The sequence below is a fragment of the Nonomuraea soli genome, assembly GCF_013761175.1.
In the GTDB taxonomy this organism is placed as follows: Bacteria; Actinomycetota; Actinomycetes; order Streptosporangiales; family Streptosporangiaceae; genus Nonomuraea; species Nonomuraea soli.
Genome location: NZ_JACDUR010000002.1, coordinates 1,008,753 through 1,118,965, shown reverse-complemented (window position 1 = coordinate 1,118,965; position 110,213 = coordinate 1,008,753). Strand labels below are relative to the sequence as shown.

Here is a 110,213-nt window from a genome sequence, read left to right as displayed (position 1 = left end):
GGCGCGCGCCGGCGATGCCGGACGCCAGCACCGTGGAGACCTCCTGGATGGCGGGCACGTCGTCGAGCCCGTTGATCACCAGGGTGGGGGCGGTGATCTCGCCGAGGCGCCTCTCGGCGGCCAGGTCGTGCTCGACGGGGGCGGGCGCCGACCACTGGCGGGTCAGCAGCCGCGTCAGCATGTCGACGGCCAGCTCCCACACCTGCGGGTCGAGGTCGGCGGGGTCACGCTCAGGGCCCGCCACCTGCCAGGCGGTGTGCGCGCGGGCGTAGGCGGCGACGTCGGCGGGCCGGGGTACGGCACGGCGTTCGCGGTAGGCGGCCAGCCGTTCGGCGGGGATGACGGTGTGCACCCGCTCGCGCACCTGGGCGATCATCTCCGGCGGCCAGGTGTGGCCCGACAGGCCGGAGCTGATCAGGGCCAGGCCGCGCACCCGGTGCGGCTGGGCCAGCGCCGCTTCCACCGCATGCGAGCCGCCCATCGAGCAGCCCGCCAGCACCGCCTGCTCCACGCCGAGCGCGTCCATGACCGTCAGCAGGTCGAGGTGGTGGGTGACGGGGCCGTGCGGGTCGTCGGAGTCGCCGTGCCCGCGCCAGTCGTAGGTGATCACCCGGTGGGTGGGTGCCAGGTGGGCGACCTGGTGCCGCCACATGCGCCGGTCGGCGATCCCCGCATGGACCAGCACCACGGCGGGCCCGTCGCCGTGTTCCTCCACCGCCAGGCCGTCGATCTTCTTCATGCCCGCCACGCTAGGCCCTGCCCGGCGCGAGCGCGCAGGCCCTCAAGCAGGCCTTCGAACGCAGCGGGTCTTTCAGGCGCGGGCCTTTCAGGCGCGGGTCTTGAGACGCGGCTTTTGAGGGGCGGCCTTTCAGGCGGCGTGCAAGCCGAGGGCCGCCGCCGTGAGCGGTCTGGCCAGAGAGGGCCGCGTCAGCAGATCCACCGAATCCGACAACTGGTCGGCGCACCCCACCGGCGGCAAGGCGGCGATCACCGGATCGCCCACCTGCGCCATCAGCGCCTCGGCGAACCGGTCACCCCCGATGACCCGGAACGGCCGGTCGTGGAAGGGCCGCACCGCCACCTCCAGCGGCTCGGTCAGCTTGATCCGGTTGTGCAGCCCCGCCAGGCGCTCGTAGGCGGCGCACAGGCCCGCCTCCCGCTCGCGCCACGAGCGTGCCGCCAGCGCGGCGCCCAGCGCCTCGGCCAGCTCCGCCGAGCCCGGCACCCGCGCCAGCGCGCTGCCCAGCCATTTGGCGTACGGCGGGTAGCGGCGGCGCATCAGCAGCGCCAGCCGCATCACCTCCCGGGCCAGACGGGCGCCCACCACCGCCGAGCCCGCCTCGTCGCCCACCTCGCCGCACCGGCCGGGGAAGGGCTCCTCCTGGGCGATGCGCCGCCACTGGCAGGCCAGCACATACCGCCACACGTCGCCGGGATACCAGCGCAGCCGATGCCGTACCGCCTCCAGCTCCCCCAGCCCGTCATGGAAGACCTCGCCGAGTGTCACCTCCGCCAGGCTCTGCCACGTCGCCGACAGCCAGTCGACCAGCCCCATGCCCTCACGCGGGTCGAACCCGAGCCGCTCACGCAACCACGGCCCCAGCTCCGCCACCTGCACGCCAGGCCCGCGCCGCTCGTGGTAGGCGAAGGTGGTGGGAAAGCCGCCGAAACGCTCGGGCAGGCGGGAGACGATCTGCTCGCGCACCTGCTCCACCGCGCCGGGCTCGACGAACACCAGCACCCTCGGCCCCCAGTCGTGGTCGACTGAGCGCGGGGTGTCGAAGGCCAGCACCTCGGAGCCGGGCCCGATCAGGGCGGCGCTGTGCGGGTACGGCTCGGCCAAGGGGGCGACGACCTGCGTGTAGAAGTCGCGGGACAGATCCATGCCAGGAACGAAACGGTTCATCACCGCCTCACTGTGCCTCGCGGGCCCGCCCGGCTTCACCAGGTTTTTCACGCCGCCCTCGGCCAGCGGGTTCGCGGGTGTTCGCCAAGGGCGCGCCATGAAGGTCAACTCGCCCGTCGGCGCCGGTCAAGGCACGTCAAGCAGGCATCCGCTGCCGGTAGGGGCCGGTTCAGGTGCCGGGAACCCAGGCGGCAGCCACGCGGCGGCGCACGAACCCGATCCGCTCGTACACGCGCAGCGCCGCGGCATTGCGGTCGTCGACCATCAGCGCCGCCCTGCCGTACTCCTCGGCCAGCCGCGCCGCCATCCAGCCGCACACCCGCCCGGCCAGCCCGCGACCTCGCATCGAGGCGTCGGTGGCGACGCCGGCCAGCAGCCCGACCGACGGCGCGCTCCACGCGTCGGCGGCGACCGCCACCAGGCGGCCCTGCTCGCGGATGCCCGCCCAGCGGTGCACCCCTGAACCGCCGGGGACGGCGTAGGAGTCGGGCGCGTGGACGGCCAGCAGCGCGGCCACCTCGTCGTCGGCCGAGGCGGGCAGCCACTCCACCCCTTCGACAGAGGCGGACGCGAATGCTGCGGGCCGGGCCAGGGACATCCAGGAAAAACCGACCGGGCCGTCCAGGGCGTCGACCTTGCGGACGACGTCGGTGACGAGCTCGGGCTCGCCGAGCGGACGGTAGTGGGGGCCGCACACCGCCAGGGCGTGCTCGACGAGCGGGCACACCTCGGCGGCGGGGCCGTACAAGCCGAGCCGGTCACGGCGCGAGACGCCGGGCGAGGCCACCACGAGCGCCCGCCCGAGACTCCACGCCCGCACCCGACCCGCCGCACCGCCGGATGGGCCACTCGACGCGCCGCCGGGTGTGCCGAGGTCCTGCGCCAGCCACACCATCAGGTCGTCGTCACCGCACGCCGCCCGCACCTGGGCGGCCGAGGTCAGCTCCCGCATCGAACACCCGCGCCCGGCCGCTCACCCCTCACAGGATCGCGCCGGGCCGGTAGGCGGCCGCCTGCGGGAAGTCGGCCACCAGCCGCTCCACGCGCGCCGCCACCGCCCGCACCTGGTCGGCCGCCGCACCCGTGAACGACGCCTTGTCGGCCAGCAGTCCCCGTAGCTGTGCCTCGTCCAGCGGGAAACGTTCGTCGCCGCCCAGCCGCGCCAGCAGCGTGTTGGCCGCCCCCTCGCCGCGCATCGCCAGCGCCGCCGCCACCGCGTGCTCCTTGATCAGCTCGTGCGCCTGCTCGCGGCCCACGCCCGCCCGCACGGCCGCCATCAGCATCTTCGTCGTCCCCAGGAACGGCAGATACCGCTCCAGCTCCGCGTCGATGACGGCGGGGAAGGCCCCGAACTCCTCCAGCACCGTCAGCATCGTCTCGACCAGGCCGTCGAAGGCGAAGAACGCGTCCGGCAACGCCACCCGCCGCACCACGCTGCACGACACGTCGCCCTCGTTCCACTGGTCGCCGGAAAGCTCGGCCGTCATGGAGGCGTAGCCGCGCAGGATCACCATCAGGCCGTTGACCCGCTCGCACGAGCGCGTGTTCATCTTGTGCGGCATCGCCGAGCTGCCGACCTGCCCCTCGGCGAACCCCTCGGTGACCAGCTCGTGGCCGGCCATCAGCCGGATCGTCTTGGCCAGCGAGCTCGGCGCCGCCGCCAGCTGCACCAGCGCCGAGACCACGTCGTAGTCGAGCGAACGCGGATACACCTGGCCGACGCTGTCGAAGGCGTCGGCGAACCCCAGATGCGCCGCCACTCGCCGCTCCAGCTCGGCCAGCTTGCCGCGATCGCCGCCCAGCAGGTCGAGCATGTCCTGCGCGGTGCCGACCGGTCCCTTGACCCCGCGAAGCGGGTAACGCTCCAGCAGCTGCGCCAGCCTGCCGTAGGCGGCCAGCAGCTCGTCGGCGGCGCTGGCGAACCGCTTGCCGAGCGTGGTGGCCTGCGCGGCGACGTTGTGCGAACGCCCCGCCATCACCGTGTCCTCATAGCGGACGCCCAGCTCGGCCAGGCGCGCCAGCAACGCCACCACCCGGTCACGCACCAGCAGCAGGCTGTCGCGGATCTGCAACTGCTCCACGTTCTCGGTCAGGTCACGCGAGGTCATGCCCTTGTGGACGTGCTCGTGACCGGCCAGCGCGTTGAACTCCTCGATGCGGGCCTTCACATCGTGACGCGTCACCCGCTCCCGCTCGGCGATCGAGGCCAGGTCGACCTGCTCGACGACCTTGTCGTAGTCGGCCAGCACCCCTTCCGGCACGGCCACGCCGAGCTCGGACTGCGCGGACAGCACCGCCAGCCACAACCGGCGCTCGGCGACGACCTTCGCCTCGGGAGACCAGATACGGGCCAGCTCGGCGGAGGCATAACGAGCGGCGAGCACATTGGGGATACGCGGCTTGGCAGTCACGTTGCCCCAGCCTACCGCCCCGCCCAGGCCCTGATCGGCGGCGGGCCACAGCTGCCCGTCACGGGCCGTGACGGGTCGCGGGTACGGTGGGCGCCATGTCACAGGTCTGGCCGGTCATCACCGCCATGTACGACGCCTACGCCCGCGGCGACCGCGCCGGAGTCGACGCGCTGCTGCACCCCGAGTGCACCATCTTCGACTCCGCCTCGCCCGAGCTGATCACCAGCCGCGCCCAGCTGGAAGCGGTACGCGACGCCCGCCCCACATCCGGTCCCGCCACCGATCCCGCCACCGATCCCGCCACCGATCCAGCCGGCGGGCCCGCCGAGATCGGCGTCACCCCCGGCGAACCGGTCATCCACGAATGGGCCGACACCGCCGTCGCCGCCTACGTGCTGCGCGTCGACTTCGACAACGGCGAGCCGGAACTGGTGCGCACCACCACGGTCCTGCGCCGCGACCAGGGACGCTGGCTCATCGCCCACGTCCACGAGAACACCATCTGACCTGCGCATATACTGGCCGTACAGGGCGTGGCGCACAGCCCGCTCCGCCGCCGCAGGGCGCGATGCACAGCCGGGCGGCAAGGGGGCGGTCCTAGGGTTTCGCGGCATACCCCTCGCTAGGAGTGCCATGACCGCCACCGGATCCGACACCAGCACCCGCACGATGCCCATCGGCGCGGCCTTCGACCGCATGCCCTTCACCCGCCGGCACGTGATGGCGGCCGCGGCCCTGTTCATCGCCTTCGTCATCGAATCGTGGGAACAGCTGGCCCTCATCTACGTCTCGGCCGACCTGGGCCCAGCCTTCGGCATCGACGAGGGCGGCATCGGCCTGGTGCTGTCGGCGGTGGCGTTCGGCATGATCCCCGGCGTGCTCATCTGGGGACCGGTCGCCGACCGTATCGGCCGCCGCCCCACCTGCTTCTGGTCGCTGATCGCCTACGGCGTGATCGCCCTGGCCTCCGCGTTCGCGCCGAACCTGGGCGTCCTGCTCACCCTGCGCGTCGCCTCCGGCCTGGCCCTGGCCGGCGTGTACACCATCACCTTCCCGTACTTCCTGGAACTGCTGCCCACCAAGCAGCGCGGCAAGGCGGCCGTCTACCTGTCGATCGGCTGGCCCATCGGCATCCTCGCCGCCATCGGCGCCTCGGTCGCCCTCGGCGACCTGGGCTGGCACGTCGTCGTCATCGCCAGCGCCGCCGCCGGACTGTGGGCCTTCGCCATCCGCGCCTGGGTGCCCGAATCGCCGTACTGGCTGGCCGCCCGCGGACGCCAGGACGAAGCCCGCGCCGTCCTGGCCCGCCTCGGCAGCCCCGACGCCGCCCCCGGCACCACCTACACCGTCGACAGCAGCCGGCTCGGCAACCCCCTCGGCCTGTTCCGCGGCGGCCTCGCCAAGATCACCATCGTGATGCTGGTGCTGAACTTCGCCTTCAACTGGGGCTACTGGGGCCTGCAGACCTGGCTGCCGACCCTCCTCATGGAGCGCGGCCTGACCATGTCGGCCTCGCTCGGCTTCGCCGCCCTCTCCGCGCTCATGATGATCCCCGGCTACATCAGCGCCTCCCTGCTGACCGCCCGCTACGGCCGCAAGAAGATCTTCCTCCTCTACGTCGTCGCCGCCGTCGCCGGCGGGCTGTGGTTCGCCACCGCCGGCTCCACCTGGCAGCTGTACGCCGGCAACTTCGTGCTGTCGTTCTTCTCCCTCGGCGCCTGGGGCGTGTGGAACACCTGGAACGGCGAGTTCTACCCGACGGCGCTGCGCGGTACCGGCTACTCCTGGGCCACCGCCGCCCAGCTCGTGGCCACCACCATCGCGCCGTCCGCGGTCGGCGCCCTGCTCGCCGGCGCCACCGGCTTCACGCCCACGATGCTCATCATCAACGCGTTCATGCTGCTCACCGCCCTGCTGGCGCTGCCGCTGCCGGAGACGGAAGGACGCGAACTGACATGATCGGCGGCCTCGCGACGCTCCGGCGAGCCACCGTGCTCGCCGTGGTCCGCGACGGCCTGCCGATCCACCTGAGCCCCCTCCGGGCCGATCCCGGCTCCCCTCCGGGATCGGCCACCCCCACCCCGCCGGCCGACCCGCCGCTCGACCGGCTGTCCTCCCCGGCCGTCGAATCCGCCCTCCGCCACGCCCTCGCCCGCGCGCCGGGCCTCAAGGCCCTCTGCCTGGCCGTCGACCTGCCGCCCGGACACGGCGCGCCCGTCGCCGCCGTCCGCATCGCAGGCCCCTGCCCGCCCGCCCTCGCCCCCCGCCTCGACATCGGCCACACCACCGCCCCCGGCAGCACCGCCACCATCATCCGGGGCGGCCACGACCTGACCGGCCGTCCCCTCGCCCCCCTCGACCTGCCCGCCCTGCGCCGCTTCGCCCGCACCTGCGGCCTTCGCGACTTCGCCGTCACCGCCACCGGCTCACCCGTCCTGGCCGACCACGAACTCCAGGCCGCCGCCGCCATCGCCGACGAGGTGCCCGGCGCCCGCATCACCCTGTCCTACGAGTACGGCAGAGCGGGCCTGCGCGAGCGCGAACAGTGGGCCATCGCCAACGCCGCCCTGTGCCCCGGCGCCTCCCACCTGGCCGACCACCTTGTCCGCCTGCTCCCCGGCCTGCCGCTGTACGTCGCCCGCACCGGCGAAGGCCTGGTCTCGGCCCACTACTTCCGCCGCTACCCCCTCACCTGCGCCGAAGGCGCCACCACCAGCCTCCACCGCGCCCAAACGGCCCTCGCCCACCGCGCCGCCCCAGCCTCACCCCGCGACGCGAGCCGTACGGCGCTCACCTCACCTGGCGACGCGAGCCGTACGGCGCTCGCCGGCGCCCACCTCGCCGCCTACGGGGCCACCCTCGCCGTCCCCATGGCCGGAGTCGAGCGCATCGTGCGCGCCCGAGGCACCGCCGAACTCGACCGCGCCGTCAGCGACGCCCAGGACGAGGCCCTCACCCGCGTCCTGTCCGCCGGCGCCGTCCCCGGCTCGGCCCGCGTCTCATCGGTGGCGGTCAACCCGCTGTCGTACCTGCCCGACGGCCTGTTCCGGCTGCGCGTGCGCGCCGAGGGAGCCACGCCATGACCAACCGCACCCCACCCGCCGGGATCCCGCCCACCAGCGGCTCACCCAGCGGCTCACCCAGCGGCTCACCCAGCGGCGCGCCTGCCTCCGGCCAGCCCGCCTCCGGCCGCCCCCGCTCGTACGGCGCAGCTGGCCCCGCAGCCGCGCCCACTCGCATCGACCGTTCCACCCTGCCCGCCTACGCCACCGGAGCGGGCCTGCTGGCCACCGGTGCCGCCGAGTCGGCCTTCGCCCTCGTGCGCGACTGGGCCCACGACGTCCTCGCCACCGGCGTCACCCTCATCACCCCCGCCGACCTGCCACCCGACGCCCTGTGCGTCGTGGTCACCCTCGTCGGCTCCACCACCGCCCTGGCCGAGCAGCTCCCCACCGGCGACGAACCCGCCCGTGCCATCCACGCCCTCGAACGCCGCACCGGCACCCCCGCAGCCGCGATCGCCGCCCTCAACCTCGCCGCCGAGAACGCCATCCTGCCCCTCATCGCCGCCGCCCAGCTCGGCCTGCCCCTCGTCGACGGCGACGGCACAGGCCGCGTCTTCCCCCTCGTCGAACAGACCACCTACACCCTGGCCGGCCTCAGCCCCGCACCCCTGGCCCTGGCCGGCGCCGCCGGAGACCTCGTCCTGCTCGAAACCAGCCGCGTCGAGGGCACCCTGCGCCCGGTGGTGCTGTCGATGGGCGGCTGGGCGGTCGCGGCCTGCTATCCGATGCGCGCCGACGACCTGGCCCGAGCCATCGTCCCCGGCACCGTCAGCCGCCTCCTGCACGCCGGCCACCCCGCCGCCGGCCGCACCAGACCTGCCGGCAATCCCGACAAAACCAGCGCGACCGACGCGACCGGCGCGGCCGGCGGATTCAACGTGGCCGACCGGACCCTGGCGGCGCCGTACGGCGTGAGCCGCCTGGCCGTGGGCGTCATCACCGCCGTCGACGGCGTCTACCACCACACCCTCGACGCCCCCGCCACCGGCCTGCCCTCCCTGCCCTCCAGCGTCGTCGTCCGCGAAAGCGACGGCCTGCGCCGCCAGATCCGCCTCGAAGCGCACAACGAATTCGTCCTCGCCCTGGCTGACGGAGCCCTGGCAGCCACCGCGCCCGACCAGATCTGCCTGGTCTCACTCGCCGACGGCCAGGTGATCGACGTCGACCGGGCGGAGCCCGGCATGGAAGTGGAGGTCCTCATCGTGCGAGCCGCCCCGATGTGGCACACCGAGCAGGGACGCGCCCTCGGCGGCCTGCCCGCCTTCGGGATCGCCCTGTGAAGCCTCACCCGGGCAAGTCGCCCGCGGCCGTACGGGCGGCCGGATGGGAGACGCCCGTCACCGTCGCCGAACTCGTCGACGCCGGCCCCCTGACCGGGGCCCGCATGCACGGCGACGGCAACAGCCCCGTCCACCAGGTGCGCATCGTCGACGAGCTGTCGGTGATGGCGTCCGTCGGCCCGCACACCGCGGTCGTGCTCACCGGGTCGGCCGCGCGCGGCGGCTGGGCGGTGGAGATGGCCATGCGCCGGGCCTGGGAGCAGGCCGCCGCGTGTGTCATCGCCCCGGCCGGCGCCGCGAGTGCCGGGTCGGGCGAACTGCTGGCCGAACGCCTCGGGGTGACGCTCGTGTTCGTCGACGAGGATCCGCTGGTGACCGCCGTCCGGGTCGCCTCGGCGGCGGCCAGCCCGCAGGCGGCGCGCACCCAGCTGCTCGCCCGCTGCGCCACGCGCCTGGCCGAGGCGGGCACGTCGGCACGCAGCGTGCTGGGGGTGCTCAACGCCGAGCTGCCCGGCACGGCGGTGGCGCTGGTGGACGTGCACGGCACGCTGCTGGCAGGCCGCCGCACCGCCGTACCGGACGCCGCGCCGGCTACCGCGCCGGCTACCGCGCCGGACGCCACGCCGGGGTCCACACCGGGGGCCGGGGCGTGGAAGTCGCCCGCGTGGAGTGGCGCCGCCATGCCGGGTGAGGCGCCCCGGGAGCCCGCACGGGCCTCCGGGAGCGGCCGGCTGCTGGCCGAGTTGCCCGTGCCCGGCCCTGACGGGAGTGTGCTGGGCCGGCTGGTGGCCACGGGCGCGCCCCGCTCGCCGGTGTGGGCGCCGGTGGTCGCGGCCGTCCTCGGTCTGGCTGTCGCGCCGCTGACGGCGTGGGCGGCCACCGAACGGCTGCGCGCCGAACGCTCCTTCGCCTGGCAGCAGGCCCTGGCCGAACGCCTGCTCGCCGATGCCCCCGCCGCCCCCGCCGCCTCCGCCGCCGAGGAGCTCCCCGACGCCCAAGCCGAGGCCGCCGCCCTCGGCTGGAGCGTGCACGGCCCCCTGACCGCCTTCCTCCTCACCCCCCAGCCCCCGCACACCGGCGACGACGCCACCGCCCGAGCCGCCCTCACCCACGCCCTCGGCCCCGTCCCCGTCCTGCGGCGCGACGGCGGATGGGCAGGATGGTCACCGCACCCGCCCGACCAGGTGGCACAACACCTGGCCCGCGCGCTCAGCACCCTGCCGCACCCCGCGTCAGCGGGCGTCGCCGCACCAGCCCCCAGCCCGCACACCCTCACCCAGGCGCTGCTCGCCGCCCACGCCGCCGCCCTGGTCGCCGCGCCCGGCACGGTCGCCCGCGCCGACCGCATGGGCCCGGCGGAGCTGCTGGCCGCCCTGCCCGCCGCCGTCCTCGGCCCGCCCGCCCACGTGGTGCTCGCCCCGCTGCTGGAGGCCGACCGCGACGGCACGCTGCTGCGCACCCTGGCCGCCGTCCTGGGCGAGGGCGGGCCGCTGCGCGCCGCCGACAAGCTGGGCGTGCACCGCAACACCGTCACCACCCGCCTGGACCGGATCCGCGCCACCGGCTACGACCTGGACGACCCGGCCACCCGTCTGGCCCTGCACCTGGCCGTCCACCTGCACACCACCACCTGAAAGGGCGGGCGATCAGCCGGCGGTGCCGTACCCGCCGCCTCCACCGGACTCGCACCGCAGCACGTCGCCCGCTTTCACCGGCAGCGCGTTCGCCTTCAGCATCCGCCGCTCGCCCGCCGTACCCGGGTTCAGGCACACCGACGGCGGCACGCCCGCACCCCCGCCGGCCAGCCCCCACGCCGGCGTCACCGACCGCTCGAACCACAACGACAACGACGTCGGCCCCAGGAACTCATACTCCCGCACCACCCCGTCACCGCCACGCCACCGCCCGGACCCGCCGCTGCCCGGCCGCATCTCGTAGCGGCGCACCCGCACCGGGAACAACGTCTCCAGCACCTCGATCGGCATGTCCCGAAGGTCACCGTTCACGTTGTTGATCAACGCGCTCTCGCCGTCGCCGCCCTCCCAGGCGCCCCACCCGCCGACGGTCGCCTCCTGCGAGACGTACAGCTTGCCGGTGCGCGGATCGGTGCCCGCGAACTGCACGATCATCGAATCGCCGTACGAAGCCGCCGCCGCCTTGCCCGGCAGCACCGGCGCCAGCGCCTTGACCACCAGGTCGATCAGCAGCCCCAGATGCGAGTAGTAGTACTGGCACGCCGCCGGCGAGCGGGCCGCCAGCATCGAACCGGGCCGCGTGGCCACCGTCAGGGGACGGAACGAGCCGCCGTTCAACGGCACCTCGCCCGACACCAGCAGCTTGTAGGCGACCCGTACCGCCGCCACCGCCTGGGCGGCGCCGCAGTTGACCGGGCCCGTCGCCTGGTCGGCGCAGTCGGTCAGATCCACCGCGATGCCCTCGCCCGCCACCGTCACCGTCACGTTCACCGGCAGCGGCACCTCCAGGTCGATGCCGTCGTTGTCGAGGAACCCGCCCGCCCGGTACACCCCGTCGGGGATCGCGGCGATCGCCTCGCGCTCCAGCCGCTCGGTCTGCGCGAAGATCTCGTCGCGGGCGGCCATCACCGTCTCCACCCCCCACCGCGACACGATCTCGGCCAGCCGCCGCTGCCCGGTCATCGCGCACGCCACCTGCGCCCGCATGTCACCCAGCGTCGCGTGCGGGAACCGCACATTGCGGGCGATCACCTCGTGCAGGTCACGGCACGGCTCACCACCGGCGTAGATCTTCACCGGGCCCAGCCGCAGCCCCTCCTGGAAGATCGAGGTGGAGTCCATCGACCCGCCCGGATCCTTCGACCCCATGTCGAGCCAGTGCGCCCGCGACGCCGCGAACCCCACCAGCTCACCCTGGACGAAGATCGGGCCGTACACGGTGACGTCGTTGAGGTGGGTGCCGCCGATGTAGGAGTCGTTCAGCACCCACACATCGCCCTGCGACCACACCTGCCTGCCGTACAGCCGCTCGGTCTCGCGCGTGCACACCTCCAGGTTCCCCAGGAAGATCGGCAACCCCGACGACTGGCCGAGCACGTTGTGCTCACGATCCAGCAACGCCACCGCGCAGTCCTTGGCCTCGTAGATCACCGGCGTGTACGACGAGCGGATCAGCGTCGTGTTCATGTCCTGCGCCGCCTGCAGCAACGCGCAACGGATGATCTCCGTCGTGACCGGGTCGATCATGATGCCACCTTGATGATGAGAAATCCGAACTCGTCCACCGACACCAGGCAGCCCGGCGGCACCACCGTCGTGGCCGTCTCCTCCACCACGACCGCCGGCCCCGACAGCTGGCCGCTCAGCGCCGCCCGCCGCACCACCGGCGTGTCGTACTCGACCCCGTCGAACACCACCGTCCGCACCGCAGCCGCCTGCTCCTGCACCACCGGCGGCGCCGCCTGCGCCCGCGGGAAGGACCCCAGCCCCGTCGAACGCAGCAGCACGAACTCCACCGCCGCCTCCGGCGTCGCATGCCCGTAGCGCGCCGTGTGCGCCTCGGCGTAACGCGCCGCGATCCGCTCCAGGAACCCCGGGGAAGCCGGCTCCTCAGCCGACAGCAGCGGGATGGTCAGCGTGTAATCCTGGCCCTCGTAGCGCATGTCGACCGCGTGCTCGACCCGCCGCCGATCGTCGGCCACCCCCTGACCGGCCAGCTCACGCGACGCCGCCGCCTCCAGCCGCGCCAGCGCCTGCGCCATCGCGCCGCCGTCCAGATCGTCCTGCGCGCGAAAGTGCGGCTCGGTCAGATCCCGCCGCACATCGGCCTCCAGCATCCCCCACGCCGAGAACGCGCCGGGGAAACGCGGCACCACCACCTCACCGATGCCCAGCTCCCGCGCGATGAACGCCGCATGCATCGCCCCCGCCCCGCCGAAAGCCACCAGCGAGAACTCCCGCGGCTCGATCCCGTGCTCCACCGTGATCGTCCGGATCGCCTGCGCCATCTTCGCGTTGGCCACCTGGCAGATGCCCTCCGCCAGCCGCACCGGCTCCATGCCCAGCTCGCCGGCCAGCCCCGACACCGCCGCCCGCGCCGCCCCGACATCCAGGCTCATCAGCCCGCCCGCGAACCACTCGGGATCGACCCGGCCCAGCACCACGTTCGCGTCCGTCACCGTCGGCCGCAACCCGCCGCGCCCGTAACACGCCGGCCCAGGAACGGCGCCCGCCGACTCCGGACCCACCCGCAACGCACCCGCCTCCGCATAGGCCAGCGACCCGCCACCGGCACCGATCGTGTGCAGGTTCACGATCGGCATCAGCACCGGGAAACCCTCGATCGACGCCTCCGTCGCAATGTCCGGCCGCCCGTCGACCACCAGCGACACATCGAACGACGTACCACCCATGTCCACGCAGATCGCGTTACGCCGGCCCCCCAGAAGCCGCGCCACCGCCACCCCGCCCATCGTGCCGCCCACCGGGCCCGACAGCAGCGTCTGCAACGGCCGCGCCATCGCGTGAGCGGCATTGACCAGCCCGCCCGACGACTGCATCACATGCACCGCCACCCCCAGCCCCCGCTCGGCGAAGCGCGCCCCGATCCCCGCCAGGTACCGCCGCACCACCGGACCCGTGTAGGCCTCCAGGACCGCGCTGGAGGTGCGCTCGTACTCCCGCCACTCCCGCGCCGCCTCGTGCGACAACACCACCAGCACCCGATCGCCCAGCTCCTCGCGCAGAATCTCACCCGCACGCACCTCATGCACCGGATCGGCGTAGGAGAACAGCAGGCACACCGCCACCGCGTCGAACCCCTCCGCCAGCGCCCGCCGCGCCGCCCGCCGCACCGCCGCCTCATCCAGCGGCACCAGCTCCCGGCCCCGCCAGTCCAGCCGCCCACCGGCCTCCATCACCCGCTCACGCGGCACCAGCGGCACCGGCTTGCGATAGCGCAGGTCGAACATGCGCGTACGGTTACCACGCGCGATCTGGTAGACGTCGGCGGCGCCCTCGCTCGTCAGCAGCAACACCTTCGCGCCCTTGCGCTCCAGCAGAGCATTCAGCCCCTGTGTGGTGCCGTGCACGAAGAAGGAGATGTCAGCCGGGTCGGCTCCCACCCTGTCCAGCGCCGCGAACACGCCCTCGGCCAGATCACCGGGCGTGCTCGGCGCCTTCGACGCCACCACCTGCCCGGAACGTTCGTCGTAGCGGACCACATCGGTGAAGGTGCCGCCGATGTCCATGGCGACGCGAAAAGTCATGCGACCACGCTAGGGCGCGCACCCCGAAGACGGCAGTGCCACGTGCACAGCCCCCGCCTCCGGGGTGGGCACCATGCCCGACCACAGGTGAGGTGTCCGGGGAGCCGGCTACTGCCGCACCGGGTTTCTGAGCACCTCGGTGAGAGCCGAGATGCTCTGATCGCCATAGCCCGCCTCAGCCGCCCGCCTCACCAGGCCGTACAGCGGGGCCAGCCACGCCGTGTCGACGTTCGTCTCCTTGGCCAGGTCCTCGTCATGGGATTCCCCCGCCAGGAAGAGATTCACGGAGGAGGCGGCGTCGGAGTAGTCACCGCTGTCGATCTCCCTGGCGTAGATCGGCAGCAACGACTTGATCATGTCCAGCCACGTGCCGGCGAAGCCCACCATCGTGCCCACCTCCAGCCCGCGCGCCTGCACGGCGGCGGCGCCCTGGAAGAAGCCGACGAGCGCCGGCAGCAACATGGCGCCCACCGCCATCTCGTACAGGGCGGCGAGATCGGCCTCGTCGCCCAAGTGGACGGTGTCACCGCCCAGCACCCGCAAGACGGCCTCGAACTCCTCGAAGACCGCGCGATCACCGCTGTAGTACAACAAGGTGTCCGCCGCTCCCACGGCCGAGGGCACGTTCTTGACCGCCCCGGCCAGGAACCGGGCGCCATGGCCGAGGGCCCAGGCAGCCGTCTCACGGGCCCCCGCCGGGGAACCGCTGTTGAGAGTGACCAGAGCCCGCCCACGCAACGACGCGCCGGCCGGACTCAGCGCCAGCCGGGTGTCCTCGAAGGTGGTCAGGCAGGTGATGACCAGGCGACCAGCCGTCACCGCGTCGTCGACGGACTCCGCATGCCTGGCTCCCATGGCGACGAGCGGAACGGCCTTGGCGGCCGTCCTGTTCCAGACCGTGGTCGGATGCCCGGCCTTGACGAAGGCCCCGGCCAGCGCCGCGCCCATCGAACCCAGCCCGATGACGCTCACCGGTGTCAAATTCCTTGCGATCATGCGCGAACTCCCGTCACAGAGACAAAACGACCCTGATCCATGCTGGCTGGAGCACATGCACAACCTCAAGTACCGACATTCTTGCCAGGTACATACACGAATGTAAGTATGAGCCGATGAAGGAGACGAAGAAGCGCACGTTCACCTGCGGCCTCGACGCCGCCATCGCCGTCATGGGAGGCAAGTGGAAAGGGCTGATCCTCTTCGCGCTCCAGGACGGCCCCCTGCGCTTCGGCGAACTGCGCCGCGCGGTGCCCGGCATCAGCGAACGCGTACTGATCCTGCAACTGCGGGAGATGGAGACCACCGGCCTACTGCATCGTGAGGTCTACCACCAGGTCCCCCCAAAGGTGGAGTACTCCCTCACCCCCTTCGGACACTCACTCAACACCGCGATGGCACCGCTCGGAGAATGGGGCGAAGAACACCTCGAACGCATCGAGACCATCCCCTGGGACCAGACAGGCTGAACACACCAAAACGCCCGGCGCCCCCGCGAACGGGGACACCGGGCGCCTGCCGCGAAACGTCAGCCGACTGGGACCGGCGTCTTGTCCGGCTCCGGAGCCACCTGCTTCGGCTTGCCGCCGAACCGCTCCTTCGTCCGCTCCACCATCACATACAACGTCGGCACCAGCACCAACGTCAGCAGCGTCGACGACACCAGACCACCGATCACCACGATCGCCAGCGGCTTGGAGATGAACCCGCCCGACCCCGTCACACCCAGCGCCATCGGCGTCAACGCGCAGATCGTCGCCACCGCCGTCATCAGGATCGGACGCAACCGCCGCCGGCCACCCTCCAGCACCGCCTCCACGATCCCCATGCCCTGCTCCCGATACTGGTTGATCAGGTCGATGAGCACGATCGCGTTGGTCACCACGATGCCGATCAGCATCAGCATGCCGATCAGAGCCGGCACACCCAGCGGCGTGTCCGTCGCCACCAGCAGACCCACCGCACCCGTCGCCGCGAACGGCACCGACACCAGCAGAATCAGCGGCTGCACAAAACTACGGAACGTCGCCACCATGATCATGAACACGATCGCGATCGCCGCCAGCATCGCCAGACCCAGATCGCCGAACGCCTCCTGCTGGTCGGCCGACACACCACCCAGCTCGTAGTTCACACCCAGCGTGTCGAGCTTGGCCTGCAGCGCCGTCGTCACCGCACCCAGATCGGCGGCATCCGCCTTCGCCGACACCGTCGCAGAACGCTCACCATCGATGCGCGTCACCTGCGTCGGACCCTCGACCTCCTCCACATCCGCCACCGACGACAACTTCACCATCCCCGAAGCCGTCGGCAACTGCAGCTTGCGCACCGCGTCCATGTCCTCGGGCGCCTCACCCACCCTCAGCACCAGGTTCGACGCCCGGCCGTCCAAGCTCACCTGACCCAGCGGAGCACCACGGAAAGCCTGCGCCACCGTCTGACCGATCTGCGCCTCACTCAACCCGCGAGCAGCCGCCTTCTCCCGATCGACGCGCACCTCGATCCGCGGCGCCGAAGCCTCCAGATTCGACGACACCTCCCGAAGCCCCGGCACATCCTTCATCGCCGCCGCCACACTGTCGGCCGCCGACCTCAGACCGGCCGCGTCAGCACCACGCACGATCACCTCGACGCCGTCGGAAGCGAAACCGCCACCGCCCTGACCGCCGACCGACACCTCACCGACACCCGACAGCTTGCCGATCTCCGAGCGCAGCCGCTCCTCCACCGCCGGCGTGTCCGAACCCTCCTTGACGGTCACCGAATACGACACCCGGTCGGCGCCGCCACCCAGCCCGCCCATCATGCGATTGCCGCCACCGACGGTCACCTGGTACGAGTCGACCTCGTCGATACCCGACAACAACTCCTCGACCTGCTTGGCCGCCTTGTCCGACGTCTCCAGATCAGTGCCGACCGGCATCCGCTGCGTCATCGAGATCGTGTCCTGACCGGCCGAATCGATGAAGTTCGTCTGCAGGCTGCCCGCCATCCCCATCGTCCCGGCGAACACCAGCACCCCGATGAGCAACGTCACCAGACGACGACGCGTCGCGAACCGCAACACCGGCAAATACATGCGCTGCAACGGAGAACGCAGCTCCTTGTCCTGCACCGCCTGCGCCTCCGCCGCCGACAGCGGCTTGGCCTTCAGGAACCAGTACGCCAGCACCGGGATCACCGTCAACGACACCACCAGCGACGCCAGCAGCGCCACCGTCACCGTGATCGCGAACGGCGCGAACAACTCACCCACCATGCCGCCGACGAACGCGATCGGCGCGAACACCGCCACCGTCGTCAACGTCGAGGCGGTCACCGCACCCGACACCTCACGCACCGCCGTCACGATCGCGGCCCGCTTGGCCTCGCCGTACCCCAGATGCCGCTTGATGTTCTCCAGCACCACGATCGAGTCGTCGACCACCCGGCCCACCGCGATCGTCAGCGCCCCCAGCGTGAGCATGTTCAGCGAATAGTCGCCCGCCCACAACACGATCAGCGCGATCACCACCGACATCGGGATCGACACCGCCGTCACCAACGTCGAACGCACCGACAACAGGAACACCAAGATGATCAGTACGGCGAAGCCCAGACCCAGCAGGCCCTCGGTCGCCAGATCCTCGATCGAGCGCTCCACGTACGGCGCCTGGTCGAAGATCACATCCACCCGGCTGTCGGAGGAGTCACCCAGCTGACGCGTCAGATCCGACAGCTGCGCCCGCACCTCGTGAGAGATCGCCACCGCGTTCCCGTCGGGCTTCATCGTGATCGACACGCCCAGGCTCGCCTTGCCGTTGGTCCGCGTCAACGCGGTCGCATCGGCCAGCTTGCGCTCGATGAAAGCGACATCACCCAGCTTGACAGGCGGCTTCGGCTTCGGAGCGGCCACCACACCGGGCTGCTGCTGACCGCCCGGCTGTGCGGGACGGCCCTGCTGCTGAGCGGAAGGCTGACCACTCTGCTGCTGACCACTCTGCTGCTGACCGGGCTGCTGCTGGACGGCGGGCTGCTGCACCGGCGTCAGGTACAGACCCTTCAGCTTCTCGACCGAATCGACCCGCGACCCGACCTGCACCGTCAGCGTCCGATCATCGGACGTGATCGACCCCGCCGGAATCGGCGTGCCGTTGGCCCGCAACACCTCGGGAATCTGCGCCGCCGACACCCCCGCCAGCACCATCTTGCCCAGATCCGGCGTGATGACCACCTGCTCGTCACGCACACCCGTGATCGTCGCCTCACGCACACCCTCGATCGCCTGCAACTCAGGGATCATGATCGTGCGCAGCTTGTCGGCCATCGCCCGCTCGTCGCCGCCGTCACCGACAGCCAGCACCAGCACCGGGATATCGTCCGTCGAACCCGCCACCACCTGCGGATCCACCGAATCCGGCAACGGCGCCCTGCTGACCGCCTGCTGCATCTTGCCGACAGCCGCGTCCATGTCGGTGCCGTAGGCGAAGGCCACCTGGATCTGCGTCATGCCTTCCCTGGAGGTGGAGGTCACCTCCTCGACACCCTCCAAGCCGGCGAAGGAGTCCTCGATCGGCTTGGTCACCTGCTCCTCGACGATCTCGGGAGAAGCGCCGGGGTAGGCTGCCATCACAAAGGCGCCAGGGAACGACAACGACGGGAACAACTGCTGCTTCAGCTGCGGGATGGTGAACACCCCGAACGCGCTGAGCACCAGCGAGATCAACACCACCAGGCTGCGGTTGGCCAGACTAGCCCGCGCCAATCCAGTCATGCGGGACCCCCTCCAAGAGTTCGCCCCACCCTAACACTTTGCCTTGCCCAAATATTTAGCCTGACGTGGGCTTCCTGATAACCTTCTCAGGAAGCGAGAGGTGAGAGTGAGCGACGAACGCGAAGAGCTGATCAAACGCATCGGGGAATCCCAGCGCCACCTGGCACGAGCCTTCGCCCGGCACCGTTCACCCCTGGCCACCAGCAACCTGACCATGCGCCAGCTGCACGTCCTGATGTTCCTGGCCGTCACCGGCTCGGCCTCGGGCCGCGACATCGCCGCCAGCCTCGGCGTCAGCCTGGGCACCGTCACCGGCATCGTCGACCGCCTCGTCGCCCAGGAACTCGTCGAACGCCACGAGGACCCGCGCGACCGGCGCGTACGCCGCGTCGAACTGACAGAAGCCGGCCGCGCCATGCTCGAAGAGATCAACAACGCCGGCCTGGAGCACTACCGGCGCATCATGGAACGCCTCGACACCGACACCCTGCGCGCCCTCGACCACGTCACCGGGAAGATCCTGGCCGCCTTCGACGAAGGCGATTTTGGCAGTTAGGAAGGGTGATTTTTCACCAACCGAACGGCTTTACTTTGTAGATTAATCAGGGGAGCGAGAAGGCACACCACCGACACCGCCGCCACCAGCACCCGGTAGTCCACCCACAACGCCAGCAACGCCCCCGCACCCACCGACACCAGCTGCCCGGCCCCCGCCACCGCGTCATAGGCGGTCGAGACCCGCCCCATCACCTCGTCGGGACTGCGCCGCTGCAGCAGCGTCCGCATCGCCACCCCGCTCAGCGTCAGCCCCGCCCCCGCCAGCGCCATCGCCCCCACCATCACCGCCTCGGCCGGCACCAGCCACAACCCGATCGCCAGGCCGTACAGGAACACCCCCGCACCCACCATCGCCGGCTCACCGAACCTGGCCACCAGCCGCGCCGACGCCAGCCCGCACCCCACCGCGCCCACCCCCAGCGCCACCGAGGTGAACGCGGTGAACTCCGGCCCGCGCCCCAGCGCCTCGATCACCGCGAAGATCAGCGACTCCGTCGCCCCCGCCACCAGGAAGAACAGGCTCAAGCACGCCATCGCCCCGCGCAGCACCGGCTCACGCCACAGGTGCCGGGCGCCGGCGCCCACCTCCACCCGCAGGCTCACCCACGCCCGGCGCGGCGGCCGCGGCACCGGCGCGAGCATCGCGAAACACCCAGCCGCCACCACGAACGTCAGCACGTCGAACACCACCACCGACCACAACCCCACCCCCGCGTACAACGCCACGCCCAGCAGCGGGCCCAGCAACCGCAACCCCTGCCGCGACGAGGTCAGCAACGCGTTGGCCCCCGCCAGCTCCCCCGCCGGCAACATGGCCTTCAGCAGCCCCGCCAACGCCGAGAAGATCACCGTGTACGACAGGCCCATCCCCGTCGCCACCGGATACACCAGCCACGCCGTCGACCGCCCCGACACCAGCGCCAGCGGCGAGACCGCCACCGCCGACACCAGGCACGAAACGATCAGCAACCGGCGCCGATCCACCCGGTCGATCACCACGCCCAGCAGCGGCGCGAACACCATCGGCACGGTGAAGAACAACAACACCAGCCCGGCCGCGCTGTTGGAGCCCGTCAGCGTCTTGGCCAGGATCGCCGGCATCAGCAGCAGCGACGCATCGCCCAGCATGCTGGTCACCAGGCCCGCGAACACCCACCGGAAGTCGCGCCTGGCCAGCACACCCATCCACCCAGCCCCCTCACGGCCCTCCACAACGGGCCCCTACGACAGCAACGTGAACGCCCGTCCCGTCGGCAGCACCGGGACCGCGCTGTGCACCATCGAGAAATGGTCCATGCCGGGCACCACCACCGTCAGCACCGGACACTGCGCCCGCGCCGGCCCCCACTCGAACCACCACGCCCGCATGCCCTCGGCCTCCAGCACGTCGAGCAGCAACTCCACCTGCCCCGCCACCGGCCGCTCCGGCGCCACCTCCACCTCGCACGACGCCTCGAACCGCAGCCGCTCCAGCAACGGACCCGGATCCACTCGCGCGCACCGCTCCAGCAACGGCCAGTCCCGCAGGCTCGCCAGCCGCGCCTCCAACGTCAGGTCCACCCCCAGCCCCATGTTGAACGCCGACTGCGCCAGCTCCGTCAGCGCCCGCTCCACCGCGTAGGCGGCACTCAGCGACGCGCCCGAACCCAGCACCCCCGGATCACCACCCGGCCGCGACGGCAACGCGCAGAACGCCGGCACCCCCAGATCCGAGGTGATCTCCACCACCAGGGGAGGAGCACCCAGCCGCTCACCCACCTCGTCGAACAGCTGCCGCAGATCCGGCGGCAACCCGTCACGAGGTACGGCACGCAGCGGCGAACCGTCGTCGAGGTACCAGCGCAGCAGCGCGTGCGACAGGCAGTCGCGCTCGACCACCTCCAGCAGCGCGTGCAACACCGCCTCGTCCCGGTCCAGCCCGGTCGCCGTCCCGTTGTCGTAGGCGTAACGCAGATACGGCGCGTACACCCGCAGATCGTCACCGGGCACCGGATGATCACGGCAGGCGGGGGAGCGGGCGAAAGCCGGAAACCACAACTCCCCAGTGCCGCGCAGCGGCGACAGGGGAAGACAGGCCACGTTCACCTGCGCGAAGTCGTCGGCCAGGCGCGCCAGCATACGCTCGCCACGCAACGCCTCCTGATCCACCACCCGCTTGATCGGCAGCACCCGCACCCGCGGATCCTCCGGCAGGCCCGCCTGCCCCCGATCGTGCAGCAGATGCTGCCACGCCTCGAAGAGAGCGCTGGCCCGGCTCTGCCGTCCGGCGCCCTTGCCCAGCGACTCGGCCACCAGCTCGCCACGGCCGTCGAGCAGCGAGCAGCGGTGCACGGGGTAACGCTCCGACCCGGAGGAGACGAACGTCGCCGTCAGCCCCGCATCGGCCAGCACCCGCTCGATGACCTCCAGCGCGGCATCGGTCGAGACCGCGCGCTCCCTTCGGGCGCGAACCCCCATCGCCTAGCGGGCGCCGGGCGCGTAGCGGATGGTGAAGGTCGCCTCGAGCAGCGTCTTCTCGCTCAGGGTCAGCGTGAAGTCGTCCTCCAGCAGCCGGCTGCCCGGCTTGGTCAGCAGACCGCCGTCGGAGTTGCTGTTGCCCATGCACGTGCTCCTTTCGAGGGGTTGGACGATCTCCACCACAACATCAGTCACGACAAAGGTCAACATCTGACCGTAAACTTCGCGGACCCCCTGAAAAGGCGTGCCAGGCGGCCAGCGCGCACACCCCCGCCACCGTCACCAGCAGCACCCGGTAGTCGACCAGCGTCACCAGCAACGCCCCCGCCGCCACCGCCACCAGCTGCGCCCCACCCGAGACGGCGTCGAACGCGGTGGCCACCCGGCCCACCACCTCCTCGGGGCTGCGCCGCTGCAACAACGTCGCCATCGCCACGCTCGTCAGCGTCACCCCGGCGCCCGAGGCCGCCATCGTCGCCACCATCACCCCCTCCGCCGCCACCAGCCACAACGCGATCGCCACGCCGTACAGGCCGACCCCCGCACCGATCGCCGGCAGCTCACCCCACCGGCCGATCGCCGCCGCGGCCACCAGCCCGCCGCCGATCGCCCCCACCCCCATCGCCGTGGAGGTCACCGCCGCGAACTCCGGGCTGCGTCCCAGCGCCTCGATCACCGCGAAGATCAGCGACTCGGTCGCCCCGCCGACGGCGAACATCACGCTCAGCGCCGTGCCCGCCCGGCGCAACTTCGGATCCAGCCGTAACAGGCGCACCCCGGCGCCGACCTCCTCCCGCCAGCTCACCCCGCCCCCGCCGCGGCGCACGTACGGCACCGCCGGCATCAGCGCGAACGCCAGCGCCGCCACCCCGAACGTCACCATGTCGAACACCACCACCGCGCCCAGGCCGAACGCGCTGTAGATCGCCACCCCCAGCAGCGGCCCGACCAGCCGCAGCCCCTGCCTGGTCGTCAGCAGCGAGGCGTTGGCCTGCGCCAGCAGTTCCTCGGGCAGCATCGCCTTCAGCAGGCCGCCCAGCGCTGCGAAGGTCACCGTGTAGGAGCAGCCCATCGCCGCCGACACCGCGTACAGCAGCCAGAACGAGCCGGCCGAGACCGCCGCCAGCGGCAGCAGCGCCAGCGCCGAGCCCAGACACGTCACCACCAGCAGCCGCCGCCGGTCGACCCGGTCGATCAGCACCCCGAACAGCGGCGCGAACAGCAGCGGCAGGGAGAAGAAGAACAACGTCAGCCCGGCCGCGCTGTTGGAGCCGGTCAGCTTCTTGGCCAAGATGGCCGGGATCAGCAGCAGCGAGGCGTCGCCCAGCAGGCTGACCGCCATCCCGAAGCAGACCAGCCTGAAGTCCTTGCGCCGAAGGACGGCCCGCATCAGGTGGGCCCGCGCACGAAGCAGCGGGCCCGGCCGAGGTTCCTCAGCGCCCCTCCCCCTAGTGGCGATTTTGTAGTTGAAACCTCACGGAAACACTACAAAGCGGACTGGTCAACCAGCCGGTCTTCTTTACTTTGTAGATTTCCTAGTACGGCCGGCAGCGCCCCGCCGTGCGCCACCGCCAGCCGGCGCGTGGCCCTCGTCACCGCCACGTACAGGTCTCTGGCACCCTGCGGCTGCGCCAGAATGCCCTCCGGATCGACGACCACCACCGCGTCGAACTCCAGCCCCTTCGACTCGGTGACGGTCAGCACCACCACCGGGCCCTCCACCTCCCTGGCCTGAGGGAACAGCTCGGCCACCGCCTCGTAGGCGCCGTCGGAGACCACCACACCGACCTGGCCCTCACCGATCGCCGCCGCCTCCTCGGCCACCAGCTGCGGCAACTGCTCCAGACCGCAGCGCACCGCCCGCGGCGCGTCGCCGCCGCTGCGCACCGACTCCGGCGGCTCCAGCGCCGGATCCACCAGATGCAGCACGTCACGCGCCACATCCATGATCTCCACCGGCGTGCGGTAGTTGACCAGCAGCCGCTCCTCGCGCCAGCGGCCCTCCAGATACGGGTCCAGCATCTGGCCCCACGCCGAGGCGCCCGCGGCCGAACCGGTCTGCGCGATGTCGCCCACCACCGTCAGCGACTTGGCGGGAACCCGGCGCATCAGCGTGCGCCACGCCATCGGCGACAACTCCTGCGCCTCGTCGACGATCACGTGACCGTAGGCCCACGTACGGTCGGCCATCGCCCGCGCCGCCGTGCTCAGCATCGCGCCGCCGCCGTCGTTGCGGTCGGCCAGCATGCCGGCGCTCATCTCCTCATAACCCAGGTCCGCCACGCCCGACACCTGCATGACCTCGCGCGCGAACAGCTCACGCTCGGCCCGCTCGGCCTGCTCGCGCCGCTCGGTGCGCCGCCGCGCGGAGTCGTCCTGGCCCAGCAGCTCCGCCGCCTCGTCCAGCAGCGGCACGTCGTCGACCGTCCACGGGAAGGCCGCCCAGTCGTCCCGGCCCCAGCCCTCACGGCCCCGGCCGGCGGCCGAACCGGTGAACGCACGATCCTGCGGCCAGCCGTCGGCGCCACCCGCCTCGGGCACCCGCAGCACATGCCACCAGCGCAACCCCTCCGGCGACAGCCGCTCCAGGGCCTCGGCGTCGCTCAGCAGCTCCCCGATCAGCTGCTCGGGTGTCAGCTCCGGCCACAACGCGTCGAGCGCCCGCCGCACCGGCGCCAGCTCCCACAGGTCACGCGCGTCGGCGGCCAGGTCACGCTCACGCTGCTCGGCATCGTCGTCGGCCGGAGCCAACTCCTCGGCCAGCTCACGCTCGAACGCGGCCGCCTGCGCCTCGGACATGAAGTTCGTCAGCGCCGTCGCGTCGTCGAACTGCCGCGCCCGGTCGGCCGCCAGCTCCCGCAGCAGCTCGGTGACGAACAGCTTGCGCGCCATGTTGTGCGCCAGCCGTACGGCACGCGCCCGCTCCCTGATGCGCGCCACCACCTCGCGCGGCACCCGCAGCACCTCGCCGTCGAGCTCGACCTCCAGATGATCGCCCTGCGGCAGCCGCTGACGGTCGGCGACCGCCGCCTCCACCAGCCCCGCCATGAGCAGGTCACCCTTGACCACCGAGACCTCCGGCTCGTCGCGCGCGACCGCCTTCACCCCCGGGAACAGCTCCCCGACCGTGGCCAGCACCACCTGGGTCTCCCCCAGCGACGGCAGCACCTGGCCGATGTAGCGCAGGAACATCGGGTTGGGCCCCACGACCAGCACGCCCCGCCGCTCCAGCGTGTCGCGGTGGGTGTAGAGCAGGTAGGCCGCCCGGTGCAGCGCCGCGACCGTCTTGCCGGTGCCGGGGCCGCCCTGCACGACCAGCGCGCCGGCCAGCCCCGCGCGGATCACCCGGTCCTGCTCGCTCTGGATGGTGGCCACCACGTCGCTCATGCGCCCCGTGCGGCCCTTGCGCAGCGCCGCCAGCAGCGCCGCCTCCCCCACCAGCGTGCGGCGGTCGCCGTCGGTCATCGCCTCCAGGTCGAACACCTCGTCGTCGAGCCCCACCACCGTGCGCTCGCGGGTGTGGATGTGGCGCCGGCGCACCACCCCGCCCGGATCGCTGGGGGTGGCCACGTAGAACGGCCGGGCCGCCGGCGCGCGCCAGTCGATGAGCACCGACTCGTGATCGTCGTCGCGCAGCCCGATGCGCCCCACGTACGTGCTCTCGCCCTCGCCGAGATCGATGCGGCCGAAGACCAGGCCGTTCTCGACCGCGTGCAGCTGCGCCAGGCGTCTGGCCTGGTCGGCGGCCATGGCCTCACGCTCCACGCGCTCCCGGGCGATCGTCATCTCCGACCCCGCGGCGTAGGCGGTCTTCAGCGCCTGCGAAGCCTTGTCGCGGGCCGCGTCGAGGCGGCCGTAGAGCATCGTCACTTTCGCCTGTTCGAGCTTGACAGCTTGACGGATCGCCATTCTGTGACTAGTCTCCTTCTTAGAGGTTTCGAAGCCTCTTTTTCGCGTGCACGCGGGTATGGAAGCGTACCAGCTCCCCGCCGCATCGCCAAACCATCCCTCTCACCTGGTTGTTTCGCGCCGGGGTCACTCGTGTCCTGATGCGCCACCGTGGTTCAGGTGGCCGTGCAGGAAGGTGCGGACACCCGCGGTGACCGTCTCGGTCACCGTCTCGTCGGACAGGCCGGCGGGAGACGCCGGAAGCCCCGCCGAGACCAGCACCAGCAGGTGCAGCGCCGCGCGGGCTGGGTCGTCGACGTGCAGCACCCCGCGCTCCGCGAGCTGCCGCAGGTGGTCGGCCAGCACCCGGCGGACCCGCCGCGGCCCGCTTTCCCGCCAGGCGTCCATCACTTCCCCAGGGATGTGGTCCACTTCAGCGTTGATCTGCCTGACCAGGGAGAAGTGGGCGGCGCTGTCGGGCCTCGGCGTCACCCAGTCCCGCCCGAACTCGATCAGGTCGGCCTCCACGTCGACGACCTTGCGCAGGTGGCGGTCGATGATCGCGATCTGGATGTCGGCGGCCTGCCGGGCGCTGTCCTGGATCACGGCGAGGAACAGGCCGGCCTTGTCGGTGAAGTGGTTGTAGATGGTCCGGGTGGACACCCCCGCCTCCGCCGAGATCGTATCCACCCCGGCGCGGGTGTAGCCGTCGCGGGCGAACACCTTCAGGGCGCCGTCCAGGATCGCCTGCCGCTTGCCGCTCAGCCCTCGGCGAGGGCGAGGCGTCGTGCTGTCTTCGCTGGTCATATTGGGTCCTCCGCCAGTTTTGCAACGTTCGTTTTACTTTTTGCCATGCTCGTTGTACTTTACCTCGTGTCGCACCTTTGTGAGGAGTACAAGCATGATCAAGATTGCCATTGTCACCGGCAGCACCCGTCCGCGCCGCCGTACCGCCGTCGCGGCCCGCTGGGTCGCCGAAGTCGCCGCCCGGCACCCCGCCGTCACCCTGGGAGACGTTGTCTTCGAGCCCGTCGACCTGGCCGACTACGGCCTGTCGCTCCTCGATGAGCCGGTGCCCGCCCTGTTCGGCGACTACCACCACCCGCACACGCATCGGTGGGCCGAGACCATCGCCGCCTTCGACGGGTTCGTGTTCGTCACCCCCGAGTACAACCACTCGGCCCCGGCCGCCTTGAAGAACGCCATCGACTTCCTGTTCGCCGAATGGAACAACAAGGCCGCCGGATTCGTCAGCCACGGCGTCCACGGCGGCGTGCGCGCCGTCGAACACCTGCGGCAGGTCATGACCGAACTACAGGTCGCCAACGTGCGCACCCAGGTCGCACTGTCGGCCTTCACCGACTTCGAGATCACCGACCCGGCCGAACCCGGCACCATCGCCCCCGGCCCCTACCAGGAGTCGACCCTGAACGAGCTGCTCCACGAGGTCATCGCCTGGTCCAGGGCGCTGAAGCCGCTGCGCCAGGAAGCCGGGCACGCGGTGGGCGCCTGAGATACCGGCTGCTGGGCCGTACCGGACTGCGGGTCTGCGAGGTCTTCCTCGGCGCCATGACCTTCGGCGAGCAGGAGATCGGCCCCTCGCCCCAGGAGGCCCGCCGCATCCTCGACCTGTACGGCGAGGCTCGATGCACCACCCCTGCCGTGAACGAACTGGGAACCGGCGCTCAGCACTCCCCCATCGCCGCGCGCACCTCGTCGACCGTCAACGCCGGCACCGGAAGCGCATGCGCGCCCGCCCCCCGCAGGCCGTCGAGCGCCAGGGCCAGGTGACGCCGCCACACGGCCGGAGCCGTGGCGCGGGTGGCCCTAATCGTCGCCGCCACCCCCCACAGCACGAAGGCCAGATCGGCCAGCTCCACGTCGGCCCGCAGGCCACCGTCGCGCCGCGCTCGCTCCACCAGCTCGCCCATCAGCGCGTACCCACGCTCCCCCTCCAGCGGGGCGGCGCGTGCGACCAGGTCGTTGTAGCCGAGATCGGCCGACTGCAGCTCGCACACACCGGTCAGGAACGCGGCGAAGCCCTCCCAGGCGTCGTCCATGGCCAGCGCGCGCTCGGCCAGCTCGGCCACGGCACGCACCCGATCGGCGAACACCGCCTCCACCAGGGCCTGCCGGTCCGGGAAGCGGTTGTACAGCGTGCCGATGCTCACCCCCGCCGCGCGGGCGATCTCCTCCAGCGGCGCCTCGAGCCCCCGGTCGGCGAACAGCCGCCGGGCCGCTCCCAGGAGGCGTTCGCGGTTGTGCAGGGCGTCCTTGCGCATGACGGCCAGCCTAGCTAACTTGAGGGCACACTCAACTTGAGGAGACCCTCAGCTTATGGAGCGCACCATCGTCATCACCGGCGGCACCAGCGGCATCGGCCTGGCCCTGGCCCGCCACCACAGCGAACGCGGCGACCACGTCGTCGCCGTCGGCAGCAGCCAAACGGGCGGCCGACGGCTGCGGGCCCAGGCTCCACGAGCCCGCTTCGTCCAGGCCGACCTCAGCTCGGTGGCCCGCACCACGGAACTGACCGAGCGGCTCACAGCCGACCACCCCACGATTGACGCGCTGGTCATGGCCGCCTTCCGCTACAACCCGGCGCGAGTGCTGACCTCCGAAGGGTTCGAGCACACCTTCGCGCTCTACGTGCTCAACCGCTGGCTCATGGCGTCCGGGCTGCGCCCCTCCCTCGACCGGGCCGCCGCGCCCGTGATCGTCAACCTGTGCGGGGTGGGACAGGGCGGGCGCATCCACTGGGACGACCTCCAGCTGGAACGCCGCTACCGGGCACTCGACGCCACCCGGCAGGGCGCCAGAGCCGCCGAGCTGCTCGGCGCCGGGTATCGCTCGGAACGGATCAGGTACGTGCTGCACAACCCGGTGTTCGTGGACACCGGGCTGCACGAGCCGTTCAGGCAGCCCGTGCGGGGGCTCGTCCGCGTCGCCGCGGCGCTCTTCGCCCAGCCGGTCGGCCGGGCCGTACCGCCGATCACCGCCCACATCGACCGGCCACCGGCCGCACCGCTCACCGCGTGGAGGAAGGCACGGCCGCTCACCCTGGCGATCGACGCACAGGAAGCGGCACGCCTGGACGACCGGCTCCGCACCCTCACCTCTCCTATCCTCACCCCTCCCACCCTCACCCCTCCCACCCTCACCCCTCCCACCCTCACCCCTCCCACCCCAGCCTGACGCCCCAGCCTGACGCCCCGCCTCTCCGCCTCCTCACCACCCCCGCCTCCTCACCACCCCCGCCTCCCAGCCCTAGGACCTTCGCCGCCCGAAGACCCCCGCCCCACGACCCCCGCCCCAGGCCTCGCTCCATGCCCTCCGCTCCATGCCCTCCGCTCCATGCCCTCCACCCCCGGTCCGACCACCTCCCACCTCGTGATCGCCCGCACGATAGAGTCCCCCACCATGTCCGACTACCTGCACTCGCTGTTCGCCCTCGACGGGCGCACCGCCCTGGTCACCGGCGGCAGCTCCGGCATCGGCTACGCCATCGCCGAGGCCCTAGGCCGGGCAGGCGCCGAGGTGGTCCTGGTCGCCCGCCGCGAACCCCAGCTCGCCCAGGCGGCCGAGCAACTGCGCGCCCATGGCGTGCGAACCCGCTGGATCAGCGCCGACCTCGGCGACAGCGGCGACGTCACCCGCGTGTGCGACACCGCGGGCACCGTCGACATCCTCGTCAACGACGCCGCCAACAACATCCGCAAGCCCATGCACACCCTCACCGACGACGACTACGCCGAGACTCTCGCCCTCAACCTCACCGCCCCCTACCGGCTCGGCCAGCACTTCGGCCCCCGGATGGCCGAGCGAGGCTGGGGCCGGATCATCAACATCGGCTCCCAGCAGTCCATCAGCGCCTTCGGCGACAGCGGCGTCTACGGCGTCAGCAAGGCCGCCATCGCCGGGCTCACCCGCTCCCAGGCCGAGGCCTGGTCGAAGCAGGGTGTGCTGGTCAACACCCTCATGCCCGGGTTCGTCCTCACCCCGCTCACCGAACCCGCCCAGGCTCAGCCCGGACGCGTCGAGGAACTGGCCGCCCGCCACCTCGTCGGCCGCAACGGCCTGCCCGCCGACTTCGCCGGCGCCGCCGTCTTCCTCGCCTCCGACGCCTCGGCATTCGTCACCGGCCAGATGCTCTTCGTCGACGGCGGCTTCTCCGTGCACTGACCCACCGCTCCACGTTTCAGGCGAGCAGAGCGGCGCACTAGCAAGTCCTCACCCTCGGCGCGAATCCCCTCGAAGGGCGCGGAGCCGTACACTGACCCCACTCCGTGATCACGCGAAGGGCCGCCCCCATGACCACCGCCTCCCGGCACGACCTCCGCCCGCAACCGTGAAGCCCACGGCGCTGACCTTCCCGCGCGGGTTCGTCTGGGGCGCGGGCACCTCGGCCTACCAGATCGAGGGAGCCGCCAAGGAGGACGGCCGCGGACCGTCGATCTGGGACGGCTTCGCCCCCGCGCACGGCGACACCGGCGAGGTGGCCTGCGACCACTACCACCGCTACCGCGAAGACGTCGCCCTCATGAAGGAGCTGGGCCTGGCGGCCTACCGCTTCTCGGTCGCCTGGCCGCGCGTGCAGCCCGACGGGCGCGGCGCGATCAACACCGGCGGGCTCGACTTCTACGACCGCCTCACCGACGAGCTGCTCGCCGCCGGCATCGCCCCCTACGTCACCCTCTACCACTGGGACCTGCCCAGGGCACTGGAGGACGACGGCGGCTGGACCAGCCGCGACACCGCCTGGCGTTTCGCCGACTACGCGCGTGCCGTCCACGCCAGGCTCGGCGACCGCGTCGACACCTGGCTGACCGTCAACGAGCCGTTCGTCCAGGCCAGCCTCGGCTACGGCATCGGCCTGCACGCGCCCGGACGCCTCTCCCCCGCCGAGACCGTCTTCGCCGTCGGCCACCACATGCTGCTCGCCCACGGCCTGGGCGTGCGGGCGCTGCGCGCAGAAGGCGCCCGCCGCATCGGCATCCCGCTCAACCTCTCCCCCGTGCTCACCCCCGACCAGGTCGCCGACCCCTCGGCGACCCTGCCCGAGCCCGACGCGCACGCCGTCGAGCAGGTCGACGCCGTGCTCAACCGGCAGTTCCTCGACGCCGTCCTGCGCGGGAAGTACCCGGCGGGCCTGCCCGAGGCCCATGTACGGCCAGGCGACCTGGAGATCATCAGCGAGCCGATCGACGTGCTCGGCGTCAACTACTACGCCCCCACCATCGTGCGCGCGGAACCGGGAGCACCGCCCAACCCCGCCTACCCGGGCGTCGAGGGGGTGCGCTTCTCCGACTCCCACGTCACCGCCACCGCCATGGGCTGGCCGATCGTGCCCAACGGCCTGTCGCTGCTGCTGCGCCAGCTCGCCCGCCGCTACCCCGGCGTCGAGCTCGTCGTGGCCGAGAACGGCGCGGCCTTCTCCGACGTGGTCAGGTCGGGCGCCGTCGCCGACGCCGACCGCACCGCCTTCCTCGACGAGCACCTGCGCGCCGTACGGCACGCCATCGCCGACGGCGTGCCGTGCAAGGGCTACTTCGTCTGGTCGCTGATGGACAACTTCGAGTGGGCCGAAGGCTACCGGCGTACCTTCGGCATCGTCCACGTCGACTTCGACACCCAGCTGCGCACCGTCAAGGACAGCGGCCGCTGGTATCGCGAGGTCATCCGCCACAACGGGCTGCCGGTCAGCCGTCCCAAACGCCCCACCCTGGAGACGGTCGCGGCCCGCGCGGGAGTCTCGCGCGCCACCGTCTCGCGTGTCGTCAACGGCGAGAACTCCGTCAGCCCCGAGATCCGCGAGGCGGTGCTGCACGCCGTCAACCAGCTCGGCTACGTGCCCAACGCCGCCGCCCGCAACCTCGTCACCCAGCGCACCGAGACCGTCGCCCTGGTGCTGGCCACCTCGCCCGAGCGCGACGACGCGGGCATCGGCACCCTCGTCATGACCGCGGGCCAGGCCATCCAGGCGGCGGGCAAACGTATCACCCTGCTGCTGGCCGACACCGAGCACAACCGCTCCACCCTGGTCTCGCACGTCGAGTCGGGCCACGTCGACGGCGTGCTGCTGGCCCCGCACGATGGCGCCGACCCCCTCATCTCCCGGTTGTACGGCACGGCGGTGCCGATGGTGCTGCTGGGCAAACCGGCCTTCTCGTCGCTGGTGCCCTGTGTCGACATCGACAACGCCGGCGGCGGAGCCCTGGCCACCCGGCACCTGATGGAGACGGGACGGACCCGGATCGCGATGGTGTGCGGTCCGATGGAACAGGCGCGGGTGCGCGACCGGCTGGCCGGCTACCGGGAGGCGATGCGCGAGGCCGGGCTGCAGCCCTTCCTGACGGTCGGCGAGCACTCGCAGAGGTCGGGCGCCGAGGCGGTGCGGCGGCTGCTCGACGACGACCCCGGTGTGCAGGCGGTGTTCGCCTCGTCGGACGTGATGGCCCTCGGAGTGTTGCGTGCCGTGCGGGAGGCGGGTCGTGACGACGTGGCCGTGGTCGGGTTCGGCGATGTGCAGGCGGCGGCCTACGCGGGGCTGAGCACGATCAGCGAACGCGCGGGCGACCAGGCCCTCACGCTGGCGCGGCTGCTGCTGTCGCGTCTGGAGGGGCGTCCGGTGAGCTCGGCACTGCTGTCGGCGCAGCTGATCGTGCGCGAATCGAGCCGTGCTTAGCACACAGCCGATCGCCTTTACTTTGTAGATTACTTACGTCGCACCTGACGCACGCCCTTGCCCTCGTGCCAGATGTCCATCACCAGCTCGTCACCCTGGACGCGGGTCCAGACGACCTCGGACAGATCGACGCGGAACAGGTAAGGCCCGTCGCCGGGCATCTCGAAGCGGGCCAGCGTCTCGGGATCGGTGATCTCCTCCGCCCGCCCGGCCAGCTTGGCGTCACCCGCCCAGTCGTCGGGTTTGTCCTGGTCGGGATCGGGCGAGGTGACGTGCAACGCCATGCGCGGATCGCGGCGCAGGTCGAGCGCCTTGACCGCGCCCGGCATCGAGCCCATCCAGAGCTGGCCCTCCTTGATCTCGGTCTCGGTGCCGCTGACGCGTGGCGAGCCGTCCTTGCGCAAGGTGGCCATCACCTTGTGCTTGTGGGCGGCCATCAGGCCCCCGACGACGCCCGCGAGCTCCGGAGCCTGCTGTTCGAACTCAGCCCAAGAAGTCATGCCGCCATCCTTCACCAGCCCACCGACAAAACCAGCCCACCCACGACCGCCGCGCGCCGCGCCCGGGCTGTCAACCGATCAAGCAGGCTCTCTCGGATCGGAGTTTCGCGCCATCGAGGGGTCGTCGCCTGTCGGCCGCCCAGACGGCCAGCGCGCAGGCCGCGAATCCGGCTCCGAGGAGACTGGAGCCCGCCCAGCCGTGGGCGGCGAAGATGGCGGTGGTTGCGGCAGCGCCGAGGGCGGAGCCGAGCGAGTAGAAGACCATGTAGCCGCCGATGGCGCTGCTGGTGCGATCCGGATGCGCGGCGGTGAGCAGGTGCTGGTTGCTCACATGCACAGCCTGGACCGCGAAGTCGAGAACCACGATTCCGACGATGAGGAGCCACAGCGACCACGGCAGCTGCGCGATCGCTGCCCACGAGAGGATGAGCAGGGTGAGCGAAAGGCCGGTGATCAGAGCCGCCCGTCCCGCGTCCGCCCACCGTCCCGCGCGTGCCGCGCCGAGTGCGCCGGCGACTCCGGCAATGCCGAACAGCCCGATCTGGCTCTCGCTCAGTTGCCACGGCCTGTCCCCCAGCGGCAGGGACAGGCCGCTCCACAACGTTCCGAACGATGCAAACAAGAAGAAGGTGATGAGGCCGCGCGTCAGGAAGAGGCGCTGCCCGAACAGTCCGCGGAGTGAGACGACGGCCCGTCTGTACCCCGCCGGCCGGTTGGGGCGCTCCTCTGACGGTAGTGCGACGAGGACGAGGACCATGAGCCCGAGTGACAGCATCGCGAGCACGGCATAGACGCTCCGCCAGCCCCACACCTCGGCGAGCGTGCCGGTGACCACCCGCGCACCAAGGATGCCGACCACAACGCCCGAGGTCACGACACCGATGTTCCGTCCGCGTTCGGCAGGCGGTGAGACGGACGCGGCGTAGGCCACCGTGATCTGCACCACGACCGCGAACACCCCAGCCGCCGCGAGCCCCAGGAACGCCACCCATGCCGCCGACGCGGAGGCCGTCAGGATCATGCCCACTGCGGTGAGTGCCAGGTGCACGGCGATGAGCCGGCGCCTGTCGACCATATCGCCAAGGGGCACCAGCAGCACCAGCCCTGCCAGATAGCCGATCTGGCCGATCGCGACGATCCACCCAGTGAGTTCTGCCGGCACGCCGAGATCGCCTCCCATCGGCTCCAGAACCGGCTGGGAGGCGTAGATACTCGCCACAGCGACACCACACACCACCGCGAGCAGCAACCGCCGCCATACGTTCATCGTGCTCCAATCCCAATCGGTAGCATCTTGCAACCGATTTGACCGTAGGGCACAATGGTTTCAATTCGCAACTCATCGGGAGGTGTTATGTCGCGCACCACCATGGGCGCCCCGAACCTCGGCTGGACCGACCCCGAATGCCCCGTCGCCCGCACGCTCGACCTCGTCGGCGACAGGTGGAGCCTTCTCGTCGTCCGCGACGCGATGGACGGTGCACGATCGTTCACCGAGTTCCAACGACGCACCGGCATCGCCCGCAACATCCTCGCCGATCGCCTTCGCAAGCTCACCGCTCACGGGCTCCTCGCCCAGCGCGCCGCACCAACGGGCCGCCGTCAGGAGTACGTGCTCACCGACGCCGGCCGCGACTTGTTCCCCGTCATCCTCACTCTGCGACAGTGGGGAGAACGCCATGCCTTCGCGCCCGGCGAGACCCACTCCACCCTCGTCGACCAGCACGGCATCCCTGTACCGGAAATCGCGCCGACCAGCGCCGACGGCACCCTCCTCGACGCCGACACCACCCACGTGCAGAAGACCCGATAGATAGCAGACCCTCGGCGCCTTCAGACCTCACAGACACCCGCCGCCGCCGATGCCGACGATCAGGCGCCATGGGCAAGAAGCCCGAGATCCTGGCCAAGTCAGCCTCCAGGCGGGCATGCGGGACAACGGCTTCTCCGACGAGGCGAGCCAGGCGTTGGCCGTCATGCTGCCCTTCTGGGGCTACGCCTTCAACACGTCACACACCGCCGGATACGGGCTGGTGGCGAGTGGAGACTCCACGATCGACCCTGAACCCTGACCCGCCTCAGGCGGGTGACGCGCCGCGCAGGTAGTCGTGCAGCGCCGCCGATCCGGCCAGGCGCAGGAGGCTGAGCCGGTGCAGGTCCTCGCCGCGCCTGGCCAGTTCCCTGCGCAGCCGCTGCGGGCTGCCCGCGCTGTCGAGTTCGCGCATCACCGCCTCGACGGCCGGCAGCGGATAGTGCGCCCGCCGCAACAGCGCGACCGCCTGCGCCTTGCGGACCTCGTGGGCGTCGTAGACGCGGTATCCGGTGGCACGATCACGTGAGGGCCGCAGCAACCCCATCGACTCCCACACGCGCAACGCCGACGTGCGCACCCCGACCAGCCCCGCAACCTCTCCCACCCGCATCACCCGACCCCCTCCCGCCCGCGTCGCCCCTTCCCGCGCCGTTGTGAGCCCGGCCAGCACCTCGGGAGTCCCGGCCCCGCGCACCGGCGTGGGCGCGGCCAGTTCCTCGAAGGCCCCCAGCACCCGCGCCAGATCGGCCCGCTCCCGGCTCAGCTCCGCGTGGCTGGCGTCGACCAGCGCCAGCGCGTCCTCCACCCGCCCGGCGTGCACGGCCCGCATGACCTCCCCCGTGCACTGCCACCCGTGCCCCGCCGCCATGCTCCGCACCGTCCGCAACGCGCGCTCGTGCTCGCCGGTGAACACCCGGTACCCGTTGTCCGCCCGCTCGACGGGCGGCAGCAGCCCCTGGTCGGCGTAGGTGCGCACCTGCTGCACGGAGATGCCCGCCCGCCGGGCCAGCTCCGACACCCGCAACCGCACCCTTGACGCCCGATTGGCGACTTCTGCCTCCACCATCCCAGCCTAGCCCGCGTACACGGCGTCAAAAGTCTCACATAGGAGTTCAATGCCACGCTTGAAGGACAGCCGCCGACCGAGGAGGAACCCATGCCCCGCCTGCCGATCCGCACCCTGGAAGTCGTCCGCGTCCGCAGCCTGTCACCCGGCATGGCCCGCGTCACCTTCACCGCCGACGACCTGACCGGCCTGCCGCAGACCGGCCCCGACCAGCAGGTCAAGCTCTACTTCCCGCGCCCCGGCCAGGACACGCCGCTCCTGCCCGACGCCGACGGCGAGCTGATGAGCTGGTACGCCGCCTTCACCGCCATCCCGGAACCGCAACGGCCGTGGATGCGCAGCTTCACCCTGCGCGCCCGCGGCCACAACACCGTCGACATCGACTTCGTCCTGCACGGATCCGGCGGCCCCGCCTCCCGCTGGGCCCTGCGGGCACGACCCGGCGACCGGCTGGCCATGTTCGGCCCCTCATCCGACTTCGCCCGCCCCGTCCCCCTGGACCGGGACCTGGCCGAGGCCGACTGGGTGCTGCTGGCGGGCGACCTGAGCGCCCTGCCCGCCATCGGCACCCTGCTGGAGGCCCTGCCGTACGGCAAGCGCGCCGAGGTGTTCGTCGAGGCCGGCGACCCGCGCGACCGCCAGGACCTGCCCACTCGCGGCGCGGTCACCGTGCACTGGACCGGCGGCGGCGCCCTCGTCGACACCGTCGCCGGGGCCGAGTTCCCCGGCGGCCGGGTCTTCGCGTGGCTGGCCGGCGAGGCCTCCGCCGTACGGCGGCTGCGCCGGCACCTGGTCGCCGAGCGCGGCATCGCCAAATCGGCCATCGACTTCTCCGGCTACTGGCGCCGCGCCCTCACCCAGGACGACGCGCCCACGGGCGAGGACATGGCCGACGCGCAGGACCTGCTCGCCCGCGCCCAGGAGCTGCAGGCCCGCTCGTAGATCGCCTCCGGCGGGTGAGGAGCTATCGTGGTCCCACAATGGTTAATGACGCTGTGAACGACCTCGACGCGACGCTGGCCGCCCTGGCCGACCCCACCCGCCGCAAGGTCATCGACCTGCTGCGCGAAGGCCCGCGCCCCGCGGGCGAGCTGGCCGCGGCCGTCGACATGAGCGCGCCCGCGCTCAGCCGCCACCTGCGTGTCCTGCGCGCCGGCGGCCTGGTGGAGGCCGAGACCGGCAGCCAGGACGCCCGGCTGCGGCTCTACACCCTGCGCCCCGAGCCCTTCGCCGCCCTGCAAGCATGGCTCGACCAGGTCCAGGCCTTCTGGGCCGAGCAGCTCGGCTCGTTCAAGAACCACGTCGAGCGCACCCGAAGAACCCTGTGAACCCGGCCAACTCGGTGCGGGCGCGGGTGACGGTCCCGATCGACGTGGCGACCGCCTTCACGATGTTCACCGACGAGATCGACGCCTGGTACGTGCGCGGCCCGCACAGCTGGGTCGAGCCCGCCAAGGCCGTCGGCATCCGCTTCGTCGACGGCTACCTGCGCGAGCTGCACGCCGACGGCGGCCACGTCGAGGTCGGCAAGGTGATCGTGTGGGAGCCGCCCGGCAGGCCGGCCTGGGCCGACCTGCTCAACGACGGCTCCATGGAGATCGAGGTCACCTTCGCCGCCACCGGCGAGGGCACCGAGGTGACGCTCGAGCACCGCGGCCTCGACACGCTGCCGAGCGAGGTGGAGCGCCGCATCAGGCGCGGCTACTCGTGGAACATCGCGCTGCGCTGGTTCGCCGACGCCGCTCGCTAGCGCCTGCCGTACTTCTTGTGCACGGCCTGCTTGCTCACCTGCAGCGCGTCGGCGATCTGCGCCCAGGGCAACCCGGCCACCCGCGCCCGCCGCACGTGCACGGCCTCGATGCGCTCCAGCTCCGCCCGCAACGCGCGGGTGGCCTGCAGCGCCCGGAGCGGGTCTTCGTCCTCGGTCTGCTGCACGAGCGCGGTCAGGTCGTTGCTCATGCGCTAAAGGTAGTCCAGAAGCAGCTCGGTGACCTCCACCGGACGTTCCAGGCTGGGCAGATGGCCGGCCCAGGACAACTCGCGCAGCTCCGCACCCGCCAAGCGGCCGGCCAGGTGACGGGCGCTGGCCTGGAAGAAGGGCAGGTCGTGCGGACCGGTGACGACCAGTACGGGGATCGTGACGGCGTCAAGGTCGGGCTTGGCCCAGACCTGCTCGGGTTCGGGGTCGGCGGCGAGCTGGATCGTGAAGACCTGCCGCTGCATCGTCGAGAACACCTCCCTGGCCTCGGGTGTTGCCTCAGGTCCGAGCCACGTCCTGGCGTTGTGCGCGACGGCCTCCTCGATCAATCCGGCGGCGAGAAGGCGGTGCTCCTCCTCGGTGAAGGCCGTGAGGTCGGGGGTGGGTCCCAGGTCGGATCCGGGGTTGAGCAGCACCATGCGCGTCACCAGTCCGCGCGCTGCCAGCTCCAGACCCACGCGGCAACCGTAGGAGGAACCCACGATCGCCACATGAGTAAGTCCCAGCCTCCGCAGCAAGGCAGCCACGTCGTCGGCGTCGGAGTAGGGCCCGTCCGCCTCGAACGGGGAGCGGCCGAACCCGCGATACTCCACCCGGATCACCCGGAAGCGCCCCGCCAGTGCCCGCCACTGCGGATCCCACATGCGGGCGTCGGTGGCGCTCGAGTGCAGCAGCACCAGCGGCTCGCCCTGCCCGGCTTCCTCGAACCAGATCCTCACCGGGCCTCCACCACCAGGCGCACACCCAGGCCGATCAGCACGATCCCCGAGATCTGCTCCAGCCTGCGGCGGACGGCCGGGCGGCCGAGGACGGCCTTGGCGCGGGCGACCGCCCAGATGACCAGGCTGTACCACACCGTGTCGACCACGACCCAGATGAGCGCCAGCGCCACCAGCGTCAGCGGCACGTTCTGACCCGGCGGCACGAACTGCGGCAGGAACGACAGCGCGAACACCGCCGCCTTGGGGTTGGCCAGGCACGTGCCCAGCCCCATGAGGTACGGCCGGCGCCAGCCGGTAGCCGCCTCGCCGTGCGGCTCGGCCGTGTCTGAGGTGTCGGGCGCGGCGGTGTTGCGGCGGGCCTGCCACAGCGCCTGGGCGCCCATGACGAGCAGCACCACCGCCCCCGCGATGCGCATGAGGTCGTAGGCCACCTGCGAGGCCAGCAGCAGCGCGGTCAGGCCGAAGGCGGCGGCCAGCGCCCACAGCAGGATGCCGGTCTCGTTGCCGAGTGTGGCGGCCAGCCCCGAGCCGCGTCCCGAGCGGATGGTCTGGCGCATGATGATCGCCGTGCTGACGCCGGGCACCATGGCCACCAGCACGCACGCACCGATGAAGGCGAGCAGATACATGCAGCCGATCCTGCCGGATCTACCGGTACATCTCCGCTAGTTTTTCCGCCTCCTCGGCCATCAGCGCGCGCAGTTCCGCAGGCCCCAGCACCTCGACCATGGCGCCGAGCCGCAGCAGCACCCAGCGCGCGTGCTTGATCGACTCGATGGGCAGGGTGAGGGTGCGCCAGCCGTCGGCGTCGGGTTCGCCGGCGCCGGCCAGGGCGCGGTGGCCGACCTCCTCGCCGACGGTGTAGCGGAACAGCCCGTCGAGGTCGGGGGCGAGCCTGATCAGCGCCTCGGCGGTGTACATCTTCTGCAGGAACTCGGCGGCGTAGGCCTGCCAGAAGGCGGCCAGGTCGAAGCCGGCGGGCCGTTCGAAGGTGCGCTCCAGCCGTTCGATCTTCAGGATGCGCGAGACCCGGTAGGTGCGCGGCGAGCTGTTGCGCGGTGCGGCCACCAGATACCAGGAGCCGCCCTTGAGGACGAGGCCGTACGGGTCGATCTCGCGCTCGACCTCCTGCTGCCCCCACCGGCGGTAGATCATGCGCAGGGACCGCTCCTCCCACAGGGCCTCCGACACCTCGCCCAGGTGCGGCACGTCGTCGGCGCCGCGGTACCAGCCGGGGACGTCCATGTGGAACCGTTCGCGCATGCGGGCGGCGTGGGAGCGCGGCTCGGGCGGGAGCGCGGCCAGCAGTTTCAGTTCGGCGTTGGCCGCCAGCCGCCCCAGTCCAAGCTCGGCGGCGGGGCCCGGCAACGCGGCCAGGAACAGGCCGGAGGCCTCCTCGGCGGTCAGGCCGTTGAGGCGGGTGCGGAAGCCGTCGAGCAGCTGGTAGCCGCCCGCGGGTCCACGGTCGGCGTAGACGGGGATGCCCGCCGCCGACAGCGCGTCGACGTCGCGGTAGACGGTGCGCACCGACACCTCGAGCTGCTCGGCCAGCTCCGGCGCGGTCATCCGGCCCCGCGTCTGCAACAGCAGCAGGAGGGAGAGCAGACGGCTGGCTCGCATGCCGTCCATTGTATTTCACACACAAATGATGTTTGTATGAACACATGGAGCGTTTGCTAGCCATCTTGAACACCTTGCGATCCCATGACAGCGTCTCGGTCGCCGAGCTGGCCGCCGAGCACGACGTCTCGGAGATGACGATCCGCCGCGACCTGGACGAGCTGGCCCGCCAGGGCGTCGTGCGCCGCGTGCGCGGCGGCGCGCTGTCGCTGCTGCTGCGCGGCGAGGAGCCGCCGTTCGGCGTGCGCGAGATGGAGGCGGTGGAGGCCAAACGCCGCATCGCCGCCGAGGTCGCCGCGCTGATCGCCGACGGGGAGGCCGTCGTGCTCGACGGCGGCACCACCTGCCTGGAGGTCGCCCGCGCCCTGGCCGGGCGCCGGGTGACGGTGATGCCGCTGGCGCTGCAGGCCGTGGGCGTGCTGGCCGGCGCCGAAAGGGTGCGGCTGGTGCTGCCCGGCGGCCAGGTACGGCCCGGCGAGCTCAATGTCACGGGCCCCCTGGCCGAGAGCTCGATCAGGGGGTGCCGCTTCGACACCGCGGTGATCGGTTGCTGCGGGTTGTCGGCCCGCGACGGGCTCACCGCCCACGACCTGCCCGAGGTGGCGGTCAAGCAGGCGGCGATGGCCTCCGCGCGGCGCACGGTCGCGGTGTGCGATTCGGGCAAGTTCTCGCGTGCCTCCTTCGGCGCGGTGTGCGGGCTGTCCGGCCTCGACGTGGTCGTCACCGACGAAGGCGCGCCCCAGGAGGAGCTCGACGCCCTCGTCGCGGCGGGAGTGGCGGTGCGCAGGGTATGAGCGTCTTAACCCGCGGCGGCACCCGCGCCCAGGTGGCCGCCGTCGGCCTGCTGTTCTTCGCCGGCGGCCTGGCGATGGGCGCGTGGACCTCACGCATCCCCGCGATCAAGCACGCCCTGGCCCTGTCGGACCTGCAGCTCAGCATCGGCCTGCTGGCCATGGCCGCGGGCGGCATGGCGGGCATGCAGGCGACCGGCCCCCTCATCGACCGGCTCGGCAGCCACCGCCTCATGATCCCCTCGGCGCTCGCGCTCGGTCCTGCCCTGCTCGCCCCCTCCCTGGCCGGCGGCCTGCCCATGCTGGTCGTCACGCTGTTCGCCTTCGGCGGCTGCTACGGCGTGCTCAACGTCTCCATGAACGCCAACGCCGTCGCGGTCGAGGCGCTGCGCGGCCGCCCGCTGCTGTCGAAGATGCACGCCGTGTTCAGCGTCGGCGGATTCCTCGGCGCCGGAACGGGCGGAGTGCTGGCGGCGGCCGGCGTCCCGGTCACCACGACGTTCCTGACCGCCGGGTCCGTCGTCACCGCCGTCGCGGCCCTGACGGCCCGATCGGCCCTGCGCACACCGCCCGCGCCCCGCCAGCAGGGCGGCCCGGCGCCCAGGGGCGTGCTCCTGCTGGGTGTGCTCGCCTTCTGGTGCCTGGTGGGCGAGGGCGCCGCCACCGACTGGAGCTCGGTCTACCTGCACGACACCCTCGGCAGCGGGCCCGGCCTGGCCGCCGCCGGTTACGCCGCGTTCGCGGTGGCCATGACCGCCGGGCGCCTGGCCGGCGACCGGCTCGCCGTACGGCTGGGCCCCGTGCGCCTGGTGACGGCCTGCGCCCTGCTGGCCGCCACAGGGCTGGGTACGGCGCTGCTGGCCGGGCACCCCGCGGCGGCGGTGGCCGGATTCGCCCTGTTCGGAGCGGGATTGTCGTGCACCGTGCCGCAGGTCTTCTCCGCCGCTGGGCACCGCGACCCCGCCTACGCCGGCAGGGCCCTGGCCAGGGTGGTGAGCATCGGCTACCTGGGCTTCCTGGCCGGACCGGTGATCATCGGCGCGCTCGCCGAGGTCACCGGCCTGGCCGTGGCGCTGGCCGTACCGGTGGCCGGAACCCTCGTCGTCGCGCTCGCGGCCCCGGCGTTGAAGCGATGACCCACGTTGAAGCGATGACCCGCGCTCAGGCGGCGACGGTGATCAGTCTCTCCAGGAACGCCCGCCGCGTTTCGACCCCGCCGCCCGCTCAGCCCCATTGCTGCCACGCCAGGCGGGCCACCATCGCCGCCACGACGCACAGCAGCACGATGCGGACGAACCCGGTGCCCTTGCGCAGCGCCATGCGCGCCCCGAGCTGCGCCCCGCCGATGTTGCACAACGCCATGCCCAGGCCCAGCGCCCACAGGAGGTGCCCCTGCCAGGCGAAGACCGCCAGCGCCCCCAGATTCGTCCCGGTGTTGATGATCTTCGAAGTGGCCGAGGCGGCGACGAAGTCCAGCCCGAGGATGGTGGTGAAGGCGATGATCAGGAACGTGCCCGTGCCCGGCCCGATGATGCCGTCGTAGAAGGCGATCACCACGCCGGTGACGACGATCGCGGCGAACGAGCGCCGCGCGGTGCGCAGGTGCGGCTGCGGCACCGCCCCCATCGCCGGACGGAGGGTGACGAACGCGGCCACGGCCAGGAGCACCACCATCACCAGGGGCCGAAGCACCTCGGCGCTGACCGCGCTGGCCGCCAGCGCGCCCAGTCCGGCGGCCAGCACCGCCGTCGCGCCCGCGGGCACGGCCACCCGGCGGTCGATCTTCGTGGTGAGCGCGTAGGTCACCGCGGCCGAGGCCGTGCCGAAGACCGACGAGAGCTTGTTGGTGGCCATCGCCTGGACCGGGGCCACCCCCGCCACCAGCAGGGCGGGCAGTTGCAGGAGCCCGCCACCGCCGACGACGGCGTCGACCCATCCCGCTCCGGCCGCGGCCACCAGCAGCAACAGGATCTGCTCAAGCGACAGCGACACGCCACTCCCCCGACCCACGGCAAAGAAACCGCAATGAGGGTATAAGGCCACCCGAATCCCGCCAAAACGTGGGGCCCGCCACGCCGGAGCGAAGCGGGCCCCACAAGTCCCCGAGGGCTGAGCCGATCAGCTGTAGAAGAGCTTCGAGCCGCGGCTCTCGGTCGTGCCGCGCTCACCCCAGTAGGTGCGCACGGTCGCCCGGTAGTAGGTGTCCTCGTAGGCGGTGGCCAGGCTGCGGCAGGTGGAGCCGGAGTGGCCGTAGTAGTTGTTGTTGTCACGGAAGGTGAACGAAGGGCCGCCACCGTTGACCGGCGTGACCGTCACCTCGACCCAACGCGCACCCTCCGAGTTGTACGCCTGGGCACAGATGGTGTCGGTGCCGTCGTTGTAGCTGACGGTGCCGTCGCCGACGTTCCACGAGAACGAGGCGGCCGAGGCAGGAGAGGCCAGCAGCATGGTCGCCGCCGCCACCCCGATGCCTGCCACGGCCGTCTTGATCAGGGTCTTCATCACAGACATTCCTTCCGCAGGAACGGATCTCGGTGCCCGTTCGCAGCACCGATCTTGAACCGCGGATGCGCTCTGACTGAAGACCTTGCACGCAGTGTTCGCGATCTTGTCACGCGGGCGTCGGAAGGTGAACGCCCCGTGAACCCCAGGAGGCCGCGCGAGGCTCAGGAGGCGGCCGCCGCCCGCGCCAGGCGGCGTTTGCGGCTGGCGTAGACGTCGTCGATCACCCCGAACGAGCGCGCCTGCTCGGCGGTCAGGATGCGGTCACGGGTCAGCTCCTTGCGGATGTCGGCGGCCGGGCGCTCGGTGTGCCGGGCCAGCAGCTGCTCCTGCAGGTCGCGCATGCGCAGGATCTCGCGCGCGGCGATCTCCATGTCGCTCGACTGGCCGAAACCGCCCTGGGTGTGCGGCTCGTGCAGCAGGATGCGGGCGTGCGGAAGCGCGGCGCGCTTGCCGGGCGTGCCCGCGGCCAGGAGCACGGCCGCGGCCGAGGCGGCCTGACCGATGCAGACCGTGTGGATCTCGGGCCGGACGAACTGCATGGTGTCGTAGATGGCCGTCATCGCCGTGAACTCCCCGCCGGGGGAGTTGATGTAGAGGTTGATGTCGGCGTCGGGATCGATCGACTCCAGCGTGAGCAGCTGCGCCATCACGTCGTTGGCCGAGGTCTCGTCGATCGGCACCCCGAGGAAGATCACCCGGTCCTCGAAGAGCTTGGTGTAGGGCGTCATCTCCTTGACCCCGAAGGAGGTGCGCTCGGTGAAGGACGGCACCACGTATCGGGAGTTCATCGCGGCGTCACCCCCGCCGTGACGTCCTTGGCGCTGCGCACGACGTGGTCGACGAAGCCGTACTCCAGGGCCTCCTGGGCGGTGAACCAGCGGTCGCGGTCGGAGTCTTCCTGGATGCGCGACAACGGCTGCCCGGTGTGCCCGGCGATCAGCTCGGCCATCAGCCGCTTGGTGTACAGCAGGCTCTCGGCCTGGATCTGGATGTCGGTGGCGGTGCCCCTGATGCCGCCCAGCGGCTGGTGCATGACGATGCGGGCGTGCGGCAGGGCGTAGCGCTTGCCCGGCGTGCCGGCCGACAGCAGGAACTGCCCCATCGACGCCGCGAAGCCCATGGCGACCGTCGCCACGTCGCACGGGATGAACTGCATCATGTCGTAGAGCGCCATCCCGGCGTGCACGGCACCGCCCGGAGAATTGATGTAAAGCGTGATGTCGCGGTCGGGATCGGCCGCCGCCAGCAATAGCAACTCGCCGCACAGCCGATTGCAGATGTCGTCGTCGACCTCCTGGCCGAGAACGACGATGCGCTCCTTGAGCAGCCTCTGGCCAAGCTGTTCCGACCAGGCTGCGGTAGGGGTCCCGGACATACTCCGATCCTTTCTCTCGAATTACCTCGACCCTACAGACGGCACTCGAAAGGGAAATGCAATTTCGCCGTGCGCGCATTTCTCTAAAAGCACAATATGCCCAGAGTGAATTTCGCTCGACATATGATGGTGCCCGTGAGATGGGGCGAACTGGGCAGGCGCTGGATCTGCCTGATCTTCGGCGGGGCCGTGCTGATGCCGTACATGATGGCGGGCGAGGTGATCACGGCCCTGTACGGCATCGGCGAGGCCGGCAGCCCGCTGCTGGCCGTCCAGCCGCTGGTCTTCCTGGCCGTGCTCCCCCTGGTCTTCGTCACCGGCCTCGTACTGCCGGTGCGGGCCCTGGCCGCGCCCCCCGCCCAGGCGCTGCTCGGCGCCGACATCGCCCCCGTGCCCCGCGGGCAGCGCCGCACCTGGGACGAACGCCGGCGCAGCGCCATCTGGTTCACCGCCCACCTGGGCATCGGCGGCGTGGCCAGCGGCATGACGCTGGCCGTCGTCCCGTTCACGCTGTGGACGATCGCGGTGCCGCTCGTCGGCGACCGCTGGCGCATGTTCGACCGCACGCTCGAACCCGGCTGGCACCTGGCCTGGCTGCCCGTGGCGGGCCTGGCCGCCCTGGCCGCGCTCGTGGCGGTCGCCTGGCTGGCCGGAGGGCTGCTGACCCGCTTCGCCCCCGCCCTGCTCGGCCCCTCACCCACCGAGCGGCTCAAGGCCGCGGAAGAGCAGACGCGCGTCCTGGCCGAACGCAACCGGCTCGCCGGCGACCTGCACGACTCGGTCGGCCACGCCCTCAGCGTGGTGACCATCCAGTCGGCCGCCGCCGCCCGCATCCTGGACCGCGACCCCGACGCCGCGCGGCGATCGCTGGCCGCCATCGAACAGGCCGCCCGCCAGGCCCTGGAGGAACTCGACCACGTGCTCGGCGTGCTGCGCGCCGACGACACCCGCAGCACCCAGCCGCAGCCCGACCTCACCCAGCTGACCGGCCTCATCGCCGGATCCGGCGCCCGTGTCGAGGCCGACCTCGGCGACCTGGCGCCCGTGCCCGCCCTGGTCAGCCGCGAGGCCTATCGCATCGTGCAGGAATCGCTCACCAACGCCCTCAAGCACGGCACCGGCCCCGTACGGCTCGCGGCCGCCGTCCACGACGACCACCTCGACCTGACGGTGAGCAACCCCGTCGGCCGCCGCCGCGCGCCCGGCGGCGGACGCGGCCTGCGGGGCATCACCGAGCGCGTCCACCTGCTGCGCGGCACCGTCGAGGCCGGACCGCACGAGGGCGGCTGGCAGGTGCGGGTCAGCCTGCCGCTACGGTCGACGCCATGACGCTCAAGGTAGTGATCGCCGACGACGAGGACCTCATCAGGACCGGCCTGCGCGTCATCCTCGACTCCGAGCCCGGCCTGACGGTCGTCGGCGAGGCCGCCGACGGCGCCGAGGTCATCGGCGTCGTGCGCCGCGAACGGCCCGACGTCGTCCTCATGGACGTGCGCATGCCCGGCGTCGACGGCATCCAGGCCACCGCCCGGCTGGTCGCCATGGACCGGCCGCCGAAGGTGCTCGTGGTCACCACCTTCGAGAACGACGACTACGTCTACGAGGCGCTGCGCGCCGGGGCCAGCGGCTTCCTGCTCAAGCGCACCAGGCCCGACGACCTCGTCCAGGCGGTGCGCGTGGTGGCGGCCGGCGAGACACTGCTGTTCCCCGCCGCCATCCGACGCCTGGCCGGCGCCCGTACGGCCCGGCGGCCCGCGCTGACGGGCCTGACCGAACGCGAGGGTGAGGTGCTGCGGCTGATCGCCAGAGGGCTGTCGAACGCCGAGATCGCCGCCGAGCTGGTCGTCAGCGGCGAGACGGTCAAGACCCACGTCGGCAACGTGCTCGCCAAACTGGGCGCCCGCGATCGCACCCAGGCCGTCATCGCGGCCTACGAATCCGGCTTCGTCAGCCCCCGCTGACACCCCGCGGCGGGTATGGAAGGCTCTGTCGCGTGACCTCCCCCGAAGGACCGCACGAGCGGGCAGCCTCCCGCAATCAGCAGGCCGTCGAAGGGCTCCGCAGCCTCGGCAATCTGGCCCTCATCGCCGGCGCGGGCCTGCTGCTGGGGGCCTGGCTGGTCACCAAGGGCGACCCGCCCCTCGGCCTGATCGCCGTGTGCTGCACCACGTCGCTGGTGGGCATGGGTTTCCGCCTCGAGGCGGTCATCCGCGAGCGGCGCTGAGGCGGCGCACCTCCGGCGTGAGGATCCGCGCCGCCGGCAGCACCGAGGCGGCCGCCACCGACGACCCGCTCTGGGCCAGGTAGAGGTCCACCAGGTGCAGCCCCACCGCATACCCCGCCATGTCGGGGATGCCGCGCGGCTCCCCGCCGAACCGCGTGATCGCCGAGTCCCCCAGCACATACGCGGGCGTGTGCATCATCCCCTCCAGATCGATCGCCGCCATCGTCAGCTCCAGCGCCCGGTCGAACTCCGCCCCGGTCACCATGCCCGACCACGGCCCCATCGCCTCCGGCCCCGACAGCTCGCGCACGAACGCCTCCGCCAGCCCCTCGGCCACGAGGTGCTCGCCGACGGTCACCGTCACCGGGTTCCACTCCACGTTCATGTACCGCACCTGGTGGTGGAACTCGTGCACCGCGCAGTGCTTGATACGCTCGCGCACCCCCGGCCCCGGCCAGGCCAGCAGGTACAGCCAGCCGGGCGAGGAGCCCATGCCGTAGTAGCCGCCCGAGGTGCGCATCAGGTGCTCGTCGTCCGGATTGCCCAGGACGAACATCACCTGCAGCTCCTGGGGATGCTCGATGCCGGGCACCACCGCCTTCAGGTGCGCCAGCGCCCGCCCGATCTCCTCCTCGATCTCGCCCGGCAGCCCCGCCAGGTCCTCGACCGCGGCCAGGTAGCGCGGGTCGTCACGGTCGACGCGGAAGCCGCCGCCCTGATGGTGGATGTCGACGTGGTCGCCCGGCATCGGGATCAGCTCCCTGATCGGGGCCAGCATCTCGCGCAGCGCCTGCGGCCGCTCCTCCAGCGGGCGCCGCAGCAGGTCCGCCGTCGCGGACAGGGTGTCGTGGATGATGAGCTTCATACCGGCGACGCTAGGACCTCACGTCGCGTGAGGCTCAAGCCGGTTTTCCTAGATCTCGTCGCCCGGATCCGACTCCTCGCCCGGCGGAAGTCCCGGCGAGGTGCCGCCCGGCGTGCTCTGCGAGGGCGACGGCGAAGGCTCGGGCTGCGGCTGCTGCGACTCGGGCGTCGGCGGGGGCGTGGGCTCGAACACCGTCGGCGGCAGCGGACGCCGCAGCGGCTCGGTCTCGTCCAGCCCCCGGAACAGCAGGATCGCGATCACCACACCCATCAGCAGCAACGCCAGCAGCACCCCCAGCGCCAGCAGCACCCGGCGCCGCGTCTCGGTCGCCGGACGCGGCGCCCGCCCGGCGCCCGGCAGCGCGGGCGCCCGGTCGGTCAGCCAGTAGGGCACGTAGTCGGGCCCGTGCACCTCCCCCAGCAGGATGCCGCCGACCATGACCGGCTCCAGGTAACGCTCGGCGCCCGGCCGGCCCGGCAGGTACGGCGTGGCCGCCCACGGCGCCTCACCCAGATCCGACTCCAGCACCGCGGGCCCCGTCAGCACGGTGCCGCGCCGGGGCGACGACTCGCGCACCGCGGTGACGAACCGGTCGCGTGCCGCGCCGTCGAGCGCCGCTCCCCTGGTCAGCAGCGCGATCGACACCGCGCGGCCGTCGTCGGCCTGCCCCAGGTACACGAACCCTGCGGGCATGCTGTGCAGGCGCGCCTGGATGACGAACGGGCCGAGCCGCGGCGGGTCGCCGTACTGCAAGGGGCTTGCCATATGGCCAATGTTCCCAAGGAAAGCTGTGAATACCGTGCGACGGCCGCGCTTCATGCACGAAACACGCCAACTTGGGAAAGATGGCAATCATGAACGTCGCCGAACAGCTGCCCAGCGAGACCGACGCGGCCATCCTGCGCAAGGCGCTGGACGAGGTCCGCCGGGTCATCGTCGGCCAGGAGCACATGGTGGAGAGGCTGGCGGTGGCGCTGCTGGCCCGCGGCCACTGCCTGCTCGAAGGCGTCCCGGGCGTGGCCAAGACCCTGGCCGCCTCGACGCTGGCCACCGTCGTGGGCGGCACCTTCGCCCGCATCCAGTTCACCCCCGACCTGGTGCCCAGCGACATCGTCGGCACCCGCGTCTACCACCCCTCCTCCGAGCAGTTCGACGTCGAGCTCGGCCCCGTCTTCGTCAACTTCCTGCTGGCCGACGAGATCAACCGCGCCCCGGCCAAGGTGCAGTCGGCGCTGCTGGAGGTCATGGCGGAACGCCAGGTGACCCTGGCCGGCGTCACCCACCCGCTGCCCAGGCCGTTCATCGTGCTGGCCACCCAGAACCCCATCGAGTCCGAGGGCGTCTACCCGCTGCCCGAGGTGCAGCGCGACCGCTTCCTGTTCCGCGTGCGGGTGCCGCACCCCAGCGCCCACGAGGAACTGGAGATCCTGCACCGGATGAGCGTCGCCCCGCCGGTGCCCGAGCGGGTGCTCGACCCCGACACGCTCATGGCGCTGCAGAAGCAGGCCGAGCAGGTCTCGGTCCACCAGCTCGTCGCCGACTACGTCGTACGCCTGGTCATGGCCACCCGCGCTCCGTCGGAGTACGGCCTGGGCGACCTGGCCGACACGATCGAGATCGGCGTCAGCCCGCGCGCCACGCTCGGGCTGGTCTCGGCCGGACGCGCCCTCGCGCTGCTGCGCGGGCGCGACTACATGCTCCCCGACGACGTGCGCGACGTGGCGGTCGACGTGATGGGACACCGGCTCATGCTCACCTTCGACGCCCTCGCGGACGGCGTCGACCCCGAGCAGGTGGTGCGGCAGATCCTGCACGCCGTGCCCCCGCCCCTGGTCGTGTGGAACCAGCAACGATGACCAACAGGGCGGAGGTGGCGCTGCGGAGGCTGGAGCTGACCATCACCCGTAAGCTCGACGGCCTCATGCACGGCATGCACCAGGGCCTGCTGCCCGGCCCCGGCAGCGAGTCCGGCGACAGCCGCATGTACGTGCCGGGCGAGGACGACGTGCGCCGCATGGACTGGGCCGTCACCGCCCGCACGACGGTGCCGCACGTGCGCGACCTGGTGGCCGACCGCGAGCTGGAGACGTGGGCGCTGGCCGACCTGTCGGCCAGCATGGACTTCGGCACCGCCGACACCGACAAGCGCGACCTGGTCGTGTCGGCCATCGGCGCGATCGGCTTCCTGTCCAGCCGGGTCGGCGACAGGTTCGGCGTGCTGGTCCTGCACGAGGAGTACATCCACCGCATGCCCGCCCGCACCGGGCGGCCCGCCCTGTACGGCCTGCTGCACTCGCTCAGCGACGCCCCGCGCGGCCGCTCCGTGCCCGACGCCCCCGATCTGGCCGAGGGACTCGAGGTGCTGGCCTCCACCCGCCAGCGCCGCGGCCTGCGGGTGATCGTCTCCGACTTCCTCGACGCCCACCCCAGCCTCGACCCGGAGGCCGAGCGCGACTGGGAGCGGCCGATGCGCCGCCTGGCCGCCCGCCATCAGGTGCTGGCCGTCGAGGTCATCGACCCGCGGGAGCTCGAATTGCCCGACGTGGGCAGAATCGCGTTCAGCGACCCCGAGAGCGGGAACGTACGCGACGTGCACCTCACACCGAGAGTACGGCAGGCGTACGCGGAAGCGGCCGCCCTGCAGCGCGAGGGCACCCGCATCGCGCTGCGCCGCGCGGGCGTGTCCCACCTGGTGCTGCGCACCGACCGCGACTGGGTGCACGACATCGCCCACTTCACCCTCCAGCAACGGCGCATGGTGCACTCCCGCAGGCGGCCGTCATGACCTTTCTGGCGCCCGGATGGTTGTGGCTGTTCGCCCTGATCGCGCTGATCATCGGCGCCTACGTCGCCTCCCAGCTGATGCGCCGCCGCTACACGGTGCGCTTCACCAACCTGGCGCTGCTCGACCTGGTGGTGCCCGCCGGGCCCGGCTGGCGCAGGCACGTCGCGCCCGCGCTGTTCCTGGTCATGATGAGCCTGCTGGTGATCGGCGCCGCCAAGCCCGCCTTCGAGGTGAAGGTGCCGCGCGACCGCGCCACCATCATGATCGCGCTCGACGTGTCGCTGTCGATGGAGGCCGACGACGTCACGCCCAACCGCATCGCCGCCGCCAAGGCCGCCGCCCAGCAGTTCGCGCTGGAGCTGCCCGACCGCTTCAACGTCGGCCTGGTCTCCTTCGCCCGTTCGGCCAACGTGGTCATCTCCCCCACGACCGACCACCAGGCGGTCGCCACCGCCATCGGCAACCTGACCACCCGGCCCGGCACCGCCATCGGCGAGGCGGTCTTCAACTCCCTCGACTCCATCCGCTCCTTCGACCAGCGCGCCGCCACCGACCCGCCGCCGGCCGCGATCGTGCTGCTGTCCGACGGCGACAACACCTCGGGCCGCGGCGTCAACGAGGCCATCCAGGCCGCCACGCAGGCGCGCGTGCCGGTCTCCACGATCGCGTACGGCACGCAGGAAGGCACCGTGGAGATCGACGGCAGGCCGGTGAACGTGCCGGTCAACAAGGCCACCCTGCAGTCGCTGTCCGACGGCACCACCGGCCGGGCCTACTCCGCCGAATCGGGCACGGAGCTGCGCGAGGTCTACGAGCAGATCGGCACCTCGCTCGGCTACAAGCTGGTCAACCAGGAGATCAGCCAGCGTTTCATCATCGCGGCGATCCTGGTCGGCGTGCTGGTCGCGGGCGCGGCGGTCCTGCTGGGCTCCCGCATCCCGTAACGTTCTGGCACGTGAGCGCGCATTACTTCGAGGAGCGGCCGCAGTCGGCCAGCAGGCCGGGCACGGTCGACCTGGTCCTGCCCGACCTGCACCTGAGGCTGGAGACCGACCGGGGCGTCTTCTCGCCCGAGAAGATCGACCTGGGCACCCGCATCCTGCTGGAGTCGGTGCCGCGGCCTCCCCAGGAGGGAGACCTGCTCGACCTGGGCTGCGGCTACGGCCCGATCGCGCTGACGATGGCCTCGCGCGCGCCCGAGGCGCGGGTCTGGGCTGTCGATGTCAACAGGCGCAGCCTGGAGCTCACCGGGCGTAACGCCCAGGCCGCTCGCCTTTACAAAGTAAGTCCCGTGCATGTCGACGAGATGCCGCCCGAACCCCGGTTCTCGGCCATCTGGTCCAACCCGGCGATCCGCATCGGCAAGCCCGCCCTGCACGCCATGCTCACCCGCTGGCTCGACCGCCTGACCGACGACGGCGTGGCCTACCTCGTGGTGCAGAAGCACCTCGGCTCCGACTCCCTGCAGCGCTGGCTCGGCGAGCAGGGCTGGCAGGCCACCCGCCACACCTCCCGAGCCGCCTACCGCATCCTGAAGGTGACCCGATGATCCGCAAGCAACTCCGGCCCACCGACGTCAAGCGACTCAACCGCACCTGGCGGCGCTCCACCGAGCACCGCCTGGCGCTGATCCTGGAGTCGGTGACCGGGCCGTTCAACGTCGGGTCCATCTTCCGCAGCGCCGCCGCGTTCGGCGCCGACCAGATCTGGCTGGCCGGCAACTCCACCCCGCCGACCAACCCCAAGGCGGGCAAGACCGCCCTGGGCACCGACCGGCTGGTCCCCTGGAAGGACGGCCTGACCGCCGTGCAGGCCGTCCAGGAGGCCCGCGCCGACGGCTACACCGTGCTCGCCGTCGAACTCACCGGCGAGGCCAAGCCGCTGTTCCGCGCCGACCTCGGCCGTGACGTGTGCCTGGTCGTCGGCAGCGAGGACCACGGCTGCTCCCCCGCCCTGCTCGAAGCCGCCGACGGCGAGATCTACATCCCGCAGGTCGGCAAGGTCGGCTCCTTCAACGTCGCCGTCGCCGCCGCCATCGCCCTGGCCGAGACCCGCCGCCAGGAATGGCAGACCCTCTCCCCCGAAGGCCAGTGATGCTCAGCCGCCGCTTCAGCTTCCTCGACCACCACGGCCCCCTGGCCTTCGCCCACCGAGGCGGCGCCCTGGAGGGGGCCGAGAACTCCATGGCGGCCTTCGAGCACGCCGTGCGCCTGGGCTACACCTACCTAGAAACCGACGCCCACGCCACACGCGACGGCGTCCTGCTGGCCTTCCACGACCACACCCTCGACCGCGTCACCGACCGGCGCGGCCGCATCGCCGAACTTCCCTACTCCGTCGTACGGCAGGCGCGCATCGGTGGCGCCCACCAGATCCCCGTCCTGGAGGAGCTCATCGGCTCCTTCCCCGAGGCGCGTTTCAACATCGACGTCAAGGAGGCCGGCGCCATCCTGCCGCTGGCCCGCGTCGTGCAGCGCACCAACGCCTACGAGCGGGTCTGCCTGACCTCCTTCTCCGACGAGCGCCTGGCCCGCGCCCGCGCCGCCATGGGCCGCGAGGTGTGCTCGGCGCTCGGCCCCCGCGGCGTGGCCGCCCTGCGCGCCGCCGCGGCCACCTCGGGCTACGGGCGGCTGTTCGCGCGCCTGTCGCGCGCCCAGATCCCGTGCGCCCAGATCCCCCTCGGCTTCCGCGGCCTGCGGGTCACCACCCGCGCCCTGGTGCGCACCGCGCACGCCCTGGGCATGCAGGTGCACGTGTGGACCATCAACGACCCCGTCCGCATGGAGCGGCTGCTCGACCTCGGCGTCGACGGCATCATGACCGACAACGTGACGGGGCTGCGCGGCGTCCTCGACCGGCGCGGCCTGTGGGAACACCGCGACACCGCCGCCTAGGCACCGCCGCCGGCGGCCGCCCGGAGATGGCGGCCGGTGCGCCTCAGCTTCCTGGTGACAGCGTGAGCTTCACGGGGATGTTGCCCGTGACGGCCTTCGAGTAGGGACATTTGCGATGGGCAGCCTCCAGCAGGGCCTCCCCGGTCTCCGGCGGCACGCCCGGAGCGGTGACGACGAGCTCGACGGACAGGTCGAAGCCGGCGCTGCCGCCGGCGATCGTCACCCGCGCCTCCACCCGGGCGTCGCTCAGCTTGACGCGTTGAGCGCGGGCGACCGAGGTCAGGGCCGACAGGAAGCAGGCCGAGTAGCCTGCGGCGAAGAGCTGCTCGGGATTGCTGACGTGCCCGCCGGCTCCGCCCAGGCCTTCGGGGATTCCCAGGTCGAGCTCGATCAGTCCGTCGTCCGAGCGGACGCGTCCTGAGCGTCCGTCGCCGGTGGCCAGGGCGTGGGCGGTGTAGCTGAAGGTGGTCATCGTCGGGTCTCCTTGACGAGAGTGAGCAGTTCTTTCACGGCTTGCGGCGTCGCCATGGCGAAGGTCCCGGCGCGAGAGACCGGAGTCCCCATCGCCCGCGTGATCGCGACGGACGCCTCCGCCTGCCGTACCGCGAGCAGGGTCGGGTTCACCACCAACGCGCCCGGGACCTCGACGTGGTCGCGGGCGCTGAGCAGGGCGAACAGGCCCCCCGCCGACATCACGACGTCGACACCGCTCTCCCGGACCATGGTGACGGCCAGCGAGACGAACGTGTCCTTGATCGACTGGTAGGCCGCGTCGTCGCCGTAGGCCGCGACCGCCTGGTCGGGCGTGATGCGCAGCGGCCGGACGTCGACGACCCGGGACGACAGGCCGTAGCGTGCTATCTGCTCGCTGTGCCACGAGAGATACACGGGGTCGAGGGTGACCAGGCCGATGCGGCCACCCAGCATGCAGGCCTGGAGCATGCTGGCTTCGCCGTGCCCGATGACCGGGATGTCGACGGCCGTCCGCGCCTCGTAGAGGCACGCGTCCTGGAAGTGGCCGACCAGGACGGCGTCGAAGCCCTCCTCGGCCGCCGCGACGATGCCGGCGACCGACTGGACGCCGCAACGCAGCTCGCTGAGCCTGCCCAGCTGCGTGTCGCCCGGGCTGATCCCCCGCACCTCGTAGGTGACCCCGGGCGCGGCGATCTCGGTGAGGTAGGCCTGCAACCTGGAGAGGTAGGGCTGATGGACGGCCGGGTCGGTGAAGCTCTGGTACATGATCCGGGAGGGAGGGCTGCTCATCGTCGGCTTTCTGGTGTCGGGGGCAGGCCAGGGCCGGCGAGGAGCAGGACCTTGCCACGGTGGTGGGATTGCTCGAGGAGGCGGTGAGCCTCTGCGGCCCTCTCGAGCGGAAGGACCGCGTGGGTGGTCGGGACGATCGCGCCGCTCTCGTACAGCGGCCACACGTGCTGCACGAGGTCGGCGATGATCTGGTCCTTCTCGTGATCGGGCCGCATCCGCAGACCGCTTCCGGTGAGCGTCAGGTTGCTCCTGAGCAGCGGTTCGAGATCGATCGAGGCCCTCGATCCGCTCTGATGCCCGATCACGACGACGCGGCCGCCGCGCTCCAGCACCCGCAGGTTGCGCTGCAGGTAGTCCGCGCCGACGATGTCGAGCACCACCGCGGGGCGGATGCCGCGTTCGCACAGCTCGTCGGCGAAGTCCTGTCGACGGTGGTCGATCACGAGATCGGCGCCCAATCCCGCGACGAACCGGGCCTTGCCGGGCGAGCCGACCGTGGTCGCCACCCGTACGCCGTGGGCGGCGGCGAGTTGCACGGCCGTCGCACCGATGCCGCTGGCGCCACCGTGTACGAGCAGCCAGGACCCCGGTACCGGCTTGTCGGGCATGTACAGGTTCGACCACACGGTGGCGGTCGCCTCCATCAGCCCGGCGGCGTCGACGGTGGAGACGCCGGCGGGCACCGGCGCCAGGTGTGCGGCGCGCACGGCGACGTACTCGGCGTACCCGCCTCCGGGCAGGAGCGCGCACACCTCACGGCCGAGCAGGTCGTCACCGACACCCGGACCGACCGAGACCACGATCCCTGAGACCTCGAGGCCGAGGTCGGCGACCGCTGCCGTACCGGGGTAGTGGCCGGCTCGTTGCATGAGGTCGGCCCGGTTCACGCCTGCCGCGACGACGCGCACCAGCGCTTCACCTCGCGCAGGTCGCGGCAGGGCCCGCTGCGTCACCGTCAGGACATCCGGTCCGCCCGGCCGGCTCGCGACGACGGCTCGCATGTGCTGCGGGAGCGGGTGCGGCAGGTTCCGCGGGCGCACGTGCTCATCCCTTCCCGGGATGCAGGGCGCCGCAGTGCTCGCAGGTGCGGGCCGCCGTGTCCTCGTAGAACCGCGTGAACACCGGCGGCAGGTCGGCCACGATGTCGCGGACCTGCAGCTCCACCTCGTGCACCAGTCCCGAGCACTGGAGGCAGTACCACTGGAACTTCTCCAGGGTGCCCTCCTCGCGGACCCGCTCGATCACGACGCCGATGGACCCCGCCTCGGGCCGCTGCGGCGAGTGGGGAACCAGGCCCGGAAGGAGCCAGGTCTCACCTTCCCTGATCTCGACGGTGACCCTGCCGTCCTCGGTCATGACGTCGACGTGCATGGAGCCCTTGATCTGGTGGAACCACTCCTCGTAGGGGTCGACGTGGAAGTCGGTCCGCTGGTTCGGGCCGCCGACGACCTGGACGATGAAGTCCCGCCCGGTGAAGATCGGCTGGTTGTTGACCGGAGGCTTGAGCTCCGGCTCGTGCTCACGGATCCACTCCATGAAGTTGAGTGGCGGGGAGACACGATCGGTCGGCTGGGTCATTGCGCTTCCTCCTGAGAGGTGATGCCGGGCGGGTGTGCCAACGGCCTGGATGTCGATGAGCCGAGGTCGTTCATGCCGGGGAGCTCGGCCGCCTCAGCGATGCCGTCGGCACGGCAGGTGCTCCGGCCGCGCTCACAGTGCCACGCACACATTCGTCGTCTCGGTGTAGAAGTCGAGCGAGTGACGGCCGCCCTCGCGGCCGATGCCCGACAGTCCGATCCCGCCGAAAGGGGATCGCAGCTCGCGCAGAAACCAGGTGTTGACCCAGGAGATCCCGGTCCGCATGCGGGCCGCGACCCGGTGAGCACGACGGAGGTCGGACGTCCAGACCGCGGCCGCGAGCCCGTAGTCGGTGTCGTTCGCACGCCTGACGGCCTCCTCCTCGGTGTCGAAGGGCATGAGCGCCGCGACGGGACCGAAGATCTCCTCCCGGACGACCCGGTCGTCATCGTTCAGGCCCGTCCAGAGGGTCGGTTCGACCCAGAACCCGCCGTTGAGAGCGCCGCCCGGGGTGGCTGCCCGTCCTCCCGTCAGGGTCTTGGCGCCCGCCTGCTCGGCCAGGTCCGCGTAGTCGAGGATCTTCTTCTGGTGAGCTCGCGAGATCACCGGGCCGGTCGTGGTGGCCGGATCGGAAGGCGCTCCGAGACGCAGTTCCCCGGCCGCGGCGACGAGCCGTTCCGTCACCTCGTCGAAGACCGGGCGTTCGATGTAGACGCGCTCGGTGCACAGGCACACCTGCCCGGTGTTGGCGAACACGGAGCTGGTCAGCCCGGCGACCGCGGCGTCGAGGTCGGCGTCGGCGAAGACGAGGGCCGCGTTCTTCCCGCCGAGTTCGAAGGACACCGGGCGGATACGGGGTGCGACGGTCTTCATGATGCCGGCGCCGGTCGCCGTCGACCCGGTGAAGGTCACGCCGTCGATGCCCGGGTGGCTGGTGAGGTGCTCGCCCGCCGAACCGGCGCCGAATCCGTGGACGACGTTGTAGACGCCGTCCGGCACGCCCGCCGCGGCGAGCACCTCGGCGAGTAGCGTCGCCGAGCCCGGCGTCTCCTCGGACGGTTTGACGACGAAGGTGTTGCCGCACGCCAGCGCCGGCGCCAGCTTCCAGGTCAGGAGGAGAAGCGGCAGGTTCCACGGCACGATCGCCGCCACGACGCCCAGCGGTTTGCGCACGGCGTAGTTCAGCGCTTGCCGGCCCTCACCCAGGTCCTGAAGGTAGGACTCCACTCCTTCGGCTCCCACGACATCGGCGAAGGCCCGGAAGTTGGCGGCCGCACGGGCGATGTCGAGAGCGCGAGCGCCTGCTTCCGGCTTGCCGGTGTCGGCGACCTCGGCGGCCAGCAGGTCGTCGGCGCGCCGGTCGATCTCGTCCGCGACCCGGCGGAGCAGGGTGCAGCGCTGCTGGGTCGTCGTCCGGCCCCAGGGGCCCTCCAGCGCCGCGCGCGCTGCCCGGACCGCCTGGTCGACGACGGTGGCGTCCGCCTCGTGTACCCAGGCGACCTGTTGGCCTGTCGCCGGGTCGATGTCGGCGAACGCCTCCGCTCCGTCGATGAATCGCCCGTCGACGAAGTTCCTGTACTCACGCATGGGATGTCCGTTCCGTTGGGGCCGTCGGCTGGGGACGAGGTGGCTGGCGGTCCCATGCGCCCTCGGTTCCGCGGCTGCGGAGCTCCGGCTTCCTGACCTTGCCGTTCTCGGTCAGCGGGAGGGCGTCGAGCCGGACGAGGAAGCGAGGGATGGCGTACGCCGCCAGGCGCGGGCCGCAGAACGCGACCAGCTCCTCGAAGTCGAGCTGCGCGCTTTCCCTGGCGACGACCGCCGCCATGACCTCGTCCTCGCCGAGCTCGGAATCGACGGCGTAGACCGCCACCTCCGCCACGGCCGGGTGCGCGCGCAGCACGTCCTCGACCTCCACCGACGAGATGTTCTCGCCGCGACGCCGGATCACGTCCTTGATGCGGTCCACGAAGCGGATGGATCCGTCCGCTTCCGCGCACACGCGGTCGCCGGTGTGGAACCACAGGTCCTGCCAGGCGGCGGTGGTCGCTTCTGGCATCCGGAAGTAGCCGGAGGCGAAGGCGAAGGGCTGGTCGCTGCGCAGCAGAAGCTCACCCGGGGTGCCGTGCGGTACGTCGGCGCCGTCGGCGTCGACCACCCGCATGCGGAAGCCCGGCTGCAGCCTGCCGATGTACCCCGATCGTTCCTCGCCCGGCCGGGTGCCCACGACCGCGTTGGTCTCGGTCGATCCGTAGCCGTCGAGCAGCGCGACGCCGAAGCGCTCGCGAAATGGTTTCAGCAGTCGTTCCGGTGTCGCCGGCGAGAGCGCGAGCCGTACCTTGTGGGCACGATCCAGGGCCGACGGCGGCCGGCTGTCGAGGATGCCCACCATGGCGCCGAGCAGGTATGTCACGGTGGCTCCGCTGTCGGCCATCTGCGACCAGAATCGGGACGCCGAGAAGCGCCCGCCCAGGACGTAGGTCGCGCCGCTGACCACGGCCTGGCTGAAGGCGTTGAGGGCGTTGGTGTGGAACAGCGGCAGGCAGGTGTGCAGCACGTCGTCCGGTTGGATCCCGATCTGGTCGCTGACGTTGTTGCCCCACCACCAGAACTGCGCGTGCGGGCACACGACTCCCTTGGAGACGCCGGTCGTGCCCGAGGTGTACAGGATCGCGGCGGGATCTCCGGGGGCGACCACGGCCGGTGGCACCGGTGCCCGCATGGGCTCGGCCCGGTCGCCGAGGACCCACCTCTCCTGCAGGTACGGCAGAGCCGGCAGATCTTCGAGGTGGGGCTCGATGCCGGCCTCGACGACCAGGAGCCGGGCCTGCGAGTTGGCCAGGATGTGGTGCAGCTGGGCCCCACGGACGGCGGTGTTGATCGGGACCGCGACCGCGCCCAGCCAGGCCGCACCGAGCACGAGGTCGAGGAGTTCGACACGGTTGCCGGTGAGGAAGGCGACTCGTTCGCCCGGGGTGACGCCGCGGGCGGCGAGCGCTCCCGCCGCGCGCGCCACCGCCTCGACCATCTCGCCGGCCGTACGGTGAACGTCGCCGCAGACCAGGAGGGGGGCTTCGGGCGTCAGCGCCGCCCGCGCCAGCAGCATGCCGGGGATGGTGCACTCGCGCAGCGGGGTGTCCCGCGGCAGGCGACGGGGGTCGTCGCCGGGGTTCGCGGGGTCCGGGACGAAGGCCGCGGGGCCCGGCGTGGCAGGAGAGGTCGTGAACGGCAGTTCCCCATGCGGGGGAAGGTCCGCTCCGATCAGCCGCGCGACGACCTGCAGGTCGCCCCCGCACTCGACGGTGAGGAACGTCGTACCGTCGCCGGCCCGCGTGGAGGCGACGACCCGGCCCTTCTCGACGCGCACCTCGGCGAAGTCGTCGGTTCCGCACCCGGGACACAGCAGCCGCCGGGGGAAGTAGTGCTTGCCGCAACCACCGCAGCGCTGGACGTGGAGGCTCACGCGACCGCCTCCAGCACCGCCACGTTGCCGCAGGAGCCGTGCCGGTAGAGCACCATGCCGTAGCCCGTGACCACGCCGATCCGGGCCTCGACCTGCCGGCCGGAGGCACGCCCGCGCAGTTGCTGAACGACCTCGACCAGCCCGTGCATGCCGCCCGCGGCTCCTGCCTGGCCGGCCGAGAGCTGGCCGCCGGAGGTGTTGACCGGCAGAAGCCGGGTCGCTATCCGCTCGGCGATGAAGGCCCGGATCGCCCCGGGCTGGGTCACTCCGAGGTCGACGAGCTGCGACAGCACCATCGCCGGGTAGTCGTCGTACACGCTGATCACGTCGGCGTCGGCCGGTGCGACACCCGCGCGGTCCCAGGCGGCGGGGGCGCAGGCGGCGACCGCCGTCTGGATGCCGTCGCCTGCCTGGTCGTCGGCGTTGTAGGCGGTGGTGACCGCCAGCACCCGGGCGCGGCGGCCCGTGGCCCGCTCCTCGCGGGCGACCACGACGGCGTCGGCGCCCGTCACCGGCGGGACACAGTCGAAACGTCCGAGCGGTGAGGCGACCGGGGGCGCGTCGAGGTACTCCTCCAGCGTCATCGGCGCGCGGTACACCGCGCCCTGGTTCAGTCCCGCCCAGGCACGCTGGGCGATCACCAGGTCGCCGTAGTCCTTCCGGGTGAGCTGCCATGTGGCCATCTGCCGTTGCGTCAGCATCGCGAACAGGGCGTTCGGCCCGGTCATGGGAAGGTCTGCCAGGTGGTCGACGGTCGCCTGGTTGTAGGCCCTGACGAGCTTGGTGTGGGCGGCGTTGTCCATGGCGTCGCCGGCGACCAGCACGACGACGGACGCGTCGCCGGCTTCGACGGCCCGCACGGCGTGCTGCAACATTCCACCGGCGCTGGCGCCACCGTTGGTGTCCTGCATGATCCAGCGCAGGTTGAGGCCCAGTCGCCAGGCGAGGTCGATGGCGTGGTCCGGGCCGAGGGTGAAGCTGGCGACACCGAGCCCGTCCACGTCCCCGGGTGCGAGGCCGGCATCGCGCAGGGCGCGGACGACTGCGTCACGCAGCACCCCGGCGGTCGTGGTGCCCGCGCCGGGATGGCGGGTGTAGGGCGACTCGGCGGCGCCGACGATCGCGACGTGGTCGCGGGTGGGGTGAGACATGCATCTCCTCCGGCGGGCCGTGCCCGTGAGGGTGCGGCCCGCGCTGGTGGCGGGGGTGGTGGGGACGGTCGTCAGGGAAGCCTGCGAGGGGTGCTCACTTGACGTCCTGATAGAGGCCGCCGGCGTCGAAGGAGCTCTTGAGCAGGCCGATCTTGACCATCAGGTCGATGACGCTCTGCACCCCTGCGGCGTCGTAGTCGACCTGGTACTCGGGAAGCCGCATCTTGGCGGCGACTTCCGCGCTCATCTTGGTGTACTTGGGCATCATCGCCGTCGCCACGCCGCGCGGGTCCGCCTGGATGTCGGCGACCGCCTTGGCGAGCGCGGTACGGAAGGCCGCCACCACGCCGGGCTGGTCCTTCAGGAACTTCTCGGACGTCGCGAACAGGCCCTGGGGCCCCTTCTGGTAGTCGATCAGCCGGATGTCGAGGCCGGCCTGGGTCGCGCTGAGGGTCGGCTCGGTCTGGAAGATGCCGTCGACGTCGCCGGCCTTGAGGGCGGCGGCCATGTTGGCCTGCGGGATCTCCACGTAGGTGACGCTGCCGGGGTCGAGACCCTCCTGCAGCAGCACACCTCGGAACCACACGTCGCCGACGGAGCCCAGCGACGGGGTCGCCATCTTCTTGCCGACCATGTCGGCCGGCTTCTTGATGCCGGAGTCCGCCAGGACGTAGAGGCCGGACGCGTACTCCTCCGTCCCCGCGATCGCGGGAGCGGCGATGGTGACCGGAATGCCGGAGGAGCGGGCGGTGATCAGCGAGGGGTAGGACACCAGGGCCAGGTCGGTGCTGCCGGAGACCAGGGCGTTGATCGTGGTGGCGCCGTTCGCGGCGGGCCTGAGCTCGACCTCGAGGCGCGCGTCGGCGAAGTAGCCCTTGGCGATCGCGTCGTACACCGGCAGCGAGTCGCCGACCGGGGGAATCGAGAGGGTGACCTTGGTGAGGCCATCGGCCGCCGCGGGGGTGTCGTCGCCGCCGCACGCACTGGCGGTGCCCGCCAGCAGCAGCGCGAGCGCAAGGACGCCGAATCGTCGCTTGGTGCGCAGGTTCATGGGTGTTCTCCTTCGAAGTTGCCTTGCCGTACATGGCAGGACGGTCCCGGGCGCCGCGGGCGGCTGACCCGCGCCCGGCGCCGTCCGTCAGTGAGAGCTGTCCGCGGTGGACAGGCCGCCGGGACTCGCCTGTCGGATCAGTCGGGCCACCTCGCTTCTCGTCTCGACGAAGGACGGGTTCTCGCGGGTGCGGATCTGGTCCCGCGGAAACGTCAGCGGCACCGCGACGTCGGCCGTCATGACGGTCGGGGCCTTGCTGAGCGACAGCACCCGAGTGCTGAGGTAGACACTTTCGTCCACGTCGTGGGTGACGAAGAGGATCGTCACGTCGAACTGTTCCCGGACGCGGAGCAGCAGATCCTCGAGATCGGAGCGGGTCTGCGCATCGACGGAGGCGAACGGCTCGTCCATCAGGAGGAGCTCCGGGCGCATCGCCAGCGCCCTGGCGATGGCGACACGCTGCTGCATGCCGCCCGAGAGCTGCCAGGGGTACTTGTCGGCCGCGTCGGCCAGGCCGACCGCGGCCAGTGACTCGGCAGTTCGTGAACGCCGCTCGGCCTTGGCGACCCGGCCCAGGAGAGGGAACTCCACGTTGGCGCCGACGCGCCGCCAGGGAAACAGCGAAGCCCGGTAGTCCTGGAAGACCATGGCGAGGCCTTGGGGCACGCCGGTGATGACCTTCCCCGACAGTGCGATCGTGCCGTGAGTGGGGCGGAGCAGACCGGAGAGGGTACGCAGCAGGGTGGTCTTACCGCAGCCGGACGGGCCGACGATCGAGGCGAACTCGCCGCGCCGTACGTCGAAGGTGATGCCGTCGAGAACCGTCTGGTCGCCCTGGCGCGTGCGATAGGTGTGCCGGAGGTCCTGGACCTCCAGGAGTGCGTGGGACATCGCGCAGCCTTTCTGGCGGGTCAGTCCTGGACTGACATGTGAAGGCGGTGCCAGCGAAGGACGCCGGACTCGATCCCCGTCAGGACGAGGTTGGACAGGTAGCCGAGCAGCGACAGGGCGACGATGAACGACCACATGGGCAGGAACTGGAAGGAACGCTGGGCCTGGGTGAGACCGAATCCGATGCCGTCGGAGGCGGCGACCAGCTCCGAGGCGATGAGCAGGATGATGCCCAGCGATGTCGAGATGCGGATGCCGGCGAAGATGCCCGAGCCGGCCGAGGGCAGGATCACCTGGAACAGGACGCGCACCCGGGAGACCCGCGCCACACGGGCCGTCTCGACATAGCCCTCCGGCACTCGCCGTACGGCGCTGTAGGTGTTGAAGAGGACCGGCCACACGGCGCCGAAGGCGATCAGCGAGACCCGCATCGTCGTCCCGGTTCCGACCAGGACGAGCGCCAGCGGAAGCAGCACCGGCCCGGGCAGTGCCCGCATGAAGTGCAGGATCGGCTCGACGGTGTGGGCGACGACCGGGACCCGGCCGAGGAGCACGCCGAGCGTGGTGCCGATCGACCACGCGATCAGCAGGCCGAGGAGGAGACGCTCGAGACTCGGTGTGATGTCGACGAAGAAGGCGTCGGTCACGATGCCGCCGGACAGACCGTCGGAGAACCACCGCTCCCGCAGGTCGTCGAAGATCTCCAGCGGTGTGGGGAAGAACAGCGATTGCGATCGGGCCGTCGCGAGCTGCCACGCGAGTAGCAGCAGGACCGCGGCGCCCCAGCCCACGGCGATGCGAAGGACACGTTCGTTGCTCTTGACCGAGGTGTTCACGAATCCTCCCGGTGTGCCCAGCCGGCGAAGCGGCGTTCGAGTACGGTGACCGCGGCGTTGACCAGGAGCCCGAGTGCTCCGGCGATGACGACACCCGCGCAGACGGTGTCGATTCCTCCCGGGAGCATGCTCTGCTGGAGCAGCCAGCTGCCGAGCCCATCGCGGCTCCCCCCGATGAACTCCGCGCCGACGCACAGGATGAGCGCCACGGAGGCGGTGATCCTCACACCGGTCAGCACCGAGGGCACGGCGGAGGGCCATACGACACGCAGGGCGACCGTTCGCCGTGACCAGCCGAACGAGCGTGCGGTGGCCCGCGCCGTGCCGTCCGTGGAGTGAACGCCGTGAATGGTGTTGACGAGCAACGGCCAGACGCACCCGATGGCCACCACGACCGCCTTCATCTCCAGTCCCTGACCGGCCACGAGCACCAGCAGAGGGACCAGCCCGACGGGCGGCAGTGGCCGGAGCAGCTCGACCACGGTGGCGGTGGCCGCGTGCAACCGGTCGGAGAGGCCGAGAACCAGTCCCGCCGGCACCGCGATCACCAAGGCCAGGGCGTAGCCGACGAAGGCCGCCCACAGGGTGGCGCCTATCTGGCCGAGGAAGGTCGGGTCGACGAGGAGCCCGGCCGAGCTCGCCAAGGTCGTCGACGCGGCGGGCAGCACGTCGCGAGGCAGCAGGTCGTACCTGGCGACCACCTCCCACAGGGCGAGGAAGCCCAGCACCCCCGCCACGCCGCGTGCGGCGATGATGGAGCGTTCGATGATCCGGTCACTGCCAAGCACCCGCCGGAGCGGGCTCGTGGCGCCGTCGCCGGCGCGTGGGGTCACACTGACGGTCTCGGTCTCATTCTCGGTCGCGGTCTCGGTCGCGGTCGCGGTCAGCACCGCCGGCTGCCTGCTCTTCATGTCTCCTCCAGACCTCGCATCCGGCTCAGTGGCCGAACGCCTCCTGCAGCCACCACGAGCCCTCGCGCGAGAGCACCTTGGCGTCGATGATCATCGGGCGACTCGGACCGGACGAGATCCAGTCCTTGACCGGCGAGAGATCCGCCGCCTCCCGGACGGTGATCGCCTCGCATCCGTGGCCACGCGCGATCGCGGCGAGGTCGCTGTCGGGGAAGACCACGGCGTCCAGTGGCGGGCCGTCGAATCCGAAGTGGTGCACCTCGGCGCCGTACATGGCGTCGTTGTAGATCACCACGAGAAGGGGCACCGCGAGCCGGACCGCGGTCTCGAGCTCGGTGATACCCATCAGGAATCCGCCGTCTCCCACGCCGACGACGGGCAACCGGCCGGGTTGGGCGAGCGCGGCGCCGAGGCCGGTGGCCAGGCCCAGCCCGACCGACTGGAACGCCTGGGTGAAGCAGAAGCCGTACTCGTCAGGGACGTCGAGGTACATGCTCGGGTAGCCCAGGAAGTTGCCGGAGTCCACGGACACGATCCGCTCGCGGGGAAGGATCCGGTTGAGCTCCATCGACAGGGTGCGGGGATCGATCCGCCCGTCGGCCGACCGGTCGGTGAAGTCCACCTGGTTCCAGCGCAGCGAGGTTCGGATGCGCTGGCCCACCTCGGGCGTGCGGTAGCCGCGGCGGTCACCGCCGGCCGTGTGAGCCAGCGCCGCCGTGGTGGCGCGAGCGGTTTCCGCGACGCCGCCCCACAGGCCGAGGTCCACGTCGCGGTTGCGGCCGATGGCCTCGGGGTCGATGTCGACCTGGACGACCTTGGTGTGCTCGCCGATCAGCTTCCCGTGCCGCATCGTCCACATGTTCAGCGCGCATCCGAAACCGACGACGAGGTCCGCACCGCTGACGAGCTCGGCGGTCAGTGGGGAGCTGAAACCGCCGGACACGTCGATGCCCCAGGGGTCGTCGTTGAAGAGTCCCCGCGCGACGGCGGAGGTGGCGAGCAGCGCACCCGAGGCGGCCGCCAGCTCCCGGAGTGCCTGCTTCGCGCCGTCCGCCCGGCTGCCGCGGCCCGCCACGAAGACCGGCCGCTCGGCGGACCGGATCAGCTCGGCGAAGCGGGCGATGTCCTCGGGCGCGGGCTGGGGCAGCCCGAGGGGGGCGAACGTGCGCCGGCGGGCATGGGCCGGAAGCTCCATGTCCTGGACGTCGATGGGAACGTTGAGCACCACGGTGCGCCGCTGGTGCTTGCAGGCCGCGTAGGCCCGGGCGACGTCCACCAGGGCCGTCTCCGGCGAGCGCACCCGCATGGCGAGCGCCCCGGCGCCCTCGGCCATACCGGCCTGGTCGATGAAGAAGTTGGAGGTGGGCTCGGTCGCCTCGGCGGTCAGGACGAGCAAGGGCGTCCTGCTCTTGGCCGCTTCGGCGATTCCGGTGAGCGCGTTGGTGTATCCGCAGCCCTGGTGGAGCGAGAGGACGGCGACCTCCCCGGACATCCGGGCGTAGGCGTCGGCCATCGTGGCCGCCCCACCTTCGTGGCGGGCCGCGACGAATCGGGCTCCGTGCTCCATGAGCGCGTTGGTGTAGTGGAAGTTGCCGCTTCCGACCACACCGAAGGCGGCCCGGACCCCGAGGGCGGCGAGCTGCTCGCCGATCGCTTCACGAACCAGCATCAGTTCACTTCCGAGACGTTGCCGGGAACCAGCGCGAGGACGCGAGCGGGGCTGCCCGATCCGCCCACGATGGGGAGCGGGGCGACCACGATCAACGTGCCGGTCACGGGAAGCAGGTCGAGGTTCTGCAGCTGGGTGATGCCGTACTTGCCCGCGCCCAGGAGGTGGGTGTGCACGGGGAAGGCCAGATCGAAGCCGAAGGCCTGGCCGGCGTCGGTGCCGACGGTCTCGACACCGAACCCGACGATGTCGCTCTCCTCGGCGAGCCATCTGGCGCATTCCGGCGTCACCCCGGGGGTGTGCGGTCCGCGGTCGTCGGCGTTCAGGAACAGGTCCTGATCGTGGGACCGGGCGGCCCAGCCGGTGCGGTAGAGGAGCCAGCCCGCCGGCAGCGTTCCGTGCGCCCGCTCCCACGCCCGCACGTCCTCGACGGTGAGCAGGTAGTCGGGGTCCCGCGCGACCTCGGCGCTCTTGTCGATGACCACGGCGGGTCCGACCAGGCGCTCCACCGGCACTTGGGAGACGTCGCCGTGCTCGATGCCGGTCACCCAGTGGCAGGGCGCGTCGAAGTGGGTGCCGACGTGCTCGCCGGTGTGGATGCCGTTCTGGTAGGAGGTCTCGCCGCGCTCGTCGTACCTGGCTAGCTCTTCCAGCTCGAAGCGCGGGATGGGGGCCATCCCCTCGGGGAGGGGAAGGACCGGGGTCGCCGAGGAGAGCTGCGCCGTCAGGTCGACGACGGTGAAGGCGCCGGACACGAGGGCGTCGCTCCAGTTCGAGGGCTGGAGGGCCGGAGGATTCATGCCGAGAATCCTGCGCGCGGTGGGACGCCGACCACCAATGCTAAAGCGGGCCTGGGTATAACCCCACGGGTATGCCTGGCGACCCACGGTATACGCTCACGCCATCGACGGAGCCCTGGAGACGAGGTCGGAGTGGTGGAGGCCCAGCAGCCGTTCGGCGGTCGACTGAAGTTGCGCCATCTGAGCCTTCTCGTGACGATCGCCGACGAAGGGTCCTTCGTGAGGGCCGCCCAGGCCCTCTACGTGTCGCAGCCGGCGGTCACGCGCAGCGTCCATGAGCTCGAGGAGCTCATCGGCATGGCCCTGTTCGTACGCGGGCCCCGAGGTGTGCTCCCCACGGCAGCCGGGGAGATCCTGATCGAACGGGCCAGATCGGCGCTGGGGAGCCTGCGCCGGGCGTCCGAGCAGATCGAGGAGGTACGCCACGGAGGCCCGCGGCCGCTACGGGTGGGGACCAACCTGGCCGGCGCCTACGCCCTGCTGCCCCAAGCCGTCGTCGCGATCAAGCGGACGCATCCCGAGATCTCGGTCTCCGTGGTGGAGGGCACCGCGGAGGTCCTGGCCACCAGCTTGCAGCGCAGCGAGATCGACCTGCTGGTGGGCCGGCTGGACCCCGGAACCTACCGTGGAGCGCTCCACCACATCAGGCTTTACGACGAGGCGGTGCGAGCCGTGGTTCGCCGCGGCCACCCGGCGTTGTCGGTGACCCCGCGACTCGCCGACCTGTTGTCCTATCCGTGGATATTGCCCCTGCAGCCGAGCACCCTGCGGACCGAGCTCGACGAGATGTTCGCGACCGCCGGCCTCAAGGCGCCACGCGACATCACCGAGTGCTCCACCCTCCTGACGTCGCGCGAGATCGTCCTGCAGACCGACTCGATCGCGCCCCTGCCCATGCTCATCGGGGTGCGTGACGACTTGCTGGACATGCTTCCGCTTCATCTCGACACCGTCCCTCGCGCGATCGGCATCACCCTCCCGGCGGACCGCTCGGTCAGCCGTGAAGCGCGAGTGCTGGTGGACGCGCTCACCGAGACCGCGCGGCTGCTCGCGGCGGAGCTGCGAAGCGCCACGCGGAAACACGCGAAGCCGCAGATCTCCGGGAGTGCGGACCAGGCGTGATCCGCCGGGCGGTCCGGCCTGCCGTTCACCGTCGCGGCGGGCGCCCACCGCGACGGTGACGTGCCCGGAAGGGCCGTGCTTCCATCCGGCCCGGCCCCCGGGGCACCGGCAGCGGCGGCTCCGGGCCCGGACACACGGAAGGGCTCCGGGCCCGGACACACGGAAGGGCTCCGGGGCCCGGACACACGGAAGGCCGCCCCCTGAGCCCAGGAGGCGGCCTCACGTCACGCTCAGCGCACCGCGGGCACCCGCGGGATTCCGGTCAGCCGGTTCTGCTCACGCAGCGTGCGCAGCCGGTCGACCTCGGAGGTCCACATCGCGCCCTTGGGCGTCGCCTTGGCCTTGCGCCGGGCGATCCGGTCGTCGTAGGCCTTCACGCCGAAGGTCGCGCGCTGGCCCGCCTCGGCAGCCCTCAGCGCCTCGGTCAGCGCCCTGTCCAGAGCCAGCCCGGCCTCGCGCAGCTCGACCTCGTCGGCGTGCGCCGCCTGCAGCTCGCGCACCCGCTGCTCGGCCGTACGGGCCTTGTCGAGCGACTCGGGGAAGCTCTGCGAGATCTCCTGATCCGCGTGGAAGCGGACCTCGGCCTCGCGGCTGACCCGCGGACGGAAAAACGCCATGGGACTTCCTCTGCCTTTCACCTTGCCGATACCAGGGCCGGTACCAGACAAAGCCTAGCCCTCCCCGCAGGCGGCACGTGTCGTGGCCCGGCCGGAGCGGTCACCACCGGCGCGGCGCCTTTACAAAGTAATGTCCCGCTTGGCAGGATGATCACCATGCCTGCCAAGCGACCGCCCGTCCCGCTCTCCCGCGAGCGCATCATCGACGCCGCGCTCCACATCGCCGACAGCCAGGGCCTGCGAAGGCTCACCATGCGCAGGCTCGGCGACGCGCTGGAGGTCGAGGCGATGGCCATCTACCACCACCTGCCCCGCGGCAAGGAGGCGCTCATGGACGCCCTGGCCGAGCACGTCACCGCGGTCCAGGTCGAGCGCGGCCCGACCTGGCAGGAGACGGCCAGGGCCTGGTGCCACGCCGGGCGCGAGGCACTGCGCGAACACCCCGGCGTCCTCGCGCTGGCACTCACCAAACCACCCAAAGGGGCTACCGCGCTGGCCATCCGCGAGCAGGTCGACCAGCTCGGCGAGCTGGGGCTCGGCGACGCCGCCGACGCCGTACGGTCGCTGCGCGCCTTCGTCTTCGGCAGCGTGGCCGTCGAGGTGCAGGCCTCCGGGTGGGCCGATCCCGAGGTCGACACCTGGACCAGGCGCGACGCGGGCGCCGACGCCGACTTCGAGCGCGGACTCGACGCGCTCCTGCGCGGGCTCGGCGGCTGAGCGGGAGCGAGGCGCGGTCCAGCAAGGACTGCCAAAGAAACAGCCCGCTTTGTCGGCGTGTTGCCGTTGGAGCGGGCCTTCCGGATGGGCACTCTGTGTGTTAGGTCACATCCGCCCCGGCAAACCTCCTCCTTCAACCGTCCTAACGGACTATGTCGGGAAGTGTGACCTGCGTCGCACACTTGCTAGGACCTATTGTTTCCGGGTCTGGCGCCCGGATCCATCCACGAGATATCGGAGGCACGCCGATGTGCCCGCACGACCCGGCCTGTCCGCCGGCAGACGCGCTCGACCGTGAGGCCGCGCGCACCCTCGCCTGCCATCCCGAACAGGGGTGGAGCCTGCTCTGCAACGGGGTCGTCCTCTTCGAGGACACCGGTGAGCTGTTGCCGAGCGGCGCTGTGATCGCCCCGCATCGGCCCCTGCCAGCCGCCATCTGACGGATCAGCGGGCCCAGGAGTCCATCCGGTCCGCGATCCACCCGGCGACCAGCTCGCCGACTTTTTCGGGGTTCTTCTTGAGATCGTGGCCCTCCCCCGGCAACACCACCAGGTGGGTGGCGTCGGCCGGGTCGGGGATGCCGAAGGGGTCACGATCCCCATTGATCACCAGCACCTCCACCCCCGCGTCCCTGAGCTCCTGGGCTCTGGAACGTTCCGGCCTGCCGGGCGGGTGCAGGGGGAAGGCCAGAGCCAGCGCCGCCACGGCGCCGACCGCCCTGGCCGTACGGCAGGCGACCCGCGCTCCGTTGCTGCGCCCGCCCTGCACGACCGGCACCCCCGGGAAACGGTCGCGCAGCGCCCCCAGCACCACGGCCCAGGCCTCGTCCTGCCGTTCCGGGCTGCCGGGCGCCCGCGCCCCGGCCAGCCGGAAGGGCTGGGTGACCCGGGCGACGCTGATGCCCGCCTTCAGGGCGGCGTCGCGCACGGCGAGCAGGTCGGGCGCCTCGACCGTGCCGGCGGAGCCGTGGGTCAGCACGAGCAGCAGGCCCGGCTCCGGCGTCTCGTCCAGGTCGACCCGCGCGGGCCCGCGCGGCGTGACGATCTCCATGGTCATCCATGCTGTCACAGGGTCCTCCGAAAGATGGATGACGGCCCGCCGAGCCTCTGCGACATTGAAGGTATGTCTGACATGCGAGGCGAGATCCGCCAGGATCTGCACGCCACCTTGGACGCCCGCCGTGATCTCGGTCCCGACTACGAGCACGCCCTCGTGGAGTCCTTCGCCGCGCGCCTCGACGAGGTGATCGCCGCCAAGGTGGCCTCCGAGGTCGCCGGCCAGCGCAAGAAGAGCAAGAAGAAGCAGAGCGGCAGCGCCGGGACGGTCGTGCCGGTGGCGATCTGCTCGCTGATCTTCGGCATCCCGATCACCGCCATCGCCTCGGAGAAGGCCGGCCTCGTCGGGCTCATGGTGGTGTGGATCGGGATCGCCCTGGTCAACGTGGCCGTGGTGCTGAGCACCCGCGACTGAGCCCCCTACGGGGGGTCGTTTATCCTCGGCCTGGTGAGGATCTTGCGTCTCGCCATCGTCGCGGCCGCGGTCACCGGGGTGGTGATCGACTGGGTGGAGGCCGGGTTCCTCGCGTCCATGGCCTACTTCACGATCCAGTCGAACGTGCTGGTCGCCGCCTACTACCTCTACCGGCTCAGCGGCCGGCGCACCTCGGCACGGCTCAAGGGCGCCGTCACCCTGGTTATCACCGTCACCGGACTGATCTACAACACGGTCCTGACGCACTTCGGCAACCCGTTCGCGGCCCTGGCCGAGGGCACGCCGAAGGATGTCGCCAACTTCCTGCTGCACGTGGTGGTGCCCGTGCTGGCGCTGGCGGACTGGTTGCTGTTCGACCGTGACCTGCGGCCCCGCTGGAGCGACGCCCTCCTCTGGCTGCTCTACCCGCTCGCCTACGGGATCTTCGCCGTCACGCGCGGCCTGCTGCTGGACCCCGCGACGCCCAAGCGCTACCCCTACCCCTTCCTCGACCTCGACGTGCTGGGCTGGGGCGGCCTGATCACGAACATGATCACCTACGGGATCGGCTTCTACCTGCTGGGCCTGGCCCTGATCGCGCTCAGGCGCCTGGGCACCCGGGACGCGGTCGCCACCTAGCCGCGCTCGCGGCGCAGCCGTACCTGCTCGGCCAGTTCGGCGTCGTCGTGGTCGAGCCCGTAGCGCCACACGTGCTCGGCCTGCTCCGGGCGGCCCCGCAGCGGCAGGGTGCGCGCCAGCAACTCGATGGCCAGCGACACGGTCTCGCGGTCGCGGCCGTCCTCGGCCGCCGCGGCGAACTGCGCGCAGGCCAGCTCCAGGTGCGCGATGCCCAGCTGCACGCGCAGCCGGGCGGCGGTGTCGTCGTCGGCCCGTTCCAGCGCCGCCTCGATCAGGTCGGCGGCCTCGCCCGGCTCGCCGCGCTCCAGGAGCAGGTCGGCCAGCCGCTGCGCCGCGGTCATCGGCCCGCCGGCCTCCAGGGCCGCCCGCAGCTGCGCCTCGGCCCCGTCGAGGTCGTTGTCCTCGGCGGCCAGGCGGGCCAGGGCCATGTGCGCCAGCGGGACGTAGTCGTCGTGGCCCACGCCCAGCACGGCCTGCCAGGCTCCGCGTGCCTGCTCGGCCGCGCCCTCGCGCTCGAAGCTCTGCGCCAGCAGGCAGGCCGCCTGGGCGGAGTACTCGGCGTGCCCGGCCGACAGGGCGATGCGCGCCGCGCGCCGCGCGCCCGGATGGTCGCCCTGCTCCTCCAGCACGACCGCCAGGCCGACGGCGGCCTGAGCGCGGTCGGGCGCCGAGTCGTCACCGGCCAGCCGGCCGAAGATCTCCGCGGCCCCCTCCAGGTCACCGCTCTCGGCCAGGCGCCGCGCGGTGTCGAGAGGGGAGGTGTCGAGCTCTGGGGGGGTCAAGAGGTCTCCTTCGCGTGGCTGCGAAAAGCCTAACGAAGCGCGGGCGATCATGTCCCGTCTATGCCCACTCGACGCGCGGGCGCGTACGGCGAGCGTGCCACGCCCACCGCACCCGCCTCTCTAGGCCCGCTTGACGCGCAGCCGGTAGAGGGCGGCCGCGGCGGCGACGCCGGCCAGGCCGAGCGCCACGCACCACACGAACGCCGCCCCCAGCACCGTCACGGGCCGGTCGAGCAGCAGCGCCCGCATCGAGTCGATCACCTGGGTGAGCGGCTGGCCGGCCGCGAAGGCCTGCAGCCAGCCCGGCATCGTCTCCACCGGCACGAACGCGCTCGACGGGTAGGGCAGGAAGGCGAAGACGAACGCGTAGCCGCTGGCCGCCTCCGGCGTCCTGGCCAGCAGCCCGATGGCCGCCGCCAGCCACGACATGGCCGTCACGAACGCGGCGATCAGCGCCGCCGCCAGCAGCCAGTCTCCCGGCGAGGCCACGGGGCGGAAGCCGATCGCGAACGCGACGGCGAAGACCAGCACCGTGGCGGCCAGGTTGCGGACCACGCTGGCAGCCACGTGGCCGCCCAGCAGCGCCGTGGCGCTCACGTCCAGCGACCGCAGCCGGTCCATGACCGCCTCGGCCATGTCGTTGGCCACGCTCATGGCCGTGGTGCCCGCGCCGTAGGCGGCGCACAGCACCAGCACGCCCGGAACCACGTGCTGCACGTACGGCCCGCCGGTCTCGATCGCCCCGCCGAAGAAGTACACGAACAGCAGCATCATCATGATCGGCAACGCGAGCGCGGTGATGAGGGCGTCACCGGCGCGCAGGCTGAGCCGCACGGAACGGCCCGCCATGACGAGGACCTCAGACATCGGCGGTGACCTCCAGGAAGACGTCGTCGAGGGTGGACGAGCGCACGGCGAAGCGCTCGACGAGGGTGCGGCCGGGATCGAGGGCGTCCAGGAGTTCGCGCACGTGGGCGCCGCTGCCGTCGGTGGCGACCTCCAGGGTCGACCTGGCCGGGTCGCGCCGGACGATCCGGCCGCCGAGCATGAGCTCGGCGTGCTCGTAGGCGTCGGCGTCGGCGAGCGTCAGCTCCAGACGCTCGCCCGCCACCCGGTGCTTGAGCTCGGCGGCGGTGCCCTCGGCGACCAGGCGGCCCCGGTGCAGCAGCGCGATGCGGTCGGCGAGGCGGTCGGCCTCCTCCAGGTACTGCGTGGTCAGGAAGATCGTCACCCCGGCCGAGGCCAGCCGGGCGACCTCCTCCCAGACGGCCTGGCGGCTGCGCGGGTCCAGGCCGGTGGTGGGCTCGTCGAGGAACATCACCTCGGGCTCCCCCACGAGGCCGGCTGCCAGGTCCAGGCGGCGGCGCATACCGCCCGAGTAGGTCTTGACGCGCCGCCCGGCGGCGTCGGTGAGGGCGAAGCGCTCCAGCAGCTGCCCGGCCCGTTCCCTGGCCGCCGCGCGCGAGAGGCCGGTCAGGCGGGCGACCATGCGCAGGTTCTCCTCGCCGGTCTGCTGCTCGTCGAGGGCGGCGTGCTGGCCGGTGAGGCTGATGCGCCGCCGTACCTCGGATCGGGCGTCCACCACGTCGAACCCGGCCACGCTCGCGCGGCCGCTGTCGGGTCGCAGGAGCGTGGCCAGCAGCCGCACGGTCGTGGTCTTGCCCGCTCCGTTGGGTCCGAGCAGGGCGTAGATGGCTCCGCTGGGCACGGTCAGGTCCAGGTGATCGAGGACCGTGTGCCGTCCGTAGGCCTTGGACAGGCCCTCGGCGACGACTGTCATGAGGGGACTCCTTGTTTATGCCATATACATCTTTGTTTAGACCATACACTGCTTCGCGTATGCCGTAAACTGATGGCATGAAGAAGGGTCTGAGCCTGGAGCGGGTCGTCGAGGCAGCCGTCGAGGTGGCCGACGCCGAAGGGCTGGAGAGCGTCTCGATGAGCCGCGTCGCCAAGCAGCTCGACGTCTCGGCGATGGCCCTGTACCGCCACGTGGCGACCAAGGACGAACTGGTCGCCCTGATGGTCGACACCGCCCTCGGAGCGCCGCCGCCGCCCGCCGGGGGCGGCTGGCGCGAAAGCCTGGTGTACCTGGCCGAGGCGATGCGCGCGAGACTGCTGGAACACCCGTGGACGGCGCTCGCCCCCGTCACCGGCCCGCCCTCCTCGCCCAACCAGCTGACCTGGCTCGACCGGGTCCTCCACGCCCTGCGCGACACCGGCCTCGACGAGGCCGAGCAGCTCTTCTGCGCGCTGCTGCTGAGCACCCAGGTGCAGTCGGGGGTGGCACTGGCGGTCACCGTCAACCGCAACCCCGCGGCCGCCGCGCTGGCCGCGGGCTACAGCGACTTCCTCGACCGGGCGACCGCCGACGGCCGCCTGCCCGAGGTGCGCCGCCTGGTGCGGGCGGGCGTCTTCGCCGGGGCCGAGATGGACATGAGCATGGAGACCGAGTTCCGCTTCGGCCTCGAGCGCATCCTCGACGGGATCGGGGCTCTCGTCAGGGTGCGCTAGTCAACAAATTGAGTAATATACGAGTTGTGCCTTTCCTGAGATATGTGGCGCTCGGCGACTCCCAGACCGAGGGGCTGAACGACGGCGATCCCCTCACCGGATACCGGGGCTGGGCCGACCGCCTGGCCGACCTGCTCGCCGAGGCCGACGGGCAGGTGCAGTACGCCAACCTCGCCGTGCGCGGCAAGCTCGCCGCCCACATCCGGGCCGAGCAGCTGCCCGCGGCGCTGGAGCTCCGGCCCGACCTGGTGACCGTGATGGCCGGGATGAACGACCTGATCCGGCCCAGCTTCGACGCCGACGCGGTCACCGGCCACCTGGAGGCCATGTTCGCCGCCCTCAGGGGCACGCCCCCGGCGAGCGAGCTGGAGGCGGCCCCCACGGTGGTGACCTTCACCTTTCCCGACATCGGCCGCATCGCGCCCATGGTCAAGCGCCTGCGCCCGCGCCTGCTCGACTTCAACGACCGGGTGCGCGCCGCCGCCGCGCGTCACGGCGTCCTCGTCGTCGACGCCTACCCCCACGACGTGACCTGCGATCCGCGGATGTGGAGCTCCGACCGCATCCACGCCACCCCGCGCGGCCACGCCCTCATCGCCGCGGCCGTCGCCGACACCCTCGCCCTGCCCGGCAGCGACCGTTCGTGGACCCAGCCGCTCGCACCGCTCCCCCTCGTGCCGGCCTGGCGCCGGGCGGCCACCGAGGCGGCCTGGCTGGGCACCTTCGTGGGCCCGTGGATGGTGCGCCGCCTGCGCGGCCGCTCCTCGGCCGACGGTCGTACGGCCAAGCGCCCGCTGCTCCTGCCGGTACGCGGCCAAGCAACCCGCGTTGACTAATTCCGGATTAGTCAACTAAAGTTGCCCGCATGCCCGGTGTTGAGATCCCCGAAGTCCAGGACCCCGCCGACGGTCTGGCGGCCGTGGTGGCCCTGCGCCGCCTGGCCGACCGGATGGAGGACGCGGCCGTCGAGCAGGCGATGCGCGAAGGCTGGAGCTGGCCCCAGGTCGCCGAGGCCCTCGGGGTCACCCGCCAGGCCGTCCACAAGAAGCACGCCAAGCGGCTCATCGCCGCCGGTGTCCAGCTGCGGAGGCGCTGATGAAGGCGTTCGACGAGTTCCTGCACCTCACCCTCACCCAGGCCGGCGACGAGGCTCGCCGCGAGGGCTCGGCCACCATCGAGGCCCAGCACCTGCTCCTGGCGATCGCCGCCGGGCACGAGAGCGTCACCCTGGACCTGCTGTCGTCGTCGGGGCTCGGCTACGAGGCGCTCCGGGAGGCGCTGCACCGCGAGTTCGAGCACAGCCTGGCCGCCGCCGGCGTGCGGCTGGCGCCCTCGGGCCCGCCCTCGGCCAGCCCGCACCCGTCGAGGACCCTCCAGATGGGCGCCTCCGCACGGACCGCCATCGAGCGGGGGGTGTTCGCCCGCCACAAGAAGGACCTGCGGCCGGCACACCTGCTGATCGGCATCCTCGGCGCCGAGGTCGGCACCGTGCCGCGCGCTCTGGCCCTGGCGGGCGTCGACCGGCACACCCTGGTCACCCGCGCCCACGCCACCCTGCCCCCGGCAGCCTGATGCCCTCCGCCCGCTTACCCCGACGGCCCGACGACCCCGGGTCGGGGTGAGACGCGGCGGGGCCCGCACCCCGGGAGGGATGCGGGCCCCGGTCGAGGCGCGGTGGACCTAGTCCTCGTAGGCCTCCAGCGGCGGGCAGGCGCACACCAGGTTGCGGTCGCCGTACGCCTGGTCGATGCGGCGCACCGGCACCCAGTACTTCCCGTCACGCAGCGAGTGCACCGGATAGGCGGCCTCGCTCCGGGTGTAGGGGTGGCTCCACTCGTCGGACGTGACCGCCTCGGCGGTGTGCGGCGCGTTGCGCAGCGGGTTGTCGGTGCGGTCGTACGACCCGTCGGCCACCTTGGCGATCTCGGCGCGGATGGCGACCATGGCGTCGACGAACCGGTCGAGCTCGGCCAGGTCCTCCGACTCCGTCGGCTCGATCATCAGCGTGCCCGCGACCGGGAACGACATGGTCGGCGCGTGGAAGCCGTAGTCGATGAGGCGCTTGGCCACGTCGTCGACGGTCACGCCCGTCTCTTTGGTGATCTGCCGCAGGTCGATGATGCACTCGTGCGCGACCAGGCCGCCGCGCCCCGTGTAGAGCACCGGGTAGTGCGGCGCCAGGCGGCGGGCCAGGTAGTTGGCCGACAGGATCGCCTGCTCGGTGGCGGCGCGCAGGCCGTCGCCGCCCATCATGCGCACGTAGGCCCAGGAGATGGGCAGGATGCCCGCCGAGCCGTACGGCGCCGCGGAGACCGGGCCGACGGGCGCGCCCTCGCGCAGCGGGTGCGACGGCAGGAACTCGGCCAGGTGGCCGCGGACGGCGACCGGGCCGACGCCGGGGCCGCCGCCGCCGTGCGGGATGCAGAAGGTCTTGTGGAGGTTCAGGTGCGACACGTCGGCGCCGAACTCGCCCGGCTTGGCCAGGCCGACCAGGGCGTTGAGGTTGGCGCCGTCGACGTAGACCTGGCCGCCGGCGGCGTGCACCTTGGCGCACACCTCGGTGATGGTCTCCTCGTACACGCCGTGGGTCGACGGGTAGGTCACCATGATCGCGGCGAGCCTGTCGGCGTGCTTGTCGATCTTGGCGTCGAGGTCGGCCAGGTCGACGTTGCCGTCGGTGTCGCAGGCCACCACGACCACGCGCATGCCCGCCATGACGGCCGAGGCGGCGTTGGTGCCGTGGGCCGAGGAGGGGATCAGGCAGACGTCGCGCTCGGCGTGGCCGCCCGCCTGATGGTAGGCGCGGATGGCCAGCAGGCCGGCGAACTCGCCCTGCGAGCCGGCGTTGGGCTGGATGGAGACGGCGTCGTAGCCCGTCACCTCGGCCAGCCAGCCCTCGAGGGTCTCGATGAGCTCGCGGTAGCCCTCGGACTGCGCCTCGGGCGCGAACGGGTGGATGCCGGCGAACTCCGGCCAGGTGATGGGCTCCATCTCGGTGGTGGCGTTGAGCTTCATCGTGCACGAGCCGAGGGGGATCATCGAGCGGTCGAGCGCGATGTCCTTGTCCTGCAGCTTGCGCAGGTAGCGCAGCATCGAGGTCTCGGAGCGGTGGGTGTGGAAGACCGGGTGGGTCAGGAAGTCGTCGTCGCGCACGAGCTCCTCGGGCAGCGCCGAGAGGTCCTCGCCGTCGTGGGCGGCGATCTCGACGCCCAGCGCGGCGCCGAACGAGGCGAGCACGTCGGCGACATGGCCGGGAGTGGTCTTCTCGTCGCAGGCGACGGTGACCCGGTCGCCGTCGAGCTGCCACAGGTTGATGCCGCGCGCCAGCGCCTCGGCCACGACGGCGGCGGCCTTGCCGGGCACGGAGGCGGTGACGGTGTCGAAGAAGTGCTCGGTGACCGGGATGCCGCTGCCGGACAGGCCCTGGGCCAGGGCCGCGGCGCGGGCGTGCACCCGCCGCGCGATGTGCTTGAGTCCCTCGGGGCCGTGGTAGACGGCGTACATGCCGGCGATGACGGCCAGGAGCACCTGGGCGGTGCAGATGTTGCTGGTGGCCTTCTCACGGCGGATGTGCTGCTCGCGCGTCTGCAGGGCCAGCCGGTAGGCCGGGTCGCCGTCGACGTCGACCGAGACGCCGACCAGGCGGCCGGGCATCTGGCGCTGCAGGCCCTCGCGCACCGACATGTAGGCGGCGTGCGGTCCGCCGAAGCCGAACGGCACGCCGAACCGCTGCGAGGTGCCGATGGCGATGTCGGCGCCGAGCGAGCCGGGCGAGGCGATCAGGGTCAGCGCCAGCAGGTCGGCGGCGGCCACGACGAGCGCGCCCTTGGCGTGGGCCTGCTCGGCGAGCGAGCGGAAGTCGCGGATCTGACCGGTGGCCCCGGGGTACTGCACCAGGACGCCGAAACACTCGGGCAGCTCGGCGTCGAGGCGCTGGAAGACCAGCTCGATGCCGAGCGGCTCGGCGCGGGTGGCCAGCACGGTCTTGGTCTGGGGCAGCACGTCGTGGTCGACGACGAACACGTCGGACTTCGACTTGCCCGCGCGGCGCGCCAGCGTCATCGCCTCGGCGGCGGCGGTGGCCTCGTCGAGCAGGGAGGCGCCGGCGACGTCGAGGCCGGTGAGGTCGGAGACGACTGTCTGGAAGTTGAGCAGCGCCTCCAGGCGGCCCTGCGAGATCTCGGGCTGGTAGGGCGTGTAGGCCGTGTACCAGCCGGGGTTCTCCAGCAGGTTGCGCCGGATCACGGCGGGGGTGATCGTGTCGTGGTAGCCCAGCCCGATCATGCTGGTCAGCACCTGGTTGCGGCCGGCCAGGGCGCGCAGTTCGGCGATGACCTCCACCTCGCTGGCCGCGGCGGGCAGCTTCAGGGCGTCCTTGGCCCTGATGGCCTCGGGGACGGCGACGGCGACCAGGTCGGAGACGGATTCGAAGCCCACGGCCTCGAGCATCCGCTGCTGCTCGGCGTCGGACGGACCGATGTGACGACGGGCGAAAGACTCAAACACAGACTCAACCACAGGGAAACCCTTCAGCGCGCAGGCAGGTGCCGGGTCTCCCCCTCTGTCCTCAAACCTGAGAGCTTCACCCCCGAGGGGGCTTTCACCGTCGGTGAGTCACGCCTGGCCGGCGCGCCTGCTTTCCAGAGTTGCCTCGCCCGAGCGGTACCGGGTGCCTGAGAGATTCCGGGGAGGGTTGCTCCTTCGGCGCCCCATCTCATGGATGGGGACTCTCCCGCACGGGGTCGAAAGCTTTCTGTTACCAGGTTACCGCTAGCCGATCCTGCGCGCACGTCGGCGCTGGGCGAGTTCGTCAGCTGGATAGTCGGCCGGGACGCTGGGGTCCTCGACCGACGCTGTTTCCCCCGGCAGCTCCGCGAGCGATCCCTCGACCTCGCGCCACACCCTGCCGAGTGCGATCCCGAAGACGCCCTGCCCGCCCTGCAGGAGGTCGATCACCTCGTCGGCCGAGGTGCACTCGTAGACGCTCACCCCGTCGCTCATGAGCGTGATCTGGGCCAGATCGGCGACCCCGCGGTCGCGCAGGTGCTGCACGGCCGTACGGATCTGCTGGAGGGAGACGCCGGTGTCGAGCAGCCGCTTGACGACCTTGAGCACCAGGATGTCGCGGAAGCTGTACAGGCGCTGCGAGCCCGAGCCGTGCGCGGCCCGTATGGTCGGCTCGACCAGGCCCGTGCGCGCCCAGTAGTCGAGCTGCCTGTAGGTGATACCGGCCGCCGCGCAGGCCGTGGGGCCGCGATAGCCGATGTTGCCAGGCAGGGAAGCCGGCTCTGAGTCGAAGAGCAGACCCTGTTCACCGGCACGCTGGCGCGCGTCCTCGCGCCGCGCCGGATCTTCCTGGCCGGCCCTGTTTCCCTCGCCGCTGCTGACCGCCACGCGGACCTCCGGCTTTCTCTCATCCCGTGGCCTGATCTGGGGGTTCGCATGGCGACCACGGGTTTCACTTGCACCGTAGGACCGTGACCATGCACAGTCAACGATCCCACTCGGCGAGTCGTGAAGCGTAAATGCTCTTATATGACTACCCCGCGCGGCCGAAGTCTTCGGGGGTGATCTGGTCAAGGAATTCCCTGAACTTCTCCACCTCGTCCTCCTGGTCGTCCGGGATGATCACACCGGCTTCCTGGACGACCTCCTCGCTGGCGTAGATCCTCGCGCCGGTGCGCAGAGCCAGGGCGATCGAGTCGGACGGGCGGGCGCTGACCTCGACACCGTTGGAGAAGACCAGGTCGGCGAAGTAGATGCCGTCACGCAGAGCGACGATGTTGACCGCGCGAAGACTGACACCCAGCGCGCTCAGCACGTCACGGAACAGATCGTGGGTGAGCGGGCGCTGCGGCGGCTCCTCGGCCGTCGCCAGGGCGATCGCCTGCGCCTCGGTCATGCCTATCCAAATGGGGAGAAAACGTTCACCACTCGCCTCCTTGAGCAGGACGATCGGCTGATTGGTGGGCATCTCCACACGAACGCCCACTACCTCCATCTGCACCACGGGCTGCTCCGAAATCAGTCACGAAAAAGCGAGCGAAAGCTCCTCCAACGTAACACCAGCCGGGCCGGGAATGTGCCCGATGCCGGGCCTGTACGGCTCAGCCGCGCAGGACGTTGCGCACCCCGGTGCGGAACATCGCCGCGTGGAGCTCCAGCAGCAGACCGGACAGCTCGCGCGCGCTCTCGTGCGCCTCGCCGATGGCGCCGGGCGCGCGGCGCTTCAGCACCGGCGCCACCGTCTGCTCGACCAGCGAGCTCTCACGCTCGGCCGAGGCCTTGACGGCGCGCAGGTGGCGGGCGTGCAGCCCGAACGACGCCAGGCGGCCCACCGTGCGCGCGATGGCCAGCGCGTCGTCGTCGTAGCGCCTGGCCACCGGCGCCAGCAGCCCGTAGTCTTCCAGCTCCGCCAGCGTCTCCTCGTCGAGCCCGGCGGCCTCCAGGAGCTCCTCGCGGCTGAGCCGTACCTCCTGGGACACCCCCGGGACGGCACGCGGGCGAGAGAGCTCCTCGTGCATCTTGTCCTTGATCACGCGCAGCGGCAGGTAGTGGTCACGCTGCTCGCGCAGGATGAAGCGTAGTTGCTCGACGTGCAGGTGCGTGAACTTGCGGTAGCCGGAGGGGCTGCGATCGGGTTCGATCAGCCCCTCGCCCTCCAGGAAACGGATCTTGGAGACGGTGACGTCGGGGAACTCGGGCTTCAGCAGCCCGAGCACCTCCCCGATGCTCATGTGAGAGCGCGCGGCCTGTGCACTCATCTAGAGAGGAACACCAACCGGAACTTGCCGATCTGGACCTCGTCCCCCGAGTGGAGCGGAACCTCCTCGATGCGCTCCCTGTTGACGTAGGTGCCGTTCAGCGATCCCACGTCGCGCACGGTGAAGCGGCCGCCGGGGTGGCGGTAGAACTCGACGTGGCGCCGCGAGACGGTGATGTCGTCGAGGAAGATCGTGCTCTCCGGGTGACGGCCGACCGTCGTCAGGTCCTGGTCGAGCTTGAAGCGGCTGCCCTGGTTGGGCCCACGCACCACGGTGAGCAGGGCGGCGCCAGGCGGCAGCTGCTCGACGAGCTGACGCTCGGCGAAGAGGAACTCCCCGGTCTCAGCCTCGTACGCCTCGATTCCCGCGACGGAGATCGTCGAGGTGGTGTCGCCCGTGACCTCGTGCCGGGTCAGCGGCGATCCACACCGGGAACAGAATCGGGCATCCTCGGGGTTGGCATGCCCGCACTGCGTGCAGTAGACGCTCGGCATCGATCGGCTCGGCCTCCTACCGCGAGAACGCGGCTTTTCGGTGCTCGGGGCGCGCCTCGCTTGCTAACGCTGTCAACATTGCGAATGCCGCAACTTACGCTGATGCGCCGCAAAGGTCAAGGCGAGACGCCGGACGACAAGATTGGACGGAGACAAGTTACCGCTGGACGTACCTCAAGGTCCATCACTGTGGGGTTTCGGAGTCCTGTTGGGACCGATTCGGAGGCATTCCTGAGGCAATCTTGGCCAAATCTCGATCATGCGCCGGAGGCCTCCTCCACGACGCGCGCCCACCGCTCCAGGAGAGCCTGGGCGGAGTCGACGTCCCGCGCCTCGGCCCACAGGTCGGTGACCGGCTCGGTGGCGGCCGGGATGATCAGCACCCAGCTCCGGTCGTCAAGCACCACGCGCACCCCGTCGGTGGTCTCGTAGTGCAGCCCCTGCTCCTCCGCCGCCTCGATGAGCGAGCGCATGACCAGGCCCTTGGCCGCCCACGGGGTGGGTACGGCGCGGCGCAGCAGCCGGGCCTGCGGGATGCGGGCGTCGATCTGGCTGAGCGAGAGCCTCGTCCTGGCCACCAGCCCCAGCAGCCGCATGAAGGCCGCCAGGCCGTCGACCGTGGGCGCGAACTCGGGCACCACGAAGCCGCCCCTCCCGTCGCCCGCGAAGATCATCTCCTCCTCGGCCGCCGCCGACGTCAGCGCGTCCTGCGCCGTGGAGGTCCACTCGACCTGCACGCCGTGGAAGCGGCAGACCTGCTCGGCCACGCGCGTGGTGGTGACGGGCAGCGCCACCCGCCCGCCCCTGCGCTCGGCCGCCACCAGGTCGAGCACCACGAGCAGGGCCCGCTCCTCGCTGATCAGCTGGCCCTTCTCGTCGACCAGGGCGATGCGCTCGCCGACCGGGTCGAAGCGCACCCCGAAGTGGGCGCGTGAGGAGCCCACGAGCTCCGACAATCGCTGCAGGTCGCGCCGCCGCTCGGCCAGGGTCTCGGTGGGCGAGGCCTCGTCGAGGCGGGCGTTGACGGTCAGGACCTCCAGCCCGACGCGGCCCAGCAGGGTCGGCATGACCAGCGAGGAGGTGCCGCCGGCGCAGTCGACCACGACCTTGAGGTCGTCGGCGCCGCGCATGTCGACGCAACGCAGCAGCTCGTGGGCGTAGTCCTCGATGGCGCGCGCCGGATAGGACAGCTCGGCGATCTCGCCGGGGAAGGCGCGGCGGAACTCCTGGCGGGAGTAGACGCGCTCCAGCTTGCGCTGCGTGGCCGGGGCCAGGTCGGCGCCCTCGGAGTCGAGGAAGACGATGTCGACGCTCTGCGGGTCGCCCGCCGTGGTGCGCAGGGCGATGCCGCCGCTGGTGGGCTTGCGCGAGGTGTAGAAGCGCGTCACCGGCAGCGGCGCGGCCTCCAGGTCGATGACGTTGATGGCACTGGCCGTCAGGGCGCTGATAACCGCCCTCTTCAGCGCGCTGGCCGCCCGGGAGGCGTCACGGGAGGTGACGACCGACTCGCCCTTCTTCAGGGTGGTGGCGTAGGCGCTGGCCAGCCGTACGCACAGCTCGGGGGTGATCTCGACGTTGACCAGCCCGCTGATGCCGCGACGGCCGAACAGGCTCGCCTGGCCGCGCGACTCCCAGATGACGCTGGTGTTGACCACCGCGCCCGCCTCGACGGTCTTGAACGGGTAGATCTTGACCCCGCTGGAGACGTACGCCTCCGCGCCGATGACGCACTCGTCACCGATGACGGCGTTCTCCTCGATGCGCGCGCCCGTCATCACGTCGGTGCTCTTGCCGATGACGCATCCGCGCAGGTTCGTGCCCGGCCCGAGGTAGACGTTGTCGTGCACCACCGCCCGGTGCAGGAACGCGCCCTCGCGCACGACGGCGTTGTCGCCCAGCACGGTGTATTCGCGTAACTCGGCACCCGCCTCCACCTTGGCGTAGTCGCCGATCAGCAGCGGGCCCTTGAGCACGGCCTCAGGGTCGACGGCGGCGGTCTCGGCCACCCAGACGCCCGGCGACAGCTCGAAGCCGCCGATGTCGAGCTTGACCCGCCCGGCCAGCGCGTCGGCCTGGGCCTTGAGGTAGCTCTCGTGCGTGCCGACGTCCTCCCAGTAGCCGTCGGCGACATAGCCGTACAGCGGGGCGCCGCGCTCCAGGAGCTTGGGGAAGACGTCGGCGGCCCAGTCGACGGCCTGGCCGTCGGCCACCTCGTCGAGGATCTCCGGCTCCATGACGTAGATGCCGGTGTTGACGGTGTCGGAGAAGACCTGGCCCCAGGTGGGCTTCTCCAGGAACCGCTGGATGCGCCCCGCCTCGTCGACGATGATGATGCCGAACTCCAGCGGGTTGGGCACCCGCTTGAGCCCGATGGTGACCAGCGCGGAGTTCGCGCGGTGGAAGCGGATCATGTCCGACAGGTCGACGTCGGTGAGGGCGTCGCCGGAGATGACCAGGAAGCTGTCGTCGCGTAAGCGGCTGGCGGCGTTCTTCACGCTGCCGGCCGTACCGAGGGGCAGGTCCTCGGTGGCGTAGTGGAGGGTCATGCCCAGCTCGTCGCCGTCGCCGAAGTAGGAGCGCACCAGGGCGGCCAGGAACTGCACGGTGACGACGGTCTCGGTCAGCCCGTGCCGCTTGAGCAGGCGCAGCACGTGTTCCATGATCGGGCGGTTGACGACGGGAAGCAGCGGTTTGGGCTGGTTGGCGGTCATCGGACGCAGCCGAGTGCCTTCCCCGCCCGCCATGACGACCGCCTTCACCCGATCACTCCTTCGTGTTCTGGACGGCTTTCGCGGCGCCTACGAGCTGTCGTACCTGTACCACATACAGCAGCCCCGCCCACCAGTACAGGCCCACGCCCCAGACGGTGAAGGCCCAGCCGACGACGCGGCAGAACTCGGCGTACCACGCGCCGGTGTGCGAGGCGAGGAACAGCAGCGGGAAGGCGTACATGAGGTTGGCCATCGCCGCCTTGCCCAGGAAGTGCACCTGGAGGGCGCGGTAGCCGTACTTGCGCAGGATCGGGGCGAAGCTCGCCACGAACAGCTCCCTGCCCAGGATGATCGCCACCAGCCACCACGGGATGACCTCACGCAGCGCCAGCCCGAGGATGGTGGCGAAGACGTAGAGCTTGTCGGCGGCCGGGTCGATGATGCGGCCCAGGCGGCTGGTCTGGTTGAACGCGCGCGCGATCTTGCCGTCGAGCCAGTCGGTGAACGCCGCGGCGATCAGCAGGGCGATCGCCCAGCCGTCGGCCTTGGGGCCCAGCACCAGCCACAGGAAGACCGGGACGCCGAGCAACCTGAGGAAGCTCAGGATGTTCGGAATGGTCCACACGCGATCCTCGGCCGAAATCTCACTCACGGCTTCGACCCTACTGCGTGGGAACCCCAGGTCGAGGTGGCCGGGGTTGCCTAACCGGCGATCACCACGTTCAATATCACTCGACCGAACGCGGGAGCCCGGCGAACCGGGCTGAGAGGACGGCTGTGACGGCCGCCGACCGCTTGAACCTGATCCGGGTAATGCCGGCGAAGGGAGTTTGCGCGATGGGTGACGCGCGTTTTTCGAAGATCCACATCGATGGGGTGCCGATGCGCCGGGTGCGCCTGTCCAACGGTGCCCACCTCGACCTGTACGACACCTCGGGTCCCGCCGGCCACGACCTCGCCGTGGGGCTGCCGCGCCTGCGGGAGGAGTGGATCCTGGAGCGCGGCGACGTCGCCCGCTACGGCGGCCGGCAGGTCAGGCTGATCGACGACGGCTTCAAGGACCAGGACGCGTGGGCCCGCCGCGGCGCCGAGGTCTTCCCCTCCGGCGGACGCGGGCCGCTGCGCGCGGTGGGCGCGCCCGTCACGCAGGTCGCCTACGCCAGGCGCGGGCGGATCACCCGGGAGATGGAGTTCGTGGCGATCCGGGAGGGCCTCAGCCCCGAGTTCGTGCGCGACGAGGTGGCCTCGGGGCGCGCCATCATCCCGGCGAACGTCAACCACCCGGAGTCGGAGCCGATGATCATCGGCCGCAACTTCCTCGTCAAGATCAACGCCAACATCGGCACCTCCGCTGTTTCGTCCAGCGTCTCCGAGGAGGTGGAGAAGATGACGTGGGCCACCCGGTGGGGCGCCGACACCGTGATGGACCTGTCGACCGGCCGCGACATCCACACCACCCGCGAGTGGATCATCCGCAACTCCCCGGTGCCGATCGGCACCGTCCCGATCTACCAGGCCCTGGAGAAGGCCGGTGGCGACCCCGCGGCCCTGTCGTGGGAGCTCTACCGCGACACCCTCGTCGAGCAGTGCGAGCAGGGCGTCGACTACGTCACCGTGCACGCCGGGGTACGGCTGGCGTACGTGCCGCTGACCGCCCGCCGTACGACCGGCATCGTCTCGCGCGGCGGCTCGATCATGGCCGCCTGGTGCCTGGCCCACCACCGCGAGTCGTTCCTGTACGAGCACTTCGAGGAGATGTGCGAACTGCTGGCCTCCTACGACGTGGCCTTCTCCCTCGGCGACGGCCTGCGGCCCGGCTCGATCGCCGACGCCAACGACGAGGCGCAGCTCGCCGAGCTGCGCACCCTCGGCGAGCTCACCGCCGTGGCGCACGCCCACGACGTGCAGGTCATGATCGAGGGGCCGGGTCACGTGCCGATGCACAAGATCAAGGAGAACGTGGAGCTGCAGCGCGAGCTGTGCGCCGACACGCCCTTCTACACCCTGGGGCCGCTGGTCACCGACATCGCGCCGGGCTACGACCACATCACCTCGGGCATCGGCGCGGCCATGATCGGCTGGTACGGCACCGCGATGCTCTGCTACGTCACCCCGAAGGAGCACCTGGGGTTGCCCGGCAAGGACGACGTCAAGACCGGGGTGATCACCTACAAGATCGCCGCCCATGCGGCCGACCTGGCCAAGGGGCATCCCCGGGCGCAGGAGCGGGACGACGCGCTGTCGCGGGCACGCTTCGAGTTCCGCTGGCAGGACCAGTTCGACCTGTCGCTCGACCCGGACACCGCGCGCGCCTTCCACGACGAGACGCTGCCCGCCGAGCCGGCCAAGACGGCCCACTTCTGCTCGATGTGCGGGCCGAAGTTCTGCTCCATGAGGATCACCCAGGACGTGCGGCGTTACGCCGAGGAGCACGGCCTCAGTGACGCCGAGGCCCTGGCGGGCGGCATGCGCGACAAGGCGGCGCAGTTCGCCGCGAGCGGCGGGCGGCTCTACCTCGACCTGACACCCGCGGGCGGGCCTCCGCCAGACACGACCGCCGCAGGACGGCCTGGTCCAGGCGCGGCCACCACCGGCAAGCACCCCCAGGACGCGACCGCGTCCGGCAAGCACCCTGAGGACGCGATCGCCGCGGACCCGCCTTCCACGGCCAGGCCTCCGCTGGCCTGACCCCCCGGACTGGGCCCGGCTTCGAACCCTCCCCCAGCGGAGCCGGGTCCTGCGCACCCCCGCCCGCGGTGCGGCCAGGGGGCCCGACGGGGGCCGGGCTCTCAGGCCGCGCCGCGGGCGGCGGCGACGAAGGCGCGGATCAGGGCGCTGTCCTTGACGCCTCTCGACACCTCCACCCCGCTGGAGACGTCGACGCCCCACGGCCGCGCGGCGGCCACGGCCTCGGCCACGTTGGTGGGGGTGAGGCCGCCGGCCAGCAGCCACGTGCCGGTGGCGCGGTCGCGGACCGCCGCCCAGTCCCACGGCTCGCCGGATCCCGCGCGCGGGGCGTCGACCAGCAGCAGGTCTTCGCCGAAGGCGCCGCACCGCAGGTCGGCGTCGAACGGCACCGCCCGCAGCAGGGGCAGGCCGAGGTCCTTCAGGTCGATGAAGTCCTGGTGCGGGTGACGGCCGTGGAGCTGGATCGCCCGCACCCCCGACGCGCGAGCCGCCTGCCGTACCTCGTCGGGGCTCTCGCCGTGGAAGACGCCGACGGTCAGCACGTGGCCGGGCACCAGCGCGGCCAGCTCGGCGGCCCGCTCGGGGTCGACGCGCCGGGGGCTGGCGGTCAGCATGAAGCCGATGGCGTCGGCGCCCGCCTCGACGGCGGCCTCGATGTGCTCGGGCTCGCGCAGCCCGCAGATCTTCACGAACACGCTGCCAGCCTATCCGAGGGGCCACTGAAATTTTCATAGATCATCAGCGGGGACGAGCAGCACGAGGGCCGTCTTCGTGACACATGAGCCAGACGGGCTTAGAAACTTTCGTAGCGATGACGAATATTTCAGCCCGAGGAGGCGGCGCGATGCGCGCATCTCTGACCACGGCCCTGATCGCCCTGGTGACCCTGGTGGCCGGATGGCTCGCCTTGGCACCACCGGCCTATTCCGCCCAGCTCACCGAGGTGACCGGCTTCGGGACGAACCCCACCAACCTCCGCATGCACCTGTACGTCCCCGACGGCGTGCCCGCCCGCCCGGCGCTCCTGCTCGCCAACCACTACTGCACCGGCTCCGGCCCCGCCTTCCACTCGGGCACCGAGTTCGCGGCGCTCGCCGACCGGCACAAGTTCATCGTCATCTACCCCAGCGTCACGCGCAGCAGCCTGTGCTGGGACGTCTCCTCGCCCCAGGCTCTCACCCACAACGGCGGCAGCGACCCGGTCGGCCTGGTGTCGATGGTCCGCCACGTGCAGCAGACCTACGGCGCCGACCCCGCCCGCACCTACGTCACCGGCGCCTCCAGCGGCGGCATGATGACCAACGTCCTGCTCGGCGCCTACCCCGACGTCTTCAAGGGCGGAGCGAGCTTCATGGGCGTGCCGTTCGGCTGCTTCGCCACCACCGACGGCTCCATGTGGAACAGCACCTGCTCCAGCGGCCAGCTCATCAAGACCCCGCAGCAGTGGGGCGACCTGGTCCGCGCCGCCTACCCCGGCTACACCGGGGCGCGCCCCCGCATGCAGATCTGGCACGGCACCGAGGACTCCACCCTGCGCTACCCGAACTTCGGCGAGCAGATCAAGCAGTGGACCAACGTGCACGGCCTCGGCCAGACCCCCGCGCTGACCGACCGGCCCGCCGCCAACCAGACCAGGACCAGGTACGGCTCGGCGGGCGGGCAGGCGCCCGTCGAGGCGGTCAGCCTCCAGGGCGTCGGCCACAACCTGCCCCAGGCGGGCCAGGCCGCCGAGGTGATCCGTTTCCTCGGCCTCGACGGCGGCACCCAGCCCAGCCCCACGACCAGCCCGTCCCCCAGCGTCACCCCCACGGTCACACCCACGCCCACCGTCACACCCACGTCAGGGGGCCCGTGCCGGGTCGCCTACACCGTCAACGCCTGGAACACCGGCCTGACCGCCGAGGTCACCGTCACCAACACCGGCTCCACCGCCGTCAACGGGTGGGCGCTGGCCTTCGCCCTGCCGTCAGGGCAGAACGTGACCAACGCCTGGAACGCCACCGTCTCCCCCGCCACCGGCCAGGTCACCGCCAGGAACGTGTCCTACAACGCCGCCATCGCCCCCGGCGGCTCGGTCTCCTTCGGCTTCCAGGCCACCCACACGGGCAACACCGGCAAGCCCCCGTCGTTCGCCCTGAACGGCTCGGCCTGCTCCTGACGCTCAGCGCCTGGCCGCGGCCCTGGGCGACCAGGACCACACCAGCAGCACCAGGATGAGACCGAACAGCAGCACCCCGTTCGGCACGTGCACGTTGAGCCCGATGCCGAGCACGAAGTGCTGGGCGATGCCCAGCAGGAACAGGCCGAGGCTGGCCAGGGCCGGCCAGCCCGCGCCACGGCCCGGCCGCCAGTACAGGACGGCGGCGATGAGCTGCACCAGACCGACCAGGTGGGCGACCATGCCCACCATCACGTGCGGCTCGGCGGCGGCCTGGTCGACGCTGAGCACGAACTCCGAGTCGTACGTGAGCGCGCGCCCGGCCATCGACGCGGCGACCAGCAGGGTCACGCCGTGGATGAGGATCAGGACGCGCAGGGTGTAGACGAGGCCGCCCGCGACCGGCCTGGCCGCCGCGACAGGGGCAACGGTGTGCATGTGGATCCTTCCGATAGAACGTCAGGTCCACATGGTGCTGCGCGTGCCCGCCCAAGGTCGTCCGCCTGCCGGGTGAGTGGCGACTACACCGGCAGGCGGATGTCTCACGCCCTCCTGCGTACGGGACGGAAGTCGGCGTCGACCAGGCCCATCCGGAAGGCCAGCACGGCCGCCTGGGTGCGGTTGCGCAGGCCGAGCTTGTCCATGGCGGCGCCGACGTGGGACTTGACGGTCGTCACCCCGACGTGGAGCCGGTCGGCGATCTCCGCGTTGGACAGGCCCGCCCCGACCAGGGTCAGCACGTCGACCTCGCGATCGGTCAGCGAGGAGGGCACGGCCAGGCCCGCGACCTCCTCGGCGGCCACCGCCCGCTCCACCACCCGCCGCAGCACGCTCGGGGCCAGCAGCTGCTCGCCCATCGCCGCCCGGCGCACCGCCTCGACCATGAGCTCCGGCTCGTCGTCCTTGACGAGGAAGCCGACCGCTCCCATACGTAGCGCGGCGTAGACGTTGGAGTCTTCGGCGAAGGTGGTCAGCACCACGATGCGGGCGCCGGGCCGGGCGGCCAGGATGCGCCTGCTGGCCTCCAGTCCGTCGAGTCGCGGCATGCGCAGGTCCATGAGGATGACGTCGGGCAGGTGCTGCTCGGCGTGCCGTACGGCCTCGGCTCCGTCCTGCGCCTCGGCGACCACCTCCATGCCGGCGGCCTGGAGCAGCATGCGGACCCCGGCGCGCACGAGCGCCTGGTCGTCGGCGATGAGGACACGGATCATGAGCCACCCTCCGGTAGCAGGGCGCGGGTCATGAGCCACCCTCCGGTAGCAGAGCGCGGGTCATGAGCCACCCACCGGTGGCAGAGCCGCGCTCATGAGCCGCTCACCGGCAGGAGGGCCGACAGGCGCCAGCCGCCGTGCTCGTCGGGTCCCGCGGTCAGGGTGCCGCCCAAGGCTCTGGCTCGCTCGCGCATCCCGGCCAGGCCCTGTCCCGAGGAGGGCAGCACCGAGCCCGGCTCGGGCGCCGCACCCGCGCCAGAGGTCGCGAGCCGTACGGACGACGACGCCCAACCGTCGGAGCCCTCCGCCGCGGGACCACCGGAAGGTGCGGCCTCGTCGTCCGGACGGTCGCGGACGGCCTCCCCGGCGAGCCGCCCGCCGGAACGGTCGCGAGAAGCCTCCGCCACCGGACGCCCGGCGGCACGGTCGCGTGCGGCATCGCCCACAGGACGTCCCGCGGAGCGGTCGCGGGCGGCCTCCGACCCGGGACGGGCGGTCGCGGCACGGTCGCGTGCCGCGTCGCCCACCGGACGCCCGGCGGAGCGGTCGCGGGCGGCCTCTACGGCGGGGCGGGGGGTGGGTGGGCGGTCGTTGGCGACCTCCACGTCGAGTCCCTTGTCGGTCGCGGCGACCCTGACCCGCACGCGGGTGCCAGGACCGGCGTGTTTGAGCACGTTGGTGAGCCCTTCCTGCACGATGCGCGCCGCCGAGGCGCGGGTGACGAGCGGCGCGTCGGCGGTGGCCGGGTCGAGGTCGAGGTCGACGAGCAGCCCCGCGGCGCCGACGCGCTCGGCCGACTCGCGTACCACCTCGGCCGGGTCGGCGGTCAGCTCGGGCGCCCCGCCGGGGTCGCGCAGCAGCGCGAGCAGCCCCCGCAGGTCCTGCAGCACCTGGTGGCCGGTGTCGCGGATGTCGGTGAGCGCCTCGCCGACCGGCCCGTCGGGCATGGCGTAGCGGGCGGCGTTGGCGCGCAGCACCATCGCCCCGACGTGGTGGGCGACGATGTCGTGCACCTCGCGGGCGATGCGCTCGCGTTCGGCGAGCTGGTCGGCGCGCAGCCGGGCGACGGCCAGCTGCTCGCTCTCGCGTACGCGGGCGCGCTCGGAGTCGGCCGCGACCTGGCGGGCGGCCAGGTAGCGGCCGATGGCGATGGGCGCGACGCTCAGCGCCATCAGGGTGAAGACGCGGGTGGGCGTGATGTCGGTGTTCTGGCTGACGACGCTGACGGCCGCGAGCCCGGAGCCCGCCAGGTAGACCAGGACCGTCCAGGTCCACGAGGTCACCCGCATGGCGAAGATCGCGATCGAGACCTCGACCAGGATGGTGAGCGTGCTGGTGGCGGCGGGGAAGGAGTCGTCGGAGACGACCAGCAGCGCCCCCTCGGCCATGAAGATCAGCCCGGGCAGCCGCCGGGCCAGCCCGAGCGCGGATCCGGCGACGACGACGAACATGCCGCTGATCCACACGTGGGAGAAGCCGTCGTGCCAGTAACGCCAGGTGCCGAGCACGGCGAGGGCGACGCCGCCTCCGGCGAGCAGGGCGTCGGCGGTGAAGTCGAGCTCGCGCAGGCGCGCGGCTGGGCGGCGGAGGTAGAGGCCGACGACGGCGGGCAGCAGCGGGATGCCGACGGTGAAGATCCACGTCCCGGCGGTGAGCGCGAGGCCGGGATCGGCCAGGTTCATCGCGGTCGCCACGAAGGCGGCGGGCAGGACGACGGCCAGGCCGCGCCATCCGCGCTGGTGGCCGGTCATGACGATGGCGACGCACAGCAGGAGCTGGGCGGTGTTGGCGGTGAACGAGCCGATCTGGTCGGTGAAGATCGCCAGTCCGGCGAGATACAGGCCGACGGGGGTAGGGAAATGTCGCAGCAACGCCATAGGCGCGCCCACCAGGACCGCGAAGAGCACGACGATCCAGGTCTGGCCGGGCACGGCGGATTTGCCCGACAGCAGGAGGTCGAGGCCGATCGCGGCCGCTCCGAGCAGCAGGTCAAGCCGCCATCCACGCCATTTCACGCACCCAAGGTAGCCGGATCCGCGAGCGGTTCCGATCCTTCGAGCGGACGAGCGTGCCTCCTCCTTCTGGCCGGAAAAAAGGCCGGAAGACAGATCAACAACCCCAGGAGCCCCCTCTACTCTCTTGCCATGGCAAACGACGCAGGGCTGTTCTTCGGGGAGTTCGTTCGCTCCCCCGCGACGATCGGCGCCCTGGCGCCGAGCTCCCCCCGCCTGGCCGACGCCGTCTGCAAGCCCGTCCCCGAGCGTGGCGAGCCCGTGGTGGTGGAGCTGGGTCCGGGAACGGGCGCGTTCACCGCCGAGATCCAGCGGCGCCTGGGCGGTCGTGGCCACCATGTGGCCGTCGAGCTCAACGAGCGCCTGGCGGGCCGCCTGGCCGACCGGTATCCGGCCGTCGACCTGGTGCAGGGTGACGCCGCCGAGTTGCCCTCCGTCCTGGCCGAGCGCGGGCTGCCGCACGCCGATGTGATCGTCAGCGGCCTGCCGTGGGCCTCCTTCCCGCTGGAGGTGCAGCACCGGCTCATGGAGGCGGTGACGACCTGCCTGGTGCCGGGCGGGGCCTTCACGACCTTCTCCTACATCCACGCCATCCCGCTCCCGTCGGCCAAGCGGTTCCGCGCGCTGCTGGCCGAGCGGTTCGAAGAGGTCGTGGCCAGCAGGACGGTGTGGGGCAACCCGCCGCCCGCGTTCGTCTTCCACGCGCGAAGGCCCAGAATGTCGTTCTAGTATGCGCGCATGGACTTCACACTCCCGGACAGCGCCCTGGCCGTCCAGCGCGGCATAGCCGACATCTGCTCCCGTTACGACCTGGAGTACTGGCAACGCTGCGAGTCCGACAAGCGCTGGCCCGAGGAGGTCTGGGCCGACCTGGCCAAGGGCGGCTGGCTGGGCCTGGCCGTCCCCGAAGAGTACGGCGGAGGCGGCCAGGGGCTGCTGGAGCTGGCCGTGGCCACCGAGACCCTCTCCGCCTCCGGCGCGGCGGGCGGCTCGGCCTTCACGTACGTGCTCACGCCGGGGTTCGGCGCCATGACCTTGGACAGGCACGGTACGGCCGAGCAGAAGGCGTCGCTGCTGCCGCACCTGGCGACCGGTGAGATGGAGACCTGCTTCGCCCTGACCGAGCCCGACGCGGGCTCCAACTCCCTGGCGATCACCACCCACGCGCGCCGCGACGGCTCCGAATACGTGATCAACGGCCAGAAGATCTGGATCACCGGCGTGCAGCGCGCCACCTGGATGCTCCTGGTCACCAGGACCGTCCCGGCCGCGGAGGCCAAGCCCCGCACCCACGGCATGACGGTCTTCCTGGTCAACGTCCCGGAGGCGGTCGCCGCCGGGCAACTGTCGTTCCAGCCGATCCCCAAGATGGGTGCCAACACCACGCCCTCCAACATGGTCTTCCTCGACGACCTGCGCGTGCCCGCCGCCAACGTCGTCGGCGAGGTCGACCAGGGCGCCGTCGTTCTGTGGGACATCCTCAACCCCGAGCGGGTCCTGCTGGCCGCCTCCGCCCTGGGAGGGGCCGAGGTCGCGCTGCGGGTGGCGGTCGCCTACGCCAAGGAGCGTGAGGTCTTCGGCCGCCCGATCGGCGCCAACCAGGCTGTGTCCTTCCCGCTCGCCCAGGTCAAGGCGAAGATCGAGCTGGCCAGGCTGATGCTGTACAAGGCCGCCTGGTCCTTCGACCGTCAGCTTCCCTGCGGCACCGAGGCCAACATCGCCAAGCTCACCGCCTCGCAGGCGGCCTGGGAGGCGGCCGACGCCGCCTTCCAGACCCACGGCGGGATGGCCTACTCCCTGGAGTACCCCGTCGCGCGCCTGCTGGCCGACGCCCGCATCGGCAAGGTGGCCCCGGTCACCGAGGAACTGCTGCTGAACTACCTGGCCACCCAGGTGCTCGGGTTGCCGCGCAGCTTCTAGCGGCCACCTACGCGGCGGGCGGGTCAGAATCGAGGCGGGCGCTTCTCGCGCAGCGCGCGCACGCCTTCGGCGACGTCGGGGCCGGTGAATCCGAGGAACTCCATCGCCAGGGAGGCGTCGAAGCTCGGCCCGGCCAGCCGCAGCCAGTTGTTGAGCGCGTACTTCGTCAGCCTGATCGCCTCGGCCGACCCCCGCGCCAGCCGTAGGGCCAGTTCCAGGGCTTTGGCGTCGACCTGGTCGTCGTCGACGCACAGGCTCACCAGGCCCATCGCCTCGGCCTGCTCGCCGGTGACGGGCTCGCACAGCAGCAGGTGGTACTTGGCCTTGGCCATGCCGCACAAGAGCGGCCAGATGATCGCCGCGTGGTCGCCCGCCGCCACGCCGAGGCGGGTGTGGCCGTCGATGACGCGTGCCGTACGGCCGGCCACGGAGATGTCGGCGAGCAGCGCGACCGCCAGGCCCGCGCCCACCGCGGGCCCCTCGATGGCGGAGACGATCGGCTTGGAGCAGTTGAGCACGTTGTAGACGATGTCGCGCGCCTCGGTGAAGATCCGCATGCGGACCGCGTGGTCGCGCATCATCTCCTCGATCATCGCCAGGTCGCCGCCCGCGGAGAAGGCGCCGCCCTCGCCGCGGATCACCACGGCGCGCACGGAGTCGTCGGCGTCGACCTCGCGCCAGATCTCGGCCAGTTCGCGGTGGCCGTCCATGTCGACCGCGTTGAGCTTGCCCGGCGTGCTCAGCGTCAGGCGCAGCACGCCCTCGGCGGGAGTGTCGCGCTTCACAGCGCCTCCTGAAGGCGGGCCGCCACGTATTCGCGGGCCTGCGCCGCCTGGTCGAAGAAGCCGGGCAGGGCGTAGAAGCTGTGCACCGCGCCCTCGAACCTGCGCACCTCGACGGGGACGCCCGCCTCGGCCAGCCGCGCGCCGTACATCTCGCCCTCGTCGCGCAGCACGTCGCACTCGGCGGTCACCACCGTGGCGGGAGGCAGCCCCGCGAAGTCCTTCAGCCGCAGCGGCGACAGGCGCGGGTCGTCGGGGTCGGCGCCGGCGGCGTACTGCCGGGCGAACCAGGCCATCTCGGCGGCGTCGAGGCCGAAGCCCGTGGCGTAGTCGCGATAGCTGGCGGTCTCCATGGCGACGTCGGTGACCGGGTAGATCAGCACCTGGTGGGCCAGCTGCAGTCCCGCGTCGCGCGCCTGCCAGGCGGCGACGGCCGCCAGGTTGCCGCCCGCGCTGTCGCCCACCACGGCCACGCTGCCGTTGCCCTGGTAGAAGGCGGGGCGGGCGAAGATGTCGCGCACCACGCTCCACGCGTCGTCGGCCGCCGCGGGGAAGGGGTGCTCGGGGGCCAGCCGGTAGTCGACGGAGACCACCACCGCCCCGGTGCGCAGGGCCAGGTCGCGGCCGAGCGCGTCGTTGCGTTTGACGCTGCCGAACACCCAGCCGCCGCCGTGGAAGTAGACCACCACGGGGCGGGCGTCCTGCTCGGCGTCGGCGCGGTAGATGCGGATCGGCACCTGCTCGGCCACCTCGTCGCGCACCGAGAAGATCCGTGGCTTGGGCCCGCGCTGGAGGGCGAAACCGTCCTGCGCGCGCATCCGCTGGATGGCGTCGAGATCGAGCGTGGCCGGATCGACACCCAGATCCGACGGGTAGCTCGCGACGAAGGCCGCTGCCTGTGGGTGCATGGCCACGAATCTAGCGGGCGGCTTCGACGAGGTGTTCCACCAGCTTGTCGCCGGGGCCGCGCTCCGGGTGCCACTGCACGCCCACGCCGAAGCGGTGGCCCTGCAGCTCGATGCCCTCCACGATCTGGTCGTCGGCCCAGGCCACCGCCAGCAGGCCGTTGCCCAGGCGCTTGACCGACTGGTCGTGCGGGGAGACGACCTCGATGCGGTCGCCCACCGCCTTGCCCAGCCTGCTGGAGACGCTCACCTGGATGACGTGCGCGTGACCGGCCTCGGCGTGCCGGTCGTGGTCGACCACGTCTGGCAGCCACGGGATCAGCGAGCCGCCCTGCGCCACGTTGAGCACGTGCATGCCCCGCCCGACCGCCAGGATCGGCACGTCGGCCTGGACGGCGGCGCGGGCCAGGGCGAGCTCGAAACGGTCGCGCAGCGGCTGCGGCTCCCGCACCCGCTCGTCGGGTTCCTCGCCGTAGGCGTCGGGGCCGACCTCGACCCCTCCGGCCAGGATGAGCCCGCGCAGGCCGCGCACGTAGTCGTCGACGGCGTTCACGTTGATCGGCGGCAGGATCACCGGCGCGCCGCCGGCACGCTCGACCGCCTTGGCGTAGGCGGGTGGAGACAGGACCGCCTCGCGCACCCAGGTGTCCCACCTGGCTGCTTCGAAATAGGCGGTGATTCCGATCAACGGTCGGGACATACGTTCTCCAGAGGACCATGGCTGGGGCCACCGGTCCCCATCATGTCGCACTCTATTTCTGTTATGTCATCAAACCCAGGTATCACTTCCGTTCCGCCGTGCGAGGCGCGCGTTGACCGGGTGTAGACCTGGCGTTGACCGGCACGCGGATGCTGGGGTTCATGGAACGGATCGCCGCCCTGGTGGGCTTCGCGGCCGGCGGGCCCTTCGACACCGCCGTCATGGTGACCGGCTGGGGAGGGTTCGTCCAGGTCTTCGGCGACTTCAGCGCGGGCTGCCACCTCGCGCACGCCGTCTACGGCTACTTCCTCAACGGCGGATCCAGCTGCTACGTCGTCAGAGTCGGCTCGGAGGACGCCGCGCGCGCCCTGGACGCCGCCCCCGAGGCGGAGACGGTGGCCGCGCCCGACCTGGCGCGGATGCGCGGCGCGCAGGAGGCCATCGCCGCGCACTGCGCGGCCACCGGCCGCACCGCCCTGCTCGACCCGCCGCGCGGCCTGCCGCCCGCCCGGCTCGGCCAGTGGCGGGCGGGACTCGACAGCGAGCGGGTGCGGGTGTGCTACCCATGGATCTCGGTGCTCGACCCCGCCTCGGGCACGGGGCGCTCGATGCCCTCCAGCGGGCACGTGGCGGGTGTCATGGCCCGGTCCGGGGCGCTGCGGCCGGGAGCGGCCGTGCGCGGCGCGATCTCCGTCGAGCACAGGGTGGGCCCGGCCGAGCAGGAGCGGCTGGCGGCCGAAGGGGTCATCTGCCTGGGTCCGTTGCCGGGTCGCGGCATCCGGATCACGAACCCTCCAGCGACGCCAGCGCCCGCTCGTAACGACGGCGCGCCGCGGCCAGCCCCAGCTGGTCGCCGCGGCGCCGGTTCCCCTCGATGAGCAGCCGCCACGCGCCGTCGTGGTAGCGGTCGAGCTCCAGCCCGCGGGTGGCGGCCTCCACCGCCGCGGCCGGCTCGCCCCGCTCCAGCTCGGCCGCCGCGAGCCGTACCGCCGCGGTGGCCGCCTGGTGGCGCAGCATCGAGCGTTCCTGCACCACCCATTCGGCGGGACCGTCCTGCGGCAGCAGGTCGCCGCCGTACAGCTCCACGGCCACCCGGTGGTGCCCTGCCTTGATCGCGGCGCGGAACAGCGCCACGTCGCAGCCGCCGCCCTCGGGCAGGACCAGCCGGTAGGCCTCCCCCACCCGGTCCACCAGCGGGTGCCCGGCGTGCGCGGTCAGGTAGCCGCGCAGGCTGGAGACCGCGACGTGCAGCCCCCGCCGCGCGGTCGCGGCGCGCTCCTGCGGCCACAGGGCGTCGACCACGCTCTCGCGGTGCACCGGCCGCCCCGCGTGCATGGCCAGCAGCCGCAACAAGGTCCTGGCCCTGCGGCGTACCGGTGACAGCTCCACCGGTACGCCGTCGACCTCGATCGTGAAATCAGCGAAGCACCTGACGAACAGTGTCATGTGCCTGAGATCCACAGCCGCCGCGTTTGATACACGGCCGGGTTCAGGCGGCGCCGATCGCGGAGAACGACCAGCCCACCGCCTGGTGCAGCCGGTCACCCGGCAGTTCGGCCCGCGCCCTGGCGAGCGCCTGCGCGGTGTCCATCCCACCGCGCACCCCCTCGTGCAGGGCGAGCATGAGCGGCACCACCGCCTCGTCGTGCACCGGCACCGTGCTCGCGACGATGCCTGCCGTACCCAGCGGCATCAGCGCCGCCGACAACCCCAGCAGCTCGTCGCCGCCGACCGGCTCCATGCGCCCCGAGTCGCAGCTCGACAGCACGATCCGGTACGGCGCGCGCTCCAGCCGCTCGACGTCGTGCACGATCAGCGGGCCGTCGGCCAGCTGGAGGGCGGAGAACATGGGGCTGTCGGCGCGGAAGGAGCCGTGCGCCGCGATGTGCGCCAAGCGGCTGCCGTCGATCTGCTTGAGCACCCGCTGGGCGTCGGCCTCGCCGCCTTCCAGCACCGTGGCGTCGCCGTACCTCCCGGCCAGGATCGGGACCTCGGCCCCTCCCCCGCCGAGGCCGGGGCCGCGCACCAGCACGACAGGACCGTCCGGCGGGGTGATGCGCGCCGCGCGCAGCCACGCCGACGCCGACGGCGCGACGCTCAGCACCTTGCCGCGCAGCGCGGGCAGCAGCGCCCACGGCACGTCGTGCAGGTGGCCGGGCGGCACCACGACCAGCCGCCGCGCCGTCAGGTGAGGTACGGCGGAGCCGAGCAGGAGGTGCTGCAGCCGCTCCGCTCCCGCGTCAAGGCCGGGCGCCGGGGCTCCGTACGCCAGGCGGCGCAGGCCGGCGTTCGCGTGCTCCGCCTCCGCGGCCGCGCCGGCCAGCGTGCCCGCCTCGAAGGCGCGCACCCGTCCGCGCCCGCACAGCAGCACGGTCAGCCTGCCGTCGACGACGACGATCTCGGCCAGCGTCCGGTCCGCGAGGGCTGCCAGCAGCTCCCGCACCTCGAACGCCGGGCCGGGCCCGCCCGCCTCGCCCGCGCGGATCGCCAGCAGCCGGTCCCTGATCGCCTTCTCCAGGCGCTGGCGTTCCCGCTCCAGCTGGGGGACGGCCCGTCCGCTCGCCCTGGCCTCCTGGGCGCGGCCGGCGATCTCGCGGAAGGCGGTCAGGTCACGCAGCAGGTCGGGGTCGTCGGGCGGCCGGGCGGGAGGGACCGCCAGCGCGGTGGCCCGCCAGCGTTCGCTCCAGGCCAGCAGCCTGCGCGGGTCGCCGCGCACCTCCCGCTGGGCCATCGTGGCCAGCTCGGCGCCCTGCCCGGCGGCCCTGGCGCGCAACTCGGTGGCGCCCAGGGTCATGCGGTGCTCGTCGAGCAGGTCGAGGCCGCGACGACAGGCGGCCAGCACGCCACGGGGGCGACCGGCGGCCTTGGCGAGCAGGGCCTGGGCCAGCCAGCCGTCGACGCGCGCGAAGGCGGGGCCCCTGCCGCGGGCCCGGGCGGCCAGGGCCAGATGCCGTTCGGCCCTGGCCGAGCGGCCTCCGGTGCCGTTGCCCCCGTTGCCGTTGCCGCCCCCGTTGCCGCCTCCGTTGCCGTTGCCGCCCCCGTTGCCGTTGCCGCCCTCCTTGCCGTTGCCCCCGTCACCGTCGCCGCCGGCCGTACGCCCGGGTTCTGAGGCGGCGGTACGGCCCGCGAGCAACCACGCGCGGGCCGCGTCAGGGGATCCGAGCCCCGCCAGCTCCCTGGCCACCGACACGGCCTCACGCTCCGGCGCCGGGTCACCCGCCGCGAACCGTGCCTGGAGCAGCACGAACCGGGCGTGCGCCGCCCACCAATGCCGCCGCTGCCCCGCGAAGGAACGCGCCGCCGCCGTGGCGCGGAAGACGGCCTGCTCGACCTGTCCGGCCGCCAGCGCCGCACGGGCGCCCACCAGGAGCAGCTCCGAGCGCCGCGACGGCGGCCCGCCGACCCGGTCCAGCCGCTCGACGGCGCCGTCGGCCTCGCGCAGCGCGTCGCGGGCGAGCCCCGCGGCCAGCAGCACCTCGCACCGCACCACCGGCAGCACCCAGGCGGGCGTGCCCAGCTCGGTGTAACGCCGCTCGGCCTGGTCGAAGTGGCGCAGCGCGGCGGGCAGGTCGCCGACGCGGAAGGCCGCCTGGCCGCGGTTCTGCACGGCGATGGCCTTGTCGTAGTCCTGGCTGGTCTCCTGCCACAGCGCCTCGGCCCGTTCGAGGTCGGCGATGGCACGCTCCACCTGCCCGAGCGCCAGGTACAGGGTGCCGCGCGCGCTGATCGCCCTGGCCAGCCACAACGCGTCGCCCGCCCGGCGCAGCAGCGGCACCGCCACCCGCAGATCCTCCAGGGCCTCCTGGTGGCGGCCCAGCACCCACATCACGTAGGCGCGCCGGTGCAGCACCCGGGCCAGGGTGTGGCCGGTGGCGAGGGCGGCGGCACGGTCGAAGGCGGCCACGGCCGGGCCGCTGCGGCCCGCGTGCACGTAGGCGCCGCCCATGCTGGCCAGCACGTCGGCCTCGCGCTCGGCCGAGCCGGAGCGGGCGGCCAGGCGCCTGGCCCTGCGCAGGTGTCCGATACCGGTCATCAGGTCGCCGAAGTCGCGCTCCCACAGGCCGATCACCTGGTGGGCGATGGACGCGTCGTGGCTGGCGGGCTGCGTGGCCAGCAGCGCCCTGGCCCGTTCCAGGGCCTCGCGGGGGCGCGCGAAGACCAGCGGGAGGAGGTCCGCCGCGGTTTCCGCGATCACGGATCGATGCTAGATGTGGGACGGCGCGTGCATCAACCGGCGCCCGCTCGGCTCCTTACTCACATCCACGCTGAGGAGCGCATCATGCCCGACAGGTTCAAGGAACAGTTCGACGCGATCAACGAGGCGAGCCCGCGCCCCCTGGCCTACATCCCGGGGGATGACCCGCGGTTCATCTACGAGAAGGGCACGATCCTCGCTCGTGGTGAGGACGCCGCCGAGGTGGCCGAGGCGATCGGCGCCGGTTTCGAGCGTACGGCGACCCGCGAACGCGCGGGGCTGGTGCGTTTCCAGACCAGCGATCCCGGCCGGCATCCCACCCAGGACCAGCAGGTCGACGACGCGCTGGCCGCGGTGGGCGAGCGGCGCAACGGCCGTACCGGCGCCATGATGGCCACCCGCAACCACGTCATCAGCATCACCGACACCGTGTGCTGCCCCGGCGATGAGCCCGACCCGGTGCCCGACGGCACGCCGCTCAACCCCGCGCCGTCGGCGCCGCGGCTCGTGGAGGGGCCGCCGGTCAGGGTGCTGGTCGTCGACACGGGCCTGGTGAAGGACATCGACAAGACCTTCTCGTGGCTGACGGGTGTCACCACCGACGACCCGCTCGAGCCGGAGCGCGGCCTCATCGACCTGTACGTCGGGCACGGCACGTTCATCGCCAGCCTGATCAAGACCGTCGCGCCCGACGCCACCGTCGAGGTCGACAACCTGCTGCCCGCCCAGCTGTCCGGAGCCCGCCCGGAGGACAAGTTCGGCGAGGACCTGCTCGCGGTCCTCGACGCCCTGCCGGGCGGCTGGCCCGACATCCTGAGCCTGTCGGCCGGCACCGACTCCGCCGACGGCGACACGCTGATGGGCCTGGAGCGCTTCATCGACAGGCTGGCGCTGGAGCGCACGCTGCTGGTCGCCGCGGCCGGCAACAACGGCTCCACCCAGCCGTTCTACCCGGCGGCGTGGGCCGAGCGCGGCGACCACGTCCTCTCGGTGGGCGCGCTGCGCAGCGCTCCAGGCCTGCTGGACGCCTGCTTCACCAACCACGGGTCCTGGGTGAAGGTGTACGCGCCAGGCGAGCGCGTCACGGCGGCCTTCACGCCCATGGACGACAGCCCGCCCGTCTACCGCTACCAGCATTCCAGCTATCCCGGCCGATGCCGGTGGCTGCTGCCGCCCGACGCCTACGGCACCTGCACCTGCCAGTCGCCCCGCCGTACGGGACGGCGCACGCTGAAGGACAGCGGCCTGTCGCCCGCCAACGCCGACTTCCAGGCGGACCTGCGCACCTTCACCGGCCTGGCCCGCTGGAGCGGCACCTCCTTCGCCACGCCGATCGTCGCGGCGATGGTGGTCAACGAGATGATCGAGACCGGTAACCGCGACCCGCGCGAGGCCGCCCGCACCCTGATCGGCAAGCAGGCGCTCAACGCGACCGTCCGTGGCATGCCCGCCAGGGCGCTGGTGCCGCGCGGATGGCAGTTCTTCACCTACCAGGCGCCCTGAGCCCGGACGTACGATGACGCCGTGGATTCGGAGTCGATCGGCCGGCTCTTCCAGGCTGCCGCCAAAGGAGACGCCGCCGCCTGGAAGGCCCTCGTGGAACGGCTGAGCCCGCTCGTGTGGTCGGTGGCCAGGGCGCACGGGCTGTCCGACGCCGACGCCTGCGAGGCCTACCAGACCACCTGGTTCCGGCTCGCCCAGCACCTCGACCGCATCCGCGACCCGGAGCGGGTCTCCACCTGGCTGGCCACCACGGCGCGCAACGAGTGTCTGAAGCTCATCCGCTCGGGCCGCAAGCTCGTCGCCTCCGACACCGAGTCCTTCGAACGCATCCCCGACGACCGCACCCCGGAGTCGGTGTTCATCGAGGACGAGGAGGCGCGGGACGAGGCCGAGCGCCACCGTCAGCTGTGGCAGGCCTTTCGCGAGCTCGGCGACAAGTGCCAGCAGCTGCTGCGCGTGCTGATCGGCTCCCCGCCGCACAGTTACCAGGAGGCGGCCGCCGCGCTGGGCCTTGCCATCGGCAGCATCGGGCCGATGCGCCAGCGGTGCCTGCGCCAGTTGCGCCTGCTGCTGACCGGCGGGGGGAACTCGTGACCGAGGACGACGACATGCTCGAAAACGATCTCCGCCGCGCCGCGGACCTGATGGACCCGGTCCCCGCCGCGCTGCTCCAGTCGGCCGTCGAGGCCTTCGCCCTGCGCTCGCTCGCCGCCGAGCTGGCCGCGCTCAGTTTCGACTCGCTCGCCGAGACCACGACCGTCCGGTCCGGGTACGGCACGCGCCTGCTCTCCTTCGACGGCGCGACGCACACGGTCGACGTGGAGCTGAGCTTCACCGACGGCTCCGGCCGCCTGCTCGGCTCGATCCACCCGCCGGAGGAGACCGAGGTGTCGGTGGAGCGGCCCGAGCACACCGTGGTGCTGCGCACCGACCCGTTCGGGCGCTTCTCCTGCCGCGATCTGGCCCCCGGGCCGCTGAGCCTGCGCTGCCGGGTCGGCGGGGCCGAACTCGTCACCGAGTGGATCACCGTGTAGGGGTGTTGACGCCACCGACCTCCAAAAGTGTTATCTTGCGGCGCATAACGCAAGGAACGGGCAGGTCGTATGGCATCCGAAGATCGTCTCGCCGAGGCGTTCCTGGGTGAGCCCCGGCGCTATACCAGCCACCAGGTCGCCGAGATGGCCGGCGTGCCCGTCTACCGGGCCCGCCGCTACTGGCGTGCCCTGGGTTTCGCCAACGTCGCCGACGACGCGGTGGAGTTCACCGAGTCCGACGTGATCGCGCTCAAGACGATGCTGACGCTCGTCGAGGACGGCGTCTACGACGAGGAGCACGTGCTGCTCATGGCGCGCTCGCTGGGGCGCGCCACGGCCCGGCTGGCCGAGTCGCAGGCGGAGCTCGGCGCCGAGGCGCTCGACCACGCGGGCGTGCCGATCAAGCAGCGGCCGGCCGCCTGGCGCAAGCGGGCGATGCGCGTGGTGCCCGATCTGGAGCGGCTGATGACCTACGCCTGGCGCCGCAACCTGGCCGTGTCGGCCGGGCGCCTGGCCGACCAGGACACGCATGCCGTACGGCTCGCGGTCGGTTTCGCCGACCTCGTCGGCTTCACCCGGCTCAGCCGCCAGCTGACGGAGACGGAGCTGGCCGGGCTGGTGGAACGTTTCGAGAGCCGCTCGGCCGACGTCGTCACCCTGTACGGCGGGCGGGTGGTCAAGACGCTGGGCGACTCGGTGCTGTTCGTGGCCGACAAGGCGCACGACGTCGCCGAGGTGGGGCTGCGCCTGGTGGAGTCGCACCGGCGGGTCAAGAACATGCCGCAGCTGCGTGTGGGCCTGGCGATCGGGCCGGTGATCCTGCGCATGGGCGACGTCTTCGGCACCACCGTGAACCTCGCCAGCCGGCTGACCGCGCTGGCCAACCCGGGCACCATCCTGGCCGGCCCGATGCTGGCCGAGGAGCTGGCCGACGACACGTCCTTCCAGGTCATCCCGGTCAACCGGCTGACCGTGCGCGGCCTGGGCGAGCTGGTGCCGAGCGCGATCCAGAGATCATAGAGTGCTGTCATGACATATCAGGACCTGGCCACGATCTCCGAGCGTTACTTCGAGCAGAAGATGGCCGCGGAACCCTTCACCGCGACCATGTTCGGCGTGCCCGGATTCGACGACCAGGTGGGCGACCCCAGCCGAGCGGGCGACGAGCGCCGCCTGGCCGAGCTGGAGGAGACCGCGCGGGCGTTGTCGGCGATCGACCCGTCGGGCCTGACCGGCCAGGACCGCATCACCTACGCGATGCTGGGCCTCCTGATCAAGAACGAGCGTGCCGACATCGCCGGCCGCACCCACGAACTGACCGTCTCCGCCGGCATCACCGGCGTGCACACCGGCATTCTCAGCTCGATGCCGGCCACGCCGCTCCCCACGCCCCGGCGCGCCGCCGACTACCTGACCCGCCTGCGGGCACTCGAAGGCTTCTTCGACGCGGTGCTGGAACGCTACCGCCAGGCCGGACGCGAAGGCCGCCACCAGGTCGCCCGCAGCGTGCGCCAGGCGATCGAGCAGCTCGACGGCTACCTGGCCACCGACGTCGCCGCCGACCCCCTGCTGCAGCCCGCCCCCGACGACGACTGGCGTGCGGAAGCGCAGAAGATCGTCGCCGAGCACGTGCGCCCCGCGCTGGCCCGCTGGCGTACGGCCTTCGCCGAGGAGTTCCTGCCCGTCGCCCGCGACGACGCCAGAGTCGGCATCTGCCACGTCCCCGGCGGCACCGAGGCCTACCTGGCCGCCGCCCGCTCCCATACCACCACCGACCTGACCCCCGAGGAGATCCACCAGATCGGCCTCGACGTGATCACCCGCCTGCGCGAGGAGTTCTCCGAGATCGGCGGGCGCGCCCTGGGCACCAGCGACGCCGACGAGGTGATGGCCGCCCTGCGCACCGACCTGGCGCTGCGCTTCGAGACCGCCGACGAGATCGTCGCCAGCGCCACTGACGCCCTCGCCCGCGCCAACGCCGCCCTCGCCGACTGGTTCCTGCCCTACGACATCGCGCCCTGCGAGGTGCGCGAGATCCCGGCGCTGGCCGCCAAGGACTCCGTGCTGGCCTACTACTCCCCGCCCGCCGCCGACGGCTCCCGCCCCGGCATCCACTGGATCAACACCTACGACCCGCCCTCGCGCGCCCGCTTCGAGTACGAGGCGCTCGCCTTCCACGAGAGCGTCCCCGGCCACCACCTGCAGCTCGCCGTCAGCCAGACCCTCGACGACCTGCCCGCCTTCCGCCGCTTCGGCCACATCACCGCCTTCGGCGAGGGCTGGGGCCTGTACACCGAGCGGCTGACCGACGAGATGGGGCTCTACTCCACCGACCTGACGCGGCTGGGCATGCTCTCCTTCGACGCCTGGCGGGCCTGCCGCCTCGTCGTCGACACGGGCATGCACCACCTGGGGTGGTCGCGCGAGCGTGCGGTGCAGTTCATGCGCGACAACAGCGCGGCGTCGGAGTCGAACATCAATAACGAGATCGACCGCTACATCGCGTGGCCGGGGCAGGCGCTGGCGTACATGATCGGGCGGCTGCGCATCCTGGAGCTGCGCTCGTACGCGGAGGCGGAGCTCGGGGAGGGGTTCGACGTCAAGGAGTTCCACCACCGGGTGCTGTCGAGCGGGTCGGTACCCCTGGACACCCTGGGGCAGATCGTCGAGGAGTGGGTGGCTTCAGGGGGTGCCAAGCCTGTATCGCAGGCATAGAGTGACGTGAGGGGCTCCGGCCGCGACAGCGACGGGGGCCTGGCGAGCCGGGCACTCCCAGTGATCGTCGCCCCGAGCTGGGAGTGCCGGCCACTCCCAGCAGAGCTGGACGCGTCATTGCGTCCAGCTCGCCAATTCACTGTCCGCCGCCCATGAGCGCCTGGGCTATGAGGGTGACGAAGGCGACGAGGCACAGCCCGGTCACCACGAGGAAGCAGACCAGCCGGACCAGCAGCCTGGCCGTGTCGGCTATCTGCCGCAACGCCTTGGGCAGCAGCCAGAAGCAGATCGCGGTGACCGCGAGGAGGACGCCGCGAGCGGCGAGTTCGCCCTCCATGCTGATGGGGTGGGGCTCTAAGATGACGCTGAGCACGAATGTGTTCACAGTGACTCCCGATGCGGTGGAGTGGGGCCTGGCGAGCGCGGTCACTCAGCTCTGATCGTCTTGCCTCTTCGCCCCGATCACGGAGTGCCGCAGAAGGGTGCTGCCCCGTTTTCACCTCCCCCCAAGAGAGCGGCTGAACTTTTCAGCTATTACACTGGGAGATTCCCGACTAAACGCCGGTGCAACCTGGGGTTCGTCCCCTTAGGATGAGGGCTTTCAACCGCCACTCGCTCTAGCAGGAGAATTGCAGGAGCGAACTGAATTTCTACTAGAATTTCTAGTATTCAAGGCAAGGTGGACATCATGCCTGGGCAGGAACTCGCGGCACGCCTGCGACTCTTGCGCACGAAGCGATGGCCGGGATACAAGCTCACGCTCAAAGAACTGGCCAAGGTGTTCGGGACGAGCATCTCGCTCATCGCCTCGTGGGAGTCGACGACGAAGCTCACCGTGCCCACCGTCGCCAGGCTCGACGATTACGCGCGTTTCTTCTGCACCCGCCGCTCGGTCGCCGACGGCGTCCCCCGGTTGATCGCGTCCGGCGACCTGAACGAGGCCGAGCGGGCCGAGATGGAGCTGCTGAAGGGCGAGCTGCTCTCGCTGCGCGGCAAGGCGCTCGGCGCCTCCCCCGACCCGGGATCGATGGAAGAGCTCCTGCGCTTCCCCGACGGCAACGCCGTCGCGGTGATCGTCGCCGAGGTGCCCGCCGCCGTCGGGCTCCCGCCGCTCTACAGCGACCCCCAGAGCCCCGACTACATCGAGGCTTACCGCTACGCCGATCTCGACTCCCTCATCGAGCTCTACGCCTATCTGCGCGCGGCCAACCCCTCGACGGCCGTCAACCGGCGCACCCACAAGATGATCGGCCCCAACGACCTGACCGACCACATCGTGCTGCTCGGGGGCAGCGACTGGAACGACGTCACCAAGGTCACCCTCGACCAGCTCGCGATGCCGATCGTCCTGATCAACGACTGGGACACCCCCGAGGGCCCCTACTTCGAGGTCGAGGGCCAACGATATCACCGCAAACTCGACGAGGCCGACGCCCTCGTCGCCGACGTGGTGCTCCTCTACCGTGGGCCCAACCCGCACAACCGCAAGCGCACGGTCACGATCATCGCCGGCATGTACGGCCGGGGAAACCTGGGCACGATCCAGGCGTTCACCGATCGCAAGTTCAGGGACCGCAACAATCAGTACCTCTCCGAGCGCTTCAAGAGCGACGAGGCCTTCTGCCTGCTGCTACGGGTGACCGTGGTCAACAACATGGTCGTCACTCCCGACCTGACGCTGGAGTCCTCGCGGCTGTACGAATGGCCGCCGCGGCCATGAACCTCCACCACCCATCGCATCGCAAGCTGCTGCGGCGGGCGACCGAGGCGACGCCACTCACCAAGCCCGACGCCCTCGTGGTGCCGACGATCCGCAGCCCACATCGGCTGGAACATGCTGTCAAGCTAGCGGCGGAGCTCGAGTGCCAGCTCGTCTTGCTGTGCAGCCAGAAGTGGTCGTCCGCCGCCACGGCCACGGACCTCTATCGCCACTCGGGTGCGCGCATCCTGGCCGTGGACGTGCCGGAACCCCACCGGCTCGCGCTCCCCCGCTTCCGGACCGACGCCCTGCTCCGCGACACCGTCTTCGAGCGTCGCAGCGACCTGTCGGCCAAGCGCAATCTCGCGCTCCTGCTGGCCAAGCAGCTCGGCTGGGGCAACATCGTCTTCCTCGACGACGACATCCTCGTGCCCAGGAGCCACGATCTGCGCCTTGCCGCAGGTCTGCTGAGGCGGCACGAGGTCGTCGGCCTGGACAACACCGGCTACCCGGACAACTCAGTCGTGTGCCATGCCTTCCGGGCAATCGGCGGGCCGCAGGACAGCTTCGTCGGCGGCGGGGCGATGGCGGTCAGGACGACGAGGGTCCGCTCGTTCTTCCCGAACATCTACAACGAGGACTGGTTCTATCTCCTCAAGGACCGCGGCCTACGCGAGGTGGGGGTCGCGGGGAAGGTCGAGCAGCAGCCCTACGACCCCTTCCGCACCGACGAACGTGCCCGCGCGGAGGAGTTCGGCGACCTGCTCGCCGAGGGCCTCTACTGGCTGCTCGACGAGGGCAACGACCTGGTCAAGGCCGACCGCGGCTACTGGATGGAAGCGATCAGCCGCCGGCGCAGGTTCATCGACCACATTCTCGCCCACGACCACGGCCAACGCCCCGGGCTGGCCGACGCGCTGCTGGCCGCCCGCGGCAGGCTGACCAGGCACATCACCGCCGACTTGTGCGTGTCCTACCTGGACGCCTGGCGTCGAGATCGCGAAACCTGGCGCAAATTCGTCCATACGGTTCATCGGACGGATTCACCTGATGAAGCACTCAGCAGATGGAATATCACGACACCTGACAATAAGAGGGTGCTAACTTCGCACTAATTGACAACATTGCCGCTCCCCGCTTGTTACAGGCACCCAAGCGCCTGGATCGTGAATGTCATGTCGCATGTCCGCGTTCTGCAGGCCCACGACAGTCACCTAGAGGACCTGATCACGGCATTCGGCAAAAGGCACTACTTCGTCCGGCAGCTGGAGCGGCAGTGCGCAGGGCACGGCAAACTCCTGGTCGCCTGGACGGACTTCACCACTCCGGCCGGCGCGGTCTACCTGTGGCTCGCCCCGGCGCAGGAGCCCGAGCTCCGCGCGGGCCTGGTAGGGGTCCCCCTCCTCACCGACCTCGAAGTACGGCCCGCGTTCCGGCGCCAGGGCATCGCCACCCGGCTCGTGAAGGAGGCCGAGTCGCTCGCGGCGGCCCGCAGCCACCGCCTCGCCCTGGGGGTCAGTCCGGACAAGAGCGAGCTGCACCGCTTCTGGCGCAACCGCGACTACCAGCCCTGGCGCCTGTGGCTCGAGACGACCCGCGACATCTTCCAGGACGACGGCACGGTCGACCGCGAGATCGACTACTGCCACGTCCTCGTCAAGAACCTGGTCTCCCAGCCCCTCGAAGGCGTGCTCTGACCGCGGCCAGCCCCTGCGCGGAAACGACCGCCGCCTCGAACCCGTGCTCGCCCACGGCCCGCGCCACCCGCTGCGCCGCCGGCCCCGCCCCGCCCGGCGAGTCGTACACCAGCACCAGCTCCCCTCCCGGCTCCAGCACTCCCGCGATGAGCTCGAGCTCATGAGCCGGTGACC

At 71.6% G+C, this 110,213-nt stretch carries 113 protein-coding genes and 3 riboswitches (2 of these 116 cut by a window edge); of the genes, 49 read left to right on the top strand and 64 right to left on the bottom strand.

Annotated elements, in window-relative coordinates; all coding sequences use genetic code 11:
* From HNR30_RS12295 to purB, 4 genes are all read right to left on the bottom strand, one after another.
* Window positions 1–739: the 5' portion of an alpha/beta fold hydrolase gene (locus tag HNR30_RS12295; protein WP_181609885.1), read on the bottom strand. It extends 110 nt beyond the left edge of the window; the window shows 739 of its 849 coding nt (coding positions 1–739); the start codon lies at window positions 737–739; its stop codon lies off the left edge, out of view.
* Between the two features lie 129 nt (window positions 740–868).
* Window positions 869–1,885 (bottom strand): DUF4037 domain-containing protein, encoded by a 1,017-nt coding sequence (locus tag HNR30_RS12290; protein ID WP_246378029.1) that lies wholly within the window; start codon window positions 1,883–1,885, stop codon window positions 869–871.
* A gap of 190 nt (window positions 1,886–2,075) precedes the next feature.
* Window positions 2,076–2,858, bottom strand: a complete 783-nt coding sequence (locus HNR30_RS12285) for a GNAT family N-acetyltransferase (protein WP_181609884.1) — start codon at window positions 2,856–2,858, stop codon at window positions 2,076–2,078.
* A gap of 28 nt (window positions 2,859–2,886) precedes the next feature.
* Entirely contained in the window at window positions 2,887–4,317 is a 1,431-nt protein-coding gene (gene purB, locus HNR30_RS12280) for an adenylosuccinate lyase (protein ID WP_181609883.1), read from the bottom strand.
* 95 nt (window positions 4,318–4,412) lie between these two features.
* On the opposite strand from purB, the gene HNR30_RS12275 reads away from it, so the two are divergent.
* From HNR30_RS12275 to HNR30_RS50080, 5 genes are all read left to right on the top strand, one after another.
* Window positions 4,413–4,823 (top strand): nuclear transport factor 2 family protein, encoded by a 411-nt coding sequence (locus tag HNR30_RS12275; protein WP_181609882.1) that lies wholly within the window; start codon window positions 4,413–4,415, stop codon window positions 4,821–4,823.
* Between the two features lie 127 nt (window positions 4,824–4,950).
* On the top strand, window positions 4,951–6,276 hold the full coding sequence (locus HNR30_RS12270; protein ID WP_181609881.1) for an MFS transporter: 1,326 nt from the start codon (window positions 4,951–4,953) through the stop codon (window positions 6,274–6,276).
* Complete coding sequence (locus HNR30_RS12265) at window positions 6,273–7,400, top strand: hypothetical protein (RefSeq protein WP_181609880.1); 1,128 nt, start codon at window positions 6,273–6,275, stop codon at window positions 7,398–7,400. Before HNR30_RS12270 ends, HNR30_RS12265 begins: the two co-directional genes overlap by 4 nt.
* On the top strand, window positions 7,397–8,662 hold the full coding sequence (locus tag HNR30_RS12260; protein WP_181609879.1) for a DUF917 domain-containing protein: 1,266 nt from the start codon (window positions 7,397–7,399) through the stop codon (window positions 8,660–8,662). Before HNR30_RS12265 ends, HNR30_RS12260 begins: the two co-directional genes overlap by 4 nt.
* Entirely contained in the window at window positions 8,659–10,296 is a 1,638-nt protein-coding gene (locus tag HNR30_RS50080; protein WP_181609878.1) for a PucR family transcriptional regulator, read from the top strand. The genes HNR30_RS12260 and HNR30_RS50080 overlap by 4 nt, the downstream gene beginning before the upstream one ends.
* A 12-nt stretch (window positions 10,297–10,308) precedes the next feature.
* Here HNR30_RS50080 and HNR30_RS12250 read toward each other — a convergent pair whose 3' ends face one another.
* The 3 genes from HNR30_RS12250 to HNR30_RS12240 form a co-directional block, all read right to left on the bottom strand.
* Window positions 10,309–11,883: a hydantoinase B/oxoprolinase family protein gene (locus tag HNR30_RS12250; RefSeq protein ID WP_181609877.1), complete on the bottom strand. Its 1,575-nt coding sequence runs from the start codon at window positions 11,881–11,883 to the stop codon at window positions 10,309–10,311.
* Entirely contained in the window at window positions 11,880–13,904 is a 2,025-nt protein-coding gene (locus HNR30_RS12245) for a hydantoinase/oxoprolinase family protein (protein WP_181609876.1), read from the bottom strand. Before HNR30_RS12245 ends, HNR30_RS12250 begins: the two co-directional genes overlap by 4 nt.
* A gap of 108 nt (window positions 13,905–14,012) precedes the next feature.
* Window positions 14,013–14,900 (bottom strand): NAD(P)-dependent oxidoreductase, encoded by an 888-nt coding sequence (locus tag HNR30_RS12240; RefSeq protein WP_181609875.1) that lies wholly within the window; start codon window positions 14,898–14,900, stop codon window positions 14,013–14,015.
* A gap of 116 nt (window positions 14,901–15,016) precedes the next feature.
* Here HNR30_RS12240 and HNR30_RS12235 point away from each other — a divergent pair, with 116 nt between their 5' ends.
* Window positions 15,017–15,370: a winged helix-turn-helix transcriptional regulator gene (locus tag HNR30_RS12235; protein WP_181609874.1), complete on the top strand. Its 354-nt coding sequence runs from the start codon at window positions 15,017–15,019 to the stop codon at window positions 15,368–15,370.
* A 59-nt stretch (window positions 15,371–15,429) separates the two neighbouring features.
* Here the strand turns inward: HNR30_RS12235 and HNR30_RS12230 are convergent, their stop codons facing one another.
* Entirely contained in the window at window positions 15,430–18,654 is a 3,225-nt protein-coding gene (locus HNR30_RS12230) for an efflux RND transporter permease subunit (RefSeq protein WP_181609873.1), read from the bottom strand.
* 100 nt (window positions 18,655–18,754) lie between these two features.
* On the opposite strand from HNR30_RS12230, the gene HNR30_RS12225 reads away from it, so the two are divergent.
* A complete protein-coding gene (locus tag HNR30_RS12225) occupies window positions 18,755–19,210 on the top strand; it encodes a MarR family winged helix-turn-helix transcriptional regulator (protein ID WP_312894369.1) in 456 nt (151 codons plus the stop codon).
* On the opposite strand, the gene HNR30_RS12220 is transcribed toward HNR30_RS12225, so the two are convergent.
* The 6 genes from HNR30_RS12220 to HNR30_RS12195 all read right to left on the bottom strand — a co-directional run bounded on the left by HNR30_RS12220 (window position 19,207) and on the right by HNR30_RS12195 (window position 26,364).
* Window positions 19,207–20,397, bottom strand: coding sequence for an MFS transporter (locus HNR30_RS12220; RefSeq protein WP_181609872.1), 1,191 nt, complete (start codon window positions 20,395–20,397; stop codon window positions 19,207–19,209). The genes HNR30_RS12225 and HNR30_RS12220 overlap by 4 nt on opposite strands.
* Window positions 20,398–20,433: 36 nt before the next feature.
* Window positions 20,434–21,669, bottom strand: coding sequence for a YcaO-like family protein (locus tag HNR30_RS12215; RefSeq protein ID WP_181609871.1), 1,236 nt, complete (start codon window positions 21,667–21,669; stop codon window positions 20,434–20,436).
* Between the two features lie 3 nt (window positions 21,670–21,672).
* A complete protein-coding gene (locus HNR30_RS12210) occupies window positions 21,673–21,813 on the bottom strand; it encodes a hypothetical protein (protein ID WP_181609870.1) in 141 nt (46 codons plus the stop codon).
* Between the two features lie 43 nt (window positions 21,814–21,856).
* Window positions 21,857–23,059 carry an MFS transporter gene (locus HNR30_RS49180; RefSeq protein WP_181609869.1) on the bottom strand — a complete coding sequence of 401 codons (1,203 nt, stop codon included), beginning with the start codon at window positions 23,057–23,059 and terminating at the stop codon, window positions 21,857–21,859.
* 95 nt (window positions 23,060–23,154) lie between these two features.
* Complete coding sequence (locus tag HNR30_RS12200) at window positions 23,155–25,578, bottom strand: HelD family protein (protein ID WP_181609868.1); 2,424 nt, start codon at window positions 25,576–25,578, stop codon at window positions 23,155–23,157.
* A 126-nt stretch (window positions 25,579–25,704) separates the two neighbouring features.
* Entirely contained in the window at window positions 25,705–26,364 is a 660-nt protein-coding gene (locus HNR30_RS12195) for a TetR/AcrR family transcriptional regulator (RefSeq protein ID WP_181609867.1), read from the bottom strand.
* A 94-nt stretch (window positions 26,365–26,458) separates the two neighbouring features.
* On the opposite strand from HNR30_RS12195, the gene HNR30_RS12190 reads away from it, so the two are divergent.
* The gene (locus HNR30_RS12190; protein ID WP_181609866.1) at window positions 26,459–27,070 is read left to right on the top strand and encodes an NADPH-dependent FMN reductase; all 612 of its coding nucleotides are present in this window, start codon (window positions 26,459–26,461) and stop codon (window positions 27,068–27,070) included.
* 172 nt (window positions 27,071–27,242) lie between these two features.
* Here HNR30_RS12190 and HNR30_RS12185 read toward each other — a convergent pair whose 3' ends face one another.
* Window positions 27,243–27,839, bottom strand: coding sequence for a TetR/AcrR family transcriptional regulator (locus tag HNR30_RS12185; RefSeq protein ID WP_181609865.1), 597 nt, complete (start codon window positions 27,837–27,839; stop codon window positions 27,243–27,245).
* 55 nt (window positions 27,840–27,894) lie between these two features.
* Between HNR30_RS12185 and HNR30_RS12180 the strand changes: the two genes are divergently transcribed.
* From HNR30_RS12180 to HNR30_RS50075, 3 genes are all read left to right on the top strand, one after another.
* A complete protein-coding gene (locus HNR30_RS12180; RefSeq protein ID WP_181609864.1) occupies window positions 27,895–28,752 on the top strand; it encodes an SDR family NAD(P)-dependent oxidoreductase in 858 nt (285 codons plus the stop codon).
* Between the two features lie 225 nt (window positions 28,753–28,977).
* On the top strand, window positions 28,978–29,739 hold the full coding sequence (locus tag HNR30_RS12175) for an SDR family NAD(P)-dependent oxidoreductase (RefSeq protein WP_181609863.1): 762 nt from the start codon (window positions 28,978–28,980) through the stop codon (window positions 29,737–29,739).
* Window positions 29,740–29,905: 166 nt separating this feature from the next.
* Window positions 29,906–32,242, top strand: a complete 2,337-nt coding sequence (locus HNR30_RS50075; RefSeq protein WP_181609862.1) for a GH1 family beta-glucosidase — start codon at window positions 29,906–29,908, stop codon at window positions 32,240–32,242.
* 29 nt (window positions 32,243–32,271) lie between these two features.
* Here HNR30_RS50075 and HNR30_RS12165 read toward each other — a convergent pair whose 3' ends face one another.
* On the bottom strand, window positions 32,272–32,742 hold the full coding sequence (locus tag HNR30_RS12165) for a pyridoxamine 5'-phosphate oxidase family protein (protein WP_181609861.1): 471 nt from the start codon (window positions 32,740–32,742) through the stop codon (window positions 32,272–32,274).
* 70 nt (window positions 32,743–32,812) lie between these two features.
* Window positions 32,813–34,009 carry an MFS transporter gene (locus tag HNR30_RS12160; RefSeq protein ID WP_181609860.1) on the bottom strand — a complete coding sequence of 399 codons (1,197 nt, stop codon included), beginning with the start codon at window positions 34,007–34,009 and terminating at the stop codon, window positions 32,813–32,815.
* A gap of 87 nt (window positions 34,010–34,096) precedes the next feature.
* Between HNR30_RS12160 and HNR30_RS12155 the strand changes: the two genes are divergently transcribed.
* Both HNR30_RS12155 and HNR30_RS12150 read left to right on the top strand, forming a co-directional pair.
* Window positions 34,097–34,555, top strand: a complete 459-nt coding sequence (locus HNR30_RS12155; protein ID WP_181609859.1) for a winged helix-turn-helix transcriptional regulator — start codon at window positions 34,097–34,099, stop codon at window positions 34,553–34,555.
* A 115-nt stretch (window positions 34,556–34,670) separates the two neighbouring features.
* Entirely contained in the window at window positions 34,671–34,814 is a 144-nt protein-coding gene (locus HNR30_RS12150; protein WP_181609858.1) for a hypothetical protein, read from the top strand.
* 6 nt (window positions 34,815–34,820) lie between these two features.
* On the opposite strand, the gene HNR30_RS12145 is transcribed toward HNR30_RS12150, so the two are convergent.
* Window positions 34,821–35,618, bottom strand: coding sequence for a MerR family transcriptional regulator (locus HNR30_RS12145; RefSeq protein WP_312894368.1), 798 nt, complete (start codon window positions 35,616–35,618; stop codon window positions 34,821–34,823).
* A gap of 93 nt (window positions 35,619–35,711) precedes the next feature.
* On the opposite strand from HNR30_RS12145, the gene HNR30_RS12140 reads away from it, so the two are divergent.
* Genes HNR30_RS12140 through HNR30_RS12130 form a run of 3 tightly spaced genes read left to right on the top strand, consistent with a single transcriptional unit; the run spans window position 35,712 to window position 37,371 of the window.
* The gene (locus HNR30_RS12140; RefSeq protein ID WP_181609856.1) at window positions 35,712–36,563 is read left to right on the top strand and encodes a siderophore-interacting protein; all 852 of its coding nucleotides are present in this window, start codon (window positions 35,712–35,714) and stop codon (window positions 36,561–36,563) included.
* A gap of 53 nt (window positions 36,564–36,616) precedes the next feature.
* Window positions 36,617–36,949, top strand: coding sequence for an ArsR/SmtB family transcription factor (locus tag HNR30_RS12135; RefSeq protein ID WP_312894367.1), 333 nt, complete (start codon window positions 36,617–36,619; stop codon window positions 36,947–36,949).
* Entirely contained in the window at window positions 36,946–37,371 is a 426-nt protein-coding gene (locus HNR30_RS12130; protein ID WP_181609854.1) for an SRPBCC family protein, read from the top strand. Before HNR30_RS12135 ends, HNR30_RS12130 begins: the two co-directional genes overlap by 4 nt.
* Here the strand turns inward: HNR30_RS12130 and HNR30_RS12125 are convergent.
* From HNR30_RS12125 to HNR30_RS12110, 4 genes are read right to left on the bottom strand one after another with little or no spacing between them, the layout of a single operon-like run.
* Window positions 37,368–37,580, bottom strand: a complete 213-nt coding sequence (locus HNR30_RS12125) for a hypothetical protein (RefSeq protein ID WP_181609853.1) — start codon at window positions 37,578–37,580, stop codon at window positions 37,368–37,370. The two genes, HNR30_RS12130 and HNR30_RS12125, sit on opposite strands and share 4 nt — an antisense overlap.
* 3 nt (window positions 37,581–37,583) lie before the next feature.
* Window positions 37,584–38,318: an alpha/beta fold hydrolase gene (locus tag HNR30_RS12120; protein WP_181609852.1), complete on the bottom strand. Its 735-nt coding sequence runs from the start codon at window positions 38,316–38,318 to the stop codon at window positions 37,584–37,586.
* Window positions 38,315–38,950: a LysE family translocator gene (locus HNR30_RS12115; protein WP_181609851.1), complete on the bottom strand. Its 636-nt coding sequence runs from the start codon at window positions 38,948–38,950 to the stop codon at window positions 38,315–38,317. The genes HNR30_RS12120 and HNR30_RS12115 overlap by 4 nt, the downstream gene beginning before the upstream one ends.
* Window positions 38,951–38,969: 19 nt before the next feature.
* Window positions 38,970–39,941 carry a helix-turn-helix transcriptional regulator gene (locus tag HNR30_RS12110; protein ID WP_181609850.1) on the bottom strand — a complete coding sequence of 324 codons (972 nt, stop codon included), beginning with the start codon at window positions 39,939–39,941 and terminating at the stop codon, window positions 38,970–38,972.
* A 44-nt stretch (window positions 39,942–39,985) separates the two neighbouring features.
* On the opposite strand from HNR30_RS12110, the gene HNR30_RS12105 reads away from it, so the two are divergent.
* Window positions 39,986–40,735 carry a DeoR/GlpR family DNA-binding transcription regulator gene (locus HNR30_RS12105; protein WP_181609849.1) on the top strand — a complete coding sequence of 250 codons (750 nt, stop codon included), beginning with the start codon at window positions 39,986–39,988 and terminating at the stop codon, window positions 40,733–40,735.
* On the top strand, window positions 40,732–41,868 hold the full coding sequence (locus tag HNR30_RS12100) for an MFS transporter (RefSeq protein ID WP_181609848.1): 1,137 nt from the start codon (window positions 40,732–40,734) through the stop codon (window positions 41,866–41,868). Before HNR30_RS12105 ends, HNR30_RS12100 begins: the two co-directional genes overlap by 4 nt.
* An 88-nt stretch (window positions 41,869–41,956) precedes the next feature.
* Here the strand turns inward: HNR30_RS12100 and HNR30_RS12095 are convergent, their stop codons facing one another.
* From HNR30_RS12095 to HNR30_RS12080, 4 genes are all read right to left on the bottom strand, one after another.
* Window positions 41,957–42,718, bottom strand: coding sequence for a TSUP family transporter (locus tag HNR30_RS12095; RefSeq protein WP_181610038.1), 762 nt, complete (start codon window positions 42,716–42,718; stop codon window positions 41,957–41,959).
* A 132-nt stretch (window positions 42,719–42,850) separates the two neighbouring features.
* Entirely contained in the window at window positions 42,851–43,234 is a 384-nt protein-coding gene (locus HNR30_RS12090) for a hypothetical protein (protein WP_181609847.1), read from the bottom strand.
* Between the two features lie 164 nt (window positions 43,235–43,398).
* A complete protein-coding gene (locus HNR30_RS12085; protein ID WP_181609846.1) occupies window positions 43,399–44,025 on the bottom strand; it encodes an ATP-dependent Clp protease proteolytic subunit in 627 nt (208 codons plus the stop codon).
* Window positions 44,022–44,612 carry a ClpP family protease gene (locus HNR30_RS12080; protein ID WP_181609845.1) on the bottom strand — a complete coding sequence of 197 codons (591 nt, stop codon included), beginning with the start codon at window positions 44,610–44,612 and terminating at the stop codon, window positions 44,022–44,024. Before HNR30_RS12080 ends, HNR30_RS12085 begins: the two co-directional genes overlap by 4 nt.
* A gap of 135 nt (window positions 44,613–44,747) precedes the next feature.
* Here HNR30_RS12080 and HNR30_RS49175 point away from each other — a divergent pair, with 135 nt between their 5' ends.
* Genes HNR30_RS49175 through HNR30_RS12065 form a run of 3 tightly spaced genes read left to right on the top strand, consistent with a single transcriptional unit; the run spans window position 44,748 to window position 46,836 of the window.
* On the top strand, window positions 44,748–45,941 hold the full coding sequence (locus HNR30_RS49175; RefSeq protein WP_312894366.1) for a sensor histidine kinase: 1,194 nt from the start codon (window positions 44,748–44,750) through the stop codon (window positions 45,939–45,941).
* The gene (locus HNR30_RS12070; RefSeq protein ID WP_181609843.1) at window positions 45,938–46,573 is read left to right on the top strand and encodes a response regulator; all 636 of its coding nucleotides are present in this window, start codon (window positions 45,938–45,940) and stop codon (window positions 46,571–46,573) included. Before HNR30_RS49175 ends, HNR30_RS12070 begins: the two co-directional genes overlap by 4 nt.
* A gap of 32 nt (window positions 46,574–46,605) precedes the next feature.
* Window positions 46,606–46,836 carry a hypothetical protein gene (locus HNR30_RS12065; protein ID WP_181609842.1) on the top strand — a complete coding sequence of 77 codons (231 nt, stop codon included), beginning with the start codon at window positions 46,606–46,608 and terminating at the stop codon, window positions 46,834–46,836.
* On the opposite strand, the gene HNR30_RS12060 is transcribed toward HNR30_RS12065, so the two are convergent.
* Both HNR30_RS12060 and HNR30_RS12055 read right to left on the bottom strand, forming a co-directional pair.
* Entirely contained in the window at window positions 46,817–47,701 is an 885-nt protein-coding gene (locus HNR30_RS12060; protein ID WP_181609841.1) for a DUF2268 domain-containing putative Zn-dependent protease, read from the bottom strand. The two genes, HNR30_RS12065 and HNR30_RS12060, sit on opposite strands and share 20 nt — an antisense overlap.
* 48 nt (window positions 47,702–47,749) lie before the next feature.
* Complete coding sequence (locus HNR30_RS12055) at window positions 47,750–48,466, bottom strand: hypothetical protein (protein WP_181609840.1); 717 nt, start codon at window positions 48,464–48,466, stop codon at window positions 47,750–47,752.
* A gap of 89 nt (window positions 48,467–48,555) precedes the next feature.
* Here HNR30_RS12055 and HNR30_RS12050 point away from each other — a divergent pair, with 89 nt between their 5' ends.
* From HNR30_RS12050 to HNR30_RS12025, 6 genes are read left to right on the top strand one after another with little or no spacing between them, the layout of a single operon-like run.
* Window positions 48,556–49,557: an AAA family ATPase gene (locus HNR30_RS12050; protein WP_181609839.1), complete on the top strand. Its 1,002-nt coding sequence runs from the start codon at window positions 48,556–48,558 to the stop codon at window positions 49,555–49,557.
* On the top strand, window positions 49,554–50,486 hold the full coding sequence (locus HNR30_RS12045; RefSeq protein ID WP_181609838.1) for a DUF58 domain-containing protein: 933 nt from the start codon (window positions 49,554–49,556) through the stop codon (window positions 50,484–50,486). The genes HNR30_RS12050 and HNR30_RS12045 overlap by 4 nt, the downstream gene beginning before the upstream one ends.
* On the top strand, window positions 50,483–51,430 hold the full coding sequence (locus tag HNR30_RS12040) for a VWA domain-containing protein (RefSeq protein WP_181609837.1): 948 nt from the start codon (window positions 50,483–50,485) through the stop codon (window positions 51,428–51,430). The genes HNR30_RS12045 and HNR30_RS12040 overlap by 4 nt, the downstream gene beginning before the upstream one ends.
* 11 nt (window positions 51,431–51,441) lie before the next feature.
* Window positions 51,442–52,035: a class I SAM-dependent methyltransferase gene (locus HNR30_RS12035; protein WP_181609836.1), complete on the top strand. Its 594-nt coding sequence runs from the start codon at window positions 51,442–51,444 to the stop codon at window positions 52,033–52,035.
* On the top strand, window positions 52,032–52,580 hold the full coding sequence (locus tag HNR30_RS12030) for a TrmH family RNA methyltransferase (protein WP_181609835.1): 549 nt from the start codon (window positions 52,032–52,034) through the stop codon (window positions 52,578–52,580). The genes HNR30_RS12035 and HNR30_RS12030 overlap by 4 nt, the downstream gene beginning before the upstream one ends.
* Window positions 52,580–53,380: a glycerophosphodiester phosphodiesterase family protein gene (locus HNR30_RS12025; protein WP_181609834.1), complete on the top strand. Its 801-nt coding sequence runs from the start codon at window positions 52,580–52,582 to the stop codon at window positions 53,378–53,380. The genes HNR30_RS12030 and HNR30_RS12025 overlap by 1 nt, the downstream gene beginning before the upstream one ends.
* A 43-nt stretch (window positions 53,381–53,423) precedes the next feature.
* On the opposite strand, the gene HNR30_RS12020 is transcribed toward HNR30_RS12025, so the two are convergent.
* The 13 genes from HNR30_RS12020 to HNR30_RS11960 all read right to left on the bottom strand — a co-directional run bounded on the left by HNR30_RS12020 (window position 53,424) and on the right by HNR30_RS11960 (window position 66,990).
* Window positions 53,424–53,852, bottom strand: a complete 429-nt coding sequence (locus HNR30_RS12020; RefSeq protein WP_181609833.1) for an organic hydroperoxide resistance protein — start codon at window positions 53,850–53,852, stop codon at window positions 53,424–53,426.
* Window positions 53,849–54,643 carry an aspartate/glutamate racemase family protein gene (locus tag HNR30_RS12015; protein ID WP_181609832.1) on the bottom strand — a complete coding sequence of 265 codons (795 nt, stop codon included), beginning with the start codon at window positions 54,641–54,643 and terminating at the stop codon, window positions 53,849–53,851. Before HNR30_RS12015 ends, HNR30_RS12020 begins: the two co-directional genes overlap by 4 nt.
* The gene (locus HNR30_RS12010) at window positions 54,640–55,683 is read right to left on the bottom strand and encodes an NAD(P)H-quinone oxidoreductase (protein WP_312894365.1); all 1,044 of its coding nucleotides are present in this window, start codon (window positions 55,681–55,683) and stop codon (window positions 54,640–54,642) included. The genes HNR30_RS12015 and HNR30_RS12010 overlap by 4 nt, the downstream gene beginning before the upstream one ends.
* Window positions 55,684–55,687: 4 nt before the next feature.
* A complete protein-coding gene (locus HNR30_RS12005) occupies window positions 55,688–56,221 on the bottom strand; it encodes a 3-hydroxyanthranilate 3,4-dioxygenase (RefSeq protein WP_181609831.1) in 534 nt (177 codons plus the stop codon).
* Window positions 56,222–56,353: 132 nt separating this feature from the next.
* A complete protein-coding gene (locus tag HNR30_RS12000) occupies window positions 56,354–57,808 on the bottom strand; it encodes a 2-hydroxymuconic semialdehyde dehydrogenase (RefSeq protein ID WP_181609830.1) in 1,455 nt (484 codons plus the stop codon).
* Window positions 57,801–59,681 carry an ATP-dependent acyl-CoA ligase gene (locus tag HNR30_RS11995; RefSeq protein WP_181609829.1) on the bottom strand — a complete coding sequence of 627 codons (1,881 nt, stop codon included), beginning with the start codon at window positions 59,679–59,681 and terminating at the stop codon, window positions 57,801–57,803. The genes HNR30_RS12000 and HNR30_RS11995 overlap by 8 nt, the downstream gene beginning before the upstream one ends.
* The gene (locus tag HNR30_RS11990) at window positions 59,678–60,832 is read right to left on the bottom strand and encodes a thiolase family protein (RefSeq protein WP_181609828.1); all 1,155 of its coding nucleotides are present in this window, start codon (window positions 60,830–60,832) and stop codon (window positions 59,678–59,680) included. Before HNR30_RS11990 ends, HNR30_RS11995 begins: the two co-directional genes overlap by 4 nt.
* Before the next feature lie 94 nt (window positions 60,833–60,926).
* Complete coding sequence (locus tag HNR30_RS11985) at window positions 60,927–61,883, bottom strand: ABC transporter substrate-binding protein (RefSeq protein WP_181609827.1); 957 nt, start codon at window positions 61,881–61,883, stop codon at window positions 60,927–60,929.
* Window positions 61,884–61,970: 87 nt separating this feature from the next.
* Entirely contained in the window at window positions 61,971–62,774 is an 804-nt protein-coding gene (locus HNR30_RS11980) for an ABC transporter ATP-binding protein (protein ID WP_181609826.1), read from the bottom strand.
* A gap of 20 nt (window positions 62,775–62,794) precedes the next feature.
* A complete protein-coding gene (locus HNR30_RS11975; protein WP_181609825.1) occupies window positions 62,795–63,610 on the bottom strand; it encodes an ABC transporter permease in 816 nt (271 codons plus the stop codon).
* Complete coding sequence (locus HNR30_RS11970) at window positions 63,607–64,521, bottom strand: ABC transporter permease (protein ID WP_181609824.1); 915 nt, start codon at window positions 64,519–64,521, stop codon at window positions 63,607–63,609. The genes HNR30_RS11975 and HNR30_RS11970 overlap by 4 nt, the downstream gene beginning before the upstream one ends.
* Window positions 64,522–64,546: 25 nt before the next feature.
* Window positions 64,547–66,190, bottom strand: coding sequence for a thiamine pyrophosphate-binding protein (locus HNR30_RS11965; protein WP_181609823.1), 1,644 nt, complete (start codon window positions 66,188–66,190; stop codon window positions 64,547–64,549).
* Complete coding sequence (locus HNR30_RS11960; RefSeq protein ID WP_181609822.1) at window positions 66,190–66,990, bottom strand: cyclase family protein; 801 nt, start codon at window positions 66,988–66,990, stop codon at window positions 66,190–66,192. Before HNR30_RS11960 ends, HNR30_RS11965 begins: the two co-directional genes overlap by 1 nt.
* Before the next feature lie 132 nt (window positions 66,991–67,122).
* Here HNR30_RS11960 and HNR30_RS11955 point away from each other — a divergent pair, with 132 nt between their 5' ends.
* Entirely contained in the window at window positions 67,123–68,112 is a 990-nt protein-coding gene (locus HNR30_RS11955) for a LysR substrate-binding domain-containing protein (protein WP_312894364.1), read from the top strand.
* A 230-nt stretch (window positions 68,113–68,342) separates the two neighbouring features.
* Here the strand turns inward: HNR30_RS11955 and HNR30_RS11950 are convergent, their stop codons facing one another.
* Window positions 68,343–68,729, bottom strand: a complete 387-nt coding sequence (locus HNR30_RS11950) for a hypothetical protein (protein ID WP_181609820.1) — start codon at window positions 68,727–68,729, stop codon at window positions 68,343–68,345.
* A 156-nt stretch (window positions 68,730–68,885) separates the two neighbouring features.
* Between HNR30_RS11950 and HNR30_RS11945 the strand changes: the two genes are divergently transcribed.
* Together HNR30_RS11945 and HNR30_RS46735 are read left to right on the top strand one after the other, a co-directional pair.
* Window positions 68,886–69,446: a TetR/AcrR family transcriptional regulator C-terminal domain-containing protein gene (locus HNR30_RS11945; RefSeq protein ID WP_181609819.1), complete on the top strand. Its 561-nt coding sequence runs from the start codon at window positions 68,886–68,888 to the stop codon at window positions 69,444–69,446.
* A gap of 248 nt (window positions 69,447–69,694) precedes the next feature.
* The gene (locus HNR30_RS46735) at window positions 69,695–69,886 is read left to right on the top strand and encodes a DUF5999 family protein (protein WP_220133418.1); all 192 of its coding nucleotides are present in this window, start codon (window positions 69,695–69,697) and stop codon (window positions 69,884–69,886) included.
* 4 nt (window positions 69,887–69,890) lie between these two features.
* Here the strand turns inward: HNR30_RS46735 and HNR30_RS11940 are convergent, their stop codons facing one another.
* Window positions 69,891–70,502 (bottom strand): alpha/beta hydrolase family protein, encoded by a 612-nt coding sequence (locus tag HNR30_RS11940; RefSeq protein WP_181610036.1) that lies wholly within the window; start codon window positions 70,500–70,502, stop codon window positions 69,891–69,893.
* Between the two features lie 66 nt (window positions 70,503–70,568).
* On the opposite strand from HNR30_RS11940, the gene HNR30_RS11935 reads away from it, so the two are divergent.
* Both HNR30_RS11935 and HNR30_RS11930 read left to right on the top strand, forming a co-directional pair.
* Window positions 70,569–70,916 (top strand): hypothetical protein, encoded by a 348-nt coding sequence (locus HNR30_RS11935; RefSeq protein ID WP_181609818.1) that lies wholly within the window; start codon window positions 70,569–70,571, stop codon window positions 70,914–70,916.
* Window positions 70,917–70,949: 33 nt separating this feature from the next.
* Window positions 70,950–71,555, top strand: coding sequence for a Pr6Pr family membrane protein (locus HNR30_RS11930; RefSeq protein ID WP_181609817.1), 606 nt, complete (start codon window positions 70,950–70,952; stop codon window positions 71,553–71,555).
* On the opposite strand, the gene HNR30_RS11925 is transcribed toward HNR30_RS11930, so the two are convergent.
* From HNR30_RS11925 to HNR30_RS11915, 3 genes are all read right to left on the bottom strand, one after another.
* Entirely contained in the window at window positions 71,552–72,337 is a 786-nt protein-coding gene (locus HNR30_RS11925; protein ID WP_246378027.1) for a tetratricopeptide repeat protein, read from the bottom strand. The genes HNR30_RS11930 and HNR30_RS11925 overlap by 4 nt on opposite strands.
* A 120-nt stretch (window positions 72,338–72,457) precedes the next feature.
* Window positions 72,458–73,204 (bottom strand): ABC transporter permease, encoded by a 747-nt coding sequence (locus HNR30_RS11920; RefSeq protein WP_181609815.1) that lies wholly within the window; start codon window positions 73,202–73,204, stop codon window positions 72,458–72,460.
* The gene (locus HNR30_RS11915) at window positions 73,197–74,117 is read right to left on the bottom strand and encodes an ATP-binding cassette domain-containing protein (RefSeq protein WP_181609814.1); all 921 of its coding nucleotides are present in this window, start codon (window positions 74,115–74,117) and stop codon (window positions 73,197–73,199) included. Before HNR30_RS11915 ends, HNR30_RS11920 begins: the two co-directional genes overlap by 8 nt.
* A gap of 77 nt (window positions 74,118–74,194) precedes the next feature.
* On the opposite strand from HNR30_RS11915, the gene HNR30_RS11910 reads away from it, so the two are divergent.
* The 4 genes from HNR30_RS11910 to HNR30_RS11895 are packed head-to-tail and all read left to right on the top strand — an operon-like array spanning window position 74,195 to window position 76,423.
* Window positions 74,195–74,851 (top strand): TetR/AcrR family transcriptional regulator, encoded by a 657-nt coding sequence (locus HNR30_RS11910; RefSeq protein WP_181609813.1) that lies wholly within the window; start codon window positions 74,195–74,197, stop codon window positions 74,849–74,851.
* Between the two features lie 26 nt (window positions 74,852–74,877).
* Complete coding sequence (locus HNR30_RS11905) at window positions 74,878–75,687, top strand: SGNH/GDSL hydrolase family protein (protein ID WP_312894363.1); 810 nt, start codon at window positions 74,878–74,880, stop codon at window positions 75,685–75,687.
* A gap of 29 nt (window positions 75,688–75,716) precedes the next feature.
* A complete protein-coding gene (locus HNR30_RS11900) occupies window positions 75,717–75,947 on the top strand; it encodes a hypothetical protein (protein ID WP_181609812.1) in 231 nt (76 codons plus the stop codon).
* Window positions 75,947–76,423 carry a Clp protease N-terminal domain-containing protein gene (locus HNR30_RS11895; protein ID WP_181609811.1) on the top strand — a complete coding sequence of 159 codons (477 nt, stop codon included), beginning with the start codon at window positions 75,947–75,949 and terminating at the stop codon, window positions 76,421–76,423. Before HNR30_RS11900 ends, HNR30_RS11895 begins: the two co-directional genes overlap by 1 nt.
* Window positions 76,424–76,531: 108 nt before the next feature.
* On the opposite strand, the gene gcvP is transcribed toward HNR30_RS11895, so the two are convergent.
* The 7 genes from gcvP to clsA all read right to left on the bottom strand — a co-directional run bounded on the left by gcvP (window position 76,532) and on the right by clsA (window position 85,472).
* Window positions 76,532–79,300 (bottom strand): aminomethyl-transferring glycine dehydrogenase, encoded by a 2,769-nt coding sequence (gcvP, locus tag HNR30_RS11890; RefSeq protein WP_220133542.1) that lies wholly within the window; start codon window positions 79,298–79,300, stop codon window positions 76,532–76,534.
* Window positions 79,301–79,402: 102 nt separating this feature from the next.
* Window positions 79,403–79,501: riboswitch (glycine riboswitch) on the bottom strand.
* Window positions 79,502–79,596: riboswitch (glycine riboswitch) on the bottom strand.
* Window positions 79,597–79,621: 25 nt separating this feature from the next.
* A complete protein-coding gene (locus HNR30_RS11885) occupies window positions 79,622–80,245 on the bottom strand; it encodes a MerR family transcriptional regulator (protein ID WP_181609810.1) in 624 nt (207 codons plus the stop codon).
* Window positions 80,246–80,390: 145 nt separating this feature from the next.
* Complete coding sequence (locus HNR30_RS11880) at window positions 80,391–80,861, bottom strand: bifunctional nuclease family protein (RefSeq protein WP_181609809.1); 471 nt, start codon at window positions 80,859–80,861, stop codon at window positions 80,391–80,393.
* A 97-nt stretch (window positions 80,862–80,958) separates the two neighbouring features.
* Window positions 80,959–81,615, bottom strand: coding sequence for a transcriptional regulator FtsR (gene ftsR, locus HNR30_RS11875; RefSeq protein ID WP_181609808.1), 657 nt, complete (start codon window positions 81,613–81,615; stop codon window positions 80,959–80,961).
* Window positions 81,612–82,109 (bottom strand): double zinc ribbon and FHA domain-containing protein, encoded by a 498-nt coding sequence (locus tag HNR30_RS11870; RefSeq protein ID WP_181609807.1) that lies wholly within the window; start codon window positions 82,107–82,109, stop codon window positions 81,612–81,614. Before HNR30_RS11870 ends, ftsR begins: the two co-directional genes overlap by 4 nt.
* A gap of 257 nt (window positions 82,110–82,366) precedes the next feature.
* Window positions 82,367–84,868, bottom strand: coding sequence for a mannose-1-phosphate guanyltransferase (locus tag HNR30_RS11865; protein ID WP_181609806.1), 2,502 nt, complete (start codon window positions 84,866–84,868; stop codon window positions 82,367–82,369).
* 4 nt (window positions 84,869–84,872) lie between these two features.
* The gene (clsA, locus tag HNR30_RS11860) at window positions 84,873–85,472 is read right to left on the bottom strand and encodes a cardiolipin synthase ClsA (RefSeq protein ID WP_181609805.1); all 600 of its coding nucleotides are present in this window, start codon (window positions 85,470–85,472) and stop codon (window positions 84,873–84,875) included.
* 80 nt (window positions 85,473–85,552) lie between these two features.
* Window positions 85,553–85,665, top strand: a riboswitch (TPP riboswitch).
* On the opposite strand from clsA, the gene thiC reads away from it, so the two are divergent.
* The gene (thiC, locus tag HNR30_RS11855) at window positions 85,658–87,508 is read left to right on the top strand and encodes a phosphomethylpyrimidine synthase ThiC (RefSeq protein WP_281389583.1); all 1,851 of its coding nucleotides are present in this window, start codon (window positions 85,658–85,660) and stop codon (window positions 87,506–87,508) included. (Overlaps the previous riboswitch by 8 nt.)
* Window positions 87,509–87,609: 101 nt before the next feature.
* Here thiC and HNR30_RS11850 read toward each other — a convergent pair whose 3' ends face one another.
* Window positions 87,610–88,203, bottom strand: coding sequence for a phosphoribosylanthranilate isomerase (locus HNR30_RS11850; RefSeq protein WP_181609803.1), 594 nt, complete (start codon window positions 88,201–88,203; stop codon window positions 87,610–87,612).
* A gap of 149 nt (window positions 88,204–88,352) precedes the next feature.
* Between HNR30_RS11850 and HNR30_RS11845 the strand changes: the two genes are divergently transcribed.
* The gene (locus HNR30_RS11845; RefSeq protein ID WP_181609802.1) at window positions 88,353–89,666 is read left to right on the top strand and encodes an extracellular catalytic domain type 1 short-chain-length polyhydroxyalkanoate depolymerase; all 1,314 of its coding nucleotides are present in this window, start codon (window positions 88,353–88,355) and stop codon (window positions 89,664–89,666) included.
* A 3-nt stretch (window positions 89,667–89,669) separates the two neighbouring features.
* On the opposite strand, the gene HNR30_RS11840 is transcribed toward HNR30_RS11845, so the two are convergent.
* From HNR30_RS11840 to HNR30_RS11830, 3 genes are all read right to left on the bottom strand, one after another.
* A complete protein-coding gene (locus tag HNR30_RS11840; RefSeq protein WP_181609801.1) occupies window positions 89,670–90,104 on the bottom strand; it encodes a hypothetical protein in 435 nt (144 codons plus the stop codon).
* 104 nt (window positions 90,105–90,208) lie between these two features.
* Window positions 90,209–90,877, bottom strand: a complete 669-nt coding sequence (locus tag HNR30_RS11835) for a response regulator (protein WP_181609800.1) — start codon at window positions 90,875–90,877, stop codon at window positions 90,209–90,211.
* Window positions 90,878–90,969: 92 nt separating this feature from the next.
* Window positions 90,970–92,892, bottom strand: coding sequence for a sensor histidine kinase (locus tag HNR30_RS11830; RefSeq protein ID WP_312894361.1), 1,923 nt, complete (start codon window positions 92,890–92,892; stop codon window positions 90,970–90,972).
* 129 nt (window positions 92,893–93,021) lie between these two features.
* Here HNR30_RS11830 and HNR30_RS11825 point away from each other — a divergent pair, with 129 nt between their 5' ends.
* The gene (locus tag HNR30_RS11825) at window positions 93,022–93,618 is read left to right on the top strand and encodes a class I SAM-dependent methyltransferase (RefSeq protein ID WP_181609799.1); all 597 of its coding nucleotides are present in this window, start codon (window positions 93,022–93,024) and stop codon (window positions 93,616–93,618) included.
* A gap of 9 nt (window positions 93,619–93,627) precedes the next feature.
* Entirely contained in the window at window positions 93,628–94,809 is a 1,182-nt protein-coding gene (locus tag HNR30_RS11820; RefSeq protein ID WP_181609798.1) for an acyl-CoA dehydrogenase family protein, read from the top strand.
* A gap of 23 nt (window positions 94,810–94,832) precedes the next feature.
* On the opposite strand, the gene HNR30_RS11815 is transcribed toward HNR30_RS11820, so the two are convergent.
* From HNR30_RS11815 to HNR30_RS11805, 3 genes are read right to left on the bottom strand one after another with little or no spacing between them, the layout of a single operon-like run.
* Window positions 94,833–95,594, bottom strand: coding sequence for an enoyl-CoA hydratase/isomerase family protein (locus tag HNR30_RS11815; RefSeq protein ID WP_312894360.1), 762 nt, complete (start codon window positions 95,592–95,594; stop codon window positions 94,833–94,835).
* Complete coding sequence (locus tag HNR30_RS11810) at window positions 95,591–96,499, bottom strand: alpha/beta hydrolase (RefSeq protein ID WP_220133415.1); 909 nt, start codon at window positions 96,497–96,499, stop codon at window positions 95,591–95,593. The genes HNR30_RS11815 and HNR30_RS11810 overlap by 4 nt, the downstream gene beginning before the upstream one ends.
* Before the next feature lie 10 nt (window positions 96,500–96,509).
* Window positions 96,510–97,196 (bottom strand): gamma-glutamyl-gamma-aminobutyrate hydrolase family protein, encoded by a 687-nt coding sequence (locus tag HNR30_RS11805; RefSeq protein WP_181609796.1) that lies wholly within the window; start codon window positions 97,194–97,196, stop codon window positions 96,510–96,512.
* 161 nt (window positions 97,197–97,357) lie between these two features.
* Here HNR30_RS11805 and HNR30_RS11800 point away from each other — a divergent pair, with 161 nt between their 5' ends.
* Entirely contained in the window at window positions 97,358–98,074 is a 717-nt protein-coding gene (locus tag HNR30_RS11800) for a phage tail sheath subtilisin-like domain-containing protein (RefSeq protein ID WP_181609795.1), read from the top strand.
* Here the strand turns inward: HNR30_RS11800 and HNR30_RS11795 are convergent.
* Together HNR30_RS11795 and HNR30_RS11790 are read right to left on the bottom strand one after the other, a co-directional pair.
* On the bottom strand, window positions 97,980–98,642 hold the full coding sequence (locus tag HNR30_RS11795; RefSeq protein WP_181609794.1) for an AfsR/SARP family transcriptional regulator: 663 nt from the start codon (window positions 98,640–98,642) through the stop codon (window positions 97,980–97,982). The two genes, HNR30_RS11800 and HNR30_RS11795, sit on opposite strands and share 95 nt — an antisense overlap.
* Window positions 98,643–98,685: 43 nt before the next feature.
* Window positions 98,686–101,391, bottom strand: a complete 2,706-nt coding sequence (locus tag HNR30_RS11790) for a CHAT domain-containing protein (protein WP_220133414.1) — start codon at window positions 101,389–101,391, stop codon at window positions 98,686–98,688.
* Between the two features lie 84 nt (window positions 101,392–101,475).
* Between HNR30_RS11790 and HNR30_RS11785 the strand changes: the two genes are divergently transcribed.
* The 5 genes from HNR30_RS11785 to HNR30_RS11765 all read left to right on the top strand — a co-directional run bounded on the left by HNR30_RS11785 (window position 101,476) and on the right by HNR30_RS11765 (window position 106,643).
* Window positions 101,476–102,894 carry a S8/S53 family peptidase gene (locus tag HNR30_RS11785; RefSeq protein WP_181609793.1) on the top strand — a complete coding sequence of 473 codons (1,419 nt, stop codon included), beginning with the start codon at window positions 101,476–101,478 and terminating at the stop codon, window positions 102,892–102,894.
* Between the two features lie 21 nt (window positions 102,895–102,915).
* Window positions 102,916–103,488, top strand: a complete 573-nt coding sequence (locus HNR30_RS11780; protein WP_181609792.1) for an RNA polymerase sigma factor — start codon at window positions 102,916–102,918, stop codon at window positions 103,486–103,488.
* Window positions 103,489–103,502: 14 nt separating this feature from the next.
* A complete protein-coding gene (locus HNR30_RS11775) occupies window positions 103,503–103,928 on the top strand; it encodes a hypothetical protein (protein ID WP_181609791.1) in 426 nt (141 codons plus the stop codon).
* Window positions 103,929–103,997: 69 nt separating this feature from the next.
* Complete coding sequence (locus HNR30_RS11770; RefSeq protein ID WP_181609790.1) at window positions 103,998–104,948, top strand: adenylate/guanylate cyclase domain-containing protein; 951 nt, start codon at window positions 103,998–104,000, stop codon at window positions 104,946–104,948.
* Between the two features lie 9 nt (window positions 104,949–104,957).
* A complete protein-coding gene (locus tag HNR30_RS11765; protein ID WP_181609789.1) occupies window positions 104,958–106,643 on the top strand; it encodes a DUF885 domain-containing protein in 1,686 nt (561 codons plus the stop codon).
* Window positions 106,644–106,779: 136 nt separating this feature from the next.
* Here the strand turns inward: HNR30_RS11765 and HNR30_RS11760 are convergent, their stop codons facing one another.
* On the bottom strand, window positions 106,780–106,980 hold the full coding sequence (locus HNR30_RS11760) for a hypothetical protein (RefSeq protein ID WP_181609788.1): 201 nt from the start codon (window positions 106,978–106,980) through the stop codon (window positions 106,780–106,782).
* Between the two features lie 351 nt (window positions 106,981–107,331).
* Here HNR30_RS11760 and HNR30_RS11755 point away from each other — a divergent pair, with 351 nt between their 5' ends.
* The 3 genes from HNR30_RS11755 to HNR30_RS11745 are packed head-to-tail and all read left to right on the top strand — an operon-like array spanning window position 107,332 to window position 110,039.
* Entirely contained in the window at window positions 107,332–108,363 is a 1,032-nt protein-coding gene (locus HNR30_RS11755) for a helix-turn-helix domain-containing protein (protein ID WP_181609787.1), read from the top strand.
* Window positions 108,345–109,457 carry a glycosyltransferase family A protein gene (locus HNR30_RS11750; protein ID WP_181609786.1) on the top strand — a complete coding sequence of 371 codons (1,113 nt, stop codon included), beginning with the start codon at window positions 108,345–108,347 and terminating at the stop codon, window positions 109,455–109,457. Before HNR30_RS11755 ends, HNR30_RS11750 begins: the two co-directional genes overlap by 19 nt.
* 60 nt (window positions 109,458–109,517) lie before the next feature.
* Window positions 109,518–110,039, top strand: a complete 522-nt coding sequence (locus tag HNR30_RS11745; RefSeq protein ID WP_181609785.1) for a GNAT family N-acetyltransferase — start codon at window positions 109,518–109,520, stop codon at window positions 110,037–110,039.
* Here the strand turns inward: HNR30_RS11745 and HNR30_RS11740 are convergent.
* A protein-coding gene (locus tag HNR30_RS11740; protein ID WP_181609784.1) for a class I SAM-dependent methyltransferase crosses the window boundary here: on the bottom strand, window positions 109,999–110,213 show its end. It continues 283 nt past the right edge of the window; 215 of the gene's 498 nt are visible here — the last part of the coding sequence; its start codon lies beyond the right edge, outside the window; it ends in the stop codon at window positions 109,999–110,001. The two genes, HNR30_RS11745 and HNR30_RS11740, sit on opposite strands and share 41 nt — an antisense overlap.

Coding starts and splice junctions, on each gene's coding strand:
- HNR30_RS12180 (WP_181609864.1), top strand. CDS start 27,895: ATGGAGCGCACCATCGTCATCACCGGCGGCACCAGCGGCATCGGCCTG.
- HNR30_RS12080 (WP_181609845.1), bottom strand. CDS start 44,612: ATGTCCGGGACCCCTACCGCAGCCTGGTCGGAACAGCTTGGCCAGAGG.
- HNR30_RS11820 (WP_181609798.1), top strand. CDS start 93,628: ATGGACTTCACACTCCCGGACAGCGCCCTGGCCGTCCAGCGCGGCATA.
- HNR30_RS11750 (WP_181609786.1), top strand. CDS start 108,345: ATGGCCGCCGCGGCCATGAACCTCCACCACCCATCGCATCGCAAGCTG.
- HNR30_RS12185 (WP_181609865.1), bottom strand. CDS start 27,839: ATGCGCAAGGACGCCCTGCACAACCGCGAACGCCTCCTGGGAGCGGCC.
- HNR30_RS11795 (WP_181609794.1), bottom strand. CDS start 98,642: ATGACACTGTTCGTCAGGTGCTTCGCTGATTTCACGATCGAGGTCGAC.
- HNR30_RS12195 (WP_181609867.1), bottom strand. CDS start 26,364: ATGACCAGCGAAGACAGCACGACGCCTCGCCCTCGCCGAGGGCTGAGC.
- HNR30_RS12045 (WP_181609838.1), top strand. CDS start 49,554: ATGACCAACAGGGCGGAGGTGGCGCTGCGGAGGCTGGAGCTGACCATC.
- HNR30_RS12150 (WP_181609858.1), top strand. CDS start 34,671: ATGCGGGACAACGGCTTCTCCGACGAGGCGAGCCAGGCGTTGGCCGTC.
- HNR30_RS11825 (WP_181609799.1), top strand. CDS start 93,022: ATGGCAAACGACGCAGGGCTGTTCTTCGGGGAGTTCGTTCGCTCCCCC.
- HNR30_RS11910 (WP_181609813.1), top strand. CDS start 74,195: ATGAAGAAGGGTCTGAGCCTGGAGCGGGTCGTCGAGGCAGCCGTCGAG.
- HNR30_RS12100 (WP_181609848.1), top strand. CDS start 40,732: ATGAGCGTCTTAACCCGCGGCGGCACCCGCGCCCAGGTGGCCGCCGTC.
- HNR30_RS11915 (WP_181609814.1), bottom strand. CDS start 74,117: ATGACAGTCGTCGCCGAGGGCCTGTCCAAGGCCTACGGACGGCACACG.
- HNR30_RS12250 (WP_181609877.1), bottom strand. CDS start 11,883: ATGATCGACCCGGTCACGACGGAGATCATCCGTTGCGCGTTGCTGCAG.
- HNR30_RS12060 (WP_181609841.1), bottom strand. CDS start 47,701: ATGAAGCTCATCATCCACGACACCCTGTCCGCGACGGCGGACCTGCTG.
- HNR30_RS11945 (WP_181609819.1), top strand. CDS start 68,886: ATGCCTGCCAAGCGACCGCCCGTCCCGCTCTCCCGCGAGCGCATCATC.
- HNR30_RS12030 (WP_181609835.1), top strand. CDS start 52,032: ATGATCCGCAAGCAACTCCGGCCCACCGACGTCAAGCGACTCAACCGC.
- HNR30_RS11845 (WP_181609802.1), top strand. CDS start 88,353: ATGCGCGCATCTCTGACCACGGCCCTGATCGCCCTGGTGACCCTGGTG.
- HNR30_RS11770 (WP_181609790.1), top strand. CDS start 103,998: ATGGCATCCGAAGATCGTCTCGCCGAGGCGTTCCTGGGTGAGCCCCGG.
- HNR30_RS12110 (WP_181609850.1), bottom strand. CDS start 39,941: ATGCGAGCCAGCCGTCTGCTCTCCCTCCTGCTGCTGTTGCAGACGCGG.
- HNR30_RS12005 (WP_181609831.1), bottom strand. CDS start 56,221: ATGACCCAGCCGACCGATCGTGTCTCCCCGCCACTCAACTTCATGGAG.
- HNR30_RS12240 (WP_181609875.1), bottom strand. CDS start 14,900: ATGATCGCAAGGAATTTGACACCGGTGAGCGTCATCGGGCTGGGTTCG.
- HNR30_RS12090 (WP_181609847.1), bottom strand. CDS start 43,234: ATGAAGACCCTGATCAAGACGGCCGTGGCAGGCATCGGGGTGGCGGCG.
- HNR30_RS46735 (WP_220133418.1), top strand. CDS start 69,695: ATGTGCCCGCACGACCCGGCCTGTCCGCCGGCAGACGCGCTCGACCGT.
- HNR30_RS12275 (WP_181609882.1), top strand. CDS start 4,413: ATGTCACAGGTCTGGCCGGTCATCACCGCCATGTACGACGCCTACGCC.
- HNR30_RS12140 (WP_181609856.1), top strand. CDS start 35,712: ATGCCCCGCCTGCCGATCCGCACCCTGGAAGTCGTCCGCGTCCGCAGC.
- HNR30_RS11805 (WP_181609796.1), bottom strand. CDS start 97,196: ATGTCCCGACCGTTGATCGGAATCACCGCCTATTTCGAAGCAGCCAGG.
- HNR30_RS12210 (WP_181609870.1), bottom strand. CDS start 21,813: ATGGGCAACAGCAACTCCGACGGCGGTCTGCTGACCAAGCCGGGCAGC.
- HNR30_RS12265 (WP_181609880.1), top strand. CDS start 6,273: ATGATCGGCGGCCTCGCGACGCTCCGGCGAGCCACCGTGCTCGCCGTG.
- HNR30_RS11835 (WP_181609800.1), bottom strand. CDS start 90,877: ATGATCCGTGTCCTCATCGCCGACGACCAGGCGCTCGTGCGCGCCGGG.
- HNR30_RS12000 (WP_181609830.1), bottom strand. CDS start 57,808: ATGCGTGAGTACAGGAACTTCGTCGACGGGCGATTCATCGACGGAGCG.
- thiC (WP_281389583.1), top strand. CDS start 85,658: ATGGGTGACGCGCGTTTTTCGAAGATCCACATCGATGGGGTGCCGATG.
- HNR30_RS11940 (WP_181610036.1), bottom strand. CDS start 70,502: ATGACCATGGAGATCGTCACGCCGCGCGGGCCCGCGCGGGTCGACCTG.
- HNR30_RS11755 (WP_181609787.1), top strand. CDS start 107,332: ATGCCTGGGCAGGAACTCGCGGCACGCCTGCGACTCTTGCGCACGAAG.
- HNR30_RS12115 (WP_181609851.1), bottom strand. CDS start 38,950: ATGTATCTGCTCGCCTTCATCGGTGCGTGCGTGCTGGTGGCCATGGTG.
- HNR30_RS12245 (WP_181609876.1), bottom strand. CDS start 13,904: ATGACTTTTCGCGTCGCCATGGACATCGGCGGCACCTTCACCGATGTG.
- HNR30_RS12270 (WP_181609881.1), top strand. CDS start 4,951: ATGACCGCCACCGGATCCGACACCAGCACCCGCACGATGCCCATCGGC.
- HNR30_RS12125 (WP_181609853.1), bottom strand. CDS start 37,580: ATGAGCAACGACCTGACCGCGCTCGTGCAGCAGACCGAGGACGAAGAC.
- HNR30_RS12220 (WP_181609872.1), bottom strand. CDS start 20,397: ATGGGTGTGCTGGCCAGGCGCGACTTCCGGTGGGTGTTCGCGGGCCTG.
- HNR30_RS12040 (WP_181609837.1), top strand. CDS start 50,483: ATGACCTTTCTGGCGCCCGGATGGTTGTGGCTGTTCGCCCTGATCGCG.
- HNR30_RS11935 (WP_181609818.1), top strand. CDS start 70,569: ATGTCTGACATGCGAGGCGAGATCCGCCAGGATCTGCACGCCACCTTG.
- HNR30_RS11960 (WP_181609822.1), bottom strand. CDS start 66,990: ATGAATCCTCCGGCCCTCCAGCCCTCGAACTGGAGCGACGCCCTCGTG.
- HNR30_RS12155 (WP_181609859.1), top strand. CDS start 34,097: ATGTCGCGCACCACCATGGGCGCCCCGAACCTCGGCTGGACCGACCCC.
- HNR30_RS11950 (WP_181609820.1), bottom strand. CDS start 68,729: ATGGCGTTTTTCCGTCCGCGGGTCAGCCGCGAGGCCGAGGTCCGCTTC.
- HNR30_RS12015 (WP_181609832.1), bottom strand. CDS start 54,643: ATGAGCAGCCCTCCCTCCCGGATCATGTACCAGAGCTTCACCGACCCG.
- HNR30_RS11765 (WP_181609789.1), top strand. CDS start 104,958: ATGACATATCAGGACCTGGCCACGATCTCCGAGCGTTACTTCGAGCAG.
- HNR30_RS12025 (WP_181609834.1), top strand. CDS start 52,580: ATGCTCAGCCGCCGCTTCAGCTTCCTCGACCACCACGGCCCCCTGGCC.
- HNR30_RS12235 (WP_181609874.1), top strand. CDS start 15,017: ATGAAGGAGACGAAGAAGCGCACGTTCACCTGCGGCCTCGACGCCGCC.
- HNR30_RS49180 (WP_181609869.1), bottom strand. CDS start 23,059: ATGCGGGCCGTCCTTCGGCGCAAGGACTTCAGGCTGGTCTGCTTCGGG.
- HNR30_RS12050 (WP_181609839.1), top strand. CDS start 48,556: ATGAACGTCGCCGAACAGCTGCCCAGCGAGACCGACGCGGCCATCCTG.
- HNR30_RS11980 (WP_181609826.1), bottom strand. CDS start 62,774: ATGTCCCACGCACTCCTGGAGGTCCAGGACCTCCGGCACACCTATCGC.
- HNR30_RS11800 (WP_181609795.1), top strand. CDS start 97,358: ATGGAACGGATCGCCGCCCTGGTGGGCTTCGCGGCCGGCGGGCCCTTC.
- HNR30_RS12055 (WP_181609840.1), bottom strand. CDS start 48,466: ATGGCAAGCCCCTTGCAGTACGGCGACCCGCCGCGGCTCGGCCCGTTC.
- HNR30_RS11965 (WP_181609823.1), bottom strand. CDS start 66,190: ATGCTGGTTCGTGAAGCGATCGGCGAGCAGCTCGCCGCCCTCGGGGTC.
- HNR30_RS12165 (WP_181609861.1), bottom strand. CDS start 32,742: ATGACTTCTTGGGCTGAGTTCGAACAGCAGGCTCCGGAGCTCGCGGGC.
- HNR30_RS11970 (WP_181609824.1), bottom strand. CDS start 64,521: ATGAAGAGCAGGCAGCCGGCGGTGCTGACCGCGACCGCGACCGAGACC.
- HNR30_RS11745 (WP_181609785.1), top strand. CDS start 109,518: ATGTCGCATGTCCGCGTTCTGCAGGCCCACGACAGTCACCTAGAGGAC.
- HNR30_RS12285 (WP_181609884.1), bottom strand. CDS start 2,858: ATGCGGGAGCTGACCTCGGCCGCCCAGGTGCGGGCGGCGTGCGGTGAC.
- HNR30_RS12260 (WP_181609879.1), top strand. CDS start 7,397: ATGACCAACCGCACCCCACCCGCCGGGATCCCGCCCACCAGCGGCTCA.
- HNR30_RS11990 (WP_181609828.1), bottom strand. CDS start 60,832: ATGTCTCACCCCACCCGCGACCACGTCGCGATCGTCGGCGCCGCCGAG.
- gcvP (WP_220133542.1), bottom strand. CDS start 79,300: ATGCTCGAGGCCGTGGGCTTCGAATCCGTCTCCGACCTGGTCGCCGTC.
- HNR30_RS11760 (WP_181609788.1), bottom strand. CDS start 106,980: ATGGAGGGCGAACTCGCCGCTCGCGGCGTCCTCCTCGCGGTCACCGCG.
- HNR30_RS12190 (WP_181609866.1), top strand. CDS start 26,459: ATGATCAAGATTGCCATTGTCACCGGCAGCACCCGTCCGCGCCGCCGT.
- HNR30_RS12290 (WP_246378029.1), bottom strand. CDS start 1,885: ATGGATCTGTCCCGCGACTTCTACACGCAGGTCGTCGCCCCCTTGGCC.
- HNR30_RS11985 (WP_181609827.1), bottom strand. CDS start 61,883: ATGAACCTGCGCACCAAGCGACGATTCGGCGTCCTTGCGCTCGCGCTG.
- HNR30_RS11775 (WP_181609791.1), top strand. CDS start 103,503: ATGCTCGAAAACGATCTCCGCCGCGCCGCGGACCTGATGGACCCGGTC.
- HNR30_RS12020 (WP_181609833.1), bottom strand. CDS start 53,852: ATGACCACCTTCAGCTACACCGCCCACGCCCTGGCCACCGGCGACGGA.
- HNR30_RS12070 (WP_181609843.1), top strand. CDS start 45,938: ATGACGCTCAAGGTAGTGATCGCCGACGACGAGGACCTCATCAGGACC.
- HNR30_RS11810 (WP_220133415.1), bottom strand. CDS start 96,499: ATGCACCCACAGGCAGCGGCCTTCGTCGCGAGCTACCCGTCGGATCTG.
- HNR30_RS11900 (WP_181609812.1), top strand. CDS start 75,717: ATGCCCGGTGTTGAGATCCCCGAAGTCCAGGACCCCGCCGACGGTCTG.
- HNR30_RS11870 (WP_181609807.1), bottom strand. CDS start 82,109: ATGCCGAGCGTCTACTGCACGCAGTGCGGGCATGCCAACCCCGAGGAT.
- ftsR (WP_181609808.1), bottom strand. CDS start 81,615: ATGAGTGCACAGGCCGCGCGCTCTCACATGAGCATCGGGGAGGTGCTC.
- HNR30_RS12215 (WP_181609871.1), bottom strand. CDS start 21,669: ATGGGGGTTCGCGCCCGAAGGGAGCGCGCGGTCTCGACCGATGCCGCG.
- HNR30_RS11920 (WP_181609815.1), bottom strand. CDS start 73,204: ATGTCTGAGGTCCTCGTCATGGCGGGCCGTTCCGTGCGGCTCAGCCTG.
- HNR30_RS12085 (WP_181609846.1), bottom strand. CDS start 44,025: ATGAACTCCCGATACGTGGTGCCGTCCTTCACCGAGCGCACCTCCTTC.
- HNR30_RS11785 (WP_181609793.1), top strand. CDS start 101,476: ATGCCCGACAGGTTCAAGGAACAGTTCGACGCGATCAACGAGGCGAGC.
- HNR30_RS11840 (WP_181609801.1), bottom strand. CDS start 90,104: ATGCACACCGTTGCCCCTGTCGCGGCGGCCAGGCCGGTCGCGGGCGGC.
- HNR30_RS12160 (WP_181609860.1), bottom strand. CDS start 34,009: ATGAACGTATGGCGGCGGTTGCTGCTCGCGGTGGTGTGTGGTGTCGCT.
- HNR30_RS12230 (WP_181609873.1), bottom strand. CDS start 18,654: ATGACTGGATTGGCGCGGGCTAGTCTGGCCAACCGCAGCCTGGTGGTG.
- HNR30_RS12200 (WP_181609868.1), bottom strand. CDS start 25,578: ATGGCGATCCGTCAAGCTGTCAAGCTCGAACAGGCGAAAGTGACGATG.
- HNR30_RS12105 (WP_181609849.1), top strand. CDS start 39,986: ATGGAGCGTTTGCTAGCCATCTTGAACACCTTGCGATCCCATGACAGC.
- HNR30_RS11895 (WP_181609811.1), top strand. CDS start 75,947: ATGAAGGCGTTCGACGAGTTCCTGCACCTCACCCTCACCCAGGCCGGC.
- HNR30_RS12175 (WP_181609863.1), top strand. CDS start 28,978: ATGTCCGACTACCTGCACTCGCTGTTCGCCCTCGACGGGCGCACCGCC.